Source organism: Nonomuraea harbinensis (assembly GCF_019396385.1).
GTDB classification, from domain to species: domain Bacteria; phylum Actinomycetota; class Actinomycetes; order Streptosporangiales; family Streptosporangiaceae; genus Nonomuraea; species Nonomuraea ferruginea.
The window spans coordinates 170,428-269,521 of record NZ_JAHKRN010000006.1 but is presented as its reverse complement, the minus strand read 5'-3'; the positions used below and the strand labels follow the sequence as shown (position 1 = coordinate 269,521).

Sequence of the window (99,094 nt, the reverse complement as noted above, 5' to 3'; positions counted from 1 at the left end):
ACAACGCGGGCTTCATGGTGCTCGACGAGCTGGCCGCCCGCGCGGGCGGGCGGTTCAAGGCGCACAAGAGCCGGGCCGAGGCGCTGGAGACGCGGGCCGCCGTCCTGGCCAAGCCGCTGACGTACATGAACCTTTCCGGCGGGCCGGTCAAGGCGCTCGCCGACTTCTACAAGATCGGGCCCGACCGGCTCATCGTGGTGCACGACGAGCTCGACGTGCCGTACGGCGCGCTCCGCGCCAAGCTGGGCGGCGGCGACAACGGCCACAACGGGCTCAAGTCCATCACCAAGAGCCTCGGCACCCGCGACTACCTGCGGGTCCGGTTCGGCATCGGGCGCCCGCCCGGCCGTATGGACCCCGCCGCCTTCGTGCTGAAGGACTTCGCCACCGCCGAGCGCAAGGACCTGCCCTTCCTCGTCGACCGGGCGGCCGACGTGGCCGAGTCGCTGATGGAACGCGGGCTCGAAGCCACCCAGAACGACTTCCACCGGTCAGATCTCAAGATTTCCGGCCCTCCTCGCTGATCCCCGCATAGAGACGTTCGCGGGCGGCGCCCCTCACCCACCGCTACGATCTGGTGACTGTGTGTCAACTATCGGTCACGGGGAGGGCGCGTGCGTGAGGGATCTCGTGGCGAAGGGCTGGCCGTCGTCGAAGCCGGCCCTTCCCTCGCCTGGCCTGCGGGGCCCAGGCGGCCCACCTGGGTGCGCGGCTACCAGATCCGCGCCATGGCCGCCGACCTGCTCGCCGCCTGCCTCGCCGCCACCGCCGCCTTCTGCTGCAGGTTCGGCGACGTCACCGCCTACGCGCTGCCGTACCTTCTGCTCAGCGCGGTGCTGCCGGCGGTGTGGGTGTGCGCGGTCGCGCTCAACAGGGCGTACGAGCCGCGCATGATCGGCATCGGCTCCGAGGAGTTCCAGAGAATCGTGCGGTGCGGCGTCGGGCTCACCGCGGCCCTCGCCGTCGGCTCGTACCTCACCAAGGCCGACGTCGCCCGCGGCTACGTGGTGCTCGCGCTGCCGCTGGTCACCCTGCTGACGCTCGGGTTCCGGTACGCGCTGCGCCGGAGTCTGCACCGGCGCAGGGCCGGAGGCGCCTGCATGCGCAGGGTCCTGGCCGTGGGCCACGGGCCGTCGATCGACGAGCTGGTGCGGCTGTTCCGGCTGGAACGCCACCACGGGCTGGACGTGGTGGCGGCCTGCCTGCCCGACGGCGCGTCGCCCGGTGGCGTGACCCAGGTGCCCGTGGCCGGCCACTTCAGCGACGTGCCGCTCGTCGTCGACCAGGTGCAGGCCGACACCGTGGCCGTGCTCGCCTGCCCCGAGATGGACGGCGTGGCGCTGCGCCGGCTGGCTTGGCGGCTGGAGGCGACCCACACGGAGCTGGTGGTGGCCCCGGCGCTGATGGACGTCGCCGGGCCGCGCACCACGATCAGGCCCGCGGCCGGGCTGCCGCTGCTGCACGTCGAGCACCCGCAACTGGCCGGCGCCCGCCAGCTCGTCAAGAACGTGTTCGACCGCCTGGTGGCCGCCTCGCTGCTGGTGCTGCTTTCCCCGCTGCTGGCCGGGCTGGCGATCGCGGTGCGCGCGACCAGCCCGGGGCGGGCCCTGTTCCGCCAGACGCGGGTGGGGCGCGACGGCAGGCTCTTCACCATCCTGAAGTTCCGCACCATGCGGCGCGGGTCGGAGCGGCAGAAGCTCACGCTGGTCAGCGACGGCGACGGCCCGCTGTTCAAGGTCCGCCACGACCCCCGGGTGACCCCGCTCGGCGTCTACCTGCGCCGCTACTCGCTCGACGAGCTGCCCCAGCTCATCAACGTGCTGCTCGGCCACATGTCGCTGGTCGGGCCGCGTCCGCCGCTGCCCGAGGAGGTGGCGCGCTACGGTGACGACGTGCGCAGGAGGCTGCTCGTCCGCCCGGGGCTGACGGGGCTCTGGCAGGTGAAGGGCCGGTCCGACCTGTCCTGGGAGGAATCCGTCCGACTGGACCTGCGTTACGTGGAGAACTGGTCGCTCACGCTTGATCTCCAGATCCTGTGGAAGACTTGGTCGGCCGTCGCACGTGGGCAAGGAGCATATTGATGACGAATCGCGACGACCACACCGTCGCAGCCGATCTGGCGACCGAGGCGGGAGCTCTCCTGCTGGCGGTCCGCGAGCGCGAGGGGTTCGGCGACCCCGGCGCGCTGCGCGCGAAGGGCGACAGGGCCGCCCACGAGTTCCTGATGGAGGCGCTGGCCCGGCTCAGGCCCGACGACAGCGTCCTGTCGGAGGAGGCCACCCGTGAGGAGCGGCTCGACCCGCGCAGGCTGAGCGCCGACCGGGTGTGGATCGTCGACCCGCTCGACGGCACCCGCGAGTTCTCCGAGGAGGGCCGCGCCGACTGGGCCGTGCACGTCGCGCTGTGGGAGCGGGGCCGGCTGGCGGCCGGCGCCGTCGCCCTGCCCGCCCAGGGCCGCACGCTGACCACGGCCGAGCCGCCCAAGCTGCCCGCCGCCCCCGAGGGCCGCTTCCGCATCGCGGTGAGCCGCACCCGCCCGCCGGAGTTCGTGCGGCGGCTGGCCGACCACGTCGGCGCCGACCTGGTGCCCATCGGGTCGGCGGGCGCGAAGATCTCCGCCGTGCTGACCGGAGAGGTCGAGGCCTACGTGCACGCCGGCGGCCAGTACGAGTGGGACTCCGCCGCGCCGGTGGCCGTCGCGCTCGCCGCCGGGGCGCACGCCAGCCGCATCGACGGCACGCCCCCGGTCTATAACCAAGCCGACCCCTCACTACCCGATATCCTGGTTTCCCTACCCGACTTGGCGCGATCACTGCTCGCCGGGATTCGGGACCTGCACCGCTGAACCGCCGGAGGAAGACCCTCATGCTCCAGCGCGACTACACGACGTCGCAGCTCGACGTACTCGAAGCCGAGGCCATGCACATCATGCGCGAGGTGGCGGCCGAATTCGAGCGACCCTGTCTGCTCTTCTCCGGCGGTAAAGACTCGATCGTCATGCTACGCATCGCCGAGAAGGCGTTCTGGCCCGCGCCCATCCCGTTCCCGCTGATGCACGTCGACACGGGCCACAACTTCGAGGAAGTGATCGAGTTCCGCGACCGGCGGGCCGCCGAGCTCGGCGCCCGCCTCGTCGTGGCGAGCGTCCAGGACGCCATCGACAGCGGGCGGGTCACCGAGGACACCGGCAGGCGGGCCTCCCGCAACCGGATCCAGACCGTCCCCCTGCTCGACGCCATCGAGGAGCACGAGTTCGACGCCGTCTTCGGCGGCGCCCGGCGCGACGAGGAGAAGGCCAGGGCCAAGGAGCGGGTGTTCTCCTTCCGCGACGACTTCGGCCAGTGGGACCCGAAGAGCCAGCGCCCCGAGCTGTGGAACCTCTACAACGCCCGCATCCGCAGGGGCGAGCACATCCGGGTCTTCCCGCTGTCCAACTGGACCGAGCTCGACGTCTGGGACTACATCCGGCGTGAGGGCATCGAGATCCCCTCCATCTACTTCGCCCACACGCGCAAGGTCTTCGAGCGCGACGGCATGCTGCTGCCCGACAGCGACGTGGTCCAGCGCGGCGACGACGAGCCGCTCTTCGAGGCCGTCGTACGCTACCGCACCGTAGGCGACATGACCTGCACGGGCGCCGTGCAGTCGAAGGCCGCCACGGTCGAGGAGATCATCGAGGAGATCGCGGTCACCCGGATCACCGAGCGCGGGGCCACCAGGGCCGACGACCGCGCCTCGGAGGCCGCCATGGAGGACCGCAAGCGGGAGGGCTACTTCTAATGGACATTCTTCGCTTTGCCACTGCGGGGAGCGTCGACGACGGCAAGTCCACCCTGATCGGGCGGCTCCTGTTCGACTCCAAGGCGATCTTCGAGGACCAGCTCGAAGCCGTCGAGCGCACCTCCCGCGACCGCGGCACCGAATACACCGACCTGTCGCTGCTCACCGACGGCCTGCGCGCCGAGCGGGAACAGGGCATCACCATCGACGTGGCCTACCGTTACTTCGCCACGCCGCGCCGCAAGTTCATCATCGCCGACACCCCGGGTCACATCCAGTACACCCGCAACATGGTGACCGGCGCCTCCACCGCCGACCTGGCGATCATCCTGATCGACGCCCGCAAGGGCCTGCTGGAGCAGTCGCGCCGCCACGCCTTCCTGGCCTCGCTGCTGCGGGTGCCCCACCTGGTCCTCGCGGTCAACAAGATGGACCTCGTCGGCTACTCCGAGGACCGCTTCGAGGAGATCCGCGAGGAGTTCACCGCCTTCGCCTCGAAGCTCAACGTGGGCGACCTGACGTTCATCCCCATCTCGGCGCTGCACGGCGACAACGTGGTGTCCCGCTCCGAGAACATGCCCTGGTACCAGGGCTCCTCGCTGCTCCACCACCTGGAGAACGTGCACATCGCCTCCGACCGCAACCTGGTCGACGTGCGCTTCCCGGTGCAGTACGTGATCCGTCCGCAGAAGGCCACCGACCACGCCTTCCACGACTACCGCGGCTATGCCGGCCAGGTGGCCGGCGGCGTGCTCAAGCCCGGCGACGAGGTCGTCCACCTGCCGTCCGGGCTCACCACCCGGATCGCCGCCATCGACACCTTCGACGGGCCGGTGGAGGAGGCGTTCCCGCCCATGTCGGTGACGCTGCGCTTCGAGGACGACCTCGACATCTCGCGCGGCGACATGATCGCCCGGCCCAACAACCAGCCACAGGTCGCCCAGGACCTGGAGGCGATGATCTGCTGGATGGGCGACGGGGCGAAGCTGGCGCCGCGCTCCAAGTTCGCCATCAAGCACACCACCCGCACCGCCCGCGCGCTGGTGCGCGACCTGCAGTACCGCCTCGACGTCAACACGCTCCACCGCGACGAGGAGGCCACCTCGCTGGGCCTCAACGAGATCGGCCGCGTCACGCTGCGGGTCACCCAGCCGCTGTTCGTCGACGACTACGGGCGCAACCGCCTCACCGGCGGCTTCATCCTGATCGACGAGTCCACCAACGGCACGGTCGGCGCCGGCATGATCATCGACTCCCGCTGACCTTCACGTCGCACCGACAGAGCGGCCCGGGCCTTCCGCCGAAGGCCCGGGCTTTCTGTCGCGGTGGGTAGATCCTTTTTACGTTTCGCGATCGTACGATTACTCTCCGCGCTAGAGTCTCCACGTTCCGTGTCCGCGAGGTGGAGCTCCGTCCGTGACCCCACGTGTGATCTTCCTGGGCGGCCTCGGCCGCAGTGGCACCACCCTGCTCGAACGCCTGCTCGGCGAGCTGCCCGGGGTGGCGCCGCTCGGTGAGGTGGTGCACCTGTGGGAGCGGGGTGTGCTGGCCGGCGAGCCGTGCGGATGCGGGCGGGCGTTCCCGGCCTGCCCGTTCTGGCGGCAGGTGGGGGAGAGGGCCTTCGGGGGGTGGACTCCCGGGCTGGCCGGGCGGGTGATGGCGCTGCGCCGCCGGGTCGACCGCACGCGCCGGCTCGGCCGCGCCCACGCCGACCTCCCCGAGTACGTCCGGGCCTACCGCCTGCTCTACGAGGCCGCGGCCGGTGTCGCGGGAGCCGGTCTGGTGGTCGACTCCAGCAAGCATGCCTCGCTCGCGTACTGCCTGCTCGAAGGCGGGCTGGACCCGCACATCGTGCAGGTCGTGCGCGAGCCGCGCGCCGTCGCCCACTCCTGGGGCAGGACGGTCGAGCGCCCGGAGAACGGCAGGCCGATGACCCGCTGGGGTCCCGTGCGCACCGCCGTCCACTGGACGGCCCAGAACCTCGCCCTGGAGCTGCTCGCCCGCCGTGGCGCCCGCGTCACCCGGGTCCGCTACGAGGACCTGGTGGCGGCGCCCGGCGACACGCTCGGGGCGCTGGCCGGCGAGCTGGGGCTGCCGCCGTCCCGGCTGCCCTTCCTGCACGGCACCACCGCCCACCTGACCACCGCCCACACGGCGTCCGGCAACCCGATGCGGTTCGGGGCGGGGCCGATCGAGCTCTCCCGCGACGACACCTGGCGCCACGGGCTGCCGCGCCGCCGCCAGAGCCTGGTCGCCGCCCTCACCTGGCCGCTCAGAGCCCGCTACGGGTACGGGAGCGCGACATGACAGCTTCACCGGGCGGTCCTTCGCGGGGTGGCTCCGCCCCGTCGGTCGGTGTGGTGATCTGCACCCGGGGCGACCGGAGCGAGTGGTTGCGGGAGGCCGTCCAGGGGGTGCTGGCGCAGGACTACGCGGGGGCGTGCGAGGTGGTGGTGGTCGCGGACGGGGTCGACGTCCGCGTGGTGGAGGACCAGGTGGCGGGGCTGCCGGTGCGCGTCCTGCCCAACCGGCTCAGCCCCGGGCTGCCCGGGGCGCGCAACACCGGGATCGCCGCGTGCGGCAGCGACCTGGTCGCCTTCTGCGACGACGACGACGTGTGGCTGCCGGGCAAGCTGACCGCCCAGGTGGCGGCGATGGACGCCGGGGCGTGGTTCGCGAGCTGCGGGATCGAGGTCGAGTACGGCGGGCGGGTGGTGCCCAGGCGGGCCGGGACCGAGACGGTGACGGCGGCCGACCTGGTGAGGTCGCGGATGGTGATGGTGCACTCCTCGACGTTCCTCTTCAGGCGCGGGGTGATCTGGGTGGACGAGAGCGCGCCCGGCGGCCAGAACGAGGACTGGGACCTCGCCCTGCGTGCCGCCAAGAGCCGCCCGATCGCCTGCGCCGACCGGCCGCTGGTCCGCGTCCGCTGGGGCGGCTCCCACTACGCCTCCCGCTGGTCCGACCGGATCGCCGGGCTGGAGTGGATGCTGGCCCGCCATCCCGAGCTGACCGGCGACTCCCGAGGCGCCGCCCGGATCTACGGCCAGTTGGCCTTCGCCCACGCCGCGCTGCGCCGCCGCCGCGCCGCCGCCCGGTGGGCCGCCCGCACCTGGGCCGCCCGCCCCGCCGAACCCCGCGCCCTGCTGGCCCTGGCCGTCGCCGCCGGTCTCCTGCCGGCCTCCGCGGTCCTCTCCCTCCTTCACCAGCGAGGACGTGGCATTTGACCGCCCAGACCCGGTCCCGTACGCAGGAGACCCTGAAGACCCGTGCCCCGAGGGTGGTCGTGGGCGGGGTGGGGATCGACCCCGTCGGCGAGGAAGAGGTCGTCGCGTGGGTGGCCGGCGAGCTGGCGGCGGGGCGCGGAGGGCGGATCGTGACGCCCAACGTGGACATCTGCCGGGCCGTGCGACGGGATCCGGGGCTCGCCGAGCTCGTGGCGGGGGCCGACATGGTGGTGGCCGACGGGATGCCGCTGGTGTGGGCGGCCCGGCTGCGGGGGACGCCGCTGCCGGGGCGGGTGACGGGAGCGGATCTGATCTGGTCGTTGAGCGCGATGGCGGCGCGCGCCGGCTGGCCGGTCTATCTGCTGGGCGGGCCGCCGGGAGTGGCCGAGGCGGCGGCCGGGGAACTGGCGCGGCGCTGTCCCGGCCTGGAGGTGCGCGGGGTGGACGCGCCGCCGTACGGGTTCGACCGGACGGCGGAGGGACGGGAGCGGGTGCGGCGGAAGGTCGTGGCGGCGCGGCCGGCGATCGTGTTCGCCGGCTTCGGGTTCCCCCGGCAGGACCTGCTGATCGCCGAGCTGCGGCGCGACCTGCCCGAGGCGTGGTTCCTGGGGTGCGGGGCCGCCATCGGGTTCGCGGCCGGGACGGTGTCGCGCGCGCCCGCCTGGATGCGCCGCCGAGGGCTGGAGTGGCTGCACCGGCTCATGACCGAGCCCCGGCGGCTGGCCAGGCGCTACCTGGTGGACGACCTGCCCTTCGCCGCGCGCCTGCTCGCCACGAGCGCGCTGCGCCGCTGCCTGCCGCGCGGACGGCGCGCGTAGCGGCCGGGGCGGCTCAAGCTCGGACGGTGGTCGTCTCCGGGCCGGTCAGCTCCCGGACGCGGGCGATCTCCGCCTCGGTGAGGCCGCGGGAGCCGGAGCGGGCGGCGAGGCGGGAGTCCATGGGACGGTACGCCGTGCGCGAGAGACCCGACCAGGCGAAGCCGCCGGCGGGCGGGCCGCCGCCGGTGCACGCCTGGACGATCCGGCGTTCGGCGGCGGGGCTCCAGCGCAGGCCGGCGTACCCGTACAGGTCGCGGAAGCCCGGCACCGGGTCGGCGGCCAGGTCGTCGTAGGAGGTCACCAGGATGCCGGGGACGCGCGACAGGATCGTGCGCGTCACCCGCCACAGCGCCGCCGCCTTGGCCACCCGGTCCTGAGAGCCGACCAGGGCGCGCAGGCGCAGCACCTCGGGGTGGTCGCGGACGAGCAGCGGTTGTTCGAGCAGCTCGTGGAAGTAGATCGTCCAGCCGAGCCGCTGCCAGCTCGCCACGAACGCCACCGGGTCGCGGACCAGGGCGATCACCCGGCACCCCAGCCGCTCGGCGAACCAGGCCGACGACAGCACCGCGAACGGGTCGTCCAGCAGCGCCCGCCGCCCCGTCAGCTGCCCGAGGGTGAACGCGGCACCGTACCGGACCATGCGCGCCAGATCGTACGGCGTGCGGTTGACCCGGAGTTCGGCGGCCCAGCCGTAGCGCAGGGCCACGGTGGCGCGGAAGGCGGGCAGCCAGGCGGCGGAGTTGTCGTCGCAGATGTACTGGAAGCGGTGCGAGACCCGGGCGCGCAGGACTCCGGGGCAGCGGCCGGGCGGGTGCTGCGGGTTGAGCGGCTCGTTCACGTAGACCAGCTCACCACCGGCCGCCAGCATCTTGCCCGTCCAGCTCGTCCCGCTCCTGGGCAGCCCGGTGACCAGCACGGGCGGGCCGCTCATGCCGCCGCCCAGGTGCGCGGGCGGAGCGCGGCCAGGCTGTGGCGGCCGAACGGGCGCAGGCCGTAGCGGTGGTGGAGCTGCCAGAGCGGCAGCGCGTTCTTGACCAGCACGCCGCCCGCCCAGCCGATCGCCGCCCCCAGCGCGCCGTGAGAGGGGATCAGCGCCAGGTCCAGCGCGAGTGTGCAGGTGACGGCGGCGGTGAGGTTGAGCAGGCTGGCGGTGGTGTGGCCGGCCGCGGTGAGCACCACGTCGACCATGCCGCACCCCGTCGCCGCCATCATCGTGGCCGCCAGCACCAGCGCCACCGGCACCGCCGAGGCGTAGCCCGGACCGAAGACGCGCAGCAGCCACGGCGCCAGCACGGCGTACCCGAGCCAGATCGGCCAGGTCGCCAGCACCAGCCACATGGTCGTCACCTGGTAGAGCTCCCTGACCCTGGACAGGTCGCCGTCGGCCAGCGCCTTCACCAGGCGGGGCTGGGCGGCCTGGGCGAGGCCCTGGCCGGCGAGCTGGCCGACGACCTTGAACCGGGTGGCGGCGGTGTAGACGGCGGCCTGGACCGGGCCGCCGAGCGCGGCCACGATCACGATGTCGAGCCGCTGGAACACCGCCTGGATCGCGCCCGCCGCCGACCGGGGCGCGGTGTGCCGCCACAGGTCGCGTGCCGTTCCCGGCAGGTAGGGGGTGCGCGGCGTCCGGCCGCGCAGGGCGAGCGCCGCCAGCGCCACGACGGGCAGGTACGGGAGCGCCCAGGCGAGGGGGAGCGAGGCGCCGGAGAGCCCGGCCATGGCCGCGGCCGCGACCAGGGCGAGCTGGGAGAGCGGCAGCAGCACCCCGTCCAGCAGCACCGTCGGGCGCATCGAGCCGAAGCCCCGGCAGGCGGCGAGCAGCACGTCGGCCACGGCGATGGCGGGCGGCACGAGCGCGAGCACGCCGAGCACCGGCCACAGCAGGAGGCCGGTGGCGGTCGCGACGACCGCCACCGGCACCAAAGCCGCCCTGACATATCCCGAAACGCCGTGATATCCGTAGGTCTCGGCGCGGGCGATGAAGAACACCAGCCCGTTCCCCGCGTCCAGCTTCGCCACCCCGGCCACCATCAGCGCCAGCGCGATCGAGGTGAAGAACGCCCCGGCGACCTCCACCGGATAGGCCCTGGTCACCACCACGACCAGGAGGAACTGCGCCAGCGCCCCCACCGCCGCCCCGGTGACCCCGGCCAGCCCGCCCCGGGCGACCCGTCTCAGCGCCGCCACGACGGCTCACCGCCCAGCCAGCGGACCAACCTCCGGTCGTGCTCCTCGAACCCGTCCATGAGCTCCCGCCGCAGCGAGTCGGGCAGCTGCTTGGGCCGCGGCCGCCAGTTGTGCCGGGAGAAGCCCGGGTAACCGAACCGCGCCACGCCGAGGAAACGCAGCAGCCGGTCGTAGACGGGCTCGGGCTCGGCGAAGAACCGGTGGCTGTCGATCACCATGATCCGCTCCCGCCCGAACAGCGGCTCCAGCCGTTCGAGCTGGTCGGCGTAGCGGCCGCGGGCCAGGTAGGCGAGGTGGCGGTGGGCGTGGTGCACGGCGTGCGGGCCGGTCCGCAGCAGCTCCTCGGCCCCGGCCACCCGCTCCTCCTCCAGCTCCAGCGCCCGCTCGAAGCTCTCCTCGGTCTCGAACCCGCGGGCCAGTTCGTGCGCGTGCGCCGAGCAGGCCCGCTCGACCGGGTCGCGCACCAGCACGATCAGCTTCACCCCCGGCAGATCGGCGGCGATGCGCTCGGCCGCCAGCGGGTGGAACAGGTAGTAGGGCGACGACTCGAACGCCTGCGGAAGCCCGCCGAACCGGCGGGTGAGCAGCGCCGTGCCGACCTTCAGCGGGAAGTGCGCCCGGTACCACTGCAGCCCGCGCCAGTAGTCGGTGTCGAAGTAGTGCACGCCCTTGCGCAGCACCGGCTTGTAGAGCAGCGGATGCTGCGCGAGCGCCCGGTACATCGAGGTCGTGCCGCACCGCTGGGCGCCCATGATGAGGAACGACGGCAGGATCCGCGCGGCGGAGGTCATCCGCCCGGTGGTCCTGGACACGGACAGCGCCGTCTGCTTCGCGGTCTTCACAGCAGGGCCTCCTGATAGTCGACGAGGGGGTTCAGCCAGTCGCCCGGCGGGCCGAGCGGCTCGTGGCCGTCGGCGGCGTGCCGGTCGGCCAGCGCGATCAGGTAGCGCAGCGCCGTCTGCCTGGCCTGTGCCGCCGACAGACCGAGCGGGGCCAGCGTCCGCCCCGACCGGGCCAGGCAGGCACGCGCCGCCGTGGCCGGGTCCATGCGCCGCAGCGCCCGCTGGAAGAGGTGGTGCAGGGCGTCGAACCCGTACGGGACGCCGGTCTCGTACCGTTCCCAGTCCCACACGAGCAGCCGCCCGTCACCGGAGGGCGCGAGGTTCCACGGTGAGAGGTCGCCGTGCCAGGCGTGCCCGCCGGCGTCGCCGGTGGCCGCGATCTCCTCGACCGCGCGGGTCAGCAGCGAGACGGGCACCCGCCCCCGGCGCACCGGCAGCGGCGACAGCGCCAGCACGGTGAGACCGTGCCAGCTCCCGTGGTGGAGCACCGAGGGCACGACGACGGTCTTCAGCGCCCGGCCGGCGAGCCGGTCCAGCGCGGCGGCCTCGTTGGCGACCAGGGCGCGGCTCCGCGCGGTGTCGCCGATCTTCACGTACGCGATCCGCTCGCCCCCGCGGTACGCCTCCAGCACCGGCTTGCGGTTGGCCCGGCGCGCGGGCCGTACGTGCACCACGGTCTCCACCGGGGCGCCGAACACCTCGCCCAGGTGCTCGGCGATCGACCCGTGCGTGGGCAGCGCGAGCGGCCGGCCCGGATGCCACCAGCGGCGCGGCGCCAGCCGGCGCGGCAGCCGGGCGTGGGGCAGCAGGGTGTAGGCGCGCTGCCCGCCGGGACCGGGGTAGAGCAGGTCGATCGTGCCGGCCAGGTAGATCAGCCGGATCCGGGCGTCGTTCATGAGGTGTTCCTCCACAGCAGCGCGAACGAGATCGCGTAGAGGCTCAGCGGCGTGACCAGGCCGTCGTAGACGAGCATGTAGAAGAGGACCAGGCACATCACCAGCACCCCGGCCAGCCCGATCGGCGAGCGGTCGGCCCAGTGGCGGCGGATCGCCCCGGCGAAGAACGCCACGTAGAGCACCGCCCCGGTGAGCCCCTGCGAGATCAGCAGCAGCCAGAGCTGACCGTCGCTGCCCAGCGGCGGGTGACCGCAGCCGGGGCACCACGAGGTCTTGCCGGTGGTGATCGAACGATGGCTGCCCATGGCGCGCCGGGTGTTGCCGTAGCCGATGACGGGGGAGTGGCCCGTCGCCGCGACGGTGGCCGAGACGGTGAAGGCCCGGATGTCGTTGGAGTGCGGGCTGTCCAGCCGCTTCGCCACCAAAGGAGCGAGCGGGCTGAGCACGAACGCCAGCGCCGCGGCGGCCGTCACCGCGCAGAGCGCCATCCGGGTCCGGCCGCCCACGCGGAGGGCGAGATAGAGCACGGCCAGCCCGAGCGCGATCCACAGCCCCCGGTTGAGCGAGTACACGATCGGCACGGCCGCCACCGCCACCAGCGCCACGGCCAGCATCCGGCGGCGGCGCGAGCCGTACACCCACCAGCCGACCACGAACCAGATGAGCAGCACCGACAGATTGCCGCCCCAGGCGTTGGCCCACTCGAAGGGCGCCTCCGGCCGGGGCAGCGCGTGGCCGAGCACCTTCTGCGTCTGCCCGGCGGTCGGATGGACGAGGTTCTGCACGAACGGGTGCTCGGAGATCCAGTCGGGCAGCACCAGCTCCAGCGGGGAGGTGAAGGAGAGGCCGGGCACGAACACGCCGAGCAGCCCGCCCGCCACCGCCGTGAGGAACAGCACCCCGAGCATCCGCACCAGCCGCAGCTGCGGCAGCTCCCGCTCGGTGAGGTTGCCCAGGTAGACCACCAGGATCAGGGCCGCCACGTACAGCGCCAGGCGCATCCCGTAGCCGATCAGCCGGCCCGCGCCGAGCTCGCCGTAGGTGCCGGGCGGCATCTCGTCCAGCATCAGGCCGCTCAGCAGGTAGCCGGCGATCAGCAGCATCCACAGCCCGAAGCCGGGCGGCACCCTGACCGGCCTGCGCCGCCACAGGATGACCGCCATGGGCACGGCCAGCACGACCACCGACAGCCCGCCGAACCCCAGCGCCCACCAGAGCGGGTAGCCGAGCAGCAGCGCCGCGACGGGCCATGCGGGTCCTCTCACGTCGCCGAGCCGGGGGGCCGCCGCATCGGGTGCATGGGCGCGGTGGTCCTGGCGCCGATGCCCGTCTCGATCTCGCCGCTGGCGACGAGCTTGCCGAGCGAGGTGTGCTGGCCGCGCGGCGCCCGGACAGGCTCGGGCGTCAGGTCGGTCGTGGTGACCGCGCCGATGATGGGCACGCTCTGCCTGCTGAGCAGCCGTACGACGGAGGCCACGTCGGAGGCGTCGGCCCCGTCGAGGCCGATCAGCAGGAGCGCCGCGTCCGCTCTGGCCAGGTCGCCCACGTCGGTGCCGTCGAGCACGGCCAGCGGCACGTTCGCGGCCAGGGGCACGGCCACCGGCGTGCCGCCGAGCGCCGGGGGGACCGCCTTGACCAGCAGCCGCTTGCCGGGGCACGAGGCGAGCACGGCCGAAGACAGCTCGTGCAGCGCGCCGTGGTCGAGCGGGCGGGTCACGTCGGCCAGCACGGGCAGCCCGGTCAGCCGTTCGACGTCGGCCGCCGTGCGCAGCCGGGTGTCGAGCCGGTCGCGCGCCTGCGCGGCCGCCGCCCCGATCAGCAGCCCGGCCATGAGGCCCGACCCGAGGTGCAGCGGCAGGCTGGGCGAGCTGGGGTCCTGGGGAGGGGTGGCGGCGCTGATGACCTCTCCGGGCGTCACCGTGACCGTCTTGAGCGCGTCGTACTTCTGGGTCAGCACGGCGACCTGCCGGGAGAGCACGGTCTGCCGGAGCGCCGCACGGGTGTGCTCGGGGCCTCCTCTGGGCAGCGCGGGCAGCTCGCCTATGACCGTGGACAGGGCCGCGTTCGCCTGCCGCAGCTTGACGGCCACCAGCTGCTGCTGCGCCGCGATCTCCGCGCGCGCGCTGTCGGCGCGGTGTTCCAGGTAGGCCTGCGCGTACGCCCGTGACTGCAGCGCGGCGTCGCCGGGCTCGGCGGCGGTGACCGAGATCGTCAGCACCGACGAGTTGGGCGGGACGGACACCTCGACGGGTTCGAGGTCGGCGGTGCCCGCCTGCGCGGCGGCCCTGGTGGCGACCACCGCCGACTGGGCGATCTGCGCCTCGGTGTCGAGGTTGAGCTGCTCGCGCTGCCGGCTGGTCACCTGGTTGCCGGGCTCCGGGACGCCCACCGAGGTGACCAGCACGTAGGTGGTGGCCGTGTAGGCGGGCGGGGTGACGCGCATGATCGCCAGCCCCACGGTGCCGCCCGCGAGGAAGCATCCCAGGAACAGCAGCCAGCGCCGGCGGAGCAGGGCGAGATGGTCTCCCAGATCGGCGCCGGAACGGTGAACCGGACGGTCCGGCGGCAGGCTCATGAGGCGAGTCTCCCTGAAGTGTGTGCGGATAGTCGCTTACTGACGACTCTGCGTCACGCGCCGTGGTGTGCGCCCACTATAGGGGCGCGGGTTATCGGTCACGCGAGATCCGCAAGATTTTCTCTCGTACGGGCGCGGAATCGTACCTTTATAAAGCGATTTTTCGGCGTTTGTCGGGGCGGTCGGCGGGTGGGGTGAGCTGGGAGGAGTTCGGCTCTGGCTGAAGTTCCGGGAATGGCGTGGCAAGGTTCAGGTTTGATAGGGCGGGGGTCCTGGGAAAAAGGGGGCGACGATTGTGGCTCGACGGGTATTTCCGTATAGAGCAGCTTTCTCCGGATTGGCGGTGGGGCTGGCCGCCGTGCTCGCCGCCTGCTCGGCGGGGCCGGGCGGCGCCGTTCAGAAACCCGCCCGCGCCGGCAACCCCCCGCTCGTCGCCGACTCGCCCGACTGCGCGGTCACCGGCCGGCTGATCCCGTCATGCGGCGCCTGGTGGGGCATCGCCCCGGAGATCTTCACCGGGCTCGACGTGGTGGAGGCGGTGGCGAGCGCCGAGCGGCGGATGGCCGCGCCCGCCGACATCGTGCACGTCTACCACCGGGGCAAGGAGCTGTTCCCGAACGAGAAGGAGATCCGGCTCGCCCGCGATCCCGAGCACCCGCGGCTGCTGCTGATCAACTGGAAGCCGTCGCTCACCCACACCTGGGCCGAGGTCGCCGGGGGCGCCGTCGACGGCCGGATCGACCGGCTGGCCGACCACCTCAGGCGGACGTTCCCCGAGCGGTTCTTCCTCACCATCCACCACGAGCCGGAGAACGACGTCGGCTCCGCGGCGGGCTCCGGCATGCGGGCCAAGGACTACGCGGCGATGTTCCGCCACGTGGTGCTCCGGCTGCGCCACAAGGGCGTCAAGAACGCGGTCACCGTCATGACCTACATGGGCGCCCCCAACTGGGCGGTCAAACCCTGGTTCGAGGAGCTCTACCCGGGCGACGACGTGGTCGACTGGGTGGCCATGGACCCCTACGCCGACCACCGGGTGCAGGACTTCGGCTCCCTGGTGAACAAGACGCGCGCCGACTTCGACGAGTGGCCCGGCTTCTACCGGTGGATGCAGTGGCGCTTCCCCGGCAAACCGGTCATGATCGCCGAGTGGGGGGTGTTCGAGCGGCCCGACGACCCGGCCTTCAAGCGGGCGTTCTTCGAGTCGGTGCGCCTCCAGATCCGCCGCTACCCGCAGATCAAGGCCATGGTCTACTTCGACTCGCCGCACGCGCCGCGGGGCGACACCAGGTTCGACACCGCCGAGACGGCCGGCAAGGCGTTCACCGAGCTCGCGAGAGATCCGCACTTCCGCGCGACGCGCGTGCCGCGGCCCTGACCCGCAGGCGCCAGCCGACCACGATCACCACGGTGGCGACCGCCAGGGCGACCAGCGTGATCATGTTGTCCACGTTCAGCAGCTTGAGCGCCGAGGCCAGCAGCACGATCGCCAGCATCGCCCTGATCAGGCCGCCCGGCGCGCGGGACGAGATCCGCGCGCCGAGATAGACGCCCGGGATCGAGCCGATCAGCAGCGAGACGGTCAGGTCGAACTGGAAGTCACCGAAGAGCAGGTGGCCGAGCGCGGCCGAGACGACCAGCGGCACGGCCTGGACGAGGTCGGTGCCGACCAGCTGGTTGGCCTTCAGCGCCGGGTAGAGGGCCATGAGCGCCACGATGATCAGCGAACCGGAGCCCACGGAGGAGACTCCCACGATTAATCCGCCTACCATACCGACCAGTACGGTCGGGATGGGGCGCACGCGGATCTCGTTCGCGCCCGCCGTGCCTCCCCTGTCGCCCATCAGCGTCTTGGCGGCCAGCCCCGCGACGGCCAGCAGCAGCGCCACCCCGAGCGCGTACTTGACCCCGTCGCCCACCGCCCACGCCCGTGCCAGGAACACCCCGCAGAACGCCGTCGGCACCGACCCCGCGCACAGCCACCAGACCAGCCGCAGGTTGACGGTGCCGTGACGGAGGTGGACGAAGCTGCCCACCGGCTTCATCACGGCCGAGGCCACCAGGTCGCTGGAGACCGCGGCCAGCGGCGGCACGTTGAAGAACAGCATCATCATCGGCGTCATGAGCGCGCCGCCGCCCATGCCGGTGAGCCCCACCACGATCGCGACCAGGAAGGACCCGACGATCAGCGGAAAGTCGATCATCGCACCCACCCTCCGGCGCGCAGCGTGCCCAGCACCCGCTCGACCGCGGCCTCGACCGAGACGTGCGTGGTGTCGACCACCAGCTCGGCGTCGTCGGGTTCCTCGTAGGGATCGGAGATGCCGGTGAACTCGGGGATCAGCCCGGCCCGCGCCTTGGCGTACAGGCCCTTGCGGTCGCGCCGCTCGCACTCCTCCAGCGGCGTGGCCACGTGCACGAGCAGGAAGTCGGCGCCGACCGACTCCACCATCTCCCGCACCTCGGCCCGGGTCGCCGCGTACGGGGCGATCGGGGCGCAGATGGCCAGGCCGCCGTGGCGGGCGGCCTCGGCGGCCACGAACCCGATGCGGCGGATGTTGAGGTCGCGGTCCTCCTTGGAGAACGACAGCCCCTTCGACAGCAGCCGCCGCACCACGTCGCCGTCGAGGTAGGTGACGGTCCGGGTGCCCAGCTCCAGCAGGGCGTCGCGGAGCCCGCGGGCGATCGTCGACTTGCCCGACCCGGACAGGCCGGTGAAGAACACCACCAGCCCGCGCCGGTGCGGCGGGCCGGGGATGCGCACCGGCTCGGGCCCCGCCAGGTGCTCGGCCGCGCCGTAGGCGGACGCGACGTGCTCGCGCAGCTCCAGGTCGATCTCGGGCTCCCCGCGCGGCGCCAGCGGCACCGGGACGACGAGCGTGCCCGCCGGCAGCCGGTCCCTGGCCCGCAGCGCCGCCCTGACCACGCCGGGGCCGTCCTCCCCGTACGAGAGAGGCAGCAGCACGATCACCGCGCCGAGCTCCTTGGCGGTGGCCGCCACCTCGTCCAGGTCGTCCAGCGGGCCGCGCATCGTGACGGCCAGCGCGGGGCGCCCGCCCAGCTCGTCGCGTACCTGGGCGGGGGTGCGGTGCAGGCGGGCGAACGGGCCGTGCTCGGGCGCGCCCAGCCCCTTGACCGGCCCCGCGGCCAGCCCGTCGGGCCCGTGCTCGGTCACGGTGAGCGTGGCCAGCGGGACGCCCTCGGGGTCGAGCAGCGTCACCTCGCCGCCCGCGTCCTCGGGCAGGTGGAGCGTCACCGGCGCGGGCCAGGGGGTGCCGTCGGCGAGGGTGCCGCGCTCGTGCACCGCGTGCACGTCGTCATGGCCCAGGAACCCGGTCAGCGGCTGGAACGCCCCCGACAGCAGCAGTTCGAGATCGGCCAGCTCGCGCGGCTCCGGAGTCCACTCCACGGTGATTGATCCCAACTATCCCGACTGCAATGGTAGGCAACCCTACCCGCTGGCGCCGGGGAGATACTAGATGAGACGGGCGAAGTGGTAGTGCGGCTTCCTGATCACCATGGTGATCTCGTCGTGACTGGCGGGATAGCGGCCCCGCGTGAGCTGCGCCGTCACCGCCACCGCCGCCGACCCCACCCGGCCCATCGCCGGCCCGCTCGTCGCCCGCTCCTCGTCGGTGACCATCAGGCCCCGGGCGAGGCAGTACGCGTGCATCCCGTCGGCCGAAGCCAGCGTCCCGTACCTGGCCGGCAGCGGGCCCGGGGTGCCCTCCGCGACCAGCCGCCGCCACAGCAGCCGCCGCACCCACGACGGGGTCAGCCGGTCGAGCAGTCCGTAGGCCGACTCGCGGTCACGCATCCGCAGCAGCACCAGCCCGCCCGGCCGCAACGCGTGCAGCAGCCGGTCGAACACCAGCTCCGCGTGCTGGATCCGCTCCAGGAGGAACGACAACTGGATCACGTCGTACGAGCGCGGCGGCAACGGCGCCGACCGCAGATCGCCCAGCGACCACGTCACCAGGTCGGCCCGCTCCTCCACCACCCGCCGGATCTCCGGCAGGTCCTCGTCGACCCCGGACACCCGGGTCTCGATCCGGTCCAGCACCAGCGGCTCGTCGTGCGCGCACCCGGCGACCAGCACGTCCAGCCGCCGGCCGAGCTGCCCCGCCCACTGCTCGCGGATCCGCTGACTGAACAGACCCCCACCCCGGGCCACCGCCCGTACCTCAGACATGTGACCCACAGTAATCACAGGAACGCCAATAGTGGCGCATCTTCAGGAGTCAGAGGCGGGATCTAGGGGGTCCAGGCCGGATCCCTGCCGGTGACGCCGAGCAGGCGGTCGAGCGGCGAGGCGTCGTCCGGCACCGCCACCGCAGGCCCGAAGACGCCGCCCTGCCTGCCCTTCTCCGCCATCTGCTCGGTGAAGCTCAGCGCCCGCGCGACCGTCTCGGGGTCCGGTGCGTACTCCTGGCCGGTGGCCCTGGCCAGGTCCCAGCCGTGCGCCACCATGTCGACGAGATACATGTGCGCCAGCGTGGTCATCGGCATGCCCATGCCCTGGCTGACGCCCTCCCACGCCTCCGGCCGCGACCAGGCGGCGAGCGTGCGCTCCGCCCGCTCAGGGAAGTCGCCCGCGTACGGCCCCTGCTCGGCGGGCGCCTCGTGGCGAGCCAGCGACGCGAACATCTCCGCCACCCATTCGAGGTGGTTGACCAGATCCTTCACGTCGTACTTCTCGCACGGGGTCGGGAGCCCGAGCTGCTCCTGCCGCACCGCCCGGACCAGGCTCGCGGTCTGTTCGGTGGCACGCGTCATCAGCGGCATCATGTCTTCCATGGCAGCGATGATGCCGGACCGGCCCGCCGCGGGGCTTGTAAAAACACGACTGCGAGGCTGGGTCGACCCGTACGCCGGGCTCGCCGCCTTCGACTTCGCCCGGCACGCGCCGTCCCCCGCGCTCGCTCCCTACGTCGACCACTTCTGGGTCGTCACCTGGACCGACCTCGCCGAACCGTACGAGCAGCGCATCGTCTCCCACCCGACGGTGAACATGACGATCACCCATGACTTCCACCGGATCGCCGGGGTGATCAGGGGCGGGTTCTCGTACACCATGCGGGGCAGCGGGCGCGTCCTCGGCATCCGCTTCGCCCCCGGCGGCTTCCGGCCGTTCCTCGGCGGTCCCGTGCACCGGCTGACCGGCCGCTTCCACGAGATCGGCGAGATGTACGGCGCCGCGGGCTCGTCGATGGTGGAGCGCGTCCTGGCCGAACCTCGTATTCCGGCCGCCATCGCGATCGTCGAGACGTTCCTGCTGGGCCTGCGGCCGGAGCGGGACCCGCTCGCCGAAGAGGTCGCGGCGCTGGTCGTGATGGCGGAGAACGACGTCACCGTGACCAGGGTCGACCAGCTGGCCGCCCGGTCGGGGCGATCGGTGCGCTCGCTGCAGCGGCTGTTCAGGGACTACGTCGGCATCGGCCCCAAATGGGTGATCCGCCGCTTCCGGCTGCACGAAGCCGCGGAGCGCGTCTACCAGGGCCTCGACCTCGCCACCCTGGCCGCCGAACTCGGCTACACCGACCAGGCCCACCTGACCCGCGACTTCACCGCCGTGGTGGGCATGCCTCCAGCCGCCTACGCCCGACTCGGCCCGGCGCGTTGACGGGGCGCCTTTCCCGTTCCGCTCGAAGGCACCCTCCGTAAGGCTCACCGGACGGCGACTTCCGCAAAGCTCACCCGCTTTCTAAACGCTCGATTGAAGGCGCCGGACGCTCACCCAACGGCATGGCCCTCGCCGCCCAGGGCGCTCCGCGCCGATCGGCTCGGACTGTGCTCAGCGGGGAGCCGAGCTCCCCGCACCCCTGGCCGGGGGCCTCCCGGCCCCCTGGACCCCCGTGTGTGGAGCGGTGTTTCCAATGATCGCGAGGCCGGTTGACGCGGCATGTCGATGATTGGCGCAGAACAGGGAAGTCGCCATGTCACGACCGGAGCGTTCAGTCCGCATGCGTTGGCCGCTCATGACCATGTTCCTTTGGCCGCCATCCAGTTGCGGAGGGTGACCTCGCCGGCGAGGAGCGGATCTGCGAAGGCGCACACCAGATCAATGGCATAAGCGAACCGCCCAGGGTAACCGCTGGCGGCGCTGCCTTGACGTCGGCGCCAAGCGGCGTAGGAGGACTGGCGCCGTTCGGCCAGATCTGTGATGGACGTACTGAGCGGCTTCAGGCTGATACCACGGTGATCTGCGGTGGCGTTGAGCGCTGCGGTCAGGTCACCGCCATGCAGATCATGGAGTGAGATCAGCCGAAAAAGATCCGCGTAGTCACGATCACGCGTGTTGAGGTCACCAAGGGCAACTGCGGTGGAGAGTTTCTCGGCTATGACAGTAGCCAGAGGGTAGCCGAAGATCTGGAAGCTCTCCGTGGAGAGGTGCTGTGGGTAGGAATTGGGCGAGCAGGAGGCCGCCTTTGAGGATGAGATGCCGACCGCCGAGCGGGGAGACCGCCACACGATAGAGGAAGCGCCCGAGAACGTACTCGATCATGAGCTCGTCGGTCGATCGCCTGCTGCGTTTGGCCAGGTTGCGGAGGTCGTTGTAGATGCGCCCGGCAGTGGTGATGCGAGTGGGGTTGGGCATCAGGCGAGCACCGCCTCGATGACGGGACGGATGAGCTTCAGCGCGCCCAGCTTGCCGGCGATGCGCTGGAGTTCGCCGAGTTGGGCGGGGGTGGCGCCGCGGACGTAGCGGCCGAGCGCGGAGAGCGCGAGGGTCTCACCGATGCGTCCGCGATGACGCATGGCGTCTACGACACTCCGGGCGGCGCTGTAGACGGGCACGGTTTCCCCCGGCGCGGCCTCGAACCACGCGATGCCCAGCGTGAAAACGGCGGGGGAGTACTGGGCGACCACGACAGGCGGGTAGGAGATCGACGGGCGATGTCGTCCCCGTGGCACCGCGATGTGGACGGCCGACGGGATGTCATCGATGAGCTCATGAACGGCGAGGGCGGACTCCTCGCATACGACTGCATGCGGGACACGGGTGCACACAGCCAAGAGGTCGAGATGTGCTGTCTCCGGCGCTGATGCCTGCCGGTAGACCCCACGGGAGAGCTCATAGATCTCTCCATCCGCGACCAGGGAGCCCAAGTCGCGGGAGGTGAGTGCGGCCAGACGAGCTTGCCCCGCGGTGAAGGTGGGGGAGAGACCGGCGAGTCTTGTCTGGAGTCTAGATGTCTCCGCAGGATCCATGCATCAAATCCTACCCATCGTCGGCCCAGAGGGGGTGGATTTGATGCAGTCTTCTGTCGGCCGCGTCGACACCGCGGGCCTCGCGCCAGTCCGCTGGTACCCGTCATCGAGGAAGTGGTGTGGTCGCGGCGCTTTCGTCCTCAGGCCGCCGTGGGCAGGCTCCTATGAGTGCTAGCGTCCTCGGGCGTGGACGAGAGGGCACACGCCGATTCCCCGGTGGAGGATGACCGAGTGTACGTCGGTAACGCCGACGTGGACGGGCCGCTGGACGGCGGGTGGCTGCTCGGCCACTTCAAACCCCGGGGCGACGTGCGGCACAGCGAGGCCGTCGAGATCAAATGGGGCCTCCACAAGCCCGGCGACGAGCGCGCCCGATGGGTCACCGGCGAGAACCGCACCGCCCTGCTCATCCTGATCAGCGGCCGGTTCCGCGTCGAACTCCCGGGGCGCAGCGTGCTGCTGGCCGAGCGGGGCGACTACGTGGTCTGGGGCGAGGGCGTCGACCATTCGTGGCGGGCGGAGGAGGAGTCGGTGGTCCTCACCGTCAGATGGCCCAGCGTGCCCGGCCACAAGGTCACTTGAGAGCTTTCGGGGACGACGTCAATGAACAGCGTCACATGGTGCTCCGCCAAGTCCGTTACAAATGATTTGTTCCGAATCGAGCTCGGCTCCCCGCTGGGCGCAGCCCGAGCCGATGGCGCGGAGCGCCGTCCGTGAGGCCCGTGGTTGGACGGGGCGGGGGCGCGAGCAGGGGGCGGGTGGGAAGTAGGCTGGATGTCATCACCCCCGCGCTCCGCTTGGCCGGGGGTAGTCGTGTTGCCATCGTGGGGCTAACTGATGAGTCTTTCCGGACTACTTGACCTTGTCGTCGCCGACCCCGAGCTGACCGCCGCCCTCGACAGGGGCGGTGACGTCGCGCTGGTGGCGCCCGCCGCGCTGCGGCCGTTCGGCGTGGCCGCGCTGGCCGGGCACGATCAGCGCACCGTGCTGGCCGTCACCGCGACGGGGCGGGAGGCGGAGGATCTGGCGGCGGCGCTGAGCAGCCTCATCGACCCCGGGTCCGTGGCGGTGTTCCCGGCCTGGGAGACGCTCCCGCACGAGCGGCTGTCGCCGCGGTCCGACACGGTGGGGCAGCGGCTGGCGGTGCTGCGGAGGCTGGCGCACCCGGTGAAGGGCGACAGCGCGGCGGGCCCGCTGAATGTGGTCGTGGCGCCCATCAGGGCGCTGCTGCAGCCGATCGTCAAAGGGCTGGGCGAGCTGGAGCCGATCCGGCTGAGGGCGGGCGACGACGCCGACCTGGACGAGGTGGTGACGCGCCTGGTGGAGAACGGCTACCACCGGGTCGACATGGTGGAGCGGCGCGGCGAGGTCGCGGTGCGCGGCGGGCTGCTGGACGTGTTCCCGCCGACGGAGGAGCACCCGCTGCGGCTGGAGTTCTGGGGCGACACGGTCGAGGAGATCCGCTGGTTCAAGGTGGCCGACCAGCGCTCGCTGGAGGCGGCGGAGGAGGGGCTGTTCGCGCCGCCGTGCCGGGAGCTGCTGCTGACCGCGGAGGTGCGGGAGCGGGCGCGGGAGCTGGCGGAGCGCTATCCGGCGCTGGCCGAGGTGCTCGACCAGCTCGCGGAGGGCACGCCGGTGGAGGGCATGGAGGCGTTCGCGCCCGCGCTCGCCGGTGAGATGGACCTGCTGGTCGACCATCTGCCGGTCAGGTCGGCGGTGTTCGTCTGCGATCCTGAGCGGATCAGGAGCCGGGCCGAGGAGCTCGTGCGCACGTCGCAGGAGTTCCTGGAGGCGTCCTGGATCAACGCGGCGGCGGGCGGCGAGGCGCCGATCGACCTGGACGCGGCGGCGTTCCGCACGCTCGACGAGATCCGTGGGCACGCCGAGGTGCTGGGCCAGCCGTGGTGGACGATGGCGCCGTTCGGCGGCGGCGTGGAGCTGGCCGCGCACGACTCGGAGGCGTACCGCGGCGACACCCGCAAGGCGCTCGACGACATCAAGGGCTGGCTGGCCGAGGACAAGGCGGTCGTGCTCATCAGCGAGGGCCACGGGTCCGCCGAGCGCATGGTGGAGCTGCTCAAGGGCGTCGACGTGCCGGCCCGCCTGCAGCGGTTCGTCGACAAGGCGCCGGAGCCGAAGGTCGTGCACGTCACCACCGGGCTGCTGGAGCACGGGTTCGTCACGCCGGGCCTGGCCGTGCTCACCCATCTCGACCTGGTGGGCCAGAAGGCGTCCACGAAGGACATGCGCCGCCTGCCGTCGCGCCGCCGCAACATGGTCGACCCGCTGCAGCTCAAGGTGGGCGACCACGTGGTGCACGAGCAGCACGGCGTGGGCCGCTACATCGAGATGGTGCGCCGCACGGTCCAGGGCGCCACGCGCGAGTATTTGGTGATCGAGTACGCCAAGGGCGACCGGCTGTACGTGCCGACCGACCAGCTCGACGAGGTCACCCGCTACGTCGGCGGCGAGTCGCCGACGCTCAACCGGATGGGCGGCGCCGACTGGGCCAAGGCCAAGTCGCGGGCGAAGAAGGCGGTCAAGGAAATCGCCGGAGAGCTGATCCGGCTCTACTCGGCCCGCATGGCCTCGCCCGGCCACCCGTTCGCGCAGGACTCGCCGTGGCAGCGCGAGATGGAGGACGCGTTCCCGTACGCGGAGACCGCCGACCAGCTGGAGGCCATCGACGAGGTCAAGCGCGACATGGAGCGCGGCGTCCCGATGGACCGGCTGATCTGCGGCGACGTCGGCTACGGCAAGACCGAGATCGCGGTGCGCGCGGTGTTCAAGGCCGTGCAGGACGGCAAGCAGGTGGCGGTGCTGGTGCCGACGACGCTGCTGGTGCAGCAGCACATGTCGACGTTCACCGAGCGGTTCTCCAGCTTCCCCGTCACCATCAAGCCGATCTCCCGCTTCCAGAACGACGCCGAGGTCAAGGGCACGCTCGACGGGCTGCGCTCCGGCGCGGTCGACGTGGTGATCGGCACCCACCGGCTGCTCAGCCCGGAGGTGAGGTTCAAGGACCTCGGGCTGATCATCATCGACGAGGAGCAGCGGTTCGGCGTCGAGCACAAGGAGGCCATGAAGCACCTGCGCACGCAGGTGGACGTGCTGGCCATGTCGGCGACGCCGATCCCGCGCACGCTGGAGATGGGCCTGACCGGCATCCGCGAGATGTCGACCATCCTCACCCCGCCGGAGGAACGCCACCCGATCCTCACGTTCGTGGGCCCGTACGAGGAGAAGCAGATCGGGGCGGCGATCCGGCGCGAGCTGATGCGCGACGGCCAGGTGTTCTTCGTGCACAACCGGGTGGCGTCGATCAACCGGGTGGCCGCGCGGCTGCGCGAGCTGGTGCCGGAGGCGCGGATCGCGGTGGCGCACGGGCAGATGAACGAGCACCAGCTTGAGAAGATCATGGTCGGGTTCTGGGAGCGCGAGTACGACCTGCTGGTCTCGACCACGATCGTGGAGTCCGGGCTGGACGTGCCCAACGCCAACACGCTCATCGTGGACCGGGCGGACAACTACGGCCTGTCGCAGCTCCACCAGCTGCGCGGGCGGGTCGGGCGGGGCAGGGAGCGCGGTTACGCCTACTTCCTCTACCCGCCGGAGAAGCCGCTGACCGAGACCGCGCACGAGCGGCTGGCCACGATCGCCCAGCACACCGAGATGGGCGCGGGCATGTACGTGGCGATGAAGGACCTGGAGATCCGCGGCGCCGGCAACGTGCTGGGCGCCGAGCAGTCGGGCTTCATCGCGGGCGTGGGCTTCGACCTGTACGTCCGGCTGATGGCCGAGGCGGTGCAGGAGCAGAAGGCCAAGCTCGAAGGCGTGGCGGCGGCCCCCGAGCAGCACGACGTCAAGGTCGAGCTGCCGATCAACGCGCACATCCCGCACGACTACGTCACCTCGGAACGGCTGCGGCTGGAGGCCTACAAGCGGATCGCGGCCATCGCCGAGCCGGCGCACATCGACGAGGTGCGCGACGAGCTGACCGACCGCTACGGCAAGCCGCCGGTCGAGGTGGAGAACCTCCTGGAGGTCGCCGCGTTCCGGCTCAGGGCGCGCAAGGCCGGGCTGACGGACGTCACGCTGCAGGGGCAGTACATCAAGTTCGGTCCGGCGCGGCTGCGGGAGTCGCAGCAGATCCGGCTCGACCGGCTGTACAAGAAGTCGGTCTACAAGCAGGCCGCGGAGACGCTGCTGGTGCCGGTGCCCAAGACGAAGCCGCTGGGTGGGCAGCCGTTGCGCGACATGGATCTGCTCAAATGGTGCGGCGACCTGATCGAGGCGATGTTCCTCGAACTCGCGCCGGTAAGCTGACTGGGGTTTTTGTCGGAAAGGGACACACGTGAAGTCGATACGAGTGGCTGTGGCCGCCGCGGCAGCCGGGGTGAGCTTCCTCGGCCTGGCCGCCTGCTCTACCCCTGTCGAGGCCGGAGCGGCGGCGATCGTCGGTGATCAGCGCATCTCCTCCAGCGACCTGAACGCGAACGTGAAGAGCTACCAGGCCGCGCTGGAGAGGGCGAACATCGGGCCCGACCAGCTCACGGCGCCCGTCGCGCAGTTCGTCCTCTTCAGCATGACCAACCAGCTCCGCTACCAGCAGCTGGCCGACAAGCATGGCGTCACGGTCAGCGAGACGGAGATCGACACCGCGCTCAAGGACCCGGGCCAGTTCCAGGACCCCGAGATGAACCTGCTGTCCAAGGGCGTCTCGCCGGCTGACGCGCGCGACTACGTCAAGGCCGAGGTGGGCATCCGCAAGGTCATGGACAAGTTCGGCGGCGCGGGCAATCAGCAGGCCGCCGCCAAGGTGCAGCAGGAGTTCAACTCGATCAAGACGGTCTTCAGCCCCCGTTACGGCACCCTCCAGCAGGGTCAGGGCTTCGTCGACCCGGGCCGCTTCGGTAAGCCGGCCCAGACCGCGCAGCAGCCGCAGGGCTGACATGCCGCTCGTCGTCGTCACCACCTCGCCGCGCGTCGCGCCTGGGCTGCTCAGCCACCAGGCGTGGCAGGCGTTCCGGTCCGGCCCGGTGCTGACGGGCTCGCCGGACCATCCGCAGCTGCCGTACCTCGCCGAGGCGGGGGTGGAGGTCGCGGTCGTCACCCCCGACCCGGCAGGGCTGGTCGCGCGGGCGGCGGGGGAGACGGTGGTCTGGCTCGCCGCCGACGGCGACGAGGACTTCATGCGCGCCCTCGGCCACGCCGCGATCGCGCTCGACGACCCGCCGCTGATCGAGGTGGTGCCCGGTTCGTACGACCTGCCGGGCGCGCGCGTGCTCGATCTCGTACGGGTGATGGACCGGCTGCGCACCGAGTGTCCGTGGGACCGCAAGCAGACGCACGAGTCGCTGGTGCCCTACCTGCTCGAAGAGGCTTACGAGGTGCTGGAGACGATCGAGGAGGGCGACCACGACGCGCTCCGCGAGGAGCTCGGCGACCTGCTGCTCCAGGTGGTCTTCCACGCCCGCGTGGCGGAGGGCTTCGACGTCGACGACGTGGCCGACGGCATCGTCGGCAAGCTGGTGCGGCGCCACCCCCACGTGTTCGGCTCGGTCAAGGCGGAGAGCGCCGACGAGGTGAACGACAACTGGGAGGCGATCAAGGCCGCCGAGCGGGCTTCCCGGGGCGACGAGTCGCTGCTCGACGGGGTGCCGATGGGCCAGCCGGCGCTGTCGCTGGCGGCCCAGCTGCTGCGCCGCGCCGAGCGGTCGGGCGTGCCTGACGGCCTGTCCGCGGCGGTCGGCCAGGGGGTCGCCCGCGAGCTGTTCGACCTGGTGAAGCGGGCGCGCTCGGCGGGCGTCGACCCGGAGGCGGAGCTGCGGGCCGCGGCGCGGACGTATCGCGACCGGGTGCGCGCGTGGGAGTCGCGCCGGTCGTGATGCCCTCTACCGATAGGCTCTGAACGCATATTGCCTATCGATTCAGGAGCGCATCCCGTGGCTACCATCGAGGTCGTTTACGCTCGCGAGATCCTCGACTCCAGGGGCAACCCGACGGTCGAGGTCGACGTGGTCCTCGACGACGGCAGCACCGGCCGGGCGGCGGTGCCCAGCGGCGCGTCCACCGGCCAGTTCGAGGCCGTCGAGCTGCGTGACGGCGACGACCGCTACGGCGGCAAGGGCGTACGCAAGGCCGTGCTGGCCGTGACCGACGAGATCTTCGACGAGATCCACGGCATCGAGGCCGAGGACCAGCGCATCGTCGACCAGATCATGATCGATCTGGACCGTACGCCCAACAAGGCCAAGCTGGGCGCCAACGCGATCCTGGGCGTCTCGCTGGCCGTGGCCAAGGCCGCCGCCGACAGCGCCGAGCTGCCGCTCTTCCGCTACCTCGGCGGCCCCAACGCCCACGTGCTGCCGGTGCCGATGATGAACATCCTCAACGGCGGCGCGCACGCCGACACCAACGTCGACATCCAGGAGTTCATGATCGCGCCGATCGGCGCCGAGTCGTTCGGCGAGGCCGTGCGCATGGGCACCGAGGTCTACCACGCGCTCAAGAAGGTGCTCCAGGAGAAGGGCTACGCCACCGGTCTCGGCGACGAGGGCGGGTTCGCGCCCAACCTGCCGTCCAACCGCGACGCGCTCGACCTGATCCTGGTGGCCATCGAGCGGGCCGGCTTCACCCCCGGCGCCGACGTGGCGCTGGCGCTCGACGTGGCCGCCACCGAGTTCCACAAGGACGGCGTCTACACCATCGACGGCAAGGGCCTGTCCGCCCAGGAGCTGATCGCCTTCTACGCCGACCTGGTCGACAACTACCCGCTGGTGTCCATCGAGGACCCGCTCGACGAGGAGGACTGGGAGGGCTGGAAGGCCATCACCGAGGCACTCGGCGACCGGGTCCAGCTCGTCGGCGACGACCTGTTCGTGACCAACCCCGAGCGGCTGGCGCGCGGCATCGGGTCGGGCACCGCCAACGCCCTGCTGGTCAAGGTCAACCAGATCGGCACGCTGACCGAGACGTTCGACGCGGTCGACCTGGCCCACCGCAGCGGCTACCGGTGCATGATGAGCCACCGCTCCGGCGAGACCGAGGACACCACGATCGCCGACCTGGCGGTGGCGACCAACTGCGGCCAGATCAAGACGGGCGCCCCGGCCCGCTCCGACCGGGTGGCCAAGTACAACCAGCTGCTGCGCATCGAGGAGATCCTCGACGACGCCGCCCGTTACGCGGGTCGCGCGGCCTTTCCGCGTTTCCAGCAGTAATTTCGGGTAGCTGCCCGCGGCGGTCCGATGGCGCCGCGGGCGGTTCGTACGGGGAGGTGGATGCCGGAGGTGGCGAGGAAACCGCAGTTGACGGGGCGGGCCGCGATCCTCGCGGTGGTGGTATGCGCGATCGCCATGAGCCTTGCGTACCCCGTCCGCACCTACATCGCCCAGCGGCGCGACATCGCCGAGCTCCGCGAGGAGAAGGCCAAGGTGGAGGCCGAGCGGCAGCGGCTGCTGGCCGAGAGCCGCCAGGTCGGCGACCCCAACTGGGTCAGGCGCACGGCCAAGGAGCGCCTCCACTACTGCGGCCAGGGCGAGAGGTGCTTCGTGGTGATGGACCCCGACCCGGGCAAGGGGCAGGCGGCGGCCCAGCGGCCGGCGCAGCAGCCGCCGTGGTACCAGACGCTGTGGGAGTCGGTCCAGGCGGCCGACGACGGCACGGGCCGGCGCGCGACCGAGCAGTCGCCCGGCCAATCGGCAGGGCAACCGACCGGACAGCCGGCAGAGCAGCCCACCGGGCAGCCGGAGAAGCAGCCGGAGAAGCAGAAGGAGAGCGTTGGACAGTAAGGACGCCGAGGCCGTCGAGAAGCAGCTCGGGCGGCCGCCCCGGTCGCTGCGCCGGGTGGCGCACCGCTGCCCGTGCGGCAATCCCGACGTGGTGGAGACCGCGCCCAGGCTGGCCGACGGCAGCCCGTTCCCCACGCTCTACTACCTGACCTGCCCGAAGGCGGCCTCGGCCATCGGCACGCTGGAGGGCTCGGGGCTGATGCGCGAGATGCAGGACAGGCTGGCCGGCGACCCGGAGCTGGCGTCCGCCTACCATGCCGCGCACGACGCCTACCTGGCCAGGCGCGACGAGGTCGCCGCGGAGGAAGGGCTGGAGCCGCTGGCGCCCGGCATGCAGAGCGCCGGAGGCATGCCGCTGCGGGTCAAGTGCCTGCACGCGCTCGTCGCGCACGAGCTCGCGGCGCCGGGGAGCAACCCGTTCGGCAGGGAGGCGCTGGAGGCCCTCCCCGAGTGGTGGAGTGACGGACCATGCGTGTAGCCGCCATCGACTGCGGCACCAACTCGGTGCGCCTGCTCGTGGCCGACGCCGGCGAGGCCGCGCTGGCCGACGTCGAGCGGCGGATGGAGATCGTACGACTGGGCCAGGGCGTCGACCGGACCGGGCGGCTGGCTCCGGAGGCGCTGGAGCGCACGTTCGGCGCGATGCGCGCCTACCGCAAGCTGATCGACCAGCACGGCGCGAGCGCCACCCGCGTGGTCGCGACCAGCGCGACCCGCGACGCGGCGAACCGTCAGGAGTTCACCGACGGGGTGCGCGAGATCTTCGGCGTGGAGCCGGAGGTGATCTCGGGGTCCGAGGAGGCCGAGCTGTCGTTCACCGGCGCCACCAGGGGGCTGGTGCGGCTGTCGCCGGAGACCGAGGTGCCGCAGGGGCCGCTGCCGCCTTACCTGGTGGTCGACATCGGGGGCGGCTCGACGGAGTTCGTGGTGGGTTCGGAGCACGCCGAGTCGGCGATCTCGGTCGACATCGGCTGCGTGCGGCTGACCGAGCGTCACCTGCGCGACGCCGGTGACCCGCCGTCCGCGGCGGCGCTGGAGGCGGTGGTGGCCGACGTCGAGGCCGCGCTCGCCCGCGTCGAGGACGAGGTTCCGGTACGCGACGCGCGCACGCTCGTGGGGCTGGCCGGTTCGGTGACGACGGTGGCGGGCGTCGCGCTCGACCTGCCCGCCTACCTGCCGGAGCGGATCCACCACGCGCGTCTCTCCAGCGAGCAGGTGCACGACGTGACCCGGCGGCTGCTGGCGATGACCCACGACGAGCGGGCGGCGCTGCCGGTGATGCACCCGGGCCGGGTGGACGTCATCGTGGCAGGGGCGCTCATCCTCGACCGGATCGTCCGGAGGTTCGGATTCGAGCAGGTCGTCGTGAGCGAACACGACATCCTTGACGGAATTGCCTGGTCTCTCGTCCGTTAAGTCGCCAAATCTACACATATAACCGGCGTGTTCGTATTGAATGCGCAATGCCCTTGTGCTTTAGTGATCGTTGCAGTAACGGGGGCTTTGCCATATGGCCGGGCAGAGATGAATGTCGGCGTGGCAACCGTCTCCGTGTGCGTTCTTACTCTCACGGAATGGAGTCACTCTCCTATGAAGTCCTCTGCCTTAGTACGGAAGGTGGCCGCGGTCGCGTCCACCGCCGTGCTGGCCGGTCTGGTCGCCGGTCTGGCTGCTTCCCCCGCGCAGGCTGCCGCCAAGCCGCGGGTCAAGCCGAAGGTGTCGGTCTCGACGCCGAAGGCCTCCGACCGCGACTACCAGGGGTCGTGCCCGGCGAACATCACGTTCTCGGCCACGGTCAAGGTCAAGCTCAAGGGCAAGACCACGGTCGCCTACCGCTGGCTCCACGGCGACGGCTCCAAGAGCAAGGTCAAGACCGTCAAGGTCTCGGCCAAGGGCACCAAGTCGATCAAGCTCTCGGAGAAGGCCACCTTCAAGGGCGACGTCAAGGGCTGGCAGCGGCTCGAGGTACTGAGCCCGCGCAAGGTCGTCTCCAAGAAGGGCTACTTCTCGGTCGACTGCGTGCAGGCCAAGGACGTCACGCGCACCCACCTCGACAAGCGGGTGTCGGCGAAGGCATGGGCGAGCCCGTCCACGTACGTGGGCTACTGCAACCCCGGCTCGAAGATCGACTTTGTCGGCCGGATCAGCGTGGAGCGCCCGTCCTGGGTGCGCTACCGCTGGGTAGTCAACGGCAAGACCGTCGACTACGGCAAGGTCAAGGTGCGGGACTCGCGTAAGGTCGGCGTCGGCTTCTCGCCGCGCCACAGCCACAAGGGCTCGGCGGTGCTCGAGGTCCTCAGCCCGGACCGCGCGGTCTCCAACCGTGCCTACTACAAGGTCCACTGCAAGGACTACACCCCGGCGCCCGCTCCGCGGGTGAAGGTCGACGCCTCCAACCTGGTGACGGCGACCAACCACGACGGGTGCAAGGTGAGCGCGCACGCCAGGGTCAGCGCCAGCGGCTCCGACCGCGTCCGCTGGGTGTGGTCGGTGAACGGCAGCACCGTCGACTCGGGCTCCACCACCTTCCACCGGGGCGGCGCGAAGACCGTCACCCTGTCCGACACCGCGCTCTCGGGTGCGGCGAAGAACGGCGGCACCGTCCGCCTGTCGGTGTTCGGCTCCAACGACCGCGACAGCATTGCGCAGTCGTACGCCGCCTGCCAGGCTCCGAAGCCCTCGGTCTCCGTCTCCAGCGTCTCGGTGGCCGGTCAGCGCAACGAGATGTGCGCCGACAACCGGGGCCCCGGGGTCGACTTCAAGGCGACCCTGACCAGCACCGGCCCGGCGACCGTCCAGTACTACTGGGTGGTCGACGGCAAGCGTGACCACAACACGCTCGAGCGCCAGGTCAACGGCAGCCTCGACGTGACGTGGGGCGTCGGCGGCACGCGTGGCGCCTCGGTGACCGCGGGCTCTGTCGAGCTCGTCGTCGTCAGCCCCAACGCGACCTCCTCCGGCACGTCGCAGTTCAGCGCGACCTGCCCGCCCAAGGAGGCCCCGCAGACTGAGAAGCCTGCCTGATCAGTCGAGCTGAACCGGGCGGTGTCCACGTGACGCCGCCCGGTTCTTCGTTGTCCGGCCTGGTTCGTGGCGGTCCCGGACATCCGGCACCATCGATGTCATGAGCTTCGTACCTCCCGGCACCGGGTGGCCGGACGACCCGGCCACCGCCGACACCCCGGTCGCCCGAGACCCCGGCGGCGTGCGCCGCCTCGCGGAGAGCAGCGCCACGCTGGCGGAGCTCACCGCCAGGCAGTCGGTCTGCCGGGCCTGCCCGCGCCTGGTCGCCTGGCGCGAGGAGGTCGCCGAGGTCAAGCGGCGGGCCTTCGCGGACGAGACCTACTGGGGGCGCCCCGTCCCCGGGTGGGGCGACGAGCGTCCGCGCGTGCTCATCGTCGGGCTGGCCCCCGCCGCGCACGGAGGCAACAGGACCGGCCGGATCTTCACCGGCGACCGCAGCGGCGACTGGCTGTTCGCCTCCCTCCACCGCACCGGCCTGGCCGCGAAGCCGACCAGCACGCACGCCGGCGACGGGCAGGAACTGATCGGCGCAAGGGTGGCGGCCTCGGTCCGCTGCGCGCCCCCCGCGAACAAGCCGCTGCCCGAGGAGAAGGCCGCCTGCTTCCCGTGGCTGGCCCGTGAGCTCGCGCTGGTGGCGCCGGACGTCCGGGTCGTGGTCGCGCTCGGCGGCTACGCCTGGCAGGCCATGTGGCCCGCGCTCAAGGAGGCCGGCTACGCCCTGCCGCGCAGCCGCCCGCCGTTCGGCCACGGCGTCGAGCTGGCGGTCTCGTACGGGGACGCGCCCGTCACGCTGCTCGGCTGCTACCACCCGAGCCAGCAGAACACGTTCACCGGCAGGGTCACCGCCGAGATGCTCGACGCGGTCTTCATACGGGCGGGCGAGCTGTCGGTGTGACGCATCCCATCACGCGGAGATTGGCGTCCGGGGAGAGGCGGACGTAGGCTTGTGAATGCTTTCACAAGCACTCCACGAGGGATGGGGCTTCAGGATGAACAAGCACATCTTGATCGTCGGCGGTGGGTACGTCGGCCTCTACACGGCACTGCGCCTGCAGCGCGGCCTGCGCCGGGAGCTGCGCGACGGCTCCGTCAGCATCACGATCATCGATCCCCAGTCCTACATGACCTACCAGCCGTTCCTGCCGGAGGCCGCGGCGGGCAACCTCTCACCCCGGCACATGGTGGCCCCGCTCCGGCGGGTGCTGCCCAAGGTGCGGATACTCAACGGACGGGTGACCAAGGTCAACCACGCGGCCAGGACCGTCACCTTCCAGCCGCCCGAGGGCGACGCGCGCGACCTCGCCTACGACGTGGTCGTCATGGCGGCGGGCTCGATCTCCCGTACGCTGCCGATCCCCGGGCTCACCGACATCGGCATCGGATTCAAGACCGTCGGCGAGGCCATCGCGCTCCGCAACAGGGTGCTCCACCTGCTCGACGTGGCCGAGTCGACCGACGACCCCGAGGTGCGCCGCAGGGCGCTGACCTTCGTGGTCGTGGGCGCGGGCTTCGCCGGCGTGGAGGCGCTGGCCGAGCTGGAGGACATGGCCAAGGACTCCACCCGCTACTACCGCAACATCAAGCCGTCGGACGTCCGCTGGGTGCTCGTCGAGGCGACGAACCGGGTGCTGCCCGAGGTCGGCCCCGAAATGGGCAGGTGGACGCTGGAGCAGCTGCGCGAGCGCGGCATCGACGTCAGGCTGGAGACCCGGCTGGAGTCCTGCGCGGGCGGCCACGTGGTGCTGTCGGACGGCACCGAGTTCGACGCCGAGACGCTCGTGTGGACGGCCGGCGTCAAGCCCAGCCCGGTCGTCAGCTCCAGCGACCTGCCGCTCGACGAGCGCGGCCGGATCAGGACCCTGGCCACCCTCGCCGTCGAGGACACCCCCGGCGCCTTCGCGGCGGGCGACCTGGCGGCGGTGCCCGACCTGACGAACCCGGGTGAGTTCTGCGCGCCCAACGCCCAGCACGCCGTCCGCCAGGCCAAGGTGCTCGGCGACAACATCGTCCGCTACCTCCGCGGGCAGGAACTGGCCGAATACAGCCACAAGTACGTCGGATCGGTCGCCGGCCTGGGCCTGCATCAGGGCGTGGCCAACGTCTATGGCATCAAGCTTCGCGGATTCCCTGCATGGTTCATGCACCGCACCTACCATCTGTCGCGGGTGCCGACGCTGAACCGCAAGGTCCGCGTCGTCGTCGACTGGACCCTGGCCCTGTTCTTCAAGCGGGAGACCATCTCCCTGGGTGAGATGGAACACCCGCGCGAGGGCTTCAGGGCCGCGGTCGCGACGATGCGCCGCTGAGCCCGGATCGGCGACGCGCCCCGGTGAGCGCCGGGGCGTGCCGGCGCCCACCGGCCGATCGGAGGGGGATCGCGGGTGGGGCTGTCAGCGGTGACCGTGCTGGGCGTGGACCGGCCGGGAGTGATCGCCGCGGTCACCGGGGCGCTGGCCGGATGCGGGGCCAACATCCAGGACTCCACGATGACGTTGCTGGGCGGGCACGTCGCCATGATGCTGCTGGTCAACGGCGAGCTGAGCGCCGACGAGCTGACCAAGCACCTCACGGCGCCGGACCTGGTGGTGACCGCCGCCGCCGTCGCGGCCCGCCGCGACTTCCGCCGCCGGGAGAACGGCCTCGGCTACGTGCTCACCGTGCACGGTCCCGACCGGCCGGGCATCATCTCCGGGATCAGCACCGTGCTCGCCGCCGACGGCGGCAACATCACCGGGATGAGCACCCGGCTCACCGGCCGCCTGTACGTGCTCATCGCCGACGTCGAGCTGCCGGAGAAGGTGGACGTGGCCGACCTGATGCGGCGGCTGGCCGCCGTCGGAGCCGGGCTCGACTCCGAGATCACCTTCCGCCCCGTCGAACCCGATCTGCTGTGACGGGCTCCGGGGCGCCCGGGGCGCAGACCTCCGCCGTGACGGGGACGGCGCGGCCGGTGCTGCCCGCCCCCCATCCCGTCCTGTCGTCGCCGGCCGAGGAGGTCGACCCCACCGCGCCGGCGGTCGTGTCCGCCGCGGCCGACCTCCTCGCCACCCTCCGCCGCGAGCCCGCCACCGGGCTGTCGGCGCCGCAGATCGGCCTGAGCTGGCGCCTGATCGCCTTCGACGCCCGCAGCCACCCCCGGACCCGGTCCTGGGCGGGAGAGCTCGTGGTGGTCAATCCTCGCCTCGCGGAGGCCGCCCGCTGGGACTCGGGGCGCGAGGGCTGCGCCTCCGTCGCGGACCTCACCGCCGATGTCCGGCGGGCCACACATATCACCGTACGTGGGCGTTTGCCAGGAAGCGGAGAGCCCGTCACCATCGAAGCTGACGCATTCGAAGCCAGGTGTATTCAGCACCAACTGGACCATCTGGACGGCATACTCTTCCTGGACAGAGTGTCCGGAGCCCTATCACTTCACCGCAGACTTCACAGATGTGGCGGGTGATGCGAAGTTGTGCCCACCGGAAGCATGGTCCGTTTCGTATGATTGCGGCGCCCCCGTAGCCCAATGGCAGAGGCAAACCCCTTAAAAGGGTTGCGGTGCGGGTTCGAATCCCGCCGGGGGCACCGGCTCTCTACCACGGGAAATGCAGCGAATTTCGGCTTTACCTCGTCGGGAACTTCCGGAGCGTCACGTACGTTGACCTCCCTGCTGAAGTCTCGAAGCTACATAGATCTGAGCGCTAGTTGACCTAGGTGCCGCCCGGTCCCATAGGCTCGGCGCAGGAGGCAGCGATGCAGAGCAAGAACCCCGTATTCAGTAGGTCACAGTCGGCAGGCTGGGGCAGCCAGGCGACCCCGACCCCACAGCAGTTGCAGAACATGTACGACTCTCCGTCGTACGCCCCCCCGGCGCAGCCCGCCTACCGCACGATGACCATCGACGACGTGGTGGTCCGCGGCTTCATGACGCTGGGCACGCTCGTCGTGGCGGCGGCCGCCTCGTGGTATCTCGACGTCCCCCTGGCCGTGGCCATCGGCTCCGCCATCGTGGCCCTGGTCCTCGGCCTGATCGCCTCGTTCACGATGAGCACCAACCCGGCGCTCATCCTGGGCTACGCCGCCTTCCAGGGCGTCTTCCTCGGCGCCGTGAGCAGTGTGTTCGACTCGCAGATCAACGGCATCGTGGTCCAGGCGGTGCTCGCCACCGCCATGGCGTTCGCCGGCACACTCGCCGTCTACACGCTGCGCATCATCCGCGTCACCCCCAAGCTGGTCAAGTACGTCGTCGCGGCGGCGGTCGCGGCGCTCGGCCTGATCCTGGTCAACCTGATCGCCGGCTTCTTCGTCGAGGGCGGCCTGGGCCTGCGTGACGGCGGCCCGCTGGCCATCGTCTTCAGCGTCGCGATGATCCTGCTCGGCTGCTTCTTCCTGCTCCTCGACTTCGACTCGGTCGAGCAGGGCGTCAAGCAGGGCGCCCCGGAGAAGTTCGCCTGGCAGTGCGCCTTCGGCCTCACGCTGAGCCTGGTGTGGATCTACATCGAGATGCTCCGCCTCATCAGCTACTTCACCAGTAGCGACTGACACCGTCAGCACCAGAGGGCCTCGCCGTTCGGCGGGGCCCTCTCTTTGTGCGACCGGAAATCCACCTGCCGTAACAAAAGGATCGCGAACTGGGGTCTTGCCTTTCCGCAAGTGGTGTTGCAGTGTCAAGCAAAGGACCTTAATCCGTGGAGGTGCCCATGTCCTTGAACCACTCACCGGAGACGCAGACGAAGCTGATCGCCAGAGTCCCTGCCATCACGGGACGCGAACTCCCAGAGTGGTTCCAAGCCATCGACAACGGCCCGTCTTTCCTGAGGTGCGCCGAGCGGGCCAACTGGCTCGCCGACGAGCACGGGCTGACCCACGGCTACGCCGCCGCGATCGTTCACGAGCACGAGCGGTTCCGCCGTAACCGCATGGGCTTCATCTAGAGCCCCCACCGCCTACCCTGCGCCCGTGCCGCGGCACGGGCGCAGGCATGCCCCCTCGGGACATCACGACGGGATCACGACGGGATCACGACGGCACGGCGACCTCCTCCACGACGCCGCTCCGTACGATGATCCCCATGGATCTGCAGACAGCGCGAGAGTTCCTCGCCAGCAACCACAGGGCCGTCCTGCTGACCCGGCACGCCGACGGACGGCCGCAGATGTCACCGGTCGTCCTCGGCGTCGACGCCGAGGGCCGCATCGTCGTCAGCTCCAGGGAGACGGCCGTCAAGACCCGCAACGCGCGCAGGGACCCCCACGTGGCCATCTGCGCCTTCACCGACGCCTTCTACGGCCAGTGGATCCAGGTCGAGGGCACTGCGGAGATCATCTCCCTGCCCGAGGCCATGGACCACCTGGTGTCCTACTACCGCGACATCTCCGGCGAGCACCCCGACTGGGACGACTACCGCGCGGCCATGGTCCGCGAACGGCGGGTGGTCCTCCGCATCACGCCGGAGCGGGCCGGGCCCGACTTCCACGGCTGAGCCCGGCCCTCACTCGCGGTCGTCAGCTCAGGCGCTCAAGGAGCAGCGCCATGCCCTGGCCGCCGCCCACGCACATGGTCTCCAGGCCGATCGTCTTGTCGTGGTGCTGGAGGCTGTTGATCAGCGTCGAGGTGATGCGGGCGCCCGTCATGCCGAACGGGTGCCCGACCGCGATCGCGCCGCCGTTCACGTTGAGGCGGTCGACGTCGATGCCGAGCTCGCGGTAGGACGGGATGACCTGGGCGGCGAACGCCTCGTTGATCTCCACCAGGTCGACGTCCTCGATCGCCATGCCGGCCCTGGCGAGGGCCTGCTTGCTGGCCTCCACCGGGCCCAGGCCCATGATCTCCGGCGACAGGCCGGAGACGCCCGTCGAGACGATCCTGGCCAGCGGGGTGATGCCGAGCTCCGCGGCCTTCGTGTCGCTCATCACGACCACCGCGGCCGCGCCGTCGTTGAGCGCGCAGCAGTTGCCCGCCGTGATCGTGCCGTCCGGACGGAAGACCGGCTGCAGGGTCGAGACCTTCTCGTAGGTGGTGCCGGCGCGCGGGCCGTCGTCCTTGCTGACCACGGTGCCGTCGGGCAGCGTCAGCGGCGTGATGTCCTTCTGCCAGAACCCGTCGGCCAGCGCCTTCTCCGCGAGGTTCTGCGAGCGCACGCCGAACTCGTCCTGCTCCTGGCGGCTGACGGACTTGAGCTGGGCGACGTTCTCGGCCGTCTGGCCCATCGCGATGTAGACGTCGGGCACCTGGTCGTCCTCGCGCGGGTCATGCCAGGTCTTGCCGCCGGCGGCGTATGACTTGGTCCGCTCACCGGCCTCGCCGAAGATCGGGTTCATGGTGTCGGGCAGGGAGTCGGAGTTGCCCTTGGCGAACCGGGAGACCGCCTCGACCCCGGCGGAGACGAACACGTCGCCCTCACCGGCCTTGATCGCGTGGAACGCCATCCGGGTCGTCTGGAGCGACGACGAGCAGTAGCGGGTGACGGTGGTGCCGGGCACGTCGTCCAGGCCCAGCATCACCGCGACCACGCGGCCCATGTTGTAGCCCTGCTCCCCGCCGGGCAGGCCGCAGCCCAGCATGATGTCGTCGATGGAGTGCGGGTCGAGCTGGGGCACCTTGGCCAGGGCCGCCTGGATCATCTGAACGGTCATGTCGTCGGGGCGCATATCCTTCAGCGACCCCTTGAAGGCCCGCCCGATGGGCGAGCGGGCGGTGGCTACGATGACGGCCTCGGGCATGGCCCCTCCTTTGTCGGCACAGTATTAGAACTATATTCCAATACCATTTCCCCGACATCAGGGCCCCTGCCTTATCGCGTGATCGAGGCGTGGGGCGTCCAGGAAGGTCAGCCGTACATCCCCGGAGTGGGCGCGGTGCCGTCGTGGACGGCGTGCATGGCGCCCTTCTCGTCGCGCCACAGCCGCCAGCCCTGCTGGCTGCCGGTGAACCAGGACGGCGGGGCGGACGCGTCGGCGATCCGCTTGCCCGACGCCAGGTCGAACTCGCACACGGCGGCGATGGAGTAGAAGCCGGGCGCCTGCCCGCGCAGGGGCAGCGGCTTGGGGTCGGTCACGCAGAAGGACCACCCGCGCTGGTCCTCGACGGCCACCGGCTTCCCGCTGACCAGGTCGAACGCGGTGCCCTTGTGGCCGTGCTTGAGGAACCCGAGCTTGTCCATGTGGTTGGGGAACGCCAGCCACCAGCCCGAGCCCGGCACGTCGGCGGCCGTGATCTGGCCGATGACGCGCCCGTTGCCGGCGTCGAGCCTGGCGAACCCGCCGTAGGCGCCGCGCTGGTCGACCGGCCGCACCACGGGGGCGTAGCCGGGGCTGCCGCTGGGGTAGACGCGCACCACCGAGGGCCGCATCCAGTTGATCGTGCCGTCGCTGATCTTCGCCGAGAACAGCCCGAACGCCGAGGTCTTCTTCGTCTGCGGGTTGGTGTAGGGGGCGACGTAGCCGATCAGGTCGTCGCCGCTGGCGCCGAACGCCCAGCCGCCCGACAGGTCGATGCCCGGCCCGAGCGCCTGCTCGATCGGCTGCTGCCACCGCAGCTTGCCGGTCTTGAGTTCGTACGACTCGAGCGTCGGGTTGGCGGCCAGCCGGAGCATCACGACCTGCTGGGAGTCGGACCACTCGACCTCGGCGATGCCGGGCAGCTTCCACAGCTGCTTGCCGGTGGCCGGGTCGAGGACCACCACGCGGGCCGAGGACAGCGCGGTGTGCTCGGACATGCACAGGTAGGGGCCGCAGCGCTGCGGGCCGAACGTGGAGTGGACCGGGCGGGTCCATCTCTGCTCGCCGGTGCGGGCGTCGCGGACGATGAGCGTCGCCTTCCAGCGGCCCTTCTTCGCCGGGTCGAGGGCCGCGACGATCGCCTGGCCGCCCGTCGTCTCGACGATGGCGGGGGCGGAGACGCCCATGCCGGGCAGGCGGCCCGCCATGGTCGCGGGGTGGGCCCAGAGCTTCTTGCCGTCGGACAGGCCGAGGGCGACGGTCTCCAGCGTGCCGTCGGACTTCATGGAGGTGGTGGTCACCACCCCGCCGGCCGTGGCCATCCGGCTGACCGCGTTGACGGCGGGGTTGTGCCAGGTCGGGAAGTCGGCGGTGGCGGCGTCGCTGCCGGAGCAGCCGGCCAGGGCCAGGGTGCCGGCGAGGGCGAGAGCGGAAGGCCGGAGCACGGGCAAATCCCTCCAAAGGGACACCGAGTGACGGCTCCGGCTCGGAGAGTGACCGGATCTAGGCGTCGTTGAGCTGCCCCCCGAGCCGACGGCGGCGGAACAACGTCGCCCACCTGCCGTGGGTGCCGGTCGTCCGCCCGTCGACCTGGGTTGCCGAAACCTCGGTGCCGGGCTCCTCCGCGGCCGTCGCCGCCGCGATGTAGATCGGTTGCAGTCCTTCGCCGGGCTCGGGTCGCGGCTCGGGCCACAACCCCAGCGCGGCGCATACAGAAGGTAGCACCGCGTAAGCAGCCTGTGCATAACCTCGGTCAGATGGATGGAAACGATCCGGTCCGAACATCTCGCCCGGATTTGCGTGGAATTCCTTGCCCAGGAGACCGGCGAACGCCACCGTACGCCCGCCCGCCTCGACCACCGCGACCGTCTGCGCGGCGGCGATCTGGCGGCTCCAGCGGCGCGCCACCCAGCGCAGCGGCTGTGCGATCGGCCGGACCGTGCCCAGGTCGGGACAGGTGCCGACGATCACCTCGGCGCCCGACTCGCGCAACCGCCGCACCGCCTTGATCAGGTGGCGGACGGCGGTGGCCGGCGGCGTCTTGGTGATGACGTCGTTCGCGCCCACGAAGATCACGGCGACGTCGGGCCGCATCGGCAGCACCGCGTCCACCTGCTCGCCCAGCTCGGCGGAGGGAGCCCCGGACTTGCCGACGACCCGCAGCTCCACCGGCCGCTCGGCGACGGCCGCGAGCCCGCAGGCGATCAGGACGCCGGGCGTCTTGCCCGGATCGGTCATGCCCAGCCCGACGGAGGTGGAGTCGCCGAGCATGGCCATCTTGAGCGGCGGGCCCGGATAGTCGCCGTAGACGCCGTCGGACGACGGGCCGTACAGGCCGTGCGGGGTGCCGATCGTGCGGCGGGCCAGCAGGCCCTCGGCGATCAGCAACGCGTACGCGGTCGCGCCGAGAGCCGTGAGCCCGCCGCCCCCGAGCGCCGCCGCGGCCGCGATCCTGCGCGCGGCCCGCGCCGCGCCCGCTGCCCACACCACGTGCGTTTTCCCCTCCACCCCAGCTCGGCGGTAGCGTTTGGTTGAAACTAGCTGAGTGCCCGCCACCCTCACGGGTTCCCGGCCACGAATCGGCTGACCAAGCTTCGGCAAAGAAGGTGAACACCTCGGTGCGCGTACATGATTCCCTGGTCGAGCTCATAGGCAACACGCCGCTCGTCCGCCTGCACAAGGTCTCGTCGGGGCTGCCCGCTCAGGTGCTCGCCAAGGTCGAGTACTTCAACCCGGGCGGCTCGGTGAAGGACCGCATCGCGGTCCGCATGATCGAGGCCGCCGAGGCCTCCGGCGCACTCCGGCCCGGAGGCGTCATCGTCGAGCCGACGTCCGGCAACACCGGCGTGGGCCTGGCCATCGTGGCCCAGCAGAAGGGCTACCGGTGCCTGTTCGTGGTGCCCGACAAGGTGGCCCACGACAAGATCGCGGTGCTGCGCGCGTACGGGGCCGAGGTGGTGGTCTGCCCGACCGCGGTCGCGCCCGACCACCCCGAGTCCTACTACTCGGTGTCCGACCGGCTGGCCGCGGAGATCCCGAACGCCTGGAAGCCCGACCAGTACTCCAACGTCGACAACCCGGAGTCCCACTACCACTCCACCGGCCCCGAGATCTGGGAGCAGACCGAGGGCCGGATCACCCACTTCGTGGCCGGCATCGGCACCGGCGGCACGATCAGCGGCACCGGGCGCTACCTCAAGGAGGTCTCCGGCGGCCGGGTCAAGATCATCGGCGCCGACCCCGAGGGTTCGGTCTACTCGGGCGGCTCCGGCAGGCCCTACCTGGTGGAGGGCGTGGGCGAGGACATCTGGCCCGACACCTACGACACCGGCATCTGCGACGAGATCATCGCGGTGTCCGACAAGGACTCGTTCAACATGACCCGCAGGCTCGCCCGCGAGGAAGGGCTGCTCGTCGGCGGCTCGTGCGGGATGGCCGTGGTGGCGGCGCTCCAGGTGGCCGCCAAGGCCGCGCCGGACGACGTGATCGTGGTGCTGCTGCCCGACGGCGGCCGCGGCTACCTCTCCAAGATCTTCAACGACGACTGGATGGCCGACTACGGCTTCCTCACCACCTCCTCGGAGGAGGAGCTGGTGGGCGACGTGCTGGCCCGCAAGGGCGAGGGGCTGCCCAAGTTCGTGCACGCCCACCCGCACGAGTCGGTCGGCACCGCGATCTCCATCATGCGCGAATACTCGGTCTCCCAGCTCCCGGTCATGAAGGAGGAGCCGCCGGTCATGGCGGCTGAGGTGGTCGGCTCCATCGTGGAGCGCGACCTGCTGGAGGCGCTCTACCGCGGCAAGCTCTCCTCCGACGACCCGATCGCCGACCACATGTCGTCGCCGCTGCCCATGATCGGCAGTGGCGAGCCGGTGTCGCGGGCGGTCGAGGCGCTGGAGAAGGCCGACGCCGCGGTGGTGCTGGAGGAGGGCAAGCCCGCCGGGCTCCTCACCCGGCAGGACCTGCTCGCCTTCCTGGCCAACCACTAGTCACCGGGGAACCCGCTCATGGAGCTGAGCGGGTTCCCTTCACCCCGGCTTCCTGATCGACTCGACCACGGCGGTGATGCCCTCGTGGCCGTGTCCCTCGGCGTCGGCGCGGGCGAACAGCCTGTGCAGGGCCTCCGGCACCGTGGTCTCCAGCCCGGCGGCGCGCAGCGTCTCCACCACGTGGCCCATGCCGACGGCCTGCATGTGCAGGCTGTTCTCGTCGCCCGGATAGACGCCCGACTCCAGCTCCTCGCTCAGGATCTTGATGTAGCCCATGGGGCCGTCGGCGGCCAGCTCGCCGTGGAGCCCCTGGGCGAGGGGCGCGAACGCCGTCGGCCGCACCCCCGCCGTCCCCACCAGCGCGGCCGCGTACATGAAGCTCGTCAGCGACGACCAGAACATCAGCAGCTGGGCCTGGTAGTACATCATCGCCAGCCCTGGGTCCTCGCCCACGTACGTCACCTCGGACAGCGCCTCCAGGGTGCCCGCGTACCGGTCGAGCGCCTCCTTCGGCCCGCTGTAGAACGTGTACGCGCCAGGTTGGCCGATCCCCGGCGGCGGCACCATGATGCCCGCCGTGACCAGCGTGCCGCCCCGCTCCGCCACCCACCCGGCCGCCTCCCGTAGTTCGTCGGGGGTGCCGGAGCTCAGGTTGACCAGCGTCTTCCCGTCCAGCCTCGCCTCGCCGAGACTCTCGTACATCGCCTGGTAGGCGGTCTGGCTGATCACCAGCAACTCGCCCGTCGCGGGTCCGGCCGCCCGCGTGGCGCCCTTGGCCACCAGCGGGTCCGCCTTGCTCGCGGTACGGTTCCACACGGTCACCTCGTGGCCCGCCGCCAGGAACGTCTCGGCCATGGCCGATCCCATCGGCCCCAGGCCGATCACTGTCACTTCACTCATGGGTCCAGACTGTCGCCGGCCCCTTCGGAAATCCTTACGGCCTGCCACGGGTTGACCATGACGTGGTGCGCATCGGAGTGCTGGGGCCGCTGGAGGCGTGGTCGGACGCCGGCGCGCCGCTGCGGGTGCCCGATCGCAAGGTACGCGTGCTGCTGGCGGCCCTGGTGGCGCGCGGGGGCGGCCCGGTTCCGGCGGACCGCCTGATCGACGACCTCTGGGGCGACCGGCCGCCGCGCGATCCCGCGGGCACCCTCCAGGCCCGCGTCTCCCAGCTCCGCCGCGCCCTGGGCTCGCCGTCGCTGGTGCGCCACGGCCCTTCCGGGTACCGCCTCGACGGAGTGACGGTGGACGCGGCCCTCTTCCGTACCCTGCTCACCTCTCGCGTCCCCGCCTCTCCTGGGGGAGGGGCGCCGGAGCGCGCTGCGGTCGTCGAGGAGGCCCTCGCGCTGTGGCGCGGGCCCGCGTACGCCGACTTCGCCGACGAGGGCTTCGCCGCTCCGGAGATCGCCCGCCTCGGCGAGCAGCGGTTGACGGCGCTGGAGGAGCTGTCGGAGATCCGGCTGACCCTCGGCGAGCCCGTCGACCTGGGCACGCTGGTGGCGGAGCAGCCGCTGCGCGAGCGCCTCACCGCCCTCCACATGCGGGCCCTGTACCGGGACGGCCGCCAGAGCGAGGCCCTGGCGGCCTTCGCCGCCTTGCGCGCCCGGCTCGCCGAGGAACTGGGCGTCGACCCCGCCCCCGAGGTGAGGGACCTGCACCAGGCCATCCTCCGCCAGGACCCGTCCCTGCCGACCCGCCGCACCACCCCGTCTCATGCCGCCCTGCTCCAACCCGGCTCGTCTCAGGTCGGCGCTTCTCGTCCGGTGGACGGTTCTCCGGGCGCGCGCACCAATCTGCCCGCACCCGTCACTGATCTGATCGGCCGGGACGGTGACGTGGCCGAGGTGCGCGCCCTGCTCGGGGAGAGGCGGCTGGTGACGCTCGCCGGGCCCGGCGGGGTGGGCAAGACCCGGCTGGCCGTGGCGGCGGCGGGCGGGCTGACCTCGCCGGAGGTGTACCCCGGCGGCGTGTGGCTGGTCGAGCTGATCGGCGCGGGGGACGTGGCCGAGGCGATCGCGGGAGCGATCGGGGTGCGGGACGACGCGTCAGGGCCGCTGCTGCCCCGGCTGGCGCGCGTGCTGGCGGCCCGGCGCACGCTGCTGGTCGTCGACAACTGCGAGCACCTGGTCGAGCAGGCGGCCGAGGTGGTCTCCGCGCTGCTCAAGGCCGCGCCCGGACTGGACGTGCTGGTCACCGGGCAGGAGCCGCTCGGCGTCACGGGCGAGCACGTCAGGGTGGTGGCGCCCCTTTCCGGGGACGCGGCGGTGCGCCTGTTCACCGATCGCGCGGGGATCGAGCCCGGTCCGGCCGTGGCCGCCATCTGCGAGCGGCTCGACGGCATCCCGCTGGCGCTGGAGCTGGCGGCCACCCGGGTACGGGCGCTCGGCGTCGAGGCACTGGCCGCCCGGCTCGACGACCGGTTCCGGCTGCTGAACTCCGGCATGCGGGACGCGCCCGCCCGGCAGCGGACGCTCCGGGCGATGATCGACTGGAGCTGGGAGCTGCTGTCCGGGCCCGAGCGGATCGTGCTGCGGCGGCTGGCCGCGCACGCCGACGGGTGCACGCTGGAGGCGGCCGAGGAGGTCTGCGCGGAGCCCGGCGTGGACGTGGTGGACGTGCTGGTACGGCTGGTCCAGCGGTCCCTGGTCACCCCGGGACCGCGTTACCGGCTGCTGGAGTCGGTGTCGGCGTACTGCGTGGAGCGGTTGCGGGAGGCGGGCGAGGACGACCTGATCAGGGAACGGCACGCGCGCCACTACACCCGGCTCGCCGAGCGGGCCGAGCTGCGCGGGCGGCGGCAACGCGAGTGGCTGACCCGGTTGGACCAGGAGAGCGCCAACTTCCGGCGCGCCCTCGCCGGGCCGGACCCGCTGCCACTGGTGAACGCCCTCGCCTGGTACTGGTTCCTGCGGGGCAGGCTGGGCGAGGCCCGCCGCTCCCTGGCGGCGGCCCTCGCCTCCACCGGCCCGGAGGCGGCCGTGGGCAGACAGGAGCGGGCGCGGGCGGCCGTGTGGCTGGCCGGGGTGACCATGGCGACCGGGGAGACCGCGACGCCCGTCCCGTACGAGGATCTGGACCTGGGAGGCCGGGCGCTGGCCGGTTGGTTCCTCAGCCATGTGCGGTGGGCGTACGGGGACCTCGCCGCGCACGAGGAGGCGGCGGGGCGGGCGCTGCGGGCGTACGAGGAACTGGGCGACCGGTGGGGCGTGGCCGCGGTGCTGGCACTCAGGTCCAAGCTGGCCGAGCGGCGCGGTGACCTGCCGAGGATGCGCCGCGACGCCGAGCGCAGCCTGGCGATCTTCCGCGAACTCGGTGACGGGTGGGGGCAGATCGAGGCGATGGACAGCCTCGACCGGCTGGCCGAGAAGCGCGGCGACTACGCCGAGGCCGAGCGGCTGCGGCACGAGGAGCTGAAGCTGGCCGAGGAGCTGGGCTCCGAGGTCTCGTTCAGGCTGTCGGCCGTCGGGCGGATCGCGCTGCTGGCCGGGGACCACGCCCGCGCCGACGACTACCACGAGCGGGCCCGCCGCCTGGCCGTCGAGCAGTCGTACAAGTCGGCGGAGGAGCATGCCGAGCTGGGCCTGGCCATGAGCGCCCGGCGGCAGGGGCGGTACGAGCGTGCCGAGGAACTGCTGGTGCGATGGCTGGGCTGGCTGCGCGAGGTGGGGGGCACGCCGGGCCTGGCGTTCTTCCTGGCGGAGCTCGGCTTCGCCGCAGAGCAGCGGGGCGACGCGGAGACGGCCCTGGCCCTGCACCGGGAGGGGTACGACGCCGCCCTCGGCGAGCCCAGGGCCGAGGCGCTCGCTCTGGAAGGGCTGGCGGGAGCGTACTCGCTGGCGGGCGACCCCGGCCGCGCCGCGACGCTCCTGGGCCGTGCGGCGGCGCTCCGTGAGGCCGTGGGCACCCCGCTCGCCCACGGCGAGCGCCACGACGTCGACCGGATCACCGCCAGAACCCTCGCGGCCCTGGGCGAGGAGCGGTTCCACCAGGCGTACGGGTCAGGCTCCTGACCAGGAGAGCGGGAACTCGGCGGTGACCTGCCAGGCGCCTTCGGGGGTGGGGCCGGCGTGCAGGCGGCCGCCGAGGGCTTCGACGCGTTCGGCCATGCCCACCAGGCCGAAGCCGCCGCCCAGGCGGGCCAGGCGGGGGTTGGCGGCCGAGCCGTGGTTGCGTACGCGCAGCACCACCGCCGTGTCGTGGCGTCGCAGGTCGGCCTCGACCCACGCGGTCTGCTGGGCGTGCTTGCGGATGTTGGTGAGCGCCTCCTGGAGCACCCGGTGCAAGGTGGTGAGGACCTCGGGCGGCAGGGTCCGGTCGTCGATCCCGGAGCCGATCTCGAACGCCACCTTGGGCCCCTCCGCCGAGAACCGCTCGGTGAGCAGCCGCAGGTCCGCCAGTGAGCTGCCGGGCGTGCGGGCCGCCTCCTCGGCGCGGAGCACGGTCACCATCCGGCGCATGGAGGTCAGCGCGTCGCCGCCCGCCGCGGCGATGGCGTCCAGCGCGGGCAGGACCGCCTCCGGCTTGGCCTGGGCGACGGTGCGCGCCGCCTGGGCCTGGACGACGATGCCGGTGATGTGGTGGGCCACCAGGTCGTGCAGTTCCCTGGCCAGCTCCAGCCGTTCGGCGCGCCGTACGGAGTGCACGGCCTCCTTGCGGCGCTCCTGCTGGAAGCGGAGATAGCCGCCGACGCCCGCGATCGTGGACCAGCCGGCGAACAGCACGAACGAGTAGGCCAGCGACTCGCCGGAGGAGGCCCGGCCGATGGACTCGGCCATGAGCACGATCAGCCCGGCGACGGTGAGCATCGCCGCGTCCCTGACCGGCTCGACGTGGCGGAGCACGCCCAGCATCAGGACGAGCAGCGCGCCCGTCTCAGCCGCCCCCGGCACGCCGGAGGTCCCGGTCACCCCCATGAGCACCGACACGGCGAACGACAGGCACAGCATGATCCCGTACGTCTCGACGCGGTGGCGGCGGCGGAGGATCACGGCGGCGATGCCCCCGTTGCCGGCGACGAACACGAGCCACTGCAGGCCGCCGCCGAGGCCGCCGGCGGCGACCGCGAGGTCGGCCATGAGCATCAGGCCCAGCCAGCCGAGCATGGCGATCTCGCTCAGCCGGCGGACCCAGTACACGACGCGTTTGGAGTCCCCCACGCCCTTGAGAGTAAGTCGCAAGTCGGATAAGTCGTATCAGTCATTCGGCTGACCCCCCGCCGCGCGGACCGGCACTTCAGCCGAGGCGCCACAGCCCTCCATTGCCCGATTCTGGATATGTCCGAGAAGGGGGCAAGAAATGGTGACGATCGGCTTCGTTCTGCTGGGTGCCGGGCTCCTCGTCGGGGTGCTGCTGGCGCTGACCGACCCCGTGCTGCTCTCCCGCATCAACGGCGAGCCCGCCGAGGGGGCGAGCGGCCGTTACATCGACCAGGACCGCGTGGTGCCGCTGCCGCGCCGCGAGACCCGCCTGGCGGAGGAGCACACGGCGGCCTGAGAGACGGGCTCGCGCCTTCGCAGGGGCCGCGAGCGTCCATGGCGCCGTCGGGGAACGGCGCCGGGGCCCGGCCCGCGATCCGCAGGGGACCGGATCGCGGGCCGGGTCCGTTACCGTGGCGGTATGACCAATGGTTTCGAAACTTTGGCGATCCACGCAGGTCAGGACCCGGACCCCGTGACCGGCGCGGTGGTGCCGCCCATATACGCCACGTCCACCTACAAGCAGGACGGCGTGGGCGGCCTGCGCAACGGCTACGAATACAGCCGCTCGGCCAACCCCACCAGGACCGCGCTGGAGGAGGCGCTGGCCGCGGTGGAGGGCGGGACGCGCGGGCTGGCGTTCGCCTCCGGCCTGGCCGCCGAGGACGCGCTGCTCCGCGCGGTGTGCAAACCGCAGGACCATGTGATCATCCCGAACGACGCGTACGGCGGCACCTACCGGCTGTTCGCGAAGGTCTACGAGCGCTGGGACCTGCACTTCGACCCGGTGCCGCTCGGCGACCTCGACGCGGTGGCGGCGGCGATGACCCAGAAGACGAAGATCGTCTGGGTGGAGACGCCGACCAACCCGCTGCTCGGCGTCAACGACATCGCGGCGCTGGCCCAGCTCGCCCACGACAACGGCGCGCTGCTGGTCGTCGACAACACCTTCGCCTCGCCGTACCTCCAGCAGCCGCTGGCGCTCGGCGCCGACGTGGTCGTGCACTCCACGACGAAGTACATCGGCGGCCACTCCGACGTGGTCGGCGGCGCGCTGGTGTCCGCCGACCGGGAGCTGGGCGAGGAACTGGCCTACCACCAGAACGCGATGGGCGCGGTGGCCGGGCCGTTCGACGCGTGGCTGACGCTGCGCGGGCTCAAGACGCTCGGCGTGCGCATGGACCGTCACTGCGACAACGCCGAGCGGGTCGTCGACCTGCTGCTGGCGCACCCGAAGGTGACCGAGGTGCTCTACCCCGGGCTCGCCGAGCACCCCGGCCACGAGACCGCGGCCAAGCAGATGCGGCGCTTCGGTGGCATGGTGTCGTTCAGGGTGGCCGGCGGCGCGCAGGAGGCCGTCGACGTGTGCGGTCGCACCGAGCTGTTCACGCTGGGCGAGTCGCTCGGCGGGGTCGAGTCGCTCATCGAGCACCCGGGCAGGATGACGCACGCCTCGGCGGCCGGCTCCCCGCTGGAGGTGCCGGACGACCTGGTGCGCCTGTCGGTGGGCATCGAGACGGTCGACGACCTGCTCGCCGACCTCACCCGGGCCCTCGCCTGATCATTCAGGCACGATCATCAGGACCAGGATCACCAGCCAGATCAGCGCCAGCAGGCCGCCGATCGCGGCGATCCGGCCGTTCTGGACCTGCGCGTCGTCACCGGTGTCCTCGCTGGCGAGGGCCTTCGTGGCGGCGCGCAGGTCGCGGTCGATGAGGAACAGCAGCACGATCCCGACGATGAACAGCGTCATCGAGGCGCTCATGTTCCACCGGCCGAGCACACCGCCGCCCATGACGATGCCGAGGACCAGGCCGAACACGAACACGCCAAGCGACGCGAAACCGTAGATCCGGGTCGTGCGCTCGATGTTGCGCAGCACGGGCACGTTCTTGCCCCTGATGGCACGCGGCGCGGCCATCAGGGCCGCGGTCAGCGGGCCGAGGGTGAAGATCGCGAATCCGACGTGCAGCAGAAGAAACAGGGTCGACATGCGGGAGAGACTAGTCCCCGACGATCTCGAAGGGAGACTCGACACTCTCTTTGCCCCCGGGGGAGCTGCGCATGATCAACTCCATGGCTGTGACGGCGACGACCATCAGCACGATCAAAACAATCATGGCGAACATAGGTGCTCCCTCCTTCCCCGTAAACGAAGCGAATATCGCCCGTAATGACTAGATGCGCGGGCGACGGCATCCGTTCATCGCGGGTAGGGTTATTGACCGCTGCTTTTTCCTTACTCTTAGGGCACAAGGGGGTGCCGTCCGTGGCCATCAGGCATGTCGAGCCGTACTCGGACGAGTGGCTTCACCAGCCGAGCCGCTACGTGAGCCGGGTCGTCGAGGAGCTCGGGGCCGAGGCCGGCGGATGGTGGGAAGGCCCGTGCGAGCCGCGCGAGGCGACGATCCGCCTCGCCGACGGCGCCGCGCTGGTGTGGGACGAGGAGAGCGGGTGGCGGCTGGGCCGTCTCGTCGCGGGCGAGGCCGGCGGCCGCACCGAGCTGACCGGCGTCCGCTATCTCGGCGGTGGGCTGGTGCCCCGGCCGGAGCGGGTGCCGGAGGCGCTCCGCGACGCTCGCGCCGGTCTCGGCTCCAGCACCGCCTGGCGCCCCTGCTACCGCTCCCACCGCAACTGCCGCGACGGCTTCGACGTGGCGCTCGACTACTACACCGCTAGCGCCAGCGCGCCCGGCGCACTCTCAGGAAGTCGCTGACCACATACTCGCCCAGCCGGTCGGCGCTGGGGGAGAAGACGCGTCCGCCGTTGCGGCGGGCCACCTCGTCGACGAAGTCCTTGAGCCGGTCGTCGCCCGCCAGCATGAACACGTTGATCGTGGCCCGGCGGCGGGTCATCTTGTCGACCTCGGCCAGAGTCAGCTCCAGCGTCTCCGGCGACGGCGGCCACTCGAAGGCGGAGTGGCCGTTGCGCAGCAGGTGGGCGGTCGGCTCGCCGTCGGTCACCACGAGCACCACCGGCTCGAAGTCGGGGTGGCGGTCCAGGTGGCGGCCGGCGATCAGCAGCGCGTGGTGCAGGTTCGTGCCCTGGACCATGTCCCAGTCGAGGCCCGCCAGCTCGTCCGGCTGCAGCACCCTCGCGTAGTTGGAGAAGCCGATGATCTGCACGGCGTCCTGCGGGAACTTGGACGACACCAGCGCCTGAAGGGCCAGCGCGGTCTGCTTGGCCGCGGCCCAGGTGCCGCGCAGCGCCATCGAGTACGACAGGTCGACCAGCAGGCAGACGGCCGCGGCGGTGCGCCGCTCGGTCTCGGCCACCTCGAAGTCGTCCACCGACAGCCTGACGGACGGGCCGTCGCCGGTGGTGCGCAGGCCGCCCGCGCGCACGCCGTTGACCAGGGTCCGCACCACGTCGAGCGGCTGCTCGTCGCCGAACCGCCAGGGCCGTGACGAGCCGGTCAGCTCGCCGGCCGAGCCGGCGTCGTGCTGGTCGTGGTCGCCGCGCCGGCCGGCGTCGAGCGAGGAGAACACCCGGCGCAGCGCGGTCTCGCCGAGCCGCCGCACCGCCTTGGGCGTCAGCTCCAGCTTGCCGCGGCGGCGCAGGAGATAGCCCTGCTCCTCCAGCTCGCGTTCGATGCGCTTGAGCGCCTCCAGGTCGTCCACCGCGGAGCGGCCCAGGGCGCGGCGGACCGCGGTCTCGTCGATGTCGTCCAGCCGCGCGCCCGGATAGTCCTGGCGCAGCGCCGACTCCAGGCGGCTCAGGTCGGCCAGCTCCTCCAGGGCGGTGACGGCGTCGCCCATGCCCAGCGGCTCGTCGCCGGTCATCCGCTCGCTGGAGTCCCACGCCAGGTCGGGGCGGCGGGCGTGCAGCGCCTCGCCGAGGCGGCGCATCTGCTCGGACAGGCCGGCCTGGTCGAGGGTCTGGTTGATCAGGTTGCCGAGCTCCTCGCGCTGGCGCGGGGTCATGGAGGCGAGCATGCGCTGGGTGGCCGCGGCGCGGCGGGCCAGGACGTCGACCAGCTCGCCGAGGTCGCGCGGCTTCTCCGGGAACATGTCGCCGTATTTGGCCATGAAGGCGTCGAAGTCCGCCTGGGTGTGCTCGCCCCTGGCGTCCTTGTCCAGCATGTCGTTCAGGTCCGTCATCATCTGCCGGACCCGCTCCATCGCCTCCGGGTCCGGGTTGGCCAGCGCGTCGCGCATCCCGCGGAACTGGCTGTCGAGCACCTCACGCCGCAGCAGGTCGCGCAGCTCCTCGAAGGTCCGCCGGGCCGCCTCCGAGCGCCATTCGTACGAGCTCAGCTGCTGGATGGCGCTGGCCGTGTCCTCCGGCAGCGAGTCGAGCTCGGCCTCGCGCATCCTGGCGTCGTCGGCCGGGTCGGGGAACAGCTCGGCCCGCTCCTGGCCGACGGCCTTGTCGAGCAGCGCCCTGGCCCGTTCGAGCGTGCCGTCGAGCCGGCCGCCCTCGCGCAGCTCGCGCCGCCGCCGCCGCACCTCGCGCAGCATGTCGTCCAGGCCGCGGCGGTCGCGGGCCCCGGGCAGGCCGCGCTTGAGCAGGTCGCGCAGCGCGTGCACCGGGGTCGAGCCGGACAGGATGGCGTCGCCCATCTCGTCCAGCGCCGCCCGCACGTCGTAGGGCGGAGCGAGGGGATCCGGGCCGTCGTGGTACTCGCCGTAGCGGTAGGCCATCACGAACCCACGCTAACCCGAGCCGGGATGCCCGTCATGTCCGGTAGACCGTGACCCCGTCGAGGTCGTCCTTCGACAGCCGGCGCATCAGGTAGAGGCCCTCCAGCGTGAACTCCAGGGCGGCGGCCGCGTGACCGGGCGACTCGTCACCGGCGCCCATGCCCAGCCTGGACATGATCTTGGCCAGCCCCTGGACCGGGCCGATGCGGCGGAGCAGCTCTCCGGCCGGCACCAGCTCACCCGACTCCACCTGGTTGCCCTCGGCGAACTTGTCGGTCAGCGGCGACAGGTCCATGCCCCCCAGCCGGCTCCTGAACGTCTCGGCGACGGCCCGGCGCAGCAGGTGGGCGAGGATCTCGGTCTCCCTGCCCTCCTCGCTGACCTCGAACTCCACCTTGCCGCGCAGGCTGTGGACGCCGGGCCCGAGGTCGCACACCCGCGCCACCGGCTGCTCCTCGCCGGCCAGCGCGGCCCGGCGCACGGCCGAGGCGGCGGCGGTCTCGGCGGCCGCGATCGAGAACCGGGCCGACACGCCCGACCGGGCGTCGACGGCGGTGGACTCGCGCACCAGGCGGGTGAAGCGGGCGATGGCCTCGACGAGGTGCTCGGGGACGTCCGCCCCGATGTCGGGCACGGACTCCTGGCGGATGAGCGTCAGCTCGTCCTCGACCGACGTCGGGTAGTGGGTGCGGATCTCGGCGCCGAAGCGGTCCTTCAGCGGGGTGATGATCCGGCCCCTGTTGGTGTAGTCCTCGGGGTTGGCGCTGGCGATGAGCAGGATGTCGAGCGGCAGCCGCAGGTTGTAGCCGCGGACCTGGATGTCGCGCTCCTCCAGCACGTTGAGCAGCGACACCTGGATGCGCTCGGCCAGGTCGGGCAGCTCGTTGACGGAGAACACGCCGCGGTTGGTGCGCGGCACCAGGCCGTAGTGGACGGTCTCCGGGTCGCCGAGCCGCCGGCCCTCCGCGATCTTGATGGGGTCGATGTCGCCGATCAGGTCGCCGACCGAGGTGTCGGGCGTGGCGAGCTTCTCGCCGTAGCGCTCGTCGCGGTGCTTCCAGGCCACGGGCAGCTCGTCGCCCAGCTCGGCGGCCAGGGCCTGGCAGCGTCCGCAGACCGGCGCGTACGGATGGTCGTTGATCTCGCAGCCCTCGACGACGGGCGTCCACTCGTCGAGGAGGCCGGCGACGGTGCGGATGAGCCGGGTCTTGCCCTGGCCGCGCTCACCGAGCAGGACCAGATCGTGACCGGCGAGCAGCGCCCGTTCGAGATGAGGCAGGACAGTGTCGTCGAAGCCCACGATGCCGGGAAAGCGGGGCTCGCCCGCCCGGAGCTTGGCCAGCAGGTTTTCGCGGACCTCGGCTTTTACGGTGCGATGAACGTGGCCGCTCTCTCGCAACTCGCGCAGAATACGAGGCTGATGCACGGGATCGAGACTACGTCCCCCGGACGCGATGCGGCAGGGAGTTTCGCATCTGGTGGAGATATCAGGATCTCGGCTATTCCGTCACGGTTCGTATGCGTGCTCGGTCCGTTAGTGGGGAGAATCGGGCCTAGGGTACTTGGACCAGCAGAGGGAGGCGAGACGCGTGGCAGTGATGACAAGCCGCTTCGCCGACGGCCTCGCCGTGGACTCCGACCTGGTGGGAGCCGCGGAGAGGGCCGTGAACCAGGCCCTGTCGCGACTCAGCGGCCAGGCTGACCTGGTCTGCTTCTTCGTGTGCGGCGACGACCCCGACGACGTGGCCAGAGCGGGCGAGCGCGCGATGCGGATGGCGCCCGACGCGCACGTGATCGGCTGCAGCGCCACCGGCGTGATCGGCGGCGACACCGGGGTGGAGCTGACGCCCTCCGTGAGCGCCTGGGCGGCCACCCTGGAAGGGGCCGAGCTGACCACGTTCGCGCTGGAGACGCTCACGGCCGAGGACCGGTTCGTGGTGGTCGGGCTGCCCGAGCGCAGCCCCGACGACCACGTGGCGATCCTGCTGGCCGACCCGTACTCGTTCCCGGCCGACGCCTTCGTCGAGCGCTCCATGGACGTGCTCGGCGACCTGCCGCTGGTCGGCGGGCTGGCCAACGGGGTGCAGGGGCGCGGCTCCGTGCGGCTGTTCGCCGACGGCGAGATGTACACCGAGGGCGCCATCGGCGTCCTGATCAGCGGGTCCGTCAACGTGACCACCGTGGTCAGCCAGGGCTGCCGGCCGATCGGGCCCAACATGGTCGTCACCCGCGCCGAGGAGAACCTGCTGCTGGAGCTGGCCGGGCAGCCCGCGCTGTCCCGGCTGGAAGACATCGTCACCGACCTGGACGAGGACGACCGCGAGCTGGTCGCCGCCGGGCTGCAGATCGGGCTCGCCATGGACGAGTACGCCGAGCGCCACGAGCGCGGCGACTTCCTGATCCGCGGCGTGATCGGCATCGACCCGGAGCGCGAGGCGGTGGCCATCGGCGACATCGTGGAGATCGGCCGTACGGTGCGCTTCCAGGTGCGCGACGCGGCCACCGCCGACGAGGACCTGTACGACATGCTCGACGCGCACCGGCAGGAGCTGGGCCGGGTCGACGGGGCGCTGCTGTTCTCGTGCAACGGGCGCGGGTCGGCGATGTTCGGCACCGCCGACCACGACCCGCTGGCGCTGCGCGACACGTTGGGGCCGATCGGCGTGGCGGGCTTCTTCGCGGCCGGCGAGGTGGGGCCGGTGGGCGGGCACAACCACGTGCACGGGTTCACGGCGTCGGTCCTGGTGTTCTCCTCGGCGGGCGGAGAGTGATCCTGGCGGTCGACGTCGGCGGGACCAAGCTGGCGGCCGCCCGGGTGTCCCCCGAGGGCGCGATCGTGGAGATCAGGCGTGCGGCGACCCCGCAGGACGCGGACGCCGAGACGCTCTGGCGGGCCCTGCGCGAGGTGATCGGCCCGCTCTCCGACGGGGTCGCGGGCGTGGGCGTCGGCTGCGGCGGGCCGATGGAGTGGCCGTCCGGCGTGGTCTCACCTCTCAACATCCCCGGCTGGCGGGGCTTCCCGTTGCGTGCCCGGCTCTCCGGGCTGTTCCCCGGGGTTCCGGTACGGGTCCACAACGACGCCATCTGCCTGGCGGTGGCCGAACACTGGCGCGGCGCCGGGCGGGGCGTGGCGGACATGCTGGGCATGGTGGTCTCGACCGGTGTCGGCGGCGGGCTCGTCCTCGGCGGGCGGCTGGTCGACGGCGGCACCGGCAACGCTGGGCACATCGGGCACGTGGTGGTGGAGCCGGACGGCGGGCCGCCGTGCGGCTGCGGCGGCCACGGCTGCCTGGAAGCGGTCGCCCGCGGCCCCGCCCTGACCGCCTGGGCGCTCGGCCGCGGCTGGACCCCGGGCGATCCCGCGGCTCAGGGGGACTACCGGGAGGAGCGGGCCGTCACCGCCCGGATGCTGGCGGCGGACGCGCGGGCGGGTGACGAGGTGGCCGTGGCCGCCATGCGCAGGGCGGGCCGGGCGCTCGGGATCGCCATCGCCTCCGCCACCCACCTGTGCGACCTGGACCTGGTCACCATCGGCGGCGGCCTGTCACAGGCCGGGGAGCCGCTGTTCGGCCCGCTGGAGGAGGCGCTGCGGGAGCACGCCCGGATGGAGTTCGCCCGCCGCCTGCGGGTGGTGCCCGCGTCGCTCGGCCAGGACGCGGGCCTGATCGGCGCCGCCGCCCTGATCCTCGCGAGCGACACGTACTGACCGGTTACCGCTCGCGGCCGTCGTCTGCCACCCTGGTCGGATGCCCGCCGCTCTGCTGATCACCGGGACCGTGGGGGCCGGCAAGACGTCGGTCGCGGACGCGGCCGGTGATCTCCTCGCCGCCGCCGGGATCCCGCACGCGGTCATCGACCTCGACTGGCTCCGCCGGTCCTGGCCCGCCCCGGCGGACGACCCGTTCAATCTCGAACTCACCCTGCGCAACCTGCGCGACGTCGCGCGCAACCACCTGGAGGCCGGAGCGCGACGGCTCGTGCTGGCCGGTGTCGTCGAGTCACGGGACGAGCGCCGGCGCCACCAGGAGGCCGTCGGCGTAAACCTCACGGTGTGCCGGTTGCGGGTCCCGATCCCCGTCGTCCGCCAGCGCCTCGCGCGACGCCACGAGGGTGACGAGGCGGGGTTGCGCTGGCATCTCGACCGCTCCGGCGCGCTCGATGACATCCTCGTGGCGGCCCGGGTCGAGGACGTGGTGGTGGACGCGGGAGAGCGCTCGGTGACCAGCGCGGCCGCGGCCGTCATGAGGGCCGTCGGCTGGTGCTGAGCGCGGCGGCGGCGGTCGCCGTGCCGACGCTGATCGGCACCGCGAGCGCGGCCTGCGCGGTGAGCGAGAACACCGACGGCACCGATTCACGAGCTGCGGGACGCGGGCAAGCCCGGCGAGTGGTCAGGCCGCCGGGCGGCGGGGCTGGAAGAGCCAGGCGTCGAAAAGGGAGTCGAGCTGCTTGCCGGACAGCCGCTCGGCCAGCGCCGTGAACTCCTCCGTCGTCACGCTGCCGTGCTCGTGCTCCGCCGTCCAGGTCTTGAGCAGCCGGAAGAACGTGTCGTCGCCGATCTTCTCGCGCAGGGCGTGCAGCGTCATCGCGCCACGGAGGTAGACGGACTCGTTGAACAGGTCGTCGGGCCGGGCGTCGCCCGGCGGGTAGGACCAGATCGGGTCGCCCGCCGGCCGGTCGTGGCCGGCCCGGAAGCGCTCGTCGGCCGTGTCGCCGCCGGTGTGCTCGGTCCACAGCCACTCGGCGTAGGTGGCGAACCCCTCGTTGAGCCAGAGGTCCTCCCAGCGCTCGATGCTGAGGCTGTTGCCGAACCACTGGTGGGCCAGCTCGTGCGCGATGATCGACTGGTCGGGCCTGAAACCGCCGTACATGGGCTTGGTCTGGTTCTCCAGCGCGTAGCCCGCCGAGAAGTCGTCGACCACGCCGCCGGTGGACGAGAACGGGTAGGGGCCGAAGACCGTCACCCAGTGGTCGGTGATCTGGCCCGACCTCGTGTAGAGGTCGCCGAGCTCGCCGGCGAAGCGCGGGTCGACCGCCGCCAGGTTGCGGATGCCGCCCGGGGTTCTGCCCTCGCGGAGCTGGAACTCGCCCATGGTGGCCGTGGCCAGGTAGGTGACCATCGGGTGGGACTCGCGCCAGGTGAACGTGGTGCCGCCGCCGGCGGCCGGCTCGCGGCTCACCAGCTCGCCGTTGGCCAGCACGGTCACCCCGGCGGGCACCGTGATCTCGAAGTCGAAGGTGGCCTTGTCGGCCGGGTGGTCGTTGGCCGGGAACCAGGTCCTGGCGCCGTTGGGCTCGCACGCGACGAACGCGCCGTCCCCGGTCGGGATGAACCCGTAGGAGCCGAGGTTGGACGAGCCGCGCACCGGCTGCGGCACCCCGGAGTAGGTCACCTTCACCGCGAAGGCGGCCCCGCGCGCCAGCGGCCGGGCGGGAGTGACGGACAGCTCGTCGCCCTCGCGGGAGAACGTGGCGGCGGCGCCGTCGACGGACACCCCGCTCACCTCGAACCCGCGCAGGTCGAGGTTGAAGCGCGACAGCGACTGGGTGGCCGTCGCCCGGACCGTCGCCTCGCCGTCGAGGTGTTTGCTCTCCGGCACGTAGCCGATCTTCAGCGCGTAGTGGGCGACGTCATAGCCGCCGTTGCCGTCGAGCGGGAAGTCGGGGTCGCCGATGCCGGGCGCGCCCCGCGTCGGCCCGGCCGGCGCGGCGGTCCGCGGGGAGCCCGAGTCGGCACCGGTCGCCCCTTCGGACGGCCGGTCCGTCGCGCCGCACGCCAGCAGGCTCAGCGTGGCCAGCAGCGCGGCGGCCCGCTGTGTCATCGACCCCATGAGCGGGAGCGCCCCCTTCCGATCAGTGATCAGAAGAGTACGCTCGGTCAACCTCTGATCGCCACCCGCTCACGGGAACCCGGTTCAGAGGTTGCCCCTGCGCTCCTGCTCACGCTCGATCGCCTCGAACAGGGCCTTGAAGTTGCCCTTGCCGAAACCCAGCGAGCCGTGGCGCTCGATGAGCTCGAAGAACACCGTGGGCCGGTCCTGCACCGGCTTGGTGAAGATCTGCAGCAGATAGCCGTCCTCGTCCCGGTCGACCAGGATCTTGCGCTTCTTCAGCTCCTCGATGGGCGCGCGCACGGTGCCGATGCGGGCGCGCAGCTCGGGGTCCTCGTAGTACGAGTCAGGCGTGTCGAGGAACTCGACCCCGGCCGCCCGCATGTGGTCGACCGTGGTGAGGATGTCGTTGGTCGCCAGCGCCACGTGCTGGACGCCCGGCCCGCCGTAGAACTCCAGATACTCGTCGATCTGCGACTTCTTGCGGCTGACGGCCGGCTCGTTGAGCGGGAACTTGACCTTGCGCGAGCCGTCGGCCACGACCTTCGACATCAGCGCCGAGTACTCGGTGGCGATGTCGTCGCCGACGAACTCGGCCATGTTCGTGAAGCCCATCACCTCGCGGTAGAACGCCACCCACTCGTCCATCTTGCCGAGCTCCACGTTGCCGACGCAGTGGTCGACGGCCTGGAACAGCCGCCCCGACTTGGTGGCGGGCGGGGCCACGAGGGGCCGCGCGGGCGCATAACCAGGCAGGTAGGGGCCGGTGTAGTTGGACCGGTCGACCAGCGTGTGGCGGGTCTGGCCGTACGTGGCGATGGCGGCGACCACCACCTTGCCGTGCTCGTCCTCCAGCACGTGCGGCTCGGCCAGCCCGCGGGCGCCGTGGGAGACGGCGTGCCGGTAGGCGGCCTCCACGTCGGGCACGTCGAGCGCGAGGTCGATCACCCCGTCGCCGTGCTCGGCCACGTGTCCGGCCAGGTCCGTGCCCGGTCGGAGGGAGGCACGGAACTCGAAGGTGGCGCCGCCGGAGCTGAGCACGTAGGCCGCCTCGTCGCGGCTGCCGTTCTCCGGCCCGCGGTAGGCCACCAGCCTCATGCCGAACGCGGTCGAGTAGTAGTGGGCGGACTGCTTGGCGTTGCCGACAGCGAAGACCACGGCGTGCATACCGTTCACCGGAAAGACATCACTCATACCGACAACTCTCGATATACCTGGACGAGTTGCGCAAGAGTTGCTTGAATGAGTGGACAATCTGCCTAGTCGCCCGGCCCGTACCGCGGAGAATCTGTACATCATGACGATCGACGAACTGGACGCCCGGCTCATCGCGCTGCTGAGCGCGGAGCCGAGGCTCGGCGTGCTGGAGTGCTCGCGCCGGCTCGGCGTGGCCAGGGGGACCGTCCAGGCGCGGCTGGACCGGCTCATGTCCAGGGGCGTCATCACGGGGTTCGGGCCGGACATATCGGCCGTGGCGCTCGGCTACGACGTGACCGCGTTCGTGCTGCTGGAGATCCGGCAGGTCTCCGGCCACGACCCGGTGGCGCACCGGCTGGCGCACATCCCCGAGGTGCTGGAGGTCCACACGGTCACCGGCGGGAGCGACCTCATGTGCCGGGTGGTGGCGCGGACGAACGCCGATCTCCAGCGCGTCATCGACGAGATCGTCGAGGTCCGGGGCGTGCTCAGGACCTCCTCGATCGTCGCCCTGGACACTCCCGTGCCCTACCGGGTGCTGCCGTTGGTCGCCGATGTCCCACGCCGGGCGATGCGCGAGCCGTAGCATCACCCGAAGGGACGAGGCACCGTTATCGAGCGCTTACCCTTGACGTTCGCCCAGATGACGGGGGGTCGGGGAGGCGTGACCGGGTGGTGAAGACGGCGATGCGAAAACGGCGAGTGCTCCGTTGGCTGCTGATCGTGGTCGCGGCGGGGGTCCTGGTGCTGGCGGCGCTGTTCGGCGTCGCGTGGGCGCTGACGCCCATCCCCGACAGCACGCAGGAGGACGCGACGGCCCAGGGTTCGGTCATCTACTACCGCGACGGCAAGACCGTCATCGCCCGGCAGGGCATCGACCGCAGGAACGTCGAGCTGGCCAAGGTGCCCCGGCACGTGCGCGACGCCGTCATCGCCGCCGAGAACCGCTCCTTCTACGAAGACAGCGGCGTCTCGGTCAAGGGCACCGCGCGAGCCCTGTGGTCCACCGTCACCGGGCAGCAGCTCCAGGGCGGCTCCACCATCACCCAGCAGCTCGTGCGCAACTACTACAGCGGCCTGAGCCAGGAACGCTCGGTGGTCCGCAAGGCCAAAGAGATCATGATCTCGATCAAGGTCGACCAGTCCCAGTCCAAGGACTGGGTGCTGGAGCAGTACCTCAACACGATCTACTTCGGCCGGGGCGCCAACGGCGTGCAGGCAGCCGCCCAGGCCTACTTCGGCAAGGGCGTCGACGATCTCGACGTGGCCCAGGGCGCCTACCTGGCCTCGGTGATCCAGCAGCCGTCCCGGTTCGCCGACCCGGAGGGCGCCGACCTCGACGCGGCGAAGGCCCGCTGGCAGTCGGTGATCAGGGCCATGACCGAGACCGGCGCGCTCGGCGCCGACGAGGCGGCCGCGCAGCGCTTCCCCGAGCTCAAGGAGCCGAAGAAGCCGTTCCAGCTCAAGGGCCAGGCTCAGTACATGCTCCAGCAGGTCACCGACGAGCTCAACCGGCGCGGCTACAGCGACGAGGACATCAACGGCGGCGGGCTGAAGATCGTCACCACGTTCGACAAGAAGCTCATGGAGGCGGCCGAGCGGGCGGTGAAGGGCACGCTGCCGCAGGCCACGCCGAAGAAGGTGCGCACCGGGCTGGCGGCCGTCGCCCCCGACACGGGCGAGGTGGTCGCCTTCTACGGCGGCAACCCCGACAAGTCCCAGTACGACAACGCGTTCTCGGCCAAGGTCATGGCCGGGTCCACCTTCAAGCCCTACACGCTGGCGGCGGCGCTGGACAACGGGCTGAGCCTGTCGACCAGGGTCGACGGCAACTCGCCGATGCGCGTGGCGGCCGATCCGGACCATCCCATCCCCAACGACGGCGGCCGCTCCTACGGCCAGATCGACCTGGTGAGCGCCATCCGCAACTCGGTCAACACCGCGTTCGTGGACCTGGCCCAGAAGGTCGGGCCGCGCAAGGTGGCCGCCACCGCCGAGGCCATGGGCATCCCGGCCGAGCAGCTCGAACAGCACGTGGACGCCGCCTCGTTCCCGCTCGGCGTGGCCTCGGTCAGCGCCGTGCAGAACGCCGCCGGTTTCGGGACCCTCGCCAACGCCGGCGTCCACATGGAGACCCACGTGATCAAGTCGGTCACCGACGCCGACGGGGTGAAGGACGTCGTCAAGCCCGCCGCCTCCCAGGCGATCGGCAAGGGGGCCGCCGCCGACGCCGTCTACGCCATGCGGCAGGTCGTCGAGTACGGCACCGGCACCGCCGCCCGCCTCTACGACCGTCCCGTGGCGGGGAAGACGGGCACCACCGACGACTCCAAGGCCGTGTGGTTCAACGGGTTCACGCCGCAGCTCGCGACCGCCGTCAACATGTTCCGCGACGACAACGAGACCGTGGACATCCCCGGCTACGGGGTCCAGTTCGGCGGCCAGCTGCCCGCCCAGGTGTGGCGGGCGTTCATGGCCGAGGCCATGGACGGCGAGCCGGTCGAGCAGTTCCCCGAGCCGCAGGGCGTGGGCCACGCGCGCGGCTACGACCAGCCGCGCGACCAGGATCGCGGCTGGCGCGACGACACGCGGTCCCGCGAGCCGGAGCAGTGGGACGAGGGGCCCACGGCCGAGCCGACCCAGCCGCCGTTCACGGACGAGGAGCCGCCCGCCGACCTGGAACCTGAGGACGACGCCCGCCGGTCAGAAACGTTCGACCAGGACTTCGGGCCGCCGTCCGTCGAGGAGTCCGTCCCCGAGCCGACGGCCGCCACCGACGGCGACGGCGACGGCGGCCCGCGTTTCGACTGAGACCCGCCCTCACCGGCTCAGCTGGGCGCGCAGCTCCTCCGCGGTCGTCACCGGCAGCTCACAGGTGAACCCCCGGCACACGTACGCCGCCGGCGCCCCGCCGATGAGGTCGCGCCCCAGCAGCAGCGGCACGGCGTCGTCCGGGCCGGGCCCGGGAGCGACCACCAGGCCGGGGGAGCCGGACAGGTAGGCCTCGCGGTGCAGGGCACGGGTGCGCGGATCGCCGGGCGGGCCCACGACCGCCACCTCGACGGGCCCGTCGAGCGCCGCCCTGGCCACCGCCAGCCCCCATCCGGCGAACCTGGCGTGCTTCCCGGCCAGCACCGACACCGTGCCGAGCGCGGCGTGCGCCGCCTCCCGGTGGCGGGCGGACCCGGTCAGCGCCGCGTACGACAGCAGCGCCCCAGCGGCCGCGTACTGGCCGGAGGGCGTGGCGTTGTCCGTGGGGTCCTGCGGGCGCTGGAACAGCCGCTCGGCGTCGTCGGCGGTGTCGTAGAACCCGCCGGTGCCGTCGGCGAACCGGTCGAGCACGGTGTCGAGGAGCGTGCCCGCCAGCCGGAACCAGCGCGTCTCCCCGGTCACCCCGTAGAGCGCGATGAGCCCTTCGGCCAGGTTGGCGTAGTCCTCCAGCACGCCGGCGTTGCGCCCCGCCCGCCCGTCACGCGAGGTGCGCAGCAGCCTGCCGCCGTCGACGTGCACCTCGTCCAGCAGCACCGCCGCGGCCGTGGCCGCCTCCACCAGATCGGGCCGGTCGAACACCACGCCGGTCTCGGCCAGGGCCGCGATGGTCAGCCCGGTCCAGCTCGCCACCACTTTGTCGTCGCGTTCGGGACGTACCCGCAGCTCCCGCGCGGCGAGCAGCCGCTCGCGCACCCGCGCCAGCCGCTCGGGGTCGTCGGGCTCCTCCGGGAGCTGCAGCACCGACGTGCCGTGCTCGAACGTGCCGGTCACCTGGAAGACCCGCACCGCCCAGTCGCCGTCGTCGGGCCCCAGCACCTCGCGCAGCTGCTCGGGAGTCCAGACGTAGAACCTGCCCTCCTCGCCCTCGCTGTCGGCGTCCAGCGCGGAGGCGAAGCCGCCCTCGGGGGTGCGCAGCTCGCGCAGCAGCCAGCCGGCGGTCTCCAGCGCGACCCGGCGGGCCAGCGGCTCGCCCGTCGCGGTCCACCAGTGGGTGTAGACCCGCAGCAGCAGCGCGTTGTCGTAGAGCATCTTCTCGAAGTGCGGCACCACCCAGCCGGCGTCCACGCTGTAGCGGGCGAACCCGCCCGCGAGCTGGTCGTAGATGCCGCCGCGGGCCATCGACTCCAGGGTCCTGCCGGACATCTCGCGCTCGCCCGAGCGCAGCAGGAACTCCAGCACCATCGACGGCGGGAACTTCGGCGCCCCGCCGAACCCGCCGCGCACCGGGTCGAACGACTCGCGCAGGTTGGCGAGGGCCTGCTCCAGCGTCTCGGCCGTGGGCAGCGGGCCGTTGGGCAGGGCGGTGCCGGAGTTGAGCACCTCCACCACCTTGGCGCCCTGCTTCAGCACGTTGTCGCGGTCGGTGGTCCAGGCGTTGTGCAGCCCCGTCAGCAGCCGCTGGAACTGCGGGCGGGGGAAGTAGGTGCCGCAGTAGAACGGGTGGCCTTCCGGGGTGGCGAACACCGTCATCGGCCAGCCGCCCTGCTGGGTCATCGCCTGGGTGGCGCTCATGTAGACGGCGTCGACGTCGGGCCGCTCCTCGCGGTCGACCTTGACGTTGACGAAGTGCTCGTTCATCAGCCGGGCGGTCGCGGGGTCCTCGAAGCTCTCGTGAGCCATGACGTGACACCAGTGGCAGGACGAGTAGCCCACACTGACCAGCAGGGGCACGTCACGCCGCTTGGCCTCCCGCATCGCCTCCTCGCCCCAGGGCCACCAGTGGACCGGATTCCCCGCGTGCTGAAGGAGGTAGGGAGACGTCTCACTACCGAGCCTGTTCATGAGTTCAGGCTCTCACACGGTCCTCCGGGGACGGGTCAGCGGACCTTCGCCGCGGCCTGCGGGCTGACGCGGACGACCCCGGCCAGGTTGCGGGTGCTGACCGGGACGATCTTCACCACGTCGCCGGTGCGCGGGGCGTGCAGCATCTTGCCGTCGCCCCAGTAGATCGCCACGTGGGAGATGTAGCCGGGATTGGTCGGGTCGTGCCGCCAGAACAGCAGGTCGCCCGGGTGCGCCTGCGAGAGCGGCACCTGCGGGCCGGTGACCCACTGCTGGTGCGTCACCCGCGGCATCCTGATGCCGGCCTGGGCGAAGGCCCACTGCACGAGCCCGGAGCAGTCGAAGCTGTCAGGCCCTTCGGCGCCCCACACGTACGGCCTGCCCAGCTTGGAGGCGGCGGCCCGCAGCGCCACGGTGAGCTGGTCTCCGGTCATGAACGCCCCGGTGGGCCAGTCGCGGGCCTTGACCTGCGGCTGCGGCCGCACGGGGTTGACCAGGGCCGCCTGGGTGCCCTTGGGCAGCAGCTTGAGCACCCGGTCGCGGAGCCTCGCCGAGTCGGCCTTGGGCGCGCTGATGATCAGCGCGTTGTCGCGGGGCAGCCCGAGCTCGCGGCCGGTGTCCTTGGACACGACCGCGTCCACCGCGCCGAAGCCGGTGGTGGCGTAGGCGCCGATGCGCAGCGGCCCGGACGGGCCGTTGATCTTGCGGTGCAGGCTGAGGCCGCCGTCGTTGCCGAGCACGAACGAGACCGCGACGTCACCCGCGGCCACGTTGTTCCACAACGGGTCGGAGGTGGCCGTCACCTTCGGCGTGTAGGCGCGGAAGGTCGACGGCTCGACGGCCAGCGTCTGCACCCGCTTCCCGTCGAGCATGACGCTGGCCGCGTCGGCCAGCTCCATGGCGCGGATCCCGGACAGGCGGGCGATCTTCTGTAACTGCTTCTGGCTGAACGGCTTGCGCGTGACCACGAACACGTGCGGCTTGTGGAGCTTGCCGACCGGCGCCACCGGCCGCACGGTGTGGGCGTCGGCCATCAGGCTCTGCTGGGGCGTCTGGCGGGCACGTACGGGCTCGGCGGCGGCCGGTTCGTCGGCGGCCTCACGGTTCTCCGTGAGCAGCAGCACGTCGGCCGTGAGCACCGCGACCAGCGTCACCACGATGAACGGGATCAGACGGCGGTGGTCACGGCGTCTGCGGGACCTCAGCAGGAAGCCGAGGTCCTGACGGATGCCGGAGCCACCGCGCGTGAGATCCGCCGGGCCTGGGTGGGCCCGGCGGTGCCGTTCGGGGTGCATCAGTTGCCGATGTAGGGCACGGCCTCGAGGATCTCGACGGTGTTCTGGCGGCCGTTGGGCAGGCTGTAGGTCGCCTTGTCACCGATCCTCTTGCCGTTGATCGCGGCGCCGAGCGGTGACTTGGGGGAGTAGACGTCGATCGGCGCGCCGCTCTCCTCACGCGAGGCGAGCAGGAAGGTGACCTCGTCGTCGTCGCCGACGAACCGGATGGTCACGGTCATGCCCGGCTCGACTATGCCGTCGGCCGCGGGCGGCTTGCCGGCGCGCGCGTTGTCGAGGATCTGGCGCAGATGGAAGATCCGCGCTTCCATCTTGCCCTGCTCGTCCTTGGCGGCGTGGTAGCCGCCGTTCTCGCGCAGGTCGCCCTCTTCCCGGGCGGCCTCGATCTTCTTGGCGATATCGACGCGCCCGGGCCCCGAGAGATATTCGTACTCGGCCTTCAGGCGGTCGTACGCCTCCTGCGTCAGCCATGTGACGTTCTCATCGCGAGAGTCGGCCACGGGTTCTCCTTGCTTGCCTAGGGGGCCCTGAGATCACTGAAGGTTACGTACGGTTGAATTGCGAAAGGCTAACAAGTCAGTCGCACGAACGCTTCCCCAAATGTCTCACTATACGAGATTGCAGTACTGGATGTGGACGGAAGTCGCCTCGGCGCTGGTGCCCAGGCGTTCCTTGACCTGCTTCGTACCCTCACCAGGCCGGATTCTTACTTCTTTGCTGCCCACTTCCACGTGGTGGACGTCCATCGCACGGATGCGGCACACCGCCTCGCGGTCGTCGGGCTTGCTCACCGTGAACGCGATCTCGGCCTCTGACGGCCCCCGCACGCGGAATGAGACTACCTGGGCGATCGCCCCGTTGGCGCTGCCGTTCATCGACCACATGACGTAGCCCCAGCCTCCGGCGATGATGGCCACGAGCACGCCGATGACGACGTGCACGACGATCCGGCCGCCTCGCTCGGGACGGTCCGGGAAGTCGTCGGGTGTGCCGAGAACTGGGCCGTTCCCGGCATCTCTGGTGGCCATGGTGGAATCTCCCTGCACTCCCTCGGCGTTATCCGAGACAATTGTCGCCCGCGGGGGTCATGCCCTCGCGACCGCCCAGCAGAAACTAGCCTCTGTGGGCGACTGATCGGTCCATGTGTCTGAGGAGACGTCGAGCCCGTGAGTGCACCGCTGAGGTTGATGGCCGTCCATGCCCACCCCGACGACGAGTCGAGCAAGGGCGCCGCGACGATGGCGCGCTATGTCCGCGAAGGCGTTGACGTCTTGGTTTGCACCCTCACGGGTGGTGAACGCGGCTCCGTGCTCAACCCCAAGATGGACCGGCCCGAGATCGTGGCCGACATCGCCCGGGTGCGCAAGGCCGAGATGGACCGGGCGCGCGAGATCCTCGGCGTGCGGCAGCGGTTCATGGGCTTCGTGGACTCGGGGCTGCCGGAGAGCGAGGAGGAGGAGCTGCCCGAGGGCTGCTTCGGGCTGCAGAAGCTCGAAGTCGCGGCGGCCCCGCTGGTGGCGGCCGTGCGGGAGTTCAGGCCGCACGTGATCCTCACCTACGACGACGACGGCGGCTACCCGCACCCCGACCACATCATGACCAACAGGGTGTCGGTGGAGGCGTTCGAGGCGGCCGGCGACCCCGACCGCTACCCCGGCACCGGCGACCCGTGGCAGCCGCTCAAGCTCTACTACCACATGGGCTTCCACCGGGCCCGGTTCGAGGCGCTGCACGAGGCCATGCAGGAGCGCGACATGGGTTCCCCCTACGGCGACTGGATCGCCCGCTGGGAGGACCGCCCCGCCAAGTGGGAGGTCACGACCCGGGTGCCCTGCGGCGACTACTTCCAGATCCGCGACGAGGCGCTCATGGCGCACGCCACCCAGGTCGACCCCGACGGCTGGTGGTTCGTCTGCCCGCGCGAGCTGCAGCAGGAGATCTGGCCGACGGAGGACTACCACCTGGCCCGCTCGCTCGTCGACACCGGTCTGCCCGAGGACGACCTGTTCTCCGGCATCCACGCCGAGGAGACGTCCCCGGCCTGCCACTGATCCGGAGGTCCGGGCACGACCCCCGGGTGGCAGACTGGAAGGGTGATGGTTCTAGCAGCAGGTGAAGTCAGCCCGGGCCTGCTCGGCTTCGTCGTGGTAGCCCTTCTCGGGTTCGCTCTCTACTTCCTGGTCAAGTCCATGAACAAGCAGATGGGCAAGATCGAGGTGCCCCACGAGCGCGACCTCGCGGACGAGGAGCGCGAGCTCGAGAAGAAGGCCGAGTAGATGTCTGAAGAGGTCGTCGACAACCCGGAGAAGAGCCGCTTCGAGATCCGCGTGGACGGGAAGGTCGCCGGGTTCGCCGACTACCTGCTGCTGCCCACCAAGGTCGTCTTCACCCACACCGAGGTGCTGCCCGAGTACGGCGGGCAGGGGCTCGCGGGCCGGCTGGTCGCGCACGCGCTCGACCTCACCCGCGACACCGGCCTGAAGGTCGTGCCCCGGTGCGAGTACGTCGCCGGCTACATCGAGCGCAACCCCGCCTACAAGGACCTGCTCGATCCCTCAGTCACCGGCTGACCAGGCGCGCTCCAGCGCCTTGGGCAGGCCCCACCAGCCGAGCGGCGTGAGCACGTCGTCCTCGTCCACGATGCCGAGCTGGGCCCAGAGCGCGACCACCGGCCTGAAGAGGCTCTCGGTCGAGGCCAGGTCGTCGGAGTCCTGCTCGTCGGCGTCGATGTCCTCCGACTCGGCGATCAGGCGGGCGATGCGCTCCGGCGAGGCGAGCGCGCCGGGCCCCATCCGGGCCAGCGCCGTCACGGCGGCGAGCCAGTCGGCGTGCTGGATGGCGCAGATGTGGGCCATCATCTCGTCCTCCAGGCTGACCTCGCCGTTCAGGTCGGCGAACTCCTCCAGCAGGTCGCCCTCCTCCGGCAGGTCCGAGACCGGCCCGGCGACGCCGGCGGCCACGGTCAGCCACAGCTCCACGTCGTCGTCAGGCATCGGCTCGCCCTCGAAGCCCGCGCAGGCCCGCAGCACGTTGCCCGGATAGCCCGCGACCGCCAGCAGCTCGCGCAGGCGGGTGACGGCGCGGTCGAGCTCGGCGATCGGCAGCTCGGGCTGCTTGACCAGCTCGCCCAGGATGCGCCGCAGCTCCGACAGCGCGAACTCCTCCTCCTCGTCCCAGGCCGCGAACAGCTCCTCGTCCTGCTCGTCGCTCACCGAGAACCCCGGCACCCGCCCATCGGGCAGCGGCGTGGCCAGCCAGCTCTCCTGCAGTTCCTCGTACGCCCTGCGGGCTTGAAGATCGCCGGACGCGAGCGCGTCCGGGTCGATCTCGCCCGCGCGCACCCGCTCCTCCAGGTGGGCCACGAGCCGGTCGTGCATCTCGTGGGCCACCGGCCCGCGTTCGTTCTCCTCCGGCCAGACGAAGTAGCTCGGCGTCATCAGGATGGGTTCGGTGCCCGTCGACTCGACCCAGCGTTGGACGTCACCCACCGTGGCCGCGCCGGACTCGATGGCGGCGAGCGTGGTCCTGGCCGACTCCCAGAACGGGCGGGACAGCGGGTTGCCCGCGGCCATCATGGCCCTGCGCAGGTCGGGCAGCGCCACCAGCGCCACGCCCGAGGGCACGGCCAGCAGCGCCCTGGCCAGATCTCTGCGGGTCAGCGCGGCGGCCGGGCGGCCCGCGTGGCGGCTGACGAATTCCAGGTCCACGCTCCGTAAACTACGCCCCCACCCCCGGCCCCCGCACCTGCCAGGACGGTGCGGGGAAGGGGTGCTTTTTCCTCGCAACTGTGTAATGGTGATTACATGGCAAGCGACGATGGCACCGCGCAGGTGCGCGGATGGTTCGCCGGGCGGCTCCCCGAGGGCTGGTTCACCGGCGCGCCCGAGATCATCAGGGACCGCGAGGAGATCGCGGTTCTCGGCACGCTGCCCGACCCGCCCGGCGAGATGGACGAGGGCGAGCGGGCCGCGCTCATCGACGGCCTGATCGGGCGCTTCCGCGAGGAGACCAGGGAGCGGCGCGTCGAGATCGCCAAGGAGGCCGAGCGGAGGTTCCGCCAGAAGGTCTCCTGGGGCGTCACCTGCGGCGGCCAGGCTGTGATGTTCACCACACTGTCCGTGCCCGTCATGACGAGGCTGCGGCAGCCGGAGCGTCAGGTTCTCGACACGCTGGTGGCCGCCGGCGTGGCGCGCAGCCGCAGCGACGCCCTCGCCTGGTGCGTCCGGCTCGTCGGCCAGAACGCCGACACCTGGCTGGCCGAACTGCGCGACGCGCTGCAACATGTCGACCGGGTGCGGTCCGAAGGGCCCGACGTGAATTCCCGGAGAATGGACTAAACCATTTGCGGAATTGGTTTAGACCAGCCGCATTGGTATATACCAGTGGGCTGGCGAGTTCTTTTTAAACCCTGTCGCGATGGGTAGGGTCCCCCAGTCGTCAAGGCCGCTGCCTGCGGCGACGCCCGAGGCCAAGAGGTCTACGCCAATTGGCTTCCGGGTGTCCTCGTCGTTAATGATGAGCGAGCCCTGAGAGAGTGGAGGAGCCGCTGTCGTGTCTGTAACCGTGGAAGTTCCCGCCCCGACCAGCAACGTCGAATTGGTCACCTGGGTCAATCAGATAGCCGCGCTTACCCAACCGGACCGGATCGAATGGTGTGACGGTTCGGAGGAGGAGTGGACGCGCCTGACCAACCTCCTCGTCGACCAGGGCACGTTCACGCGTCTCGCGAAGCGGCCCAACAGCTTCTACGCCGCCTCCGACCCGAGCGACGTCGCCCGGGTGGAGGACCGTACCTTCATCTGCTCGGAGCGCGAGCAGGACGCCGGCCCGACGAACAACTGGATCGCGCCCGCCGAGATGCGCGAGACCTTCGGCAAGCTCTTCAAGGGCTGCATGCGCGGCCGCACCATGTACGTGGTGCCGTTCTGCATGGGGCCGCTCGGCGGAGAGATCTCCCAGGTCGGCGTCGAGATCACCGACTCGCCGTACGTCGCGGTGTCCATGCGGATCATGACCCGCATGGGCGACAGGGCGCTGCGGCTCATCGAGGAGCGCGGAGCGGCGCGAAAGGCCGGAGAGAGCGAGGAACGAGCCAACGGAGGCCGCAGCAAGCGCGACCATGAGCACAGCAGCTTCGTCAAGGCCGTGCACAGCGTCGGCGCGCCGCTGGAGCCGGGCCAGGAGGACGTGCCCTGGCCGTGCAGCACGACCAAGTACATCAGCCACTTCCCGGAGACCCGCGAGATCTGGTCGTACGGGTCCGGCTACGGCGGCAACGCGCTGCTCGGCAAGAAGTGCTACGCGCTGCGGATCGCCAGCGTCATGGCCCGTGACCAGGGCTGGCTGGCCGAGCACATGCTCATTCTCAAGCTGACCCCGCCGTCGGGCGAGGTCCGCTACATCGCCGCCGCCTTCCCGAGCGCCTGCGGCAAGACCAACCTGGCCATGCTCCAGCCCACCATTCCCGGCTGGAAGGTGGAGACCATCGGCGACGACATCGCCTGGATGCGCTTCGGCGACGACGGGCGGCTGTACGCCATCAACCCGGAGGCCGGGTTCTTCGGCGTCGCGCCCGGCACCGGCGAGGTCACCAACGCCAACGCGATCAGGACGCTCTGGGGCAACAGCATCTTCACCAACGTCGCGCTGACCGACGACGGCGACGTGTGGTGGGAGGGGCTGACCGAGGAGCCGCCCGCTCACCTGACCGACTGGAAGGGCCGGTCCTGGACGCCGGACAGCGGCGAGCCCGCGGCCCATCCGAACGCCCGCTTCACCACCCCGGCCTCCCAGTGCCCGACCATCGCACCGGAATGGCAGGACCCCAAGGGCGTGCCGATCTCGGCGATCCTGTTCGGCGGGCGCCGCGCCACCGCGGTGCCGCTGGTCACCGAATCGCTGAGCTGGCAGCACGGCGTCTTCCTCGGAGCCAACGTCGCCTCCGAGAAGACCGCCGCCGCCGAAGGCAAGGTCGGCGAGCTGCGCCACGACCCGTTCGCCATGCTGCCGTTCTGCGGCTACAACATGGGCGACTACTTCGGCCACTGGCTGAAGCTGGGCCGGCGCGAGGACGTCGTGCTGCCGCGCATCTACTACGTCAACTGGTTCCGCAAGGACGCCGACGGCAGGTTCATCTGGCCCGGCTTCGGCGAGAACAGCCGCGTGCTCAAGTGGATCGTCGACCGGCTCAACGGCGAGGCGAAGGCCGTCCCGACGCCGATCGGGCTGGTGCCCGAGACGCTCGACACCGACGGGCTCGACCTGTCCGAGGAGGACCTGCGCACGCTGCTCGGCGTCGACCGCGAGGTCTGGCGCGAGGAGGCCGCGCTGATCCCGGCCCACTTCGAGAAGTTCGGCGCCCAGCTGCCCAAGGAGCTGTGGGAGGAGCACCAGGCGCTGCTCGACCGCCTCGGCTGATCGATCATCGCGGCGCCGGTCGTCCCCGTGACGGCCGGCGCCGTCGCGTTTCCGCTTCGCCGGGAACTCCTCCCGACCGGTGGTCCGTCTATCCGGTACACGGGAGATTCTTTATGGGGGCTTTACACTTCGTGCTGGCACTCGCCGGATGCGCGGTGATGTGCGGGGGCGTCTGGCTGACGGTCAAGTCCATCCGGCTCGACGCCCGCCGCGCCGGGCCCGGCCCCGCTCCGTCCGCCGACCTGGACGCGTACGAGCTGGCCTTCCTGGCCGGCGGGCCGTCGCGGGTCGCCGAGACCGCCGCCGCCGTGCTCATCACGGCCGAGGCGCTGCGCCTCGACAGGAGAGGCGACCTGCACGCCGTGGCGGGGGCCGCGGAGCCGGCCGCCGACGTCGAGCGCGCCCTGTTCACCGCCGTACGGGCCCGTCCCGGCGGCATGGACGCGGGCCGCGCCCTGCGGACCGTCGCCCGGGGGCCCGAGGTGGCCGGGCTGCGGCGGCGGCTCGTGAGCACGGGGCTGGTGCACCGGCCGTCCGGCATCGGCCCGGTACGCGCCAAGCTCGCTCTCCTGCTGGCCGTCCCCGTACTGGCCTGGGGCATGGCGGCGGTGGGGGCCGTCGCGTCCGTGCTCGCGCCCGACGGGTTCACCGGCCTGAGCACGCTCGCCATGGCGGCGACCGGCGTCGTCGGCTTCACCCGCCACGCCGGCGAGCGCCGCGCGCTGCGCGACGCGCCCACGTGGGCGGGCCGCCAGGTGCTGGAGCGGTACGGGCGAGAGACGCTGACGGCTTCCCAGGAGCGGCTCGGCATCGCGATCCCGGTGGCGCTGCACGGTCTGGACGGGCGGGACGAGCCGCGGTTCACTGAGCTGGCCAGGTCGTCCCGGCGGCAGAAGGCGCCCGTGTCGAGCGGCGCCGCCGCGTGCGGCTCCCACGGCGACTCCGGCGGCGGGGACGGCGGCGGCTCGGGTTGCGGAGGAGGTGGCTGCGGAGGCGGCGGGTGCGGGGGATGCGGTGGGTGACTCTTGCCGGGGGTGGTGCAGACATCCTAGGTTTTCCCTGTGATCGTGGACGCGCACCAGCACTTCTGGAACCTGGAGACCGTCGAGTACCCCTGGCTGACCCCCGCCTCCGGCGTGCTCTACCGCACCTACGCTCCCGAGCACCTGATCCCTGAGCTGCGTGCCACCGGGGTGGATCGGACGGTGCTGGTGCAGGCCGCCGACTCCCGCGCCGAGACGGACGCGATGCTCGCGCACGCCGACGCGCACCCGTTCATCGCCGGAGTCGTCGGATGGATCGACCTGACCGACCCGGGCGAGGCGGCGAAGGCCCTCGACCGCTACCGGCCGCACCCGAAGTTCGTCGGCGTCCGCCACCTGATCCACGACGAGCCCGACCCCGACTGGCTGGTCCGCGACGGGGTGCTGGAGTCGCTGGGGCTGCTGGCCGCGGCCGGGCTCGCGTTCGACGTGGTGTCGCTGCTGCCCAGGCACCTGGATCACGTGGTCACGGTGGCCGGGCGCCATCCTGGGCTGAAGCTGGTCGTCGACCACCTGTCGAAGCCGCGGATCAGGGACCGCGCGTGGGAGCCGTGGGCCACGAAGATCGCCGCCGCGGCCGCGTACCCGAATGTCTTCGCCAAGGTGTCGGGCCTGGTCACCGAGGCCGACCACGAGCGGTGGTCGGTGGAGGACCTGCGGCCGTACGTGGAGCACGCGGTCGCGTGTTTCGGGCCTGAGCGGCTGATGTTCGGCAGCGACTGGCCGGTCGCCCTGCTGGCGGCCGACTACCGGACGGTCCTGGAGGCGGCCCGCGCGCTGCTCGGCGGCGCTGGCGCCGAGCAGGTCTTCGGCGCGACCGCCACCCGCGTCTATGGCCTTGACCAGGAGATTCACCCGCCTTCGTGAGGGAAGGGAACCGGCGTGGTGGGACTACGCTGCGCCGACGGCTCCTTTCTCTCCGTGACACCGGTGCTCTGCAACGACAGCGCGGGCATGCCGTACGAGGTCACGCTGGAGCTGTCCCGCGACGGCGTCCCGTACGGGACCGTCGGCGAGCGGTGCGCGTGGCGGCTCGCGCGCCTGGCGCGCGGCGTGGAGGCGGCCCGGCGCGATCACGGGCAGGCCGGTCGGTGGCCGGATCCCGACGACCGCTTCCCGCCGGAAGAGGGCGGGGCCGAACTCTTCTCGTTCCGGTACCGCAGCAGGTGGGGCGGCGTCGCCGGCGGCGAGCTGCGCTGTCAGCTGCGCACGATCCCCCTCTGGACACCCCGGCCGGAGCAGCGCGGCGAGTGGCGGCTGACCCGCAGGGCCTTCGTGGAGGCGTGGGGCGTGGGCGGCCTGGGCACGCGGGCGATCCTCACCTCCGGTGAGCTGGCGGGGTTCGTGCGTGCTCTGGTGGACGAGGCCGAGGGCTGCCTGGGCAATACGGACCCGGGCAAGGTCCGCGTTCAGGGCACGGGCACGGGCGAAACACGGTGATAATGGCCTGTCGGGTCTTCCGACCTGTACATGGCAGCGCTGGGGAGGGACTCCGTGAGCCTGCGCGACCTGGTCTACCGGCTGTACGAGCGCCGGCTGGAGGCCAAGCTGTCCAAGGACAGCATCCCCCGGCACGTCGGGGTGATCATCGATGGCAACCGCCGCTGGGCGCGTGCCATGGGCATGACCGATGTCGCCAAAGGGCATCGCAAGGGCGCCGACAAGATCTCCGAGCTGCTCACGTGGTGCCGCGAGACCGGGGTCGAGGTCGTCACCGTCTGGATGCTGTCCAACGACAATCTCAACCGGCCGCCCAACGAGCTGGAGCCGCTGCTGCGCATCATCGAGGACGTCGTCCAGGAGCTGGTCGACCAGGGCTGGCGGATCAGCCCTGTGGGGGCGCTGGACCTGCTGCCGGACCGCACGGCCAATGTCCTGAAGAACGCAAAAGAAGTGACATCGCACCGTCCCGGCCTGATTGTGAACGTTGCAGTTGGGTATGGAGGAAGGCGTGAGATTGCCGATGCGGTGCGCTCACTCCTGCAGGAGCAAGCGAGCAGGGGCGCGAGCATCGAGGACCTCGTGGAGGGTCTCGATGTCGAACACATCGCTGAGCATCTCTACACTCGCGGCCAGCCCGACCCGGACCTCCTCATCCGGACCTCGGGCGAGCAGCGCCTGTCGGGCTTCATGTTGTGGCAGAGCGCTCACTCTGAGTTCTACTTCCACGAGGCCTACTGGCCGGATTTCCGCAGGGTGGACTTCCTGCGAGCCCTGCGGGATTACGCCGCGAGACACCGGCGTTACGGTTCATAACGGGACATCCCGGCACTTGGGACGTAACGTTGGAAGTGTCCGGTCAAAGGCCGGACATTCCGGAAAGGGCCCGCCTTTGCGCCGATTCGAGCCGAGGGGGCCGGAATCCGGCGCCGGCGGCACGTCGCGGTCGGGGGCACGGGTCCGGTCCGAATCCCGCCTCGTCTGCAGGGTGCCCGTCCGCACGGGCGCCCGGGGGAGAACGTGTGGCAGTGTCCTCGAGCAACCCTACGACCAGTCCCGCCAAGCGCACCTACGTGCTGGACACCTCGGTCCTGCTGGCCGACCCGGCGGCGATGACCCGCTTCGCGGAGCACGATGTCGTCCTGCCGATCGTCGTCATCACGGAGCTTGAGGGGAAGCGGCATCACCCGGAGCTGGGCTACTTCGCGAGAAAGGCCCTGCGTTACCTGGATGAGCTGCGGGTCGAGCACGGCCGGCTGGACGAGCCGATGCCCACAGGGGAAGGCACGATCAGGGTCGAGCTCAACCACAGCGATCCGTCCATCCTGCCCGTCGGCTTCCGCCTGGGCGACAACGACACCCGCATCCTCACCGTGGCCCGCTCGCTGGCCGCCGAGGGCCAGGACGTCGTGCTCGTCTCCAAGGACCTGCCGATGCGGGTCAAGGCGGCCTCGATCGGCCTGGCGGCCGAGGAGTACCGCGCCGGGCTGGTCATCGAGTCCGGCTGGACGGGGATGGCCGAGATGCAGGTGACGGCGGAGGACGTCGAGTCGCTCTTCGACTCCGGCACCGCCGACCTTGAGGAGGCCAGAGAACTGCCGACCCACACCGGCCTGCGACTGCTGTCGGCCAACGGCTCGGCGCTCGGCCGGGTCCAGCCCGACAAGTCGGTGCGGCTGGTGCGCGGCGACCGCGAGGTGTTCGGCCTGCACGGCCGCTCCGCCGAGCAGCGCATCGCGCTGGAGCTGCTGATGGACCCGGAGATCGGCATCGTGTCGCTCGGCGGCCGGGCCGGCACCGGCAAGTCGGCGCTCGCCCTCTGCGCGGGCCTGGAGGCCGTCCTGGAGCGCCGCCAGCACCGCAAGGTGGTCGTCTTCCGCCCGCTGTACGCGGTCGGCGGCCAGGAGCTGGGCTACCTGCCGGGCACCGAGGGCGAGAAGATGGGCCCCTGGGCGCAGGCGGTCTTCGACACGCTGAGCGCCGTCACCTCGCCCGAGGTGATCGAGGAGGTGCTCGACCGCGGCATGCTGGAGGTGCTGCCGCTCACGCACATCCGCGGGCGGTCGCTGCACGACGCTTTCGTGATCGTGGACGAGGCCCAGTCGCTGGAGCGCGGGGTGCTGCTGACCGTGCTCAGCCGCATCGGCGCCAACTCCCGCGTGGTGCTCACGCACGACATCGCCCAGCGCGACAACCTGCGCGTCGGGCGGCACGACGGCGTGGTGGCGGTGGTGGAGAAGCTCAAGGGCCACCCGCTGTTCGCGCACGTCACGCTGACCAGGTCGGAGCGCTCGCCGATCGCGGCGCTGGTGACGGAGATGCTGGAGGACATCACCATCTAGTCGTCCGGCGGGCTCACCGGAGCTCGCCGCACGTGAGACCGCTCTCCGTCACCGGAGGGCGGTCTCCGAACTTCTGCACGATCTTCACGCCCTCGATGGCCGTGTCCTGCTGGGCCGTGCAGACGATCTGGGCCATCGCCGTCTTGCTCAGCGTGCCGTCGCCCCTCACGTACACGGTCAGGGTGGAGGTCCTGGGCAGCTTGACCTCGTCGCGCTGGATGGGGTTGAGCGAGTCCTCGATGCCGTCGAAGACGAACCCGTGCAGGGCGGTGTCCAGCTTGCCCAGCGGCTGGGCGGAGGCGGCGAAGAGCGCGCGCAGGAGGCTCTCCACCGAGGCCGAGCTCACGTCGGCGGGCTCCATGGTCAGCTCGCCGTCCTTGAGCAGGTAGATGGTCTTGGACGGGGGCGGGACCTCTATGACGGGCGCCGCGGCCCGCTCGATCACGTCGGTGGGCGGGATGCCGCAGGCGGCGACGCCGACCACCAGCGCCGCCGCGCCCAGGAGCTCGCGTGCCGCCCTCATGCGTGCGGGAGCCAGACCGTGAACAGGGTGCCGGGGTTCTGCGCGCGTACGGAGATCGTGCCGCCGTGCAGGTGCACGTTGGCGCGCGCGATGGACAGGCCCAGGCCGCTGCCCTGGCTGCGGCTGCGGCCCGCGCCCGCCTTGAAGAAGCGGTCGAAGACGTGCGGCATCGCCTCGGGAGGGATGCCCTTGCCGTGGTCGCGCACCTTCACCTCCAGGCCGTTCTCCGTGCCCCTGGCGTTGACCAGCACCGGCGGGGCGCCGTGCTTGAGCGCGTTGCCGACCAGGTTGGCCACGATGACGTCGAACCTGCTCGGGTCCAGGTTGACGACGAGGCTGCGGGAGGCGTTGACCCGCACCTGCTCGGTCCAGCCGCGCACCTCCAGGCAGTCCTGGATCGTGTCGGCCACGTTCACCGGCTCCAGGCTGAGCGTCGCGGTGCCGGCGTCGAACCGGCTCACCTCGATGAGGTGCTCGACCAGCTCGCGCAGGCGCTCGATCTCGTGCAGCACCAGCCGTACGGCCTCCGCCGGGGCGTCGGGCAGCCGGTTCGCCTCCTCGTACAGCATGTCGGCCACGGCGGTCATCGCGGTGAGCGGGGTGCGCAGCTCGTGCGAGACGTCGGCGACGAACCGGCGCGACATGGCCTCCAGCGAGCGCAGCTCCGACACGCTGAGCTCCAGGGCGGCGGCGGCGTCGTTGAACCGGGCGGTCAGCTCGGCCAGCTCGTCCTGGCCGTGCACGGGCAGGCGGGTGTCCAGGCGGCCCTGGCCGAGCGCCTGCGCTGCCGCGCTGAGCCGCCCGACGGGCCGCAGCACCTGCCGCGCCGACGCCAGCGCCACCACCAGGGCGATGAGCACGATGGCCCCGCCGCCCTGGGCCATCGTGGTGCGCAGGGTGACGAGCTGGCTCTGCTCGTCGCGCATCGGGAAGAAGACGAACGCGCGCAGGCCGGTGGCCTCGGGCTCCTGGCCGTTGTCGCGGTAGACGGCGGAGCCGACGATGAGCCACAGCTCGTTGCGCACCACCTTGCGCTGGGTGACGACGAACCGCTTGGCCCGGCCGTGCAGCTCGTTGGGCACGTCGTTCAGCGTCATCGGGCCGTCGGAGTGGATCAGGTCGCCGTACTCGATGACGACGCTGCGCCCCGGCCCGTCGAGCGCGTCCGCGAGATCGGCCAGCTCGCTCATGCCGGGCGCTGCCTCGCCCTGCCTGAGCCTGCCGATGGGGAACGTTATCCGGTTGAGCTCCCTGGTCACGAGGTCGATGGCGGTGTCCTCGGCGCGCTTCACCAGCGCGGACTTGGCCAGCTCGAACCCGATGGTGGCCACCAGGACGGAGGCGGTGATGGCGACCAGGGTGAAGGTGAAGACGAGCCGGGCGCGGAACCCGGTGGGGAGCCTGATCACGAGCCGGTCACGGAGGGCTGAACCGGTAGCCGAAGCCGCGCACGGTGTGGATGAACACCGGCTCGGCGGGCCTCGGCTCGATCTTGGCCCGCACCCGCTGCACGCACGCGTCGACCAGCCGGGAGTCGGCGACGTGCGTGTGGTCCCAGACCGAGCGCAGCAGGTAGCGCCGGTTGAGCACCTGCCCGGGGTGGCGCACCAGCTCCAGCAGCAGGCGCAACTCGGTGGGCGTCAGGTGGATCTCCTTGCCGGCCAGCGTCACCTTGAGCGCGCCCCGGTCGATGACCAGGTCGCCGAAGGTGATGCGGTCGGAGGCGGCGGACTCGGCCCTGCGCAGGATGGCCCTGATGCGGGCGTCCAGGACGCGCGGCTCGACCGGCTTGACCACGTAGTCGTCGGCGCCCGCCTCCAGGCCGACCACGATGTCCAGGTCGTCGCCGCGCGCGGTGAGCAGGATCACGGGGAGCTGGTCGAGTTTGCGGATGCGCCGGCACACCTCGACGCCGTCGATCCCGGGCAGCATGACGTCCAGGATGGCGATCTCGGGACGGCGCGCCCTGATGTGGTCGAGGGCCTCCTCGCCTGTGGTGTACGAGGTGACGGAGTGCCCTTGGCGGGACAGCGCGAGTTCGAGCGCCGTGCGCACCGAGGGATCGTCTTCGACGAGGAGAATGCCAGCCACGGCCACATTATTGTGCTATGTCGGGTATGCCCGCGTTCTGTAACTAAACTGTGACGTGCCGCGCATGCCATGAACAACTGGCTGACCGACCCTGAATACCGGCCTTCCCTCCGGAATCGGGTGCCCGGAGGGCAGGCCGCCCTGTGTGACCAAAATCACACAGGGGAGAAAGTCGGGCCTACCTGCTGGTTGGCCAAGGGAGTGCCAAGCGAATTGACCGATTCGGTTGCGGAGCACCCCCCAAGTCAGGGCAAGCTCATGGACCGTGAGTCCAGGTCCGACTTTGAGCGAACGTCCCACGCGCCAGGCCGCCCGGGCGGCGCGCAAGCGTTCGCGGCTGAGCCCCAAGCGGGTGATGATCATCGGCCTGTCCGCCGTGGTCGTGTTCGGCGGCGGCGGTTTCGTCGTCCACCGCGCCATCGAGAACGCCAACAGGCCACCGGTCGAGGGGCCCACGCTGGAGGAGTTCGCCCGCATCGCCAGCGGCGACCTGTCGGGCGCCGACCCCAAGACCGACCAGCTCAAGGCCGCCGCCGTGCAGGCGCACAAGGCCGACAGGCTGAAGCAGTCGCGCCAGGGCAACGACCCGCTCGACACCATCATCATCAAGAAGAAGGCGCCCGGCGGCGACGGCTTCCCGCCCGCCAACTTCCCGCCCGGCAGCACCCCCTCGCCCGGCTCCAACAAGGCCGTCGCCAAGGAGATGCTCGGCTCGTTCGGCTTCGGCACCGACCAGTGGGGCTGCCTGGAGAGCCTCTGGCAGAAGGAGAGCGGCTGGAACGAGCGGGCGATGAACCGCTACTCCGGCGCCTACGGCATCCCGCAGTCGCTGCCCGGCACCAAGATGGCCAGCGCCGGCGCCGACTGGCAGACCAACCCCGCCACCCAGATCAAGTGGGGTCTCGGTTACATCAAGGGCCGCTACGGCACTCCCTGTGGAGCCTGGGGGCACTCCCAGGCCAGGGGATGGTATTAACAAGGCATCTTTCCCCCTGTAATCGGCAAGCCGTCACGCCCGTGCGGGAAGGACCGCGCACGCTGGCCGCATGGGTGTGAAGGTCAGTGTGATCGTCAATGTCCACAATCCGGGTGACTCAGCCGATCCGTGCATCCGGTCGACGCTGGAACAGACCCTCCCAGCGGACGCGTACGAAGTGATCTTCGTGGACGACGGGTCCACGGACGGGATAGCCGAGCGGCTCGACACCATCGCCGCGGTCCGCAGGAACGTGCGCGTGCTGCACCTGCCGCACACGGGCTCCCCCATGCGCGGCCGGAACGTCGGCGTGGCCGCCGCCAAGGGCGACTACGTCTTCATGCTCGGCCAGCAGGACCGGCTGGCGCGCGACGGCCTGGAACGCATGCACGAGCGGGCCGTGGAGGCCGACGCCGACGTGCTCGTGGGGCGTCTGGTGCGCGACGGCGGGCCGCCCATGACCGCCTTCGACCGCAGCAAGGCCCGCGCCGACATCCTCCGCGACCGCCTGCTCACCCTGCTCACCCCGCACAAGCTCTACCGCCGCGCCTTCCTGGAGGAGCACGAGCTCGGCTTCGCCGTGCCCGGCGGAGTGATCGCCGAGCAGGCGTTCGTGGTCCGCGCCTACCTGCGCGCCAAGATCATCGCGGTGCTCGCCGACCAGGTCTGCTGCCACCTGGGCGCGCGCGAGGTCGCCGCCGAGGAGCCGCGCACCGCCGTGCGCGAGCTCCGGTCCCTGCTCGGCGACATCGACGGGTACGTGGGCGAGGGCCGCCAGCGTGACCGGATGTACGCGTACTGGTTCCGCTCGGCGGTGCTGCGGCCGTTCCTGACGACCGCGTTCGCCGGTTCCTCGATCGACCGGGGCGCCTACTTCCGCATGGTCCAGGAGCTCGTCGAAGAGCGCTTCCCCGAGCGGCTCGACCGCTACCTGCCCGTCCAGCTCAGGGCCGTGGCCGCGCTCATCAGGGCCGGACGGCTGGACCAGCTCGTCCTGCTGGCCAACTCCGGGCGGCGGGCCGGGCTGCGCGCCGACCTGACCGAGGTCCGCTGGGACGCGCACGTGCTGGCGCTCGGGCTGAGCGTGGAGGTGCTGAGCGGCGAGGGCAGGCCCGAGCGGTTCCTGACGGACGGCGACCGGCTGTTCTGGAAGCCGCCGCGCGCCGTCGACGCCAGGCTGCTGCCGGAGAGCGTCACCGACGTCACCGGCGCCGTCGAGCGCGCCCGCATCGAGGTGTACGTGCGCCATGCCGAGACCGGTGACGTGCACTTCCTGCCCGTCGCGTACCAGGTGGACAAGGTCCAGGACGGGCGCAGGCACGCCCGCGTGCGCATCCTCGGCGAGGCCAGGGTGGACGTGACGACGGCCGCGCACGGCGAACCGCTCAGGCCCGGCCAGTGGGAGGTGCACGTGCGCATGTTCGGCGGCGCCCACCAGGCCAGGAGCCGGGTGCGGCGGCCGGACGGGCCGCTCAACTGCCTCGGCGTGCTCGCCCAGCGGCCCAGGACGCGGCTGGTGGTGCCGTGCTGGACGGACACGGGGGAACTGGGGCTGGCTGTCGAGCCGCGCTCGTTCACCGAGTCGATCGCGCTGGTCTCGCCCGGCGTGAACGTCAAGCTGCTCGGCGAGCATCTGTGGGTGGTGCTGCCCGTGCCGTACGTGCCGCCGAGCGGCGGGCCGCCGCTGGAACTGGTGCTGCGCACGGGCGGACGGCGCGAGCGCGAGCTGTCGGCTCCCGCGCTGGTGGAGGCGGGCGTGCCCGGCAGGCTGGCCGGCCAGCTCGTGGCCAAGGTCCCGATCAAGCGGCGGATGCCCGGCAGGGACAACCTGGGGCCCGGCGTCTGGCTGGCGTCGCTGCGCGGCGCCGAGGAGGAGCTCGGGCTGCGGTTCGCGGTGGAGCTGCGGCACGGCAGGGCGGTGGTGCGGCCGGCCACGGCCGTCACCCCGGAACGGCGCTTCCCGCTGGCCCGCGACACCGCCTGGCTGCGGCTGGCCCGCCGCCTGCCCGGCGCGCGCCGGCTCATCCGGCTGGCGCGCGCGGGCAAGCACCGCTACCTCAGGGACTGAGAGGGGTCAAAATCGGGCCTCCCTCAGGTGTCCGGCCAGCAGGCGGACGAACGCCTCCGGGTGCTCCAGCTGCGGGCTGTGGCCGCAGTCGGCCAGCACCGCCTCCCGGTAACGGCCGTAGCGGTCCAGGACGGCCCTGGTCTGCGTGACCATCGGCTGGGCCGGGGTGCCGGGCGAGCCGGGCACCAGGCCCAGCGCGCCCAGGTGGGCGAGGTCGTACATCGAGGTGTCGGAGACGATCTGGTCGTCGGCGCCCCTGATCCACAGGATCGGCGGCTTCGGGTCGATCTCGTGCAGGTCGTCCAGCCGGAAGCGGGTCGGGGCCATCGCGTTGAGGACGCCCGTCTTGCCGGGCGCGACGTGCGGCCAGGCTTCCGAGGTGGCCGCGTCGCCCGGGTAGTTGCCCTCGCCGGTGCGGGTGGTGAGCATGGCGCGGACGTAGAAGTCCTCATCGGGGACCGGGTTCTTGACGTACGTGGCGCGGAAGACCGAGCGCGGCGAGGTCATCGCCTCGTCCGACAGGTCACCCGCCGCCAGCCTGGCCACGAAGTCGGGGTTCACGCCGCCCGCCCCCGAGCCGGCGCCGTCGGGGTGGGTGAGCCGGCCGCCGGCGCCCTCGGTGCCGCCGAACCCGTACGGCGAGACCGGGTTGACCAGGGTGACGCTCCGGACGGCGGCCGGGCGGTCGCGCAGCAGGCTGAGCACCACGCCGCCGCCCATGCTCCAGCCCACCAGGTGCACCGGGGCCAGGTCCAGCGCCTCGACCAGCTCGGCCAGGTCGTCGGAGAAGTCGCGCGCGCCGCGGGTGGCGTCGACCGGGAGGGAGTCGGTCTCGCCGAACCCGCGCAAATCCACCGCGAGCGGCCGGAAGCCGCCGGGCAGCGCGGCCATGGTGTCGCGCCAGAACGCGCCGGAGGAGACGTTGCCGTGCACGAACAGCACCGGCTCGCCGGTCCTGCCGTCGACGGTCCTGACGTGCTGGGTGAGCCTCGGCGTGGTGACCTTCACGCGCGTATCCTCTCGGCCAGGTCGCGTCCCTGCGTCTCCTTGGCGGCGTAGACCGCGACCAGCGTGATGACCGCCGCGGCCGCCAGGTAGATGGAGATCGGCAGGCTGCTGCCGAAGTCGCGGAGCAGCGCCACCGCGATCACCGGCGCCAGCGCACCGGCCACGATCGCCGACAGCTGGGCGCCGATCGAGACTCCTGTGTACCTCATCCTGGTCCCGAAGAGCTCGGAGAAGAAGGCCGCCTGCGGGCCGTACATCATGCCGTGGAACAGCAGACCCACCGTGACCGCGAGCGTGATCGCCAGGAAGTTGCCGGTGTCGATCAGCGGGAAGAACGCGAAGATCCACACTCCGACACCGGCCGCCCCGGCGAGGTAGGTCGGGCGGCGGCCGATCCGGTCCGACAGCGCGCCCCACATCGGGATCGTGACGAAGTGGATGGCCGAGGCGAGCAGCACCGCGTTGAGCACGGTCGAGTTCGACACCCCTGTGCTCTTCGCGTAGGTGATGACGAAGACGGTGAGCAGGTAGAAGGAGATGTTCTCCGCCATCCGCGCGCCGATCGCGATGACGACGTCCTTGGAGTGGTGCCGCAGCACGCCGACGATCGGCGGCGCCTTCTCCGGCTCGGCCTGCTGGAAGACCGGCGACTCGGTGATCGTCAGCCGGATCCAGAGCCCGACCAGCACCAGCACGCCCGACAGCAGGAACGGGATCCGCCAGCCCCAGGCGAGGAACTGCTCCTCCGGCTGCCAGGCGGCGAGCGCGGCCAGCACGCCGGTCGCCAGCAGGTTGCCGCCGGGCGCGCCCGCCTGCGGCCAGGACGCCCAGAAGCCGCGGCGCTTCGCGTCCCCGTGCTCGGAGACGATCAGCACCGCGCCGCCCCACTCGCCGCCCAGCGCGAAGCCCTGCACCAGGCGGAGCGTCGTGAGCAGCAGCGGCGCCGCCGCGCCGATCGCGGCGTGCGTGGGCAGGAGGCCCATGAGGAACGTCGCGCCGCCCATCATCAGCAGGCTGACGACGAGCAGCGTCTTGCGGCCGAACCGGTCGCCGTAGTGGCCGAACACCAGCCCGCCGAGCGGGCGGGCGACGAAGCCGACGGCGTAGGTGAGGAACGCCAGCAGCGTCCCGGTGAGCGGATCGGACTCGGGGAAGAACAGCTTGTTGAACACGAGTGCGGCTGCCGAGCCGTACAGGAAGAAGTCGTACCACTCGATGGTGGTGCCGATCAGACTCGCGCCGACGATCTTCTTGATGGATGTGGTGGCCATGCCGTCACGCTAGGGAGTGACCGGCGTCACTCATATGGGCTGAGAACCCACACTGTCGCCGGTGTCTGTGTGGCCGAGCCGGTGCAGGCGGAGGGCGAGCTGGATCTCCAGCGCCCGGTCCGGCTCCTGCCAGCCGTCGCCGAGCAGCTTGCCGATCCGGTCCAGCCGCTGGGTGACGGTGTTCACGTGGATGTGCATGGTCTCGGCCGTGCGCGAGGGGGAGCCTCCGGCGGCGAAGTACGCCGCGAGCGTGGCGGCCAGCGCGGTGCCGCGGCGCGTGTCGTACTCGATCACCGGGCCGAGCGCGGACATGACGAAGCCGGGCACGTCGCGGCCCTCGCCGATGAGCAGCCCGACGAACCCCAGCTCGGCGGTGCTCGCGCCGTCGCCCGCCCGGCCGAGCGCGACCAGCGCGTCCGCGCAGCGCCGCGCCTCGCGGTAGGCGCCCGCGACGTCTCCGGCCCGGGCCGCGCCGGCCGTCGCGGGGGCGTGCAGCGAGACGCTCAGTTCCGCAGCCACGCGCCGGGCGAGCGGGCCCGCGTCCGTGCCGGGCAGCAGCAGCACCACCTCGTCGCCGCGCCCCGCGGCCAGGCCGTGCCGGAGCGCCGCCTCCGCCGACGCCCAGAACGCGGCCCGCTCACGCTGCCCGTCGTGCCGGGCCACGACCACGACGTGTGGCGCCGACAGGTCGACGCCCAGCCGCAGGGCGCGGTCGCGCAGACCGGGCGAGCCGGGCCGGGAGATCAAATCGTCCAGCAGCTCGCCCCGTACGCGCCCCTCGGCCTCCGCCACGCTCCTGCGGAACAGCAGCAGCAGCGCGCACACCAGCGCGGCCCGCTCCAGGATGCGTTCGTCGGCGTCGTCGCTGCGCAGCACCAGCGTGCAGAGCGGCGCGCCGCCGACGTCCACCGACGCGATGCGCAGGTCGCCCCTGCGCACGGTACGGCCGAGCGCGCGCGAGGCCTGGGCCGCCTCGAACACGCCGGCGTCGAGCCCGGCCGCGTCGCCCGCGAGCGGCCTGCCCAGGTCGTCCAGCACGGCCAGCTCGCCGCCGAGCACGTCCGTCACCACGGCGGCCACGTCCTCGATGCCGCCGCCGCGCAGCACCAGCGAGGTCATCCGGTCGTGCGCCGTCGCCGCCCGCTCCACCGCCTCGGCGTGCTCCCTGGCGACGCGGTGCGCCTGCGACAGCTCCTCCAGCGCGTTCCTGGTCTCCTGCAGCAGCCGGGCGTTGTCGATCGCCACCGCGGCGTGCGCCGCCAGGCTGCCCAGCAGCGAGACCTCCTCCTGGTGGAACGGCCGGGCGCTGCGGTTGGCCGCGAACAGCACGCCGATCACCCGCTGGCCCAGCCGCAGCGGCACCCCCAGGATCGCGACCAGGCCCTCCTCGGTGACGGCCTCGTCGATGTCGTGCTTGTGGCGGAATCGGGCGTCGGCGAAGTAGTCGGCGGTCGCGTACGGGACCGCGGTCTGCGCCACCAGCCCGCCCAGCCCCGACCCCATGGCCAGCCGCAGCGATCGGAACTTGGCCGAGATCGAGCCGTCGGTGACCCGCATGTAGGTGTCGCCGCGGGCCGGGTCGTGCAGCGTCAGGTAGGCGGTGTCGGTCGCCAGGAGCTGCCTGGCGCGGTGCACGATCGCCTCCAGCACCGCGTCCAGGTCGCGCAGCGCCGACAGGTCGCCCGCCGTGTCGTACAGCGCCGACAGCTCGGCCTCGCGCCTGGCCCTGCGCCGCAGCAGCGCCCGCACCTTGAGCGCCTCGACCTTGGCCCGCTCCAGCTCCTCGACGGCGGCCGGGTCGGCGCCCGCGGCCCTGGCCTCGATCACCGGCCCCTCGAACTCGACCGCCGAGGCCTCCCTGGCGAGGAGCTCCAGGAAACGCTTGGTCATCGCCGCCGCCCCGGCCGTCGTGAGGGCACTACCGCGCCGTCCAGCCGCCGTCGACCGGCAGGGACACGCCGGTGATGAACGAACCGGCCGGCCCGCAGAGGTAGGCGGCCAGCTCGGCCACCTCCTCGGGCTCGATCAGCCGCTTGATCGCGGCGGGCCGCAGCATGATCTCCTCCACGACCTGGTCGGGGCCGACGCCGTGGACCCTGGCCTGGCCGGCGATCTGGCCCTCGACCAGCGGGGTGCGCACGTACGCGGGGCAGACGCAGGTGGAGGTCACGCCGTGCGGCGCCCCTTCGAGCGCCAGCGTCTTGGAGAACCCCTCCAGCGCGTGCTTCGCCGTCGTGTAAGCCGACTTGTACGGTGAAGCGCGCAGTCCGTGCACCGAGGAGATGTTGACGAAACGTCCCCACCCTCTCTCGTACATGCCCGGCAGCACCCGCCGCGCGATCAGGAACGGCGCCTCGACCATCACCTTGAGTATCGCCGAGAACACCTCGGGCGGGAACTCCTCGATCGCGGCCACGTGCTGGAACCCGGCGTTGTTCACCACGATGTCGACCGGCTCGTCCGGCAGCGCGGCGACGAACCCCGGGTCCGTCAGGTCGGCCACCACCGCCACGCCGCCGACCTCCGCGGCGACCTCGGCGGCCGGCTCGGCCAGCCGGTCCACGACCAGCACCCGCGCCCCGTCGATGGCCAGCCGCCTGGCGCACGCCGCGCCGATCCCGCTCCCGGCTCCCGTCACCAGCGCAGTCCGCCCAGTCAGCTCCTTCGCCATGGATCCGACCCTAAGCGTCGCCCCTCGGGCCACGGCATGGGTGCTCACGACATAGATCGGTGCAGCCCTATGTGTGGGCGCTCTCCTGATACTCTTGCGCTCATGACCGCGTACCCGATGCTGTGGTGGCCCGCCTTCTAGGCGGTCCTGCAGCGCGCGTACGCACCCCGGCCGCCTCGACGAGGCGGCCACCCGGCAAGGGGCGCCCCCCGTCGAGCATTCGAGACGAGAAAGGGCGTCATCCATGACCGGCACCACCACCTGGCCCGCACTGCTCACCACGCTCCTCGACGGTGAGCCGCTCAGCTCGGCCCAGACCTCCTGGGCCATGTCGGAGATCATGTCGGGCGGGGCCACGGACGCCCAGATCGCCGCCTTCGCCGTCGCGCTGCGGGCCAAGGGCGAGACCGTCGCGGAGCTCTCCGGCCTGGCCGACGGCCTGCTCGCCGGGACGTCCGCGATCAGGATCCCCGGTGAGACCGTCGACCTGGTCGGCACGGGCGGCGACCGGGCCAACACGGTCAACGTCTCCACCATGGCCGCCGTCGTCGCCGCGGCCGCGGGGGCCAAGGTGGTCAAGCACGGCGGCCGGGCCGCCTCCTCCAGCACCGGCGCCGCCGACGTCCTGGAGGAGCTGGGCGTCGTCGTCGACCTGCCGCCTGCCGCCGTCGTGGAGGTGGCGGAGAAGGTGGGCATCACGTTCTGCTTCGCCCCCGTCTTCCACCCCGCGCTCAAGCACGCCTCACGCCCGCGCCGCGAGCTGGGGGTCCCCACGGTCTTCAACTTCCTGGCCCCGCTCACCAATCCGGCCCTGCCCACCGCCTCCGCCATCGGCGTCTACCATCCGACGATGGCCGAGACCATCGCCGGGGTGCTGGCCGAGCGCGGCGCCTCCAGCCTGGTCTTCCGCGGCGACGACGGCCTGGACGAGCTCACCACCTCAGGCCCCTCCACCATCTACGTGGTACGCAAGGGCACCGTCAGCCGCACCCGCTTCGACCCCGCCGACCTCGGCATCCCGCGCTGCGATCCCGGCGACCTGCGCGGCGGCCCGCCGGCCCGCAACGCCGAGGTGGCCCGCGACACGCTGTCGGGCGTGCGCGGGCCCGTCCGCGACATCATGCTGCTGAACGCAGCCGCCGCCCTGGTCGCCGCCGAGGGCGCGCCGGGAGCCGACGACCTCACGCCCGCGCTGGAGAAGGCGTACGAGCGAGCCAGGACGGCGGTCGACAGCGGAGCCGCCACCGACCTCCTCGAACGGTGGGCCGCCGCCACCCAGCGGCAGACCGCCCGTTAGGACGGGCGGGTCATCGACAGCACGTCGAGGGCGGCGTCCAGCTGGGCTTCCGTCAGGGTGCCGTCAGCGACGTGACCGCGCTCGATGACCACCTCGCGGATCGTCCTGCGCTCCGCGAGGGCCTGCTTGGCGATCTTGGCGGCTTCCTCGTAACCGACGTACCGGTTGAGCGGGGTGACGATCGACGGGGAGGACTCGGCGTACTCGCGCATGCGGTCGACGTTGGCCGTGATGCCGGCCACGCAGCGGTCGGCCAGCAGGCGGGAGATGCCGGCCAGCAGGCGCACGGACTCCAGGATGTTGCGGGCGATGACCGGGAGCTGGACGTTCAGCTCGAAGGAACCGGAGGCGCCCGCGAAGGTGATGGCGGCGTCGTTGCCGATGACCTGGGCGGCGACCATGGCCGTGGCCTCGGGGATGACGGGGTTGACCTTGCCCGGCATGATGGACGAGCCCGGCTGCAGGTCGGGCAGGTTGATCTCGCCGAGGCCCGCGCGGGGGCCGGAGCCCATCCACCGCAGGTCGTTGGCGATCTTGTTGAGCGAGACGGCCACGACCTTGAGCTGGCCTGACAACTCCACGATGGAGTCCTGCGTGCTCTGGGCCTCGAAACGGTCGGCCGCCTCGCGGAAGTCGATGCCCGTGGCCTCGCGGAGCTTGGCGATCGCCTTCTCGGCGAAGCCCGGCGGGGTGTTGATGCCGGTGCCGACCGCGGTGCCGCCCAGCGGGAGCTCCAGCACGTGGCCGAGAGCCCTCCGCACCCGGACCACGCCGTGCTCGATCTGGGTGGCGTAGCCGCCGAACTCCTGGCCCAGCGTCACCGGCGTGGCGTCCATCAGGTGGGTCCGCCCGGCCTTCACCACGTCGCCGAACTGCAGCTCCTTGGTCCGCAGCGCGACCGCCAGATGCTCCAGCGAGGGCAGCAGGTGGAACGAGACCTCCGTCGCCGCCGCCACGCGGATCGACGTCGGGAACACGTCGTTGGACGACTGCGAGGCGTTGACGTGGTCGTTCGGGTGGACTGGACGGCCCAGCCGCTCCTCGGCCAGCGTCGCGACGACCTCGTTGACGTTCATGTTGGAGGAGGTGCCGGAGCCGGTCTGGAAGACGTCGACGGGGAAGTGGGCGTCATGCTCGTTCTCCGCCACGTCGGCGGCTGCCTGGGCGATCGCCTCGGCCAGGTCCTTGTCGATCACCCCGAGCTCGCCGTTGACCTCGGCGGCCACCGCCTTGATCAGGCCGAGGGCGGCGATGTGGGACGGCTCCAGGGCACGACCGGAAACGGGGAAGTTCTCCACCGCCCGCTGGGTCTGCGCGCGCCACTTGGCGCTGACGGGGACGTGCACCTCGCCCATCGAGTCGTGTTCAACGCGATACTCGGTCATGCCTCCCAGTCTTACCCACAGCGGGCGGATCAGTTCGTCAGCAGTGCCACGACGAGGATGGCGATCACCACGGCGGCCGCGGCGGCCACCCCCATGAGCACCAGCATGCCGGTGCGGTTGCTGGGGCGTTGCTCGGGGCCGACGATCGAGAACAGGTCGGTGCCGAGACCGGGCGCGTCGTCCGGCTCCGGCGGCAGGGCCGGCGGGAACTGCTGCTGCTGCCGACGCGGCGGCATCTGCTGAGGGCCCGACGGGTGCGGCATCTGCTGCGGGCCCTGGCCGGGCGGCTGCTGCTGCGGGGCGGGCGGGTAGACCTGGAGGCCGGGGGAGTTCGGCTGGGGGCGGGGGAGACGGGTCGTGGTGAAGGCGCCCTCGTCGGAGTGCGGCCCGCGCTGCGGGGGCGGGCCCTGCGGGCTCGGCGTCTGGGGGAGCGGGGTCTTCGGACGCATCATGCTCACGGTGCGCTCCGAGTCCTGCGGACGCTCCTGCGCGGGCGGGCGGCTGAACGCGTCACGTCCGGCGCCGTACGGGTTCCCCCCACCCGATCCCGCGCCGTACGGGTCGGAACCGCTGGGTCCCGTGCCGTGGGGGTCAGGACCGCTCGGTCCTGTGCCGTACGGGTCGGAACCGCTGGGTCCCGTGCCGTGGGGGTCGGACCTGCTCGGTCCTGGGCGGCCGTGCGGGTCGGTGCCGGCGTAGGGGTTGGCTCCGGCGGGGCGGGGGGCGCCCGCATCGGGGGAGGGGGGCGTCTGCGCGGCCGGAGCCTGCGGGTACGGGCGGTCGCCAGGAGCGGGACCGGAGCCGAAGTGGCTGGGCCCGCCCGCCGGGCCGGGGAAACCGGTGGGTACGGGGCCGGCGCCCGGAGGGACCGGGCCGGCCTGGGGCGAGGCGCCGGGACGGGGGGCTTGGGGCAAGGAGGGCTCCTGGTCGGCGAGTGACTCGGCCGTGATCACCGGCATCTCGCTGGTCGGCGTGTCTGCGACCATCCGCAGCATGGTCTCCGCCTGGGCGGCGTTCAGCCGGCGCTGATGGTCCTTGTTGAGCAGACCGTCGAGCACGGGCCGCAGCGGGCCCGCCTGGGTGGGCGGGTCGGCGCTCTCACTGAGCAGCGCCGCCAGCGTCTCGGCGATCGTCGCCCGCTCGTACGCGGGACGGCCCTCGACGGCGAAGTAGAGCGTCGCCCCGAGTGACCAGAGGTCGGACTCGGGGCCGGTGTAGTCGCCTCTGGCACGTTCCGGCGCGGTGTAGCCGGGCGAGCCGATGACCATGCCGGTCCTGGTCAGTTTGGAGTCGCCCTCGGCCTTGGCGATGCCGAAGTCGGTGAGCACCACGCGCCCGGTCTCGGTGATGAGCACGTTGCCGGGCTTGACGTCGCGGTGGGTGATGCCCTGGGCGTGCGCGGCGCGCAGCGCGCCCAGCAGGTCGACGCCGATCTCCGCCACCAGCCGGGGCGGGAGCGGGCCCTCCTCGTCGATCACCTGTTCCATGGAGCGGCCCTCGACGAGCTCCATGATGATCCACGGCCGGTTGGCGTGCACGATGACGTCGTGGATGGCCGCGACCGCCGGATGGCTGATGCGGGCGGCGAGGCGCCCTTCGCGGACCATGCGTTCGCGCAGCTCGGCGCGCTGCTCCTCGGTCAGCCCCGAGTCCTGGCGGATCTCCTTGACCGCGACCTCGCGGCCGAGCGCGCGGTCACGGGCCCGCCACACGGTGCCCATGGTGCCGCGGCCGAGCGGCGCGAGGAGCTCGTAGCGCTCCGCGAGCAGGTGCGTCTGCTGTTCCGGCATGAGAAGAAGATATCGATTCTCGCTTGGGAAGTGCTTTACCCTCGCTTGCGAAGTTCTCTAGGCCAGAACCGCCGAGGAAGGAACAACTTTATCACCGTAGCCATGAAACGGGCATAAGTGGATGGCATTGGACGGGATTCGACCCGCCTGCGGTGGACACCCTCACCCGGCCGGCGTTCCTGACGCTGCGGGGGAACACTCAACGGGGGTGTGGTGACGTCGGCCCGGTGGAGGCCGCGGTGGGTGGGCCGGCGTGCGAAAGCGGGCGCGCTCGGCACCATCGCGGGACGCGGGAGCCTGCGCGGGGTCAGCGGCTCCTCGGCCGAGCCGCCCCCCGCGACGCGGGTCAGCATCAGCGAGGCGCGCACGGAGTCGAGGCGGGTGTGGGGGTCGATGCGGAGCAGCGCGTCCAGGACCGGCGCGAGCGGCCCCGCCTTGCTCATCGGGATCGGCTCGCCACTGGTCAGCGCCGCGAGCGCGGCGGCCGCCGTACGCCGTCCGTGGAGGCCGCGGCCCTCGACGGCGGTGTAGAGGGTCGCGCCGAGCGACCACAGGTCGGCGGCGGGGCTGGCCTTGGAGCCGAGCACGCGCTCCGGCGCGATGTAGCCGGCCGAGCCGAGGACGATGCCCGCCTGGGTGATGGAGACGTCGCCTTCGAGCGCGGCCAGGCCGAAGTCGGTGAGCACCGCGCGGTCCTCGGTCACCAGCACGTTGCTGGGCTTCACGTCGCGGTGAAGGATGCCCTTGGCGTGGACGGCGCGGAGCGCGCCGAGGATCTGGCGGCCGATCTCGGCCACCCTGCGCGGCTCCAGCGGCCCCCGCTCCTGGATGAGCTGCTCAAGGGACCTGGCGCGGAGCAGCTCCATGACGATCCACGGCCGGTCGTCCTCGGTGACCACGTCGAAGACCGTGATCACGGACGGGTGCGCCACCATCGCGGTCGCCCGGCCCTCGCGCTCGGTGCGCGCGCACAACTCGGCACGCAACTCCTCGTCGAGGACTTTGGGCAGGCGGACCTCCTTGACCGCCACTTCACGATTGAGCAGCTCGTCATGTGCCCGCCACACGGTGCCCATGCCGCCGCGTCCGACCGGCTCCACGAGCCGGTAGCGCGCGGCGAGGAGGTAACCGGAGGGCGCACGCATGCCTGGCAGCTTACCTATTCGTGTAAACCGACCAGTAGAGGCCGGGCCGATTATTTGTTGCGAATCCAAGTCAACTCGCCTGACTGGTCGGGTCAGTGACATGTCATGGCGCTTTCCCCCGCGAGTGGTCCGCAGCCCTTCTGAAAGGCGCGCACACGACACCGTCAGCAGGTTGTAAGGCTGTGGTAAGGGCGCGGGGGCATCGTGGGCGCAACGGGCAGGGATCCTCAGAGGAGGCCGGAAACTGTCGGTGCCGGTCGTCAGAATGAAGGCATCCGCCCGAAGGTCGACCGACGAAGACCAGAGGACGTGAGGAAGATGCGCCAGATCCGGGTTCGGCGCCGGCCCCGCAGGCCGAGCGCGACCTCGCTGGACCTCCGCACGCCGTCGGGGCGCAAGCTGCCCTACTGAGACCAGGACAACCAGGAGCGCCACCTGAGAGGTGCGAGATGTGCAGTCACTTCCCCGAATGTCCCAGCGCCGGCTCCTTGGACCGTGAGGCCGCTCACGTGCTCAAGGCCCACCCCGACCAGGGCTGGAGCCTGCTCTGCAACGGTGTGGTGCTGTTCGAGGACACCGGCCTGCTGCTCCCCGACGGCTCGGTCGTCGCCCCCCACCGCACGCTGCTCGCCGCCTGAGCGGCCGGTGCCGGGTGTCACCCGGCACCGGCCACGGGTCAGCGCCGCCGGCCGATCGACAGCACCGGCCCGGTGGTGTCGGTGAAGAAGTCGTTGCCCTTGTCGTCGACCACGACGAAGGCCGGGAAGTCGACCACCTCGATCTTCCAGATCGCCTCCATCCCCAGCTCCGGATACTCCAGCACCTCGACCTTCTTGATGCAGTCCTGCGCCAGCCGGGCTGCGGGGCCGCCGATGGAGCCCAGGTAGAAGCCGCCGTACTGCCCGCAGGCCTCGGTCACCTGCTGTGACCTGTTGCCCTTGGCCAGCATCACCATCGAGCCGCCGGCGGCCTGGAAGCGCTCCACGTACGAGTCCATCCGGCCCGCGGTGGTCGGCCCGAACGAGCCGGACGCGTACCCTTCCGGGGTCTTGGCCGGGCCCGCGTAGTAGACCGCGTGGTCCTTCAGGTACTGCGGCATCTCGCCGCCCCCGTCGAGCAGCTCCGCGATCTTGGCGTGCGCGATGTCGCGGGCCACGACGAGCGGCCCGGTGAGCGACAGCCGGGTCTTGACCGGATACTTCGACAGCTCGGCCAGGATCTCCGGCATCGGCCGGTTGAGGTCGATCGGGACGACGTCGCCGGACAGGTGCTCGTCGGTGGTGTCGGGCAGGAACCGCGCCGGGTCCGTCTCCAGCCGCTCCAGGAACACGCCCTCGGGAGTGATCTTGGCGAGCGCCTGCCGGTCGGCCGAGCAGGAGACGGCGATGGCCACCGGGCAGGAGGCGCCGTGGCGCGGCAGCCGGATCACCCGCACGTCGTGGCAGAAGTACTTGCCGCCGAACTGCGCGCCGATGCCGAGCTTCTGCGTCAGCTCGAAGACCTTGGCCTCCATCTCCAGGTCGCGGAAGCCGTGGCCGGACTCGGAGCCCTCGGTGGGGATCGAGTCGAGGTAGCGGGCGCTGGCGTACTTGGCGGTCTTGAGCGCGTACTCGGCGGACGTGCCGCCCACCACCACGGCCAGGTGGTAGGGCGGGCAGGCGGCGGTGCCGAGGGAGCGGATCTTCTCCTCCAGGAAGGCCATCATCCGCTTCTCGTTGAGCACGGCCTTGGTCTCCTGGTAGAGGAACGACTTGTTGGCCGATCCGCCGCCCTTGGCCATGAACAGCAGTTTGTACTCGTCGGGGTGGCCGTGCGGGTCCTCGGCGTAGAGCTCGATCTGGGCGGGCAGGTTGCTGCCGGTGTTCTTCTCGTCCCACATGGACAGCGGGGTCATCTGGGAGTAGCGCAGGTTGAGCTTGGTGTACGCGTCGTACACGCCGCGGGAGATGGCCTCGGCGTCGCGGCCGTCGGTGAGGACGTGGCGGCCGCGCTTGCCCATGACGATCGCGGTGCCGGTGTCCTGGCACATGGGGAGCACGCCGCCGGCCGAGATGGAGGCGTTCTTCAGCAGGTCGAGCGCCACGAACCGGTCGTTGCCGCTGGACTCGGGGTCATCGACGATCTTGCGGAGCTGGGCCAGGTGGGACGGGCGCAGGAAGTGGGAGATGTCGTGGATGGCGGCCTCGGTGAGCTGCCGCAGCGCCTCGGGGTCCACTTCGAGGAACGTGCGCCCCGCCGCCTCGACCGTCCGCACCCCTTCCGATGTGATCAGCCGGTATTCGGTGTCGTCGGCACCCAGCGGGAGAAGGTCGGTGTAGTCGAAGTCGGCCATGTCCATCCTTTCGATCCGCTAGAAGGGTACGCCTTTGCCGGTCACCGTCCGTCCCTTGGGTGGCGCGGGGGTCGCCTCGGAGGTACGGGAGCGCGCCCCGCTCAGCCCGACCAGGATGCCCGCGATCACCAGCCCCGCCCCGGCCAGGTCGTAGGCGGACGGCGTGGCGACGCCGAGCACCAGCCCGGTGACGATCGCGCCGACCGGGATGAGCCCGGCGAACAGCCCCGCCCTGCCCGGCCCCAGTCTGGGCAGCGAGCTGTACCAGAGCAGGAACGCCACCACGGTCACCACCACGGCCAGGTAGCCGAAGCCCAGCGCCTCGGCCGTGGTCGGCACCCGGAGCATGCCCGGCCCCTCGCGCACCACCCCGATCGCCGCCAGCATCGGCACGGCCAGCACCGTGGAGTACGTCGACACCCGGATCGCGCCGAGCTTCGGCAGCAGCGGCAGCGCCAGCACGGAGAAGCACACCTCGCCCGCCAGCGCGCCCAGCGCCCACAGCAGGCCGGGCAGGTTGCCGCTGCCGAGCCCGGTGGCGAGCGTCGCGCCCGCCACGACCACGGTGGCCCCGGCGAGCAGGCGCGGCGCCGGTCGGCCGCCGGCGAACGCCAGCCAGAGCGGCACGGTGCCGAGGACGGTGCCGACGAGCGCCGGCCCGGCGGCGCGGGCGGACTCGACCACGAACACGTTGAACAGCGCGAGCCCGGTCAGGGCCAGCGCGCCGAGCAGCAGCCACTCCCGGGGCGTCAGGCGGACGAACCGCAGCCCCATCACCCGGGTGATCGCCACCAGGATGACGGCCGCGACCAGGTAGCGCACGGCCTGCCCGCCGTACACGGGATAGTCCCCGACCAGGTCGGACACTCCGGCCAGGGTGCCCACACAGAACATGGCCGCGGTGGCACCGGCGACTCCGCTTCTCATGGCTGCCAGGCTAGGGACACAATGGTCCGCGTAAACAGTCCAATCCAGCGCTGCGACAGAGGACCAATGTGGCCGACCTCCATGTGCCAATAAATCGGGAAAAAGGGGGGATCGCCGGGCAGATCGCCTCCCATCTGCGCGACTCCGTCCGTCATGGCCGCCTCGCCCCCGGCACCCGCCTGCCCGCCACCCGCGACCTCGCCGCCGACCTGAGCGTCTCCCGCGGCGTCGTGGTCGAGGCGTACGAGCAGCTCGTCGCCGAGGGGTTCCTCGTCTCCCGCGTCGGCGCCGGCACCCAGGTCGCCGCGACCGCCGCGCACCGCGCCGAGCCCTCGCCGGTCCAGGAGGGCGCCCCCTACTACGGGCACCGCCCCACCTCGCCCGACCTCGGCTTCTTCCCGAGGGAACGCTGGCTGGCCGCGATCCGCCACGTCCTCGCCACCATGCCCGGCGACGCGCTCGACTACGGCGACCCCGGCGGCGTCCCCGAGCTGCGCGAGGAGCTGGCCGGCTATCTGAGGCGGGTGCGGGCCGCCGACGTGCGCCCGGACAACCTGGTCGTGGTCGGCGGCGTGGCCCAGGGGCTGAGCCTGGTCCTGCGCGTCCTCGCGGGGGCCGGCCGGCTCCGGCTCGCGGTGGAGGACCCGGGCAGCCACCGCCAGCTCCCGCTGCTGCGCCGCGCGGGCGCGGACCCGGTGCCGGTCCCGGTCGACGGTGAAGGGCTGGACGTGACGGCGCTGCGGGACCGCGCGGACGCGGCGCTGGTCACGCCGGCGCACCAGTTCCCCACGGGCGTGGTGCTCTCGCCCGCGCGGCGGGCCGCGCTCATGGAGTGGGCCCGCGACGGCGACCGGGTCATCCTGGAGGACGACTACGACGCCGAGTTCCGCTTCGACCGCGACCCGGTCGGCTGCCTCCAGGGGCTCGCGCCCGACCGGGTGATCCTGTCCGGCAGCGTGAGCAAGGCGCTGGCGCCCGGCCTGCGGCTGGGCTGGGTCGTCGCCCCGGCCCGCCTGGCCGAGGCGGTCCGCCGCGCCCGGGGCGAGCTGGACCTGGGCTCCCCGGTGATCGAGCAGTACGCGCTGGCTCACTTCCTGCGCACCGGCGGCTACGACAGGCACCTGCGGCGGATGCGCAGGGAGTACCGCCGCCGCCGGGACGCCCTGGTCGAGTCGCTGGCCCGCGAGCTGCCCGAGGTCCGGGTCCTGGGCATCGAGGCGGGCCTGCACGTCTACCTGGAGCTGCCGCGGGGCTGGGACGAGGACCGGATGGCCGCGGCGGCCCGGAAGCTGGGCCTGGTCGCCGAGCCGGTCGGCCGGATGCGCTTCGGCGCCGGCCCGCCGGCGGTGGTGGCCGGGTTCGCCCGGTTGCCCGCGCGCCGCGCTGCGGAGACGATACAAGGGCTTAAAGTCCTTATGTCTGGACAAATAGAGATCTGAGGGTTACAAAGAAGGCCGATCCCAACGGGAGGTGCCATGCGCGTGGGTTTGCTGGGGCTGGGACGGATCGGCGCGTTCCACGCCGCGACGCTGGCCGCGCACCCGCTGGTCGACGACCTGATCGTGGCCGACCCCGTACGGACCTCGCCGCACGGCAGGCCCGGAGACCCCTTCGAGGCCGACGCGGTGGTCATCGCCACCCCCACGAGCACCCACGCCGAGCTGCTGCTTGAGGCGTGCCGCCGGGGCGTCCCGGCCTTCTGCGAGAAGCCGGTGGCCGGCGACGTCAAGGGCACGCTGGAGGTGCTGGAGGCGGCCGGGGGCAACCGGGTGGTGATCGGGTTCCAGCGCCGGTTCGACGCCGGGTACGCGGCCGCGGCGGCCGCGCTGCGCCGGGGCGAGCTCGGCGACCTGCACCGGGTGCACCTGATCACCGCGGACCCCGCGCCGCCGCCCGCCGGGTACATCCCGCTGTCCGGCGGCATCTACCGCGACTGCCACATCCACGACTTCGACATCCTGCGCTGGGTGACCGGCCGCGAGGTCGTCTCGGTGTACGCGACGGGGGCGAACCGGGGGGCCGCCTTCTTCGCCGAGGCGGGTGACGTCGACACCAGCGCCGCGCTCCTCACCCTGGACGACGGCACGCTCGCCACCGTCCAGGGCTCGCGTTACAACGGCGCGGGGTACGACGTCCGCATGGAACTGGCCGGCACCAGGGGCACGAGGGCCGTCGGCCTGAGCCCGCGCGCCCCGCTCACCTCGGCCGAGGGGCTGACGCCGGAGGGCGAGCCGTGGCCCGACTTCGTCGCCCGGTTCGCCGACGCCTACCGGGCCGAGCTCGACGGGTTCCTGCGCGGCGCGGACGGCCTGTGCACGGTCGAGGACGCGCTGGCGGCGCTCTTCGTGGCGGAGGCGGCCGAGCTGTCCCGGCGCGAGCGCAGGCCGGTCGAGGTG

Annotated in this window: 92 protein-coding genes and 1 tRNA gene (1 of these 93 cut by a window edge); 53 read left to right on the top strand and 40 right to left on the bottom strand. The window is 71.7% G+C overall.

Annotation, left to right across the window (positions count from 1 at the left end; translation table 11 throughout):
• From pth to KME79_RS09390, 8 genes are all read left to right on the top strand, one after another.
• On the top strand, nucleotides 1-524 hold a 524-nt coding region (pth, locus tag KME79_RS09425), incomplete at its 5' end, for an aminoacyl-tRNA hydrolase (RefSeq protein ID WP_219544090.1).
• Between the two features lie 204 nt (nucleotides 525-728).
• Nucleotides 729-2,081, top strand: coding sequence for a sugar transferase (locus KME79_RS09420; protein ID WP_148034255.1), 1,353 nt, complete (start codon nucleotides 729-731; stop codon nucleotides 2,079-2,081).
• Complete coding sequence (locus KME79_RS09415) at nucleotides 2,081-2,845, top strand: 3'(2'),5'-bisphosphate nucleotidase CysQ (protein ID WP_187280932.1); 765 nt, start codon at nucleotides 2,081-2,083, stop codon at nucleotides 2,843-2,845. Before KME79_RS09420 ends, KME79_RS09415 begins: the two co-directional genes overlap by 1 nt.
• A gap of 20 nt (nucleotides 2,846-2,865) precedes the next feature.
• Nucleotides 2,866-3,780 carry a sulfate adenylyltransferase subunit CysD gene (cysD, locus tag KME79_RS09410; protein WP_148029112.1) on the top strand — a complete coding sequence of 305 codons (915 nt, stop codon included), beginning with the start codon at nucleotides 2,866-2,868 and terminating at the stop codon, nucleotides 3,778-3,780.
• Nucleotides 3,780-5,042 carry a sulfate adenylyltransferase subunit CysN gene (cysN, locus tag KME79_RS09405; RefSeq protein WP_148029113.1) on the top strand — a complete coding sequence of 421 codons (1,263 nt, stop codon included), beginning with the start codon at nucleotides 3,780-3,782 and terminating at the stop codon, nucleotides 5,040-5,042. Before cysD ends, cysN begins: the two co-directional genes overlap by 1 nt.
• A 154-nt stretch (nucleotides 5,043-5,196) precedes the next feature.
• Nucleotides 5,197-6,087, top strand: coding sequence for a sulfotransferase family protein (locus KME79_RS09400; RefSeq protein WP_148029114.1), 891 nt, complete (start codon nucleotides 5,197-5,199; stop codon nucleotides 6,085-6,087).
• Nucleotides 6,084-7,007 (top strand): glycosyltransferase family 2 protein, encoded by a 924-nt coding sequence (locus tag KME79_RS09395; RefSeq protein ID WP_219544089.1) that lies wholly within the window; start codon nucleotides 6,084-6,086, stop codon nucleotides 7,005-7,007. The genes KME79_RS09400 and KME79_RS09395 overlap by 4 nt, the downstream gene beginning before the upstream one ends.
• Nucleotides 7,004-7,825 carry a WecB/TagA/CpsF family glycosyltransferase gene (locus KME79_RS09390; RefSeq protein ID WP_246639513.1) on the top strand — a complete coding sequence of 274 codons (822 nt, stop codon included), beginning with the start codon at nucleotides 7,004-7,006 and terminating at the stop codon, nucleotides 7,823-7,825. Before KME79_RS09395 ends, KME79_RS09390 begins: the two co-directional genes overlap by 4 nt.
• Nucleotides 7,826-7,838: 13 nt before the next feature.
• Here KME79_RS09390 and KME79_RS09385 read toward each other — a convergent pair whose 3' ends face one another.
• The 6 genes from KME79_RS09385 to KME79_RS09360 are packed head-to-tail and all read right to left on the bottom strand — an operon-like array spanning nucleotide 7,839 to nucleotide 14,325.
• Nucleotides 7,839-8,756: a sulfotransferase gene (locus tag KME79_RS09385; protein ID WP_148029117.1), complete on the bottom strand. Its 918-nt coding sequence runs from the start codon at nucleotides 8,754-8,756 to the stop codon at nucleotides 7,839-7,841.
• Nucleotides 8,753-10,012 carry a lipopolysaccharide biosynthesis protein gene (locus KME79_RS09380; protein ID WP_219544088.1) on the bottom strand — a complete coding sequence of 420 codons (1,260 nt, stop codon included), beginning with the start codon at nucleotides 10,010-10,012 and terminating at the stop codon, nucleotides 8,753-8,755. The genes KME79_RS09385 and KME79_RS09380 overlap by 4 nt, the downstream gene beginning before the upstream one ends.
• On the bottom strand, nucleotides 10,000-10,854 hold the full coding sequence (locus KME79_RS09375; protein ID WP_271279217.1) for a sulfotransferase domain-containing protein: 855 nt from the start codon (nucleotides 10,852-10,854) through the stop codon (nucleotides 10,000-10,002). The genes KME79_RS09380 and KME79_RS09375 overlap by 13 nt, the downstream gene beginning before the upstream one ends.
• Nucleotides 10,851-11,750 carry a hypothetical protein gene (locus KME79_RS09370; protein ID WP_219544087.1) on the bottom strand — a complete coding sequence of 300 codons (900 nt, stop codon included), beginning with the start codon at nucleotides 11,748-11,750 and terminating at the stop codon, nucleotides 10,851-10,853. Before KME79_RS09370 ends, KME79_RS09375 begins: the two co-directional genes overlap by 4 nt.
• Nucleotides 11,747-13,015: a hypothetical protein gene (locus KME79_RS09365; protein WP_219544086.1), complete on the bottom strand. Its 1,269-nt coding sequence runs from the start codon at nucleotides 13,013-13,015 to the stop codon at nucleotides 11,747-11,749. Before KME79_RS09365 ends, KME79_RS09370 begins: the two co-directional genes overlap by 4 nt.
• Nucleotides 13,012-14,325: a Wzz/FepE/Etk N-terminal domain-containing protein gene (locus KME79_RS09360; RefSeq protein WP_219544085.1), complete on the bottom strand. Its 1,314-nt coding sequence runs from the start codon at nucleotides 14,323-14,325 to the stop codon at nucleotides 13,012-13,014. The genes KME79_RS09365 and KME79_RS09360 overlap by 4 nt, the downstream gene beginning before the upstream one ends.
• A gap of 343 nt (nucleotides 14,326-14,668) precedes the next feature.
• Here KME79_RS09360 and KME79_RS09355 point away from each other — a divergent pair, with 343 nt between their 5' ends.
• Entirely contained in the window at nucleotides 14,669-15,703 is a 1,035-nt protein-coding gene (locus tag KME79_RS09355; RefSeq protein WP_308248849.1) for a glycoside hydrolase family 26 protein, read from the top strand.
• Here KME79_RS09355 and KME79_RS09350 read toward each other — a convergent pair.
• From KME79_RS09350 to KME79_RS09335, 4 genes are all read right to left on the bottom strand, one after another.
• A complete protein-coding gene (locus KME79_RS09350; protein WP_219544083.1) occupies nucleotides 15,648-16,529 on the bottom strand; it encodes a sulfite exporter TauE/SafE family protein in 882 nt (293 codons plus the stop codon). The two genes, KME79_RS09355 and KME79_RS09350, sit on opposite strands and share 56 nt — an antisense overlap.
• Entirely contained in the window at nucleotides 16,526-17,734 is a 1,209-nt protein-coding gene (gene cysC / locus KME79_RS09345; protein WP_148029124.1) for an adenylyl-sulfate kinase, read from the bottom strand. Before cysC ends, KME79_RS09350 begins: the two co-directional genes overlap by 4 nt.
• Before the next feature lie 66 nt (nucleotides 17,735-17,800).
• Entirely contained in the window at nucleotides 17,801-18,517 is a 717-nt protein-coding gene (locus tag KME79_RS09340; RefSeq protein ID WP_219544082.1) for a class I SAM-dependent methyltransferase, read from the bottom strand.
• A gap of 62 nt (nucleotides 18,518-18,579) precedes the next feature.
• On the bottom strand, nucleotides 18,580-19,122 hold the full coding sequence (locus KME79_RS09335; RefSeq protein WP_219544081.1) for a TIGR03086 family metal-binding protein: 543 nt from the start codon (nucleotides 19,120-19,122) through the stop codon (nucleotides 18,580-18,582).
• Between KME79_RS09335 and KME79_RS09330 the strand changes: the two genes are divergently transcribed.
• A complete protein-coding gene (locus tag KME79_RS09330; RefSeq protein ID WP_219544080.1) occupies nucleotides 19,121-19,948 on the top strand; it encodes a helix-turn-helix domain-containing protein in 828 nt (275 codons plus the stop codon). The genes KME79_RS09335 and KME79_RS09330 overlap by 2 nt on opposite strands.
• A gap of 353 nt (nucleotides 19,949-20,301) precedes the next feature.
• Here the strand turns inward: KME79_RS09330 and KME79_RS09325 are convergent, their stop codons facing one another.
• Together KME79_RS09325 and KME79_RS09320 are read right to left on the bottom strand one after the other, a co-directional pair.
• On the bottom strand, nucleotides 20,302-20,796 hold the full coding sequence (locus KME79_RS09325; RefSeq protein WP_219544079.1) for a nucleotidyl transferase AbiEii/AbiGii toxin family protein: 495 nt from the start codon (nucleotides 20,794-20,796) through the stop codon (nucleotides 20,302-20,304).
• Nucleotides 20,797-20,922: 126 nt separating this feature from the next.
• Entirely contained in the window at nucleotides 20,923-21,537 is a 615-nt protein-coding gene (locus KME79_RS09320; RefSeq protein WP_219544078.1) for a type IV toxin-antitoxin system AbiEi family antitoxin domain-containing protein, read from the bottom strand.
• Between the two features lie 231 nt (nucleotides 21,538-21,768).
• Between KME79_RS09320 and KME79_RS09315 the strand changes: the two genes are divergently transcribed.
• The 17 genes from KME79_RS09315 to KME79_RS09235 all read left to right on the top strand — a co-directional run bounded on the left by KME79_RS09315 (nucleotide 21,769) and on the right by KME79_RS09235 (nucleotide 37,815).
• Nucleotides 21,769-22,119, top strand: a complete 351-nt coding sequence (locus tag KME79_RS09315; RefSeq protein ID WP_219544077.1) for a cupin domain-containing protein — start codon at nucleotides 21,769-21,771, stop codon at nucleotides 22,117-22,119.
• Between the two features lie 255 nt (nucleotides 22,120-22,374).
• A complete protein-coding gene (mfd, locus tag KME79_RS09310) occupies nucleotides 22,375-25,863 on the top strand; it encodes a transcription-repair coupling factor (protein ID WP_219544076.1) in 3,489 nt (1,162 codons plus the stop codon).
• 28 nt (nucleotides 25,864-25,891) lie between these two features.
• Nucleotides 25,892-26,488 (top strand): SurA N-terminal domain-containing protein, encoded by a 597-nt coding sequence (locus KME79_RS09305; RefSeq protein WP_219544075.1) that lies wholly within the window; start codon nucleotides 25,892-25,894, stop codon nucleotides 26,486-26,488.
• A gap of 1 nt (nucleotide 26,489) precedes the next feature.
• Nucleotides 26,490-27,425 (top strand): nucleoside triphosphate pyrophosphohydrolase, encoded by a 936-nt coding sequence (locus KME79_RS09300; RefSeq protein ID WP_148029130.1) that lies wholly within the window; start codon nucleotides 26,490-26,492, stop codon nucleotides 27,423-27,425.
• Between the two features lie 57 nt (nucleotides 27,426-27,482).
• A complete protein-coding gene (gene eno / locus KME79_RS09295) occupies nucleotides 27,483-28,760 on the top strand; it encodes a phosphopyruvate hydratase (protein WP_148029131.1) in 1,278 nt (425 codons plus the stop codon).
• 60 nt (nucleotides 28,761-28,820) lie between these two features.
• Nucleotides 28,821-29,330: a septum formation initiator family protein gene (locus KME79_RS09290; protein ID WP_246639510.1), complete on the top strand. Its 510-nt coding sequence runs from the start codon at nucleotides 28,821-28,823 to the stop codon at nucleotides 29,328-29,330.
• Nucleotides 29,320-29,808: a DUF501 domain-containing protein gene (locus tag KME79_RS09285; RefSeq protein WP_219544074.1), complete on the top strand. Its 489-nt coding sequence runs from the start codon at nucleotides 29,320-29,322 to the stop codon at nucleotides 29,806-29,808. Before KME79_RS09290 ends, KME79_RS09285 begins: the two co-directional genes overlap by 11 nt.
• Nucleotides 29,799-30,746 (top strand): Ppx/GppA phosphatase family protein, encoded by a 948-nt coding sequence (locus KME79_RS09280; RefSeq protein ID WP_148029134.1) that lies wholly within the window; start codon nucleotides 29,799-29,801, stop codon nucleotides 30,744-30,746. The genes KME79_RS09285 and KME79_RS09280 overlap by 10 nt, the downstream gene beginning before the upstream one ends.
• A 174-nt stretch (nucleotides 30,747-30,920) precedes the next feature.
• Nucleotides 30,921-32,354, top strand: a complete 1,434-nt coding sequence (locus KME79_RS09275) for a hypothetical protein (protein ID WP_219544073.1) — start codon at nucleotides 30,921-30,923, stop codon at nucleotides 32,352-32,354.
• A 100-nt stretch (nucleotides 32,355-32,454) separates the two neighbouring features.
• Nucleotides 32,455-33,249, top strand: a complete 795-nt coding sequence (locus KME79_RS09270) for a uracil-DNA glycosylase (protein ID WP_148029136.1) — start codon at nucleotides 32,455-32,457, stop codon at nucleotides 33,247-33,249.
• Between the two features lie 94 nt (nucleotides 33,250-33,343).
• Nucleotides 33,344-34,660 (top strand): NAD(P)/FAD-dependent oxidoreductase, encoded by a 1,317-nt coding sequence (locus tag KME79_RS09265; RefSeq protein ID WP_219544072.1) that lies wholly within the window; start codon nucleotides 33,344-33,346, stop codon nucleotides 34,658-34,660.
• 75 nt (nucleotides 34,661-34,735) lie between these two features.
• Nucleotides 34,736-35,248 carry a glycine cleavage system transcriptional repressor gene (locus tag KME79_RS09260; RefSeq protein WP_148029138.1) on the top strand — a complete coding sequence of 171 codons (513 nt, stop codon included), beginning with the start codon at nucleotides 34,736-34,738 and terminating at the stop codon, nucleotides 35,246-35,248.
• Between the two features lie 35 nt (nucleotides 35,249-35,283).
• Nucleotides 35,284-35,796: a peptide deformylase gene (locus KME79_RS09255; RefSeq protein ID WP_148029139.1), complete on the top strand. Its 513-nt coding sequence runs from the start codon at nucleotides 35,284-35,286 to the stop codon at nucleotides 35,794-35,796.
• 49 nt (nucleotides 35,797-35,845) lie between these two features.
• A tRNA-Leu gene (locus tag KME79_RS09250) sits at nucleotides 35,846-35,918 on the top strand.
• A gap of 168 nt (nucleotides 35,919-36,086) precedes the next feature.
• Nucleotides 36,087-36,875, top strand: coding sequence for a Bax inhibitor-1/YccA family protein (locus tag KME79_RS09245; protein WP_148029140.1), 789 nt, complete (start codon nucleotides 36,087-36,089; stop codon nucleotides 36,873-36,875).
• A gap of 158 nt (nucleotides 36,876-37,033) precedes the next feature.
• Entirely contained in the window at nucleotides 37,034-37,267 is a 234-nt protein-coding gene (locus tag KME79_RS09240) for a DUF4287 domain-containing protein (RefSeq protein WP_148029141.1), read from the top strand.
• Nucleotides 37,268-37,404: 137 nt separating this feature from the next.
• Nucleotides 37,405-37,815, top strand: a complete 411-nt coding sequence (locus KME79_RS09235) for a PPOX class F420-dependent oxidoreductase (RefSeq protein WP_219544071.1) — start codon at nucleotides 37,405-37,407, stop codon at nucleotides 37,813-37,815.
• A 22-nt stretch (nucleotides 37,816-37,837) separates the two neighbouring features.
• On the opposite strand, the gene KME79_RS09230 is transcribed toward KME79_RS09235, so the two are convergent.
• The 3 genes from KME79_RS09230 to KME79_RS09220 form a co-directional block, all read right to left on the bottom strand.
• Nucleotides 37,838-39,055: an acetyl-CoA C-acetyltransferase gene (locus tag KME79_RS09230; RefSeq protein WP_219544070.1), complete on the bottom strand. Its 1,218-nt coding sequence runs from the start codon at nucleotides 39,053-39,055 to the stop codon at nucleotides 37,838-37,840.
• 107 nt (nucleotides 39,056-39,162) lie between these two features.
• Nucleotides 39,163-40,497, bottom strand: coding sequence for an outer membrane protein assembly factor BamB family protein (locus KME79_RS09225; protein WP_308248848.1), 1,335 nt, complete (start codon nucleotides 40,495-40,497; stop codon nucleotides 39,163-39,165).
• 58 nt (nucleotides 40,498-40,555) lie between these two features.
• Entirely contained in the window at nucleotides 40,556-41,542 is a 987-nt protein-coding gene (locus tag KME79_RS09220; protein WP_148029145.1) for an SGNH/GDSL hydrolase family protein, read from the bottom strand.
• 128 nt (nucleotides 41,543-41,670) lie between these two features.
• On the opposite strand from KME79_RS09220, the gene KME79_RS09215 reads away from it, so the two are divergent.
• Complete coding sequence (locus KME79_RS09215; RefSeq protein ID WP_219544068.1) at nucleotides 41,671-43,041, top strand: cystathionine beta-synthase; 1,371 nt, start codon at nucleotides 41,671-41,673, stop codon at nucleotides 43,039-43,041.
• A 39-nt stretch (nucleotides 43,042-43,080) separates the two neighbouring features.
• Here KME79_RS09215 and KME79_RS09210 read toward each other — a convergent pair whose 3' ends face one another.
• The gene (locus KME79_RS09210) at nucleotides 43,081-43,941 is read right to left on the bottom strand and encodes an NAD(P)-dependent oxidoreductase (protein WP_219544067.1); all 861 of its coding nucleotides are present in this window, start codon (nucleotides 43,939-43,941) and stop codon (nucleotides 43,081-43,083) included.
• 65 nt (nucleotides 43,942-44,006) lie between these two features.
• Between KME79_RS09210 and KME79_RS09205 the strand changes: the two genes are divergently transcribed.
• The gene (locus tag KME79_RS09205; RefSeq protein ID WP_219544066.1) at nucleotides 44,007-47,051 is read left to right on the top strand and encodes an AfsR/SARP family transcriptional regulator; all 3,045 of its coding nucleotides are present in this window, start codon (nucleotides 44,007-44,009) and stop codon (nucleotides 47,049-47,051) included.
• Here the strand turns inward: KME79_RS09205 and KME79_RS09200 are convergent.
• The gene (locus KME79_RS09200; RefSeq protein WP_219544065.1) at nucleotides 47,040-48,197 is read right to left on the bottom strand and encodes a sensor histidine kinase; all 1,158 of its coding nucleotides are present in this window, start codon (nucleotides 48,195-48,197) and stop codon (nucleotides 47,040-47,042) included. The two genes, KME79_RS09205 and KME79_RS09200, sit on opposite strands and share 12 nt — an antisense overlap.
• A 139-nt stretch (nucleotides 48,198-48,336) precedes the next feature.
• Between KME79_RS09200 and KME79_RS09195 the strand changes: the two genes are divergently transcribed.
• Both KME79_RS09195 and KME79_RS09190 read left to right on the top strand, forming a co-directional pair.
• Nucleotides 48,337-48,534, top strand: coding sequence for a hypothetical protein (locus KME79_RS09195; protein ID WP_219544064.1), 198 nt, complete (start codon nucleotides 48,337-48,339; stop codon nucleotides 48,532-48,534).
• A gap of 123 nt (nucleotides 48,535-48,657) precedes the next feature.
• Nucleotides 48,658-49,797, top strand: a complete 1,140-nt coding sequence (locus tag KME79_RS09190) for a cystathionine gamma-synthase (protein WP_219544063.1) — start codon at nucleotides 48,658-48,660, stop codon at nucleotides 49,795-49,797.
• Here the strand turns inward: KME79_RS09190 and KME79_RS09185 are convergent, their stop codons facing one another.
• Both KME79_RS09185 and KME79_RS46205 read right to left on the bottom strand, forming a co-directional pair.
• The gene (locus KME79_RS09185) at nucleotides 49,798-50,229 is read right to left on the bottom strand and encodes a hypothetical protein (protein WP_219544062.1); all 432 of its coding nucleotides are present in this window, start codon (nucleotides 50,227-50,229) and stop codon (nucleotides 49,798-49,800) included. It abuts the gene before it with no gap.
• 10 nt (nucleotides 50,230-50,239) lie between these two features.
• Nucleotides 50,240-50,365 carry a hypothetical protein gene (locus tag KME79_RS46205; RefSeq protein ID WP_281429327.1) on the bottom strand — a complete coding sequence of 42 codons (126 nt, stop codon included), beginning with the start codon at nucleotides 50,363-50,365 and terminating at the stop codon, nucleotides 50,240-50,242.
• A 140-nt stretch (nucleotides 50,366-50,505) separates the two neighbouring features.
• On the opposite strand from KME79_RS46205, the gene KME79_RS09180 reads away from it, so the two are divergent.
• Nucleotides 50,506-50,952, top strand: a complete 447-nt coding sequence (locus KME79_RS09180; RefSeq protein ID WP_308248847.1) for a DUF6292 family protein — start codon at nucleotides 50,506-50,508, stop codon at nucleotides 50,950-50,952.
• Here the strand turns inward: KME79_RS09180 and KME79_RS09175 are convergent.
• Nucleotides 50,912-52,879 (bottom strand): vWA domain-containing protein, encoded by a 1,968-nt coding sequence (locus KME79_RS09175; RefSeq protein ID WP_219544105.1) that lies wholly within the window; start codon nucleotides 52,877-52,879, stop codon nucleotides 50,912-50,914. The genes KME79_RS09180 and KME79_RS09175 overlap by 41 nt on opposite strands.
• Nucleotides 52,880-52,913: 34 nt before the next feature.
• Nucleotides 52,914-54,305, bottom strand: a complete 1,392-nt coding sequence (locus KME79_RS09170; RefSeq protein ID WP_219544060.1) for a sigma 54-interacting transcriptional regulator — start codon at nucleotides 54,303-54,305, stop codon at nucleotides 52,914-52,916.
• Between the two features lie 172 nt (nucleotides 54,306-54,477).
• Between KME79_RS09170 and KME79_RS09165 the strand changes: the two genes are divergently transcribed.
• From KME79_RS09165 to KME79_RS09155, 3 genes are read left to right on the top strand one after another with little or no spacing between them, the layout of a single operon-like run.
• Nucleotides 54,478-55,650: an FIST signal transduction protein gene (locus KME79_RS09165; protein ID WP_148034262.1), complete on the top strand. Its 1,173-nt coding sequence runs from the start codon at nucleotides 54,478-54,480 to the stop codon at nucleotides 55,648-55,650.
• Nucleotides 55,647-56,585: an ROK family protein gene (locus KME79_RS09160; RefSeq protein WP_219544059.1), complete on the top strand. Its 939-nt coding sequence runs from the start codon at nucleotides 55,647-55,649 to the stop codon at nucleotides 56,583-56,585. Before KME79_RS09165 ends, KME79_RS09160 begins: the two co-directional genes overlap by 4 nt.
• A gap of 40 nt (nucleotides 56,586-56,625) precedes the next feature.
• Nucleotides 56,626-57,144: an adenylyl-sulfate kinase gene (locus KME79_RS09155; protein WP_219544058.1), complete on the top strand. Its 519-nt coding sequence runs from the start codon at nucleotides 56,626-56,628 to the stop codon at nucleotides 57,142-57,144.
• A gap of 123 nt (nucleotides 57,145-57,267) precedes the next feature.
• Here KME79_RS09155 and KME79_RS09150 read toward each other — a convergent pair whose 3' ends face one another.
• Nucleotides 57,268-58,698 carry a M1 family metallopeptidase gene (locus tag KME79_RS09150; RefSeq protein WP_246639508.1) on the bottom strand — a complete coding sequence of 477 codons (1,431 nt, stop codon included), beginning with the start codon at nucleotides 58,696-58,698 and terminating at the stop codon, nucleotides 57,268-57,270.
• A 93-nt stretch (nucleotides 58,699-58,791) separates the two neighbouring features.
• On the bottom strand, nucleotides 58,792-59,901 hold the full coding sequence (gene hppD, locus KME79_RS09145; RefSeq protein WP_219544056.1) for a 4-hydroxyphenylpyruvate dioxygenase: 1,110 nt from the start codon (nucleotides 59,899-59,901) through the stop codon (nucleotides 58,792-58,794).
• A 103-nt stretch (nucleotides 59,902-60,004) separates the two neighbouring features.
• Between hppD and KME79_RS09140 the strand changes: the two genes are divergently transcribed.
• Both KME79_RS09140 and KME79_RS09135 read left to right on the top strand, forming a co-directional pair.
• Nucleotides 60,005-60,490 carry an Lrp/AsnC family transcriptional regulator gene (locus KME79_RS09140; protein WP_219544055.1) on the top strand — a complete coding sequence of 162 codons (486 nt, stop codon included), beginning with the start codon at nucleotides 60,005-60,007 and terminating at the stop codon, nucleotides 60,488-60,490.
• A gap of 101 nt (nucleotides 60,491-60,591) precedes the next feature.
• Nucleotides 60,592-62,715: a transglycosylase domain-containing protein gene (locus KME79_RS09135; RefSeq protein WP_219544054.1), complete on the top strand. Its 2,124-nt coding sequence runs from the start codon at nucleotides 60,592-60,594 to the stop codon at nucleotides 62,713-62,715.
• Nucleotides 62,716-62,724: 9 nt separating this feature from the next.
• Here the strand turns inward: KME79_RS09135 and KME79_RS09130 are convergent, their stop codons facing one another.
• The 4 genes from KME79_RS09130 to KME79_RS09115 all read right to left on the bottom strand — a co-directional run bounded on the left by KME79_RS09130 (nucleotide 62,725) and on the right by KME79_RS09115 (nucleotide 67,000).
• Complete coding sequence (locus KME79_RS09130; protein WP_219544053.1) at nucleotides 62,725-64,677, bottom strand: thioredoxin domain-containing protein; 1,953 nt, start codon at nucleotides 64,675-64,677, stop codon at nucleotides 62,725-62,727.
• Nucleotides 64,678-64,712: 35 nt separating this feature from the next.
• Entirely contained in the window at nucleotides 64,713-65,972 is a 1,260-nt protein-coding gene (locus KME79_RS09125; protein ID WP_219544052.1) for a C40 family peptidase, read from the bottom strand.
• Entirely contained in the window at nucleotides 65,972-66,472 is a 501-nt protein-coding gene (greA, locus tag KME79_RS09120; protein ID WP_148029161.1) for a transcription elongation factor GreA, read from the bottom strand. Before greA ends, KME79_RS09125 begins: the two co-directional genes overlap by 1 nt.
• Nucleotides 66,473-66,580: 108 nt before the next feature.
• Nucleotides 66,581-67,000: a DUF4307 domain-containing protein gene (locus tag KME79_RS09115; RefSeq protein ID WP_219544051.1), complete on the bottom strand. Its 420-nt coding sequence runs from the start codon at nucleotides 66,998-67,000 to the stop codon at nucleotides 66,581-66,583.
• 138 nt (nucleotides 67,001-67,138) lie between these two features.
• Between KME79_RS09115 and mca the strand changes: the two genes are divergently transcribed.
• From mca to KME79_RS09100, 3 genes are read left to right on the top strand one after another with little or no spacing between them, the layout of a single operon-like run.
• Nucleotides 67,139-68,023 (top strand): mycothiol conjugate amidase Mca, encoded by an 885-nt coding sequence (gene mca, locus KME79_RS09110; protein WP_148029163.1) that lies wholly within the window; start codon nucleotides 67,139-67,141, stop codon nucleotides 68,021-68,023.
• A 42-nt stretch (nucleotides 68,024-68,065) separates the two neighbouring features.
• Nucleotides 68,066-68,248, top strand: coding sequence for a hypothetical protein (locus tag KME79_RS09105; RefSeq protein WP_246639507.1), 183 nt, complete (start codon nucleotides 68,066-68,068; stop codon nucleotides 68,246-68,248).
• Nucleotides 68,249-68,542 carry a GNAT family N-acetyltransferase gene (locus KME79_RS09100; RefSeq protein WP_219544050.1) on the top strand — a complete coding sequence of 98 codons (294 nt, stop codon included), beginning with the start codon at nucleotides 68,249-68,251 and terminating at the stop codon, nucleotides 68,540-68,542. It begins immediately after the preceding gene.
• On the opposite strand, the gene KME79_RS09095 is transcribed toward KME79_RS09100, so the two are convergent.
• On the bottom strand, nucleotides 68,528-69,679 hold the full coding sequence (locus tag KME79_RS09095; protein WP_187280935.1) for a hypothetical protein: 1,152 nt from the start codon (nucleotides 69,677-69,679) through the stop codon (nucleotides 68,528-68,530). The two genes, KME79_RS09100 and KME79_RS09095, sit on opposite strands and share 15 nt — an antisense overlap.
• A 96-nt stretch (nucleotides 69,680-69,775) precedes the next feature.
• Here KME79_RS09095 and abmR point away from each other — a divergent pair, with 96 nt between their 5' ends.
• The 7 genes from abmR to phoH2 all read left to right on the top strand — a co-directional run bounded on the left by abmR (nucleotide 69,776) and on the right by phoH2 (nucleotide 77,214).
• Nucleotides 69,776-70,309, top strand: coding sequence for an ATP-binding transcription factor AbmR (gene abmR / locus KME79_RS09090; protein ID WP_148029165.1), 534 nt, complete (start codon nucleotides 69,776-69,778; stop codon nucleotides 70,307-70,309).
• Between the two features lie 214 nt (nucleotides 70,310-70,523).
• Nucleotides 70,524-72,389 (top strand): phosphoenolpyruvate carboxykinase (GTP), encoded by a 1,866-nt coding sequence (locus KME79_RS09085; protein ID WP_219544049.1) that lies wholly within the window; start codon nucleotides 70,524-70,526, stop codon nucleotides 72,387-72,389.
• Between the two features lie 113 nt (nucleotides 72,390-72,502).
• The gene (locus KME79_RS09080; protein WP_219544048.1) at nucleotides 72,503-73,411 is read left to right on the top strand and encodes a TIGR04222 domain-containing membrane protein; all 909 of its coding nucleotides are present in this window, start codon (nucleotides 72,503-72,505) and stop codon (nucleotides 73,409-73,411) included.
• A 39-nt stretch (nucleotides 73,412-73,450) separates the two neighbouring features.
• A complete protein-coding gene (locus KME79_RS09075) occupies nucleotides 73,451-74,299 on the top strand; it encodes an amidohydrolase family protein (protein ID WP_219544047.1) in 849 nt (282 codons plus the stop codon).
• Nucleotides 74,300-74,314: 15 nt separating this feature from the next.
• Nucleotides 74,315-74,872 carry a hypothetical protein gene (locus KME79_RS09070; RefSeq protein ID WP_219544046.1) on the top strand — a complete coding sequence of 186 codons (558 nt, stop codon included), beginning with the start codon at nucleotides 74,315-74,317 and terminating at the stop codon, nucleotides 74,870-74,872.
• Between the two features lie 54 nt (nucleotides 74,873-74,926).
• Entirely contained in the window at nucleotides 74,927-75,688 is a 762-nt protein-coding gene (locus tag KME79_RS09065; RefSeq protein ID WP_148029171.1) for an isoprenyl transferase, read from the top strand.
• 206 nt (nucleotides 75,689-75,894) lie between these two features.
• Entirely contained in the window at nucleotides 75,895-77,214 is a 1,320-nt protein-coding gene (phoH2, locus tag KME79_RS09060; protein ID WP_261808298.1) for an RNA 5'-3' helicase PhoH2, read from the top strand.
• A gap of 13 nt (nucleotides 77,215-77,227) precedes the next feature.
• Here phoH2 and KME79_RS09055 read toward each other — a convergent pair whose 3' ends face one another.
• From KME79_RS09055 to KME79_RS09045, 3 genes are read right to left on the bottom strand one after another with little or no spacing between them, the layout of a single operon-like run.
• Nucleotides 77,228-77,737 carry a hypothetical protein gene (locus KME79_RS09055; protein ID WP_219544045.1) on the bottom strand — a complete coding sequence of 170 codons (510 nt, stop codon included), beginning with the start codon at nucleotides 77,735-77,737 and terminating at the stop codon, nucleotides 77,228-77,230.
• A complete protein-coding gene (locus KME79_RS09050) occupies nucleotides 77,734-79,146 on the bottom strand; it encodes an ATP-binding protein (protein ID WP_219544044.1) in 1,413 nt (470 codons plus the stop codon). Before KME79_RS09050 ends, KME79_RS09055 begins: the two co-directional genes overlap by 4 nt.
• Before the next feature lie 7 nt (nucleotides 79,147-79,153).
• Entirely contained in the window at nucleotides 79,154-79,828 is a 675-nt protein-coding gene (locus KME79_RS09045; protein ID WP_148029174.1) for a response regulator, read from the bottom strand.
• A gap of 283 nt (nucleotides 79,829-80,111) precedes the next feature.
• Between KME79_RS09045 and KME79_RS09040 the strand changes: the two genes are divergently transcribed.
• Both KME79_RS09040 and KME79_RS09035 read left to right on the top strand, forming a co-directional pair.
• Nucleotides 80,112-80,804, top strand: coding sequence for an aggregation-promoting factor C-terminal-like domain-containing protein (locus KME79_RS09040; RefSeq protein ID WP_246639506.1), 693 nt, complete (start codon nucleotides 80,112-80,114; stop codon nucleotides 80,802-80,804).
• A 70-nt stretch (nucleotides 80,805-80,874) separates the two neighbouring features.
• Complete coding sequence (locus KME79_RS09035; protein WP_219544043.1) at nucleotides 80,875-82,872, top strand: glycosyltransferase family 2 protein; 1,998 nt, start codon at nucleotides 80,875-80,877, stop codon at nucleotides 82,870-82,872.
• A gap of 6 nt (nucleotides 82,873-82,878) precedes the next feature.
• Here the strand turns inward: KME79_RS09035 and KME79_RS09030 are convergent, their stop codons facing one another.
• From KME79_RS09030 to KME79_RS09015, 4 genes are read right to left on the bottom strand one after another with little or no spacing between them, the layout of a single operon-like run.
• Nucleotides 82,879-83,880: an alpha/beta fold hydrolase gene (locus KME79_RS09030; protein WP_219544042.1), complete on the bottom strand. Its 1,002-nt coding sequence runs from the start codon at nucleotides 83,878-83,880 to the stop codon at nucleotides 82,879-82,881.
• On the bottom strand, nucleotides 83,877-85,151 hold the full coding sequence (locus tag KME79_RS09025; RefSeq protein WP_148029177.1) for an MFS transporter: 1,275 nt from the start codon (nucleotides 85,149-85,151) through the stop codon (nucleotides 83,877-83,879). The genes KME79_RS09030 and KME79_RS09025 overlap by 4 nt, the downstream gene beginning before the upstream one ends.
• A 30-nt stretch (nucleotides 85,152-85,181) precedes the next feature.
• Nucleotides 85,182-87,041, bottom strand: coding sequence for a helix-turn-helix domain-containing protein (locus tag KME79_RS09020; RefSeq protein WP_219544041.1), 1,860 nt, complete (start codon nucleotides 87,039-87,041; stop codon nucleotides 85,182-85,184).
• A gap of 28 nt (nucleotides 87,042-87,069) precedes the next feature.
• Nucleotides 87,070-87,822 (bottom strand): 3-hydroxybutyrate dehydrogenase, encoded by a 753-nt coding sequence (locus KME79_RS09015; protein WP_219544040.1) that lies wholly within the window; start codon nucleotides 87,820-87,822, stop codon nucleotides 87,070-87,072.
• Between the two features lie 244 nt (nucleotides 87,823-88,066).
• On the opposite strand from KME79_RS09015, the gene trpD reads away from it, so the two are divergent.
• A complete protein-coding gene (gene trpD, locus KME79_RS09010) occupies nucleotides 88,067-89,119 on the top strand; it encodes an anthranilate phosphoribosyltransferase (protein WP_219544039.1) in 1,053 nt (350 codons plus the stop codon).
• On the opposite strand, the gene KME79_RS09005 is transcribed toward trpD, so the two are convergent.
• From KME79_RS09005 to KME79_RS08995, 3 genes are read right to left on the bottom strand one after another with little or no spacing between them, the layout of a single operon-like run.
• Complete coding sequence (locus KME79_RS09005; RefSeq protein WP_219544038.1) at nucleotides 89,116-90,504, bottom strand: class II fumarate hydratase; 1,389 nt, start codon at nucleotides 90,502-90,504, stop codon at nucleotides 89,116-89,118. The genes trpD and KME79_RS09005 overlap by 4 nt on opposite strands.
• A gap of 29 nt (nucleotides 90,505-90,533) precedes the next feature.
• Nucleotides 90,534-92,294, bottom strand: a complete 1,761-nt coding sequence (locus KME79_RS09000; RefSeq protein ID WP_219544037.1) for a serine/threonine-protein kinase — start codon at nucleotides 92,292-92,294, stop codon at nucleotides 90,534-90,536.
• A gap of 35 nt (nucleotides 92,295-92,329) precedes the next feature.
• Nucleotides 92,330-93,439, bottom strand: coding sequence for a serine/threonine-protein kinase (locus tag KME79_RS08995; RefSeq protein WP_219544036.1), 1,110 nt, complete (start codon nucleotides 93,437-93,439; stop codon nucleotides 92,330-92,332).
• Between the two features lie 449 nt (nucleotides 93,440-93,888).
• Here KME79_RS08995 and KME79_RS08990 point away from each other — a divergent pair, with 449 nt between their 5' ends.
• Nucleotides 93,889-94,077, top strand: coding sequence for a DUF5999 family protein (locus tag KME79_RS08990; RefSeq protein WP_219544035.1), 189 nt, complete (start codon nucleotides 93,889-93,891; stop codon nucleotides 94,075-94,077).
• A gap of 38 nt (nucleotides 94,078-94,115) precedes the next feature.
• On the opposite strand, the gene KME79_RS08985 is transcribed toward KME79_RS08990, so the two are convergent.
• The gene (locus KME79_RS08985; protein WP_219544034.1) at nucleotides 94,116-95,771 is read right to left on the bottom strand and encodes a fumarate hydratase; all 1,656 of its coding nucleotides are present in this window, start codon (nucleotides 95,769-95,771) and stop codon (nucleotides 94,116-94,118) included.
• Between the two features lie 18 nt (nucleotides 95,772-95,789).
• The gene (locus KME79_RS08980) at nucleotides 95,790-96,698 is read right to left on the bottom strand and encodes a DMT family transporter (protein WP_219544033.1); all 909 of its coding nucleotides are present in this window, start codon (nucleotides 96,696-96,698) and stop codon (nucleotides 95,790-95,792) included.
• 68 nt (nucleotides 96,699-96,766) lie between these two features.
• Here KME79_RS08980 and pdxR point away from each other — a divergent pair, with 68 nt between their 5' ends.
• Nucleotides 96,767-98,137 (top strand): MocR-like pyridoxine biosynthesis transcription factor PdxR, encoded by a 1,371-nt coding sequence (pdxR, locus tag KME79_RS08975; protein ID WP_219544032.1) that lies wholly within the window; start codon nucleotides 96,767-96,769, stop codon nucleotides 98,135-98,137.
• 36 nt (nucleotides 98,138-98,173) lie between these two features.
• Nucleotides 98,174-99,094 carry the 5' portion of a Gfo/Idh/MocA family protein gene (locus KME79_RS08970; protein WP_219544031.1) on the top strand. Its footprint extends 30 nt past the window's final position, so 921 of the gene's 951 nt are visible here — the first part of the coding sequence; it begins with the start codon at nucleotides 98,174-98,176; the stop codon falls past the right edge of the window.

What these genes read in the sequence shown, in the direction of transcription:
- KME79_RS09420 (WP_148034255.1), top strand. Translation starts at nt 729, where the DNA reads ATGGCCGCCGACCTGCTCGCCGCCTGCCTCGCCGCCACCGCCGCCTTC.
- KME79_RS09415 (WP_187280932.1), top strand. Translation starts at nt 2,081, where the DNA reads ATGACGAATCGCGACGACCACACCGTCGCAGCCGATCTGGCGACCGAG.
- cysD (WP_148029112.1), top strand. Translation starts at nt 2,866, where the DNA reads ATGCTCCAGCGCGACTACACGACGTCGCAGCTCGACGTACTCGAAGCC.
- cysN (WP_148029113.1), top strand. Translation starts at nt 3,780, where the DNA reads ATGGACATTCTTCGCTTTGCCACTGCGGGGAGCGTCGACGACGGCAAG.
- KME79_RS09395 (WP_219544089.1), top strand. Translation starts at nt 6,084, where the DNA reads ATGACAGCTTCACCGGGCGGTCCTTCGCGGGGTGGCTCCGCCCCGTCG.
- KME79_RS09385 (WP_148029117.1), bottom strand. Translation starts at nt 8,756, where the DNA reads ATGAGCGGCCCGCCCGTGCTGGTCACCGGGCTGCCCAGGAGCGGGACG.
- KME79_RS09370 (WP_219544087.1), bottom strand. Translation starts at nt 11,750, where the DNA reads ATGAACGACGCCCGGATCCGGCTGATCTACCTGGCCGGCACGATCGAC.
- KME79_RS09360 (WP_219544085.1), bottom strand. Translation starts at nt 14,325, where the DNA reads ATGAGCCTGCCGCCGGACCGTCCGGTTCACCGTTCCGGCGCCGATCTG.
- KME79_RS09350 (WP_219544083.1), bottom strand. Translation starts at nt 16,529, where the DNA reads ATGATCGACTTTCCGCTGATCGTCGGGTCCTTCCTGGTCGCGATCGTG.
- KME79_RS09340 (WP_219544082.1), bottom strand. Translation starts at nt 18,517, where the DNA reads ATGTCTGAGGTACGGGCGGTGGCCCGGGGTGGGGGTCTGTTCAGTCAG.
- KME79_RS09330 (WP_219544080.1), top strand. Translation starts at nt 19,121, where the DNA reads ATGGCAGCGATGATGCCGGACCGGCCCGCCGCGGGGCTTGTAAAAACA.
- KME79_RS09335 (WP_219544081.1), bottom strand. Translation starts at nt 19,122, where the DNA reads ATGGAAGACATGATGCCGCTGATGACGCGTGCCACCGAACAGACCGCG.
- KME79_RS09320 (WP_219544078.1), bottom strand. Translation starts at nt 21,537, where the DNA reads ATGGATCCTGCGGAGACATCTAGACTCCAGACAAGACTCGCCGGTCTC.
- mfd (WP_219544076.1), top strand. Translation starts at nt 22,375, where the DNA reads ATGAGTCTTTCCGGACTACTTGACCTTGTCGTCGCCGACCCCGAGCTG.
- KME79_RS09300 (WP_148029130.1), top strand. Translation starts at nt 26,490, where the DNA reads ATGCCGCTCGTCGTCGTCACCACCTCGCCGCGCGTCGCGCCTGGGCTG.
- KME79_RS09290 (WP_246639510.1), top strand. Translation starts at nt 28,821, where the DNA reads ATGCCGGAGGTGGCGAGGAAACCGCAGTTGACGGGGCGGGCCGCGATC.
- KME79_RS09280 (WP_148029134.1), top strand. Translation starts at nt 29,799, where the DNA reads ATGCGTGTAGCCGCCATCGACTGCGGCACCAACTCGGTGCGCCTGCTC.
- KME79_RS09275 (WP_219544073.1), top strand. Translation starts at nt 30,921, where the DNA reads ATGAAGTCCTCTGCCTTAGTACGGAAGGTGGCCGCGGTCGCGTCCACC.
- KME79_RS09270 (WP_148029136.1), top strand. Translation starts at nt 32,455, where the DNA reads ATGAGCTTCGTACCTCCCGGCACCGGGTGGCCGGACGACCCGGCCACC.
- KME79_RS09265 (WP_219544072.1), top strand. Translation starts at nt 33,344, where the DNA reads ATGAACAAGCACATCTTGATCGTCGGCGGTGGGTACGTCGGCCTCTAC.
- KME79_RS09245 (WP_148029140.1), top strand. Translation starts at nt 36,087, where the DNA reads ATGCAGAGCAAGAACCCCGTATTCAGTAGGTCACAGTCGGCAGGCTGG.
- KME79_RS09240 (WP_148029141.1), top strand. Translation starts at nt 37,034, where the DNA reads ATGTCCTTGAACCACTCACCGGAGACGCAGACGAAGCTGATCGCCAGA.
- KME79_RS09235 (WP_219544071.1), top strand. Translation starts at nt 37,405, where the DNA reads ATGGATCTGCAGACAGCGCGAGAGTTCCTCGCCAGCAACCACAGGGCC.
- KME79_RS09230 (WP_219544070.1), bottom strand. Translation starts at nt 39,055, where the DNA reads ATGCCCGAGGCCGTCATCGTAGCCACCGCCCGCTCGCCCATCGGGCGG.
- KME79_RS09210 (WP_219544067.1), bottom strand. Translation starts at nt 43,941, where the DNA reads ATGAGTGAAGTGACAGTGATCGGCCTGGGGCCGATGGGATCGGCCATG.
- KME79_RS09195 (WP_219544064.1), top strand. Translation starts at nt 48,337, where the DNA reads ATGGTGACGATCGGCTTCGTTCTGCTGGGTGCCGGGCTCCTCGTCGGG.
- KME79_RS09190 (WP_219544063.1), top strand. Translation starts at nt 48,658, where the DNA reads ATGACCAATGGTTTCGAAACTTTGGCGATCCACGCAGGTCAGGACCCG.
- KME79_RS09185 (WP_219544062.1), bottom strand. Translation starts at nt 50,229, where the DNA reads ATGTCGACCCTGTTTCTTCTGCTGCACGTCGGATTCGCGATCTTCACC.
- KME79_RS46205 (WP_281429327.1), bottom strand. Translation starts at nt 50,365, where the DNA reads ATGTTCGCCATGATTGTTTTGATCGTGCTGATGGTCGTCGCCGTCACA.
- KME79_RS09175 (WP_219544105.1), bottom strand. Translation starts at nt 52,879, where the DNA reads ATGGCCTACCGCTACGGCGAGTACCACGACGGCCCGGATCCCCTCGCT.
- KME79_RS09165 (WP_148034262.1), top strand. Translation starts at nt 54,478, where the DNA reads ATGACAAGCCGCTTCGCCGACGGCCTCGCCGTGGACTCCGACCTGGTG.
- KME79_RS09155 (WP_219544058.1), top strand. Translation starts at nt 56,626, where the DNA reads ATGCCCGCCGCTCTGCTGATCACCGGGACCGTGGGGGCCGGCAAGACG.
- KME79_RS09150 (WP_246639508.1), bottom strand. Translation starts at nt 58,698, where the DNA reads ATGACACAGCGGGCCGCCGCGCTGCTGGCCACGCTGAGCCTGCTGGCG.
- hppD (WP_219544056.1), bottom strand. Translation starts at nt 59,901, where the DNA reads ATGAGTGATGTCTTTCCGGTGAACGGTATGCACGCCGTGGTCTTCGCT.
- KME79_RS09140 (WP_219544055.1), top strand. Translation starts at nt 60,005, where the DNA reads ATGACGATCGACGAACTGGACGCCCGGCTCATCGCGCTGCTGAGCGCG.
- KME79_RS09135 (WP_219544054.1), top strand. Translation starts at nt 60,592, where the DNA reads ATGCGAAAACGGCGAGTGCTCCGTTGGCTGCTGATCGTGGTCGCGGCG.
- KME79_RS09130 (WP_219544053.1), bottom strand. Translation starts at nt 64,677, where the DNA reads ATGAACAGGCTCGGTAGTGAGACGTCTCCCTACCTCCTTCAGCACGCG.
- KME79_RS09125 (WP_219544052.1), bottom strand. Translation starts at nt 65,972, where the DNA reads ATGCACCCCGAACGGCACCGCCGGGCCCACCCAGGCCCGGCGGATCTC.
- KME79_RS09115 (WP_219544051.1), bottom strand. Translation starts at nt 67,000, where the DNA reads ATGGCCACCAGAGATGCCGGGAACGGCCCAGTTCTCGGCACACCCGAC.
- KME79_RS09100 (WP_219544050.1), top strand. Translation starts at nt 68,249, where the DNA reads ATGTCTGAAGAGGTCGTCGACAACCCGGAGAAGAGCCGCTTCGAGATC.
- abmR (WP_148029165.1), top strand. Translation starts at nt 69,776, where the DNA reads ATGGCAAGCGACGATGGCACCGCGCAGGTGCGCGGATGGTTCGCCGGG.
- KME79_RS09080 (WP_219544048.1), top strand. Translation starts at nt 72,503, where the DNA reads ATGGGGGCTTTACACTTCGTGCTGGCACTCGCCGGATGCGCGGTGATG.
- KME79_RS09055 (WP_219544045.1), bottom strand. Translation starts at nt 77,737, where the DNA reads ATGAGGGCGGCACGCGAGCTCCTGGGCGCGGCGGCGCTGGTGGTCGGC.
- KME79_RS09035 (WP_219544043.1), top strand. Translation starts at nt 80,875, where the DNA reads ATGGGTGTGAAGGTCAGTGTGATCGTCAATGTCCACAATCCGGGTGAC.
- KME79_RS09025 (WP_148029177.1), bottom strand. Translation starts at nt 85,151, where the DNA reads ATGGCCACCACATCCATCAAGAAGATCGTCGGCGCGAGTCTGATCGGC.
- KME79_RS09020 (WP_219544041.1), bottom strand. Translation starts at nt 87,041, where the DNA reads ATGACCAAGCGTTTCCTGGAGCTCCTCGCCAGGGAGGCCTCGGCGGTC.
- KME79_RS09015 (WP_219544040.1), bottom strand. Translation starts at nt 87,822, where the DNA reads ATGGCGAAGGAGCTGACTGGGCGGACTGCGCTGGTGACGGGAGCCGGG.
- trpD (WP_219544039.1), top strand. Translation starts at nt 88,067, where the DNA reads ATGACCGGCACCACCACCTGGCCCGCACTGCTCACCACGCTCCTCGAC.
- KME79_RS09005 (WP_219544038.1), bottom strand. Translation starts at nt 90,504, where the DNA reads ATGACCGAGTATCGCGTTGAACACGACTCGATGGGCGAGGTGCACGTC.
- KME79_RS09000 (WP_219544037.1), bottom strand. Translation starts at nt 92,294, where the DNA reads ATGCCGGAACAGCAGACGCACCTGCTCGCGGAGCGCTACGAGCTCCTC.
- KME79_RS08995 (WP_219544036.1), bottom strand. Translation starts at nt 93,439, where the DNA reads ATGCGTGCGCCCTCCGGTTACCTCCTCGCCGCGCGCTACCGGCTCGTG.
- KME79_RS08990 (WP_219544035.1), top strand. Translation starts at nt 93,889, where the DNA reads ATGTGCAGTCACTTCCCCGAATGTCCCAGCGCCGGCTCCTTGGACCGT.
- KME79_RS08985 (WP_219544034.1), bottom strand. Translation starts at nt 95,771, where the DNA reads ATGGCCGACTTCGACTACACCGACCTTCTCCCGCTGGGTGCCGACGAC.
- KME79_RS08980 (WP_219544033.1), bottom strand. Translation starts at nt 96,698, where the DNA reads ATGAGAAGCGGAGTCGCCGGTGCCACCGCGGCCATGTTCTGTGTGGGC.